Source organism: Isoptericola sp. NPDC056573 (genome assembly GCF_042793335.1).
Taxonomy (GTDB): domain Bacteria; phylum Actinomycetota; class Actinomycetes; order Actinomycetales; family Cellulomonadaceae; genus Isoptericola.
Map to the genome: position 1 here is coordinate 84,352 of NZ_JBHTUY010000009.1, position 111,709 is coordinate 196,060.

General features: G+C 73.8%; 101 protein-coding genes and 1 tRNA gene. 45 read left to right on the forward strand and 57 right to left on the reverse strand.

The annotated features are described in order from the left end of the window. Positions 1-200: 200 nt before the first annotated feature. From ACFQ8E_RS16135 to ACFQ8E_RS16165, 7 genes are read right to left on the reverse strand one after another with little or no spacing between them, the layout of a single operon-like run. Positions 201-1,703, reverse strand: coding sequence for an NAD-dependent succinate-semialdehyde dehydrogenase (locus ACFQ8E_RS16135; RefSeq protein WP_430551584.1), 1,503 nt, complete (start codon positions 1,701-1,703; stop codon positions 201-203). Further along, entirely contained in the window at positions 1,700-2,539 is an 840-nt protein-coding gene (locus tag ACFQ8E_RS16140; RefSeq protein WP_430551585.1) for an aldolase/citrate lyase family protein, read from the reverse strand. The genes ACFQ8E_RS16135 and ACFQ8E_RS16140 overlap by 4 nt, the downstream gene beginning before the upstream one ends. After that, the gene (gene hpaH / locus ACFQ8E_RS16145; protein WP_430551586.1) at positions 2,524-3,333 is read right to left on the reverse strand and encodes a 2-oxo-hept-4-ene-1,7-dioate hydratase; all 810 of its coding nucleotides are present in this window, start codon (positions 3,331-3,333) and stop codon (positions 2,524-2,526) included. Before hpaH ends, ACFQ8E_RS16140 begins: the two co-directional genes overlap by 16 nt. After that, a complete protein-coding gene (gene hpaD, locus ACFQ8E_RS16150; RefSeq protein WP_430551587.1) occupies positions 3,330-4,484 on the reverse strand; it encodes a 3,4-dihydroxyphenylacetate 2,3-dioxygenase in 1,155 nt (384 codons plus the stop codon). Before hpaD ends, hpaH begins: the two co-directional genes overlap by 4 nt. A gap of 25 nt (positions 4,485-4,509) precedes the next feature. Continuing rightward, positions 4,510-6,036 (reverse strand): 5-carboxymethyl-2-hydroxymuconate semialdehyde dehydrogenase, encoded by a 1,527-nt coding sequence (gene hpaE, locus ACFQ8E_RS16155; RefSeq protein WP_430551588.1) that lies wholly within the window; start codon positions 6,034-6,036, stop codon positions 4,510-4,512. After that, positions 6,033-6,746: a GntR family transcriptional regulator gene (locus ACFQ8E_RS16160; RefSeq protein WP_430551589.1), complete on the reverse strand. Its 714-nt coding sequence runs from the start codon at positions 6,744-6,746 to the stop codon at positions 6,033-6,035. Before ACFQ8E_RS16160 ends, hpaE begins: the two co-directional genes overlap by 4 nt. After that, positions 6,743-8,242, reverse strand: coding sequence for a fumarylacetoacetate hydrolase family protein (locus ACFQ8E_RS16165; protein ID WP_430551590.1), 1,500 nt, complete (start codon positions 8,240-8,242; stop codon positions 6,743-6,745). The genes ACFQ8E_RS16160 and ACFQ8E_RS16165 overlap by 4 nt, the downstream gene beginning before the upstream one ends. A gap of 73 nt (positions 8,243-8,315) precedes the next feature. Between ACFQ8E_RS16165 and ACFQ8E_RS16170 the strand changes: the two genes are divergently transcribed. Beyond that, positions 8,316-9,698, forward strand: coding sequence for an MFS transporter (locus ACFQ8E_RS16170; RefSeq protein WP_430551591.1), 1,383 nt, complete (start codon positions 8,316-8,318; stop codon positions 9,696-9,698). A 19-nt stretch (positions 9,699-9,717) separates the two neighbouring features. Here the strand turns inward: ACFQ8E_RS16170 and ACFQ8E_RS16175 are convergent, their stop codons facing one another. Together ACFQ8E_RS16175 and ACFQ8E_RS16180 are read right to left on the reverse strand one after the other, a co-directional pair. Then, positions 9,718-10,587, reverse strand: a complete 870-nt coding sequence (locus ACFQ8E_RS16175; protein WP_430551592.1) for a peptidoglycan-binding protein — start codon at positions 10,585-10,587, stop codon at positions 9,718-9,720. 103 nt (positions 10,588-10,690) lie between these two features. Continuing rightward, entirely contained in the window at positions 10,691-11,395 is a 705-nt protein-coding gene (locus tag ACFQ8E_RS16180) for an IclR family transcriptional regulator (RefSeq protein WP_430551593.1), read from the reverse strand. A 130-nt stretch (positions 11,396-11,525) separates the two neighbouring features. Here ACFQ8E_RS16180 and ACFQ8E_RS16185 point away from each other — a divergent pair, with 130 nt between their 5' ends. The 3 genes from ACFQ8E_RS16185 (at position 11,526) to ACFQ8E_RS16195 (ending at position 14,784) form a co-directional block, all read left to right on the forward strand. Continuing rightward, positions 11,526-13,418, forward strand: a complete 1,893-nt coding sequence (locus ACFQ8E_RS16185) for an FAD-dependent monooxygenase (RefSeq protein ID WP_430551594.1) — start codon at positions 11,526-11,528, stop codon at positions 13,416-13,418. A 39-nt stretch (positions 13,419-13,457) separates the two neighbouring features. Continuing rightward, entirely contained in the window at positions 13,458-14,054 is a 597-nt protein-coding gene (locus ACFQ8E_RS16190) for a gamma carbonic anhydrase family protein (RefSeq protein ID WP_430551595.1), read from the forward strand. A 163-nt stretch (positions 14,055-14,217) separates the two neighbouring features. Continuing rightward, the gene (locus ACFQ8E_RS16195; protein ID WP_430551596.1) at positions 14,218-14,784 is read left to right on the forward strand and encodes a dihydrofolate reductase family protein; all 567 of its coding nucleotides are present in this window, start codon (positions 14,218-14,220) and stop codon (positions 14,782-14,784) included. 28 nt (positions 14,785-14,812) lie between these two features. On the opposite strand, the gene ACFQ8E_RS16200 is transcribed toward ACFQ8E_RS16195, so the two are convergent. Further along, positions 14,813-16,477, reverse strand: coding sequence for a thiamine pyrophosphate-binding protein (locus ACFQ8E_RS16200; protein WP_430551597.1), 1,665 nt, complete (start codon positions 16,475-16,477; stop codon positions 14,813-14,815). 241 nt (positions 16,478-16,718) lie between these two features. On the opposite strand from ACFQ8E_RS16200, the gene ACFQ8E_RS16205 reads away from it, so the two are divergent. Further along, a complete protein-coding gene (locus ACFQ8E_RS16205; RefSeq protein ID WP_430551598.1) occupies positions 16,719-17,045 on the forward strand; it encodes an ArsR/SmtB family transcription factor in 327 nt (108 codons plus the stop codon). Then, positions 17,023-17,526 carry an SRPBCC domain-containing protein gene (locus tag ACFQ8E_RS16210; RefSeq protein ID WP_430551599.1) on the forward strand — a complete coding sequence of 168 codons (504 nt, stop codon included), beginning with the start codon at positions 17,023-17,025 and terminating at the stop codon, positions 17,524-17,526. Before ACFQ8E_RS16205 ends, ACFQ8E_RS16210 begins: the two co-directional genes overlap by 23 nt. A 3-nt stretch (positions 17,527-17,529) precedes the next feature. Here the strand turns inward: ACFQ8E_RS16210 and ACFQ8E_RS16215 are convergent, their stop codons facing one another. Continuing rightward, positions 17,530-18,846, reverse strand: a complete 1,317-nt coding sequence (locus ACFQ8E_RS16215; RefSeq protein ID WP_430551600.1) for an alpha-L-fucosidase — start codon at positions 18,844-18,846, stop codon at positions 17,530-17,532. Between the two features lie 175 nt (positions 18,847-19,021). Between ACFQ8E_RS16215 and ACFQ8E_RS16220 the strand changes: the two genes are divergently transcribed. The 5 genes from ACFQ8E_RS16220 (at position 19,022) to ACFQ8E_RS16240 (ending at position 23,134) form a co-directional block, all read left to right on the forward strand. Then, complete coding sequence (locus ACFQ8E_RS16220; RefSeq protein ID WP_430551601.1) at positions 19,022-19,933, forward strand: amidohydrolase family protein; 912 nt, start codon at positions 19,022-19,024, stop codon at positions 19,931-19,933. Continuing rightward, positions 19,930-20,712: an SDR family NAD(P)-dependent oxidoreductase gene (locus tag ACFQ8E_RS16225; protein WP_430551602.1), complete on the forward strand. Its 783-nt coding sequence runs from the start codon at positions 19,930-19,932 to the stop codon at positions 20,710-20,712. Before ACFQ8E_RS16220 ends, ACFQ8E_RS16225 begins: the two co-directional genes overlap by 4 nt. Further along, complete coding sequence (locus ACFQ8E_RS16230; protein WP_430551603.1) at positions 20,709-21,713, forward strand: aldo/keto reductase; 1,005 nt, start codon at positions 20,709-20,711, stop codon at positions 21,711-21,713. Before ACFQ8E_RS16225 ends, ACFQ8E_RS16230 begins: the two co-directional genes overlap by 4 nt. A gap of 100 nt (positions 21,714-21,813) precedes the next feature. After that, a complete protein-coding gene (locus ACFQ8E_RS16235; RefSeq protein WP_430551604.1) occupies positions 21,814-22,680 on the forward strand; it encodes a fumarylacetoacetate hydrolase family protein in 867 nt (288 codons plus the stop codon). A gap of 4 nt (positions 22,681-22,684) precedes the next feature. Continuing rightward, positions 22,685-23,134, forward strand: coding sequence for an RbsD/FucU domain-containing protein (locus ACFQ8E_RS16240; protein WP_430551605.1), 450 nt, complete (start codon positions 22,685-22,687; stop codon positions 23,132-23,134). Here the strand turns inward: ACFQ8E_RS16240 and ACFQ8E_RS16245 are convergent. Both ACFQ8E_RS16245 and ACFQ8E_RS16250 read right to left on the reverse strand, forming a co-directional pair. Beyond that, positions 23,103-23,450 (reverse strand): STAS domain-containing protein, encoded by a 348-nt coding sequence (locus ACFQ8E_RS16245; RefSeq protein ID WP_430551606.1) that lies wholly within the window; start codon positions 23,448-23,450, stop codon positions 23,103-23,105. The genes ACFQ8E_RS16240 and ACFQ8E_RS16245 overlap by 32 nt on opposite strands. 100 nt (positions 23,451-23,550) lie before the next feature. Further along, a complete protein-coding gene (locus ACFQ8E_RS16250; protein ID WP_430551607.1) occupies positions 23,551-24,249 on the reverse strand; it encodes a FadR/GntR family transcriptional regulator in 699 nt (232 codons plus the stop codon). Between the two features lie 103 nt (positions 24,250-24,352). On the opposite strand from ACFQ8E_RS16250, the gene ACFQ8E_RS16255 reads away from it, so the two are divergent. Beyond that, on the forward strand, positions 24,353-24,718 hold the full coding sequence (locus ACFQ8E_RS16255; RefSeq protein ID WP_430551608.1) for a DUF4440 domain-containing protein: 366 nt from the start codon (positions 24,353-24,355) through the stop codon (positions 24,716-24,718). Between the two features lie 69 nt (positions 24,719-24,787). Here the strand turns inward: ACFQ8E_RS16255 and ACFQ8E_RS16260 are convergent, their stop codons facing one another. From ACFQ8E_RS16260 to ACFQ8E_RS16270, 3 genes are all read right to left on the reverse strand, one after another. Next, positions 24,788-25,414 carry a superoxide dismutase gene (locus ACFQ8E_RS16260; RefSeq protein ID WP_430551707.1) on the reverse strand — a complete coding sequence of 209 codons (627 nt, stop codon included), beginning with the start codon at positions 25,412-25,414 and terminating at the stop codon, positions 24,788-24,790. A gap of 102 nt (positions 25,415-25,516) precedes the next feature. Then, a complete protein-coding gene (locus tag ACFQ8E_RS16265) occupies positions 25,517-26,839 on the reverse strand; it encodes an enolase C-terminal domain-like protein (RefSeq protein ID WP_430551609.1) in 1,323 nt (440 codons plus the stop codon). A gap of 123 nt (positions 26,840-26,962) precedes the next feature. After that, complete coding sequence (locus ACFQ8E_RS16270) at positions 26,963-27,961, reverse strand: LacI family DNA-binding transcriptional regulator (RefSeq protein WP_430551610.1); 999 nt, start codon at positions 27,959-27,961, stop codon at positions 26,963-26,965. Between the two features lie 120 nt (positions 27,962-28,081). Between ACFQ8E_RS16270 and ACFQ8E_RS16275 the strand changes: the two genes are divergently transcribed. The 8 genes from ACFQ8E_RS16275 (at position 28,082) to ACFQ8E_RS16310 (ending at position 40,251) form a co-directional block, all read left to right on the forward strand. Continuing rightward, positions 28,082-29,038, forward strand: a complete 957-nt coding sequence (locus ACFQ8E_RS16275; RefSeq protein ID WP_430551611.1) for a glycoside hydrolase family 43 protein — start codon at positions 28,082-28,084, stop codon at positions 29,036-29,038. Positions 29,039-29,070: 32 nt separating this feature from the next. After that, positions 29,071-29,763, forward strand: coding sequence for a ThuA domain-containing protein (locus ACFQ8E_RS16280; protein ID WP_430551612.1), 693 nt, complete (start codon positions 29,071-29,073; stop codon positions 29,761-29,763). A 35-nt stretch (positions 29,764-29,798) separates the two neighbouring features. After that, the gene (locus ACFQ8E_RS16285) at positions 29,799-30,929 is read left to right on the forward strand and encodes a Gfo/Idh/MocA family protein (protein WP_430551708.1); all 1,131 of its coding nucleotides are present in this window, start codon (positions 29,799-29,801) and stop codon (positions 30,927-30,929) included. Continuing rightward, complete coding sequence (locus ACFQ8E_RS16290) at positions 30,926-32,134, forward strand: endo-1,4-beta-xylanase (RefSeq protein WP_430551613.1); 1,209 nt, start codon at positions 30,926-30,928, stop codon at positions 32,132-32,134. Before ACFQ8E_RS16285 ends, ACFQ8E_RS16290 begins: the two co-directional genes overlap by 4 nt. A gap of 435 nt (positions 32,135-32,569) precedes the next feature. Further along, positions 32,570-36,139 (forward strand): DEAD/DEAH box helicase, encoded by a 3,570-nt coding sequence (locus tag ACFQ8E_RS16295; RefSeq protein WP_430551709.1) that lies wholly within the window; start codon positions 32,570-32,572, stop codon positions 36,137-36,139. Between the two features lie 507 nt (positions 36,140-36,646). Beyond that, entirely contained in the window at positions 36,647-38,311 is a 1,665-nt protein-coding gene (locus ACFQ8E_RS16300) for an extracellular solute-binding protein (protein ID WP_430551614.1), read from the forward strand. A gap of 3 nt (positions 38,312-38,314) precedes the next feature. Further along, positions 38,315-39,319, forward strand: a complete 1,005-nt coding sequence (locus ACFQ8E_RS16305; protein WP_430551615.1) for an ABC transporter permease — start codon at positions 38,315-38,317, stop codon at positions 39,317-39,319. Beyond that, positions 39,319-40,251, forward strand: coding sequence for a carbohydrate ABC transporter permease (locus tag ACFQ8E_RS16310; RefSeq protein WP_430551616.1), 933 nt, complete (start codon positions 39,319-39,321; stop codon positions 40,249-40,251). The genes ACFQ8E_RS16305 and ACFQ8E_RS16310 overlap by 1 nt, the downstream gene beginning before the upstream one ends. Positions 40,252-40,284: 33 nt before the next feature. On the opposite strand, the gene zapE is transcribed toward ACFQ8E_RS16310, so the two are convergent. Next, positions 40,285-41,340: a cell division protein ZapE gene (zapE, locus tag ACFQ8E_RS16315; RefSeq protein ID WP_430551617.1), complete on the reverse strand. Its 1,056-nt coding sequence runs from the start codon at positions 41,338-41,340 to the stop codon at positions 40,285-40,287. Between the two features lie 100 nt (positions 41,341-41,440). After that, positions 41,441-45,256 carry an Ig-like domain-containing protein gene (locus ACFQ8E_RS16320; RefSeq protein ID WP_430551618.1) on the reverse strand — a complete coding sequence of 1,272 codons (3,816 nt, stop codon included), beginning with the start codon at positions 45,254-45,256 and terminating at the stop codon, positions 41,441-41,443. Between the two features lie 172 nt (positions 45,257-45,428). Between ACFQ8E_RS16320 and ACFQ8E_RS16325 the strand changes: the two genes are divergently transcribed. Beyond that, entirely contained in the window at positions 45,429-46,085 is a 657-nt protein-coding gene (locus ACFQ8E_RS16325) for an SGNH/GDSL hydrolase family protein (RefSeq protein ID WP_430551619.1), read from the forward strand. Then, entirely contained in the window at positions 46,082-46,786 is a 705-nt protein-coding gene (locus tag ACFQ8E_RS16330) for a GntR family transcriptional regulator (RefSeq protein WP_430551620.1), read from the forward strand. Before ACFQ8E_RS16325 ends, ACFQ8E_RS16330 begins: the two co-directional genes overlap by 4 nt. On the opposite strand, the gene ACFQ8E_RS16335 is transcribed toward ACFQ8E_RS16330, so the two are convergent. Both ACFQ8E_RS16335 and ACFQ8E_RS16340 read right to left on the reverse strand, forming a co-directional pair. After that, positions 46,783-47,346, reverse strand: coding sequence for a GrpB family protein (locus tag ACFQ8E_RS16335; protein ID WP_430551621.1), 564 nt, complete (start codon positions 47,344-47,346; stop codon positions 46,783-46,785). The two genes, ACFQ8E_RS16330 and ACFQ8E_RS16335, sit on opposite strands and share 4 nt — an antisense overlap. Continuing rightward, entirely contained in the window at positions 47,343-47,894 is a 552-nt protein-coding gene (locus ACFQ8E_RS16340) for a GNAT family N-acetyltransferase (protein WP_430551622.1), read from the reverse strand. The genes ACFQ8E_RS16335 and ACFQ8E_RS16340 overlap by 4 nt, the downstream gene beginning before the upstream one ends. 106 nt (positions 47,895-48,000) lie before the next feature. On the opposite strand from ACFQ8E_RS16340, the gene ACFQ8E_RS16345 reads away from it, so the two are divergent. Together ACFQ8E_RS16345 and ACFQ8E_RS16350 are read left to right on the forward strand one after the other, a co-directional pair. Next, positions 48,001-48,702, forward strand: a complete 702-nt coding sequence (locus tag ACFQ8E_RS16345) for a helix-turn-helix transcriptional regulator (RefSeq protein WP_430551623.1) — start codon at positions 48,001-48,003, stop codon at positions 48,700-48,702. A gap of 122 nt (positions 48,703-48,824) precedes the next feature. Continuing rightward, positions 48,825-49,241, forward strand: coding sequence for a VOC family protein (locus tag ACFQ8E_RS16350; RefSeq protein ID WP_430551624.1), 417 nt, complete (start codon positions 48,825-48,827; stop codon positions 49,239-49,241). Between the two features lie 42 nt (positions 49,242-49,283). On the opposite strand, the gene ACFQ8E_RS16355 is transcribed toward ACFQ8E_RS16350, so the two are convergent. The 12 genes from ACFQ8E_RS16355 to ACFQ8E_RS16410 form a co-directional block, all read right to left on the reverse strand. Next, entirely contained in the window at positions 49,284-50,570 is a 1,287-nt protein-coding gene (locus ACFQ8E_RS16355) for a family 1 glycosylhydrolase (RefSeq protein ID WP_430551625.1), read from the reverse strand. Further along, positions 50,567-51,448, reverse strand: a complete 882-nt coding sequence (locus ACFQ8E_RS16360) for a carbohydrate ABC transporter permease (protein ID WP_430551626.1) — start codon at positions 51,446-51,448, stop codon at positions 50,567-50,569. Before ACFQ8E_RS16360 ends, ACFQ8E_RS16355 begins: the two co-directional genes overlap by 4 nt. Then, entirely contained in the window at positions 51,448-52,413 is a 966-nt protein-coding gene (locus ACFQ8E_RS16365; protein WP_430551627.1) for a carbohydrate ABC transporter permease, read from the reverse strand. The genes ACFQ8E_RS16360 and ACFQ8E_RS16365 overlap by 1 nt, the downstream gene beginning before the upstream one ends. A gap of 64 nt (positions 52,414-52,477) precedes the next feature. Next, positions 52,478-53,728 carry an ABC transporter substrate-binding protein gene (locus ACFQ8E_RS16370; protein WP_430551628.1) on the reverse strand — a complete coding sequence of 417 codons (1,251 nt, stop codon included), beginning with the start codon at positions 53,726-53,728 and terminating at the stop codon, positions 52,478-52,480. A gap of 106 nt (positions 53,729-53,834) precedes the next feature. Continuing rightward, complete coding sequence (locus ACFQ8E_RS16375) at positions 53,835-54,875, reverse strand: LacI family DNA-binding transcriptional regulator (protein WP_430551629.1); 1,041 nt, start codon at positions 54,873-54,875, stop codon at positions 53,835-53,837. Positions 54,876-54,892: 17 nt separating this feature from the next. Beyond that, on the reverse strand, positions 54,893-55,804 hold the full coding sequence (locus tag ACFQ8E_RS16380; RefSeq protein ID WP_430551630.1) for an amidohydrolase family protein: 912 nt from the start codon (positions 55,802-55,804) through the stop codon (positions 54,893-54,895). Continuing rightward, positions 55,791-56,834, reverse strand: a complete 1,044-nt coding sequence (locus ACFQ8E_RS16385) for an aldo/keto reductase (RefSeq protein ID WP_430551631.1) — start codon at positions 56,832-56,834, stop codon at positions 55,791-55,793. The genes ACFQ8E_RS16380 and ACFQ8E_RS16385 overlap by 14 nt, the downstream gene beginning before the upstream one ends. Next, on the reverse strand, positions 56,804-57,628 hold the full coding sequence (locus ACFQ8E_RS16390; RefSeq protein WP_430551632.1) for a ribonuclease activity regulator RraA: 825 nt from the start codon (positions 57,626-57,628) through the stop codon (positions 56,804-56,806). The genes ACFQ8E_RS16385 and ACFQ8E_RS16390 overlap by 31 nt, the downstream gene beginning before the upstream one ends. After that, complete coding sequence (locus tag ACFQ8E_RS16395; protein WP_430551633.1) at positions 57,625-59,610, reverse strand: hypothetical protein; 1,986 nt, start codon at positions 59,608-59,610, stop codon at positions 57,625-57,627. The genes ACFQ8E_RS16390 and ACFQ8E_RS16395 overlap by 4 nt, the downstream gene beginning before the upstream one ends. Positions 59,611-59,617: 7 nt before the next feature. Beyond that, complete coding sequence (locus tag ACFQ8E_RS16400) at positions 59,618-60,547, reverse strand: carbohydrate ABC transporter permease (RefSeq protein ID WP_430551634.1); 930 nt, start codon at positions 60,545-60,547, stop codon at positions 59,618-59,620. Continuing rightward, entirely contained in the window at positions 60,547-61,479 is a 933-nt protein-coding gene (locus tag ACFQ8E_RS16405; RefSeq protein WP_430551635.1) for a carbohydrate ABC transporter permease, read from the reverse strand. Before ACFQ8E_RS16405 ends, ACFQ8E_RS16400 begins: the two co-directional genes overlap by 1 nt. Before the next feature lie 77 nt (positions 61,480-61,556). Further along, positions 61,557-62,819, reverse strand: coding sequence for an ABC transporter substrate-binding protein (locus tag ACFQ8E_RS16410; protein ID WP_430551636.1), 1,263 nt, complete (start codon positions 62,817-62,819; stop codon positions 61,557-61,559). Between the two features lie 205 nt (positions 62,820-63,024). Here ACFQ8E_RS16410 and ACFQ8E_RS16415 point away from each other — a divergent pair, with 205 nt between their 5' ends. Then, positions 63,025-65,079, forward strand: coding sequence for a cytochrome c oxidase assembly protein (locus tag ACFQ8E_RS16415; RefSeq protein ID WP_430551637.1), 2,055 nt, complete (start codon positions 63,025-63,027; stop codon positions 65,077-65,079). 47 nt (positions 65,080-65,126) lie between these two features. Here ACFQ8E_RS16415 and ACFQ8E_RS16420 read toward each other — a convergent pair whose 3' ends face one another. Further along, entirely contained in the window at positions 65,127-65,828 is a 702-nt protein-coding gene (locus ACFQ8E_RS16420) for a pyridoxamine 5'-phosphate oxidase family protein (protein WP_430551638.1), read from the reverse strand. A gap of 148 nt (positions 65,829-65,976) precedes the next feature. Here ACFQ8E_RS16420 and ACFQ8E_RS16425 point away from each other — a divergent pair, with 148 nt between their 5' ends. Further along, positions 65,977-67,314 (forward strand): PLP-dependent aminotransferase family protein, encoded by a 1,338-nt coding sequence (locus ACFQ8E_RS16425; RefSeq protein WP_430551639.1) that lies wholly within the window; start codon positions 65,977-65,979, stop codon positions 67,312-67,314. Positions 67,315-67,317: 3 nt separating this feature from the next. On the opposite strand, the gene ACFQ8E_RS16430 is transcribed toward ACFQ8E_RS16425, so the two are convergent. After that, a complete protein-coding gene (locus ACFQ8E_RS16430) occupies positions 67,318-68,532 on the reverse strand; it encodes an FAD-dependent oxidoreductase (protein WP_430551640.1) in 1,215 nt (404 codons plus the stop codon). Between the two features lie 141 nt (positions 68,533-68,673). On the opposite strand from ACFQ8E_RS16430, the gene ACFQ8E_RS16435 reads away from it, so the two are divergent. Beyond that, entirely contained in the window at positions 68,674-70,785 is a 2,112-nt protein-coding gene (locus tag ACFQ8E_RS16435) for a prolyl oligopeptidase family serine peptidase (protein WP_430551641.1), read from the forward strand. 7 nt (positions 70,786-70,792) lie between these two features. Here ACFQ8E_RS16435 and ACFQ8E_RS16440 read toward each other — a convergent pair whose 3' ends face one another. Further along, positions 70,793-71,440 (reverse strand): TetR/AcrR family transcriptional regulator, encoded by a 648-nt coding sequence (locus ACFQ8E_RS16440; protein WP_430551642.1) that lies wholly within the window; start codon positions 71,438-71,440, stop codon positions 70,793-70,795. Positions 71,441-71,607: 167 nt separating this feature from the next. Here ACFQ8E_RS16440 and ACFQ8E_RS16445 point away from each other — a divergent pair, with 167 nt between their 5' ends. Then, positions 71,608-74,505, forward strand: coding sequence for an efflux RND transporter permease subunit (locus ACFQ8E_RS16445; RefSeq protein ID WP_430551643.1), 2,898 nt, complete (start codon positions 71,608-71,610; stop codon positions 74,503-74,505). Next, positions 74,502-76,820 carry a YhgE/Pip family protein gene (locus ACFQ8E_RS16450; RefSeq protein ID WP_430551644.1) on the forward strand — a complete coding sequence of 773 codons (2,319 nt, stop codon included), beginning with the start codon at positions 74,502-74,504 and terminating at the stop codon, positions 76,818-76,820. Before ACFQ8E_RS16445 ends, ACFQ8E_RS16450 begins: the two co-directional genes overlap by 4 nt. An 18-nt stretch (positions 76,821-76,838) precedes the next feature. Here ACFQ8E_RS16450 and ACFQ8E_RS16455 read toward each other — a convergent pair whose 3' ends face one another. Both ACFQ8E_RS16455 and ACFQ8E_RS16460 read right to left on the reverse strand, forming a co-directional pair. Beyond that, the gene (locus tag ACFQ8E_RS16455) at positions 76,839-80,081 is read right to left on the reverse strand and encodes a VWA domain-containing protein (RefSeq protein WP_430551645.1); all 3,243 of its coding nucleotides are present in this window, start codon (positions 80,079-80,081) and stop codon (positions 76,839-76,841) included. Positions 80,082-80,220: 139 nt separating this feature from the next. Further along, positions 80,221-80,421 (reverse strand): hypothetical protein, encoded by a 201-nt coding sequence (locus tag ACFQ8E_RS16460; RefSeq protein WP_430551646.1) that lies wholly within the window; start codon positions 80,419-80,421, stop codon positions 80,221-80,223. A gap of 71 nt (positions 80,422-80,492) precedes the next feature. Between ACFQ8E_RS16460 and ACFQ8E_RS16465 the strand changes: the two genes are divergently transcribed. Beyond that, positions 80,493-81,518, forward strand: a complete 1,026-nt coding sequence (locus ACFQ8E_RS16465; protein WP_430551647.1) for a hypothetical protein — start codon at positions 80,493-80,495, stop codon at positions 81,516-81,518. A gap of 121 nt (positions 81,519-81,639) precedes the next feature. On the opposite strand, the gene ACFQ8E_RS16470 is transcribed toward ACFQ8E_RS16465, so the two are convergent. The 4 genes from ACFQ8E_RS16470 to ACFQ8E_RS16485 are packed head-to-tail and all read right to left on the reverse strand — an operon-like array spanning position 81,640 to position 83,471. Beyond that, positions 81,640-82,101 (reverse strand): PTS glucose transporter subunit IIA, encoded by a 462-nt coding sequence (locus ACFQ8E_RS16470; protein ID WP_430551648.1) that lies wholly within the window; start codon positions 82,099-82,101, stop codon positions 81,640-81,642. Continuing rightward, on the reverse strand, positions 82,101-82,331 hold the full coding sequence (locus ACFQ8E_RS16475; RefSeq protein ID WP_429735428.1) for a PTS transporter subunit EIIB: 231 nt from the start codon (positions 82,329-82,331) through the stop codon (positions 82,101-82,103). Before ACFQ8E_RS16475 ends, ACFQ8E_RS16470 begins: the two co-directional genes overlap by 1 nt. A gap of 58 nt (positions 82,332-82,389) precedes the next feature. Beyond that, complete coding sequence (locus ACFQ8E_RS16480; RefSeq protein ID WP_429765703.1) at positions 82,390-82,641, reverse strand: PTS transporter subunit EIIB; 252 nt, start codon at positions 82,639-82,641, stop codon at positions 82,390-82,392. Then, positions 82,638-83,471: a GntR family transcriptional regulator gene (locus ACFQ8E_RS16485; protein WP_430551649.1), complete on the reverse strand. Its 834-nt coding sequence runs from the start codon at positions 83,469-83,471 to the stop codon at positions 82,638-82,640. The genes ACFQ8E_RS16480 and ACFQ8E_RS16485 overlap by 4 nt, the downstream gene beginning before the upstream one ends. Before the next feature lie 292 nt (positions 83,472-83,763). Between ACFQ8E_RS16485 and ACFQ8E_RS16490 the strand changes: the two genes are divergently transcribed. Then, positions 83,764-85,113, forward strand: a complete 1,350-nt coding sequence (locus ACFQ8E_RS16490; protein ID WP_430551650.1) for a PTS transporter subunit EIIC — start codon at positions 83,764-83,766, stop codon at positions 85,111-85,113. After that, on the forward strand, positions 85,113-86,795 hold the full coding sequence (gene ptsP / locus ACFQ8E_RS16495; RefSeq protein ID WP_430551651.1) for a phosphoenolpyruvate--protein phosphotransferase: 1,683 nt from the start codon (positions 85,113-85,115) through the stop codon (positions 86,793-86,795). Before ACFQ8E_RS16490 ends, ptsP begins: the two co-directional genes overlap by 1 nt. 73 nt (positions 86,796-86,868) lie before the next feature. Here ptsP and ACFQ8E_RS16500 read toward each other — a convergent pair whose 3' ends face one another. From ACFQ8E_RS16500 to ACFQ8E_RS16510, 3 genes are read right to left on the reverse strand one after another with little or no spacing between them, the layout of a single operon-like run. After that, positions 86,869-87,426 (reverse strand): vitamin K epoxide reductase family protein, encoded by a 558-nt coding sequence (locus ACFQ8E_RS16500; protein WP_430551652.1) that lies wholly within the window; start codon positions 87,424-87,426, stop codon positions 86,869-86,871. Positions 87,427-87,485: 59 nt separating this feature from the next. Then, the gene (locus ACFQ8E_RS16505; protein WP_430551653.1) at positions 87,486-87,758 is read right to left on the reverse strand and encodes an HPr family phosphocarrier protein; all 273 of its coding nucleotides are present in this window, start codon (positions 87,756-87,758) and stop codon (positions 87,486-87,488) included. Between the two features lie 31 nt (positions 87,759-87,789). After that, positions 87,790-88,590: a TetR/AcrR family transcriptional regulator gene (locus ACFQ8E_RS16510; RefSeq protein ID WP_430551654.1), complete on the reverse strand. Its 801-nt coding sequence runs from the start codon at positions 88,588-88,590 to the stop codon at positions 87,790-87,792. 123 nt (positions 88,591-88,713) lie between these two features. Between ACFQ8E_RS16510 and ACFQ8E_RS16515 the strand changes: the two genes are divergently transcribed. Both ACFQ8E_RS16515 and ACFQ8E_RS16520 read left to right on the forward strand, forming a co-directional pair. After that, positions 88,714-89,676, forward strand: a complete 963-nt coding sequence (locus ACFQ8E_RS16515) for an ATP-binding cassette domain-containing protein (RefSeq protein ID WP_430551655.1) — start codon at positions 88,714-88,716, stop codon at positions 89,674-89,676. Next, positions 89,673-90,521: an ABC transporter permease gene (locus tag ACFQ8E_RS16520; RefSeq protein WP_430551656.1), complete on the forward strand. Its 849-nt coding sequence runs from the start codon at positions 89,673-89,675 to the stop codon at positions 90,519-90,521. The genes ACFQ8E_RS16515 and ACFQ8E_RS16520 overlap by 4 nt, the downstream gene beginning before the upstream one ends. Positions 90,522-90,592: 71 nt before the next feature. On the opposite strand, the gene ACFQ8E_RS16525 is transcribed toward ACFQ8E_RS16520, so the two are convergent. Beyond that, on the reverse strand, positions 90,593-91,432 hold the full coding sequence (locus ACFQ8E_RS16525) for an aldo/keto reductase (RefSeq protein ID WP_430551710.1): 840 nt from the start codon (positions 91,430-91,432) through the stop codon (positions 90,593-90,595). A 189-nt stretch (positions 91,433-91,621) separates the two neighbouring features. Between ACFQ8E_RS16525 and nrdI the strand changes: the two genes are divergently transcribed. Beyond that, entirely contained in the window at positions 91,622-92,077 is a 456-nt protein-coding gene (gene nrdI / locus ACFQ8E_RS16530; protein ID WP_430551657.1) for a class Ib ribonucleoside-diphosphate reductase assembly flavoprotein NrdI, read from the forward strand. A gap of 49 nt (positions 92,078-92,126) precedes the next feature. Here the strand turns inward: nrdI and ACFQ8E_RS16535 are convergent, their stop codons facing one another. Then, a complete protein-coding gene (locus ACFQ8E_RS16535) occupies positions 92,127-92,852 on the reverse strand; it encodes a cation transporter (protein ID WP_430551658.1) in 726 nt (241 codons plus the stop codon). A gap of 78 nt (positions 92,853-92,930) precedes the next feature. On the opposite strand from ACFQ8E_RS16535, the gene ACFQ8E_RS16540 reads away from it, so the two are divergent. Continuing rightward, a complete protein-coding gene (locus ACFQ8E_RS16540; RefSeq protein ID WP_430551659.1) occupies positions 92,931-93,176 on the forward strand; it encodes a hypothetical protein in 246 nt (81 codons plus the stop codon). Between the two features lie 73 nt (positions 93,177-93,249). Further along, positions 93,250-93,471 carry a hypothetical protein gene (locus ACFQ8E_RS16545; protein ID WP_430551660.1) on the forward strand — a complete coding sequence of 74 codons (222 nt, stop codon included), beginning with the start codon at positions 93,250-93,252 and terminating at the stop codon, positions 93,469-93,471. Between the two features lie 11 nt (positions 93,472-93,482). On the opposite strand, the gene ACFQ8E_RS16550 is transcribed toward ACFQ8E_RS16545, so the two are convergent. After that, complete coding sequence (locus ACFQ8E_RS16550) at positions 93,483-94,034, reverse strand: TetR/AcrR family transcriptional regulator (protein WP_430551661.1); 552 nt, start codon at positions 94,032-94,034, stop codon at positions 93,483-93,485. A gap of 103 nt (positions 94,035-94,137) precedes the next feature. On the opposite strand from ACFQ8E_RS16550, the gene ACFQ8E_RS16555 reads away from it, so the two are divergent. Beyond that, positions 94,138-95,331, forward strand: coding sequence for an FAD-dependent monooxygenase (locus tag ACFQ8E_RS16555; RefSeq protein WP_430551662.1), 1,194 nt, complete (start codon positions 94,138-94,140; stop codon positions 95,329-95,331). A 32-nt stretch (positions 95,332-95,363) separates the two neighbouring features. On the opposite strand, the gene ACFQ8E_RS16560 is transcribed toward ACFQ8E_RS16555, so the two are convergent. Continuing rightward, the gene (locus ACFQ8E_RS16560) at positions 95,364-95,708 is read right to left on the reverse strand and encodes a hypothetical protein (RefSeq protein WP_430551663.1); all 345 of its coding nucleotides are present in this window, start codon (positions 95,706-95,708) and stop codon (positions 95,364-95,366) included. A gap of 78 nt (positions 95,709-95,786) precedes the next feature. On the opposite strand from ACFQ8E_RS16560, the gene ACFQ8E_RS16565 reads away from it, so the two are divergent. Further along, positions 95,787-97,745 (forward strand): NHL domain-containing thioredoxin family protein, encoded by a 1,959-nt coding sequence (locus ACFQ8E_RS16565; RefSeq protein WP_430551664.1) that lies wholly within the window; start codon positions 95,787-95,789, stop codon positions 97,743-97,745. A gap of 36 nt (positions 97,746-97,781) precedes the next feature. Next, the gene (locus ACFQ8E_RS16570; RefSeq protein WP_430551665.1) at positions 97,782-98,696 is read left to right on the forward strand and encodes a carbohydrate kinase family protein; all 915 of its coding nucleotides are present in this window, start codon (positions 97,782-97,784) and stop codon (positions 98,694-98,696) included. An 82-nt stretch (positions 98,697-98,778) separates the two neighbouring features. On the opposite strand, the gene ACFQ8E_RS16575 is transcribed toward ACFQ8E_RS16570, so the two are convergent. Together ACFQ8E_RS16575 and ACFQ8E_RS16580 are read right to left on the reverse strand one after the other, a co-directional pair. Further along, positions 98,779-99,396 carry a response regulator gene (locus ACFQ8E_RS16575; RefSeq protein WP_430551711.1) on the reverse strand — a complete coding sequence of 206 codons (618 nt, stop codon included), beginning with the start codon at positions 99,394-99,396 and terminating at the stop codon, positions 98,779-98,781. A gap of 110 nt (positions 99,397-99,506) precedes the next feature. Next, a complete protein-coding gene (locus ACFQ8E_RS16580) occupies positions 99,507-100,841 on the reverse strand; it encodes a sensor histidine kinase (protein ID WP_430551666.1) in 1,335 nt (444 codons plus the stop codon). A gap of 133 nt (positions 100,842-100,974) precedes the next feature. Between ACFQ8E_RS16580 and ACFQ8E_RS16585 the strand changes: the two genes are divergently transcribed. Beyond that, positions 100,975-101,811, forward strand: a complete 837-nt coding sequence (locus tag ACFQ8E_RS16585; protein WP_430551667.1) for a GAP family protein — start codon at positions 100,975-100,977, stop codon at positions 101,809-101,811. A 4-nt stretch (positions 101,812-101,815) separates the two neighbouring features. On the opposite strand, the gene ACFQ8E_RS16590 is transcribed toward ACFQ8E_RS16585, so the two are convergent. Continuing rightward, on the reverse strand, positions 101,816-102,823 hold the full coding sequence (locus ACFQ8E_RS16590) for a phosphotransferase family protein (RefSeq protein WP_430551668.1): 1,008 nt from the start codon (positions 102,821-102,823) through the stop codon (positions 101,816-101,818). 21 nt (positions 102,824-102,844) lie between these two features. After that, a complete protein-coding gene (locus tag ACFQ8E_RS16595) occupies positions 102,845-103,489 on the reverse strand; it encodes an HAD family hydrolase (protein ID WP_430551669.1) in 645 nt (214 codons plus the stop codon). An 87-nt stretch (positions 103,490-103,576) separates the two neighbouring features. On the opposite strand from ACFQ8E_RS16595, the gene ACFQ8E_RS16600 reads away from it, so the two are divergent. Continuing rightward, entirely contained in the window at positions 103,577-104,461 is an 885-nt protein-coding gene (locus ACFQ8E_RS16600; protein WP_430551670.1) for a sugar phosphate isomerase/epimerase family protein, read from the forward strand. A gap of 42 nt (positions 104,462-104,503) precedes the next feature. Here ACFQ8E_RS16600 and ACFQ8E_RS16605 read toward each other — a convergent pair whose 3' ends face one another. After that, positions 104,504-105,106 carry a TetR/AcrR family transcriptional regulator gene (locus tag ACFQ8E_RS16605; protein WP_429735477.1) on the reverse strand — a complete coding sequence of 201 codons (603 nt, stop codon included), beginning with the start codon at positions 105,104-105,106 and terminating at the stop codon, positions 104,504-104,506. Positions 105,107-105,158: 52 nt separating this feature from the next. On the opposite strand from ACFQ8E_RS16605, the gene ACFQ8E_RS16610 reads away from it, so the two are divergent. From ACFQ8E_RS16610 to ACFQ8E_RS16620, 3 genes are all read left to right on the forward strand, one after another. Next, the gene (locus ACFQ8E_RS16610; RefSeq protein ID WP_430551671.1) at positions 105,159-105,701 is read left to right on the forward strand and encodes a DinB family protein; all 543 of its coding nucleotides are present in this window, start codon (positions 105,159-105,161) and stop codon (positions 105,699-105,701) included. Between the two features lie 91 nt (positions 105,702-105,792). After that, positions 105,793-106,797: a hypothetical protein gene (locus ACFQ8E_RS16615; protein ID WP_430551672.1), complete on the forward strand. Its 1,005-nt coding sequence runs from the start codon at positions 105,793-105,795 to the stop codon at positions 106,795-106,797. Positions 106,798-107,608: 811 nt separating this feature from the next. Next, positions 107,609-108,640 carry a pirin family protein gene (locus tag ACFQ8E_RS16620; protein WP_430551673.1) on the forward strand — a complete coding sequence of 344 codons (1,032 nt, stop codon included), beginning with the start codon at positions 107,609-107,611 and terminating at the stop codon, positions 108,638-108,640. A 9-nt stretch (positions 108,641-108,649) separates the two neighbouring features. Here ACFQ8E_RS16620 and ACFQ8E_RS16625 read toward each other — a convergent pair whose 3' ends face one another. The 4 genes from ACFQ8E_RS16625 to ACFQ8E_RS16640 form a co-directional block, all read right to left on the reverse strand. After that, positions 108,650-110,053 (reverse strand): hypothetical protein, encoded by a 1,404-nt coding sequence (locus ACFQ8E_RS16625; RefSeq protein ID WP_430551674.1) that lies wholly within the window; start codon positions 110,051-110,053, stop codon positions 108,650-108,652. A gap of 136 nt (positions 110,054-110,189) precedes the next feature. Next, positions 110,190-110,660, reverse strand: coding sequence for a nitroreductase family deazaflavin-dependent oxidoreductase (locus ACFQ8E_RS16630; protein WP_430551675.1), 471 nt, complete (start codon positions 110,658-110,660; stop codon positions 110,190-110,192). Between the two features lie 105 nt (positions 110,661-110,765). Further along, positions 110,766-110,839: transfer RNA gene (locus ACFQ8E_RS16635), tRNA-Gly, on the reverse strand. A 101-nt stretch (positions 110,840-110,940) separates the two neighbouring features. Further along, a complete protein-coding gene (locus ACFQ8E_RS16640; RefSeq protein ID WP_430551676.1) occupies positions 110,941-111,144 on the reverse strand; it encodes a cold-shock protein in 204 nt (67 codons plus the stop codon). Positions 111,145-111,709: the final 565 nt, after the last annotated feature.

Here is a 111,709-nt window from a genome sequence, read left to right on the forward strand (position 1 = left end):
CCCTCGCCGCGTTGGTGCGGGCGCCCGGGGGGGGGGGACTCGTGGGGGTCTCCCCCGGGGGTTTGTCCCCATTCGGCGGTGTTTTTTCGCGCCCCGGCGAGGTAGTCGACTACCTCGCCGGGCCTCGAACTACCTCGCGGGGATCCGGACTACCTCGCCGGAGCCCGGACTACCTCGCCTGAGCCCGGACTACCTCGCGGTCAGAGCGGCATGCCGACGTACTGCGTCTCCTGGTACTCGGCGATGCCCTCGAAGCCGCCCTCGCGGCCGGTGCCGGACTGCTTCATGCCGCCGAACGGTGCGGCCGCGTTGGAGATGACGCCGGCGTTGAGGCCCAGCAGGCCGAACTCGAGCCGCTCGGCGAACGCGAGCCCGCGGCGCACGTCCCCGGTGAACACGTACGACGCCAGCCCGTACTCGGTGGAGTTGGCGAGCTCCGCCGCCTCGTCCTCGGTGGCGAACGTCGCGACCGGGGCGACGGGGCCGAAGATCTCCTCCGTCATGCAGCGGGCGTCCGCGGGGACGTCGCGCAGCAGCGTCGCGGGGTAGAAGTGGCCGGGGCCGTCGGGGCGCTCTCCGCCGACGACGACCTGCGCGCCGCGCGCGACGGCGTCGTCCACCAGCGCCGCGACGGAGTCCACGGCCTTCGCCTCGACGAGCGGGCCCAACGTGGTGCCGTCGTCCAGGCCGTTCCCGACGACGACGGCGCGGAAGCGCTCGGCGAGGCGGGAGACGAACTCGTCGGCCACGGACTCGTGCACGTAGAACCGGTTGGCGGCGGTGCAGGCCTCGCCGCCGTTGCGCAGCTTGGCGGCCATGGCGCCGTCGACCGCGGCGTCCAGGTCGGCGTCCTCGAAGACGACGAGCGGGGCGTTGCCGCCGAGCTCCATCGACGTGCGCAGCACGTTCTCGGTGGCGGAGCGCAGCAGCGCCTGCCCCACCGGCGTGGAGCCGGTGAACGACACCTTCCGCAGCCGCGGGTCGGCCATCACCGGCTCGCTCACGGCCGAGGCGGAGGCCGACGGCACCACGTTGAGCACACCGTCGGGCAGCCCGGCCTCGACCATGAGCTGCGCGAACAGGAGCGACGTCAGCGGGGTGAGACGGGCCGGCTTGAGCACCATCGTGCAGCCGGCGGCGACGGCGGGCGCCACCTTCCGGGTGGCCATCGCGAGCGGGAAGTTCCACGGCGTGATGAGCAGGCACGGGCCCACGGGCCGGCGCTGCACGAGCATCCGCAGCGAGCCCTCGGGGGTGCGGGCGTAGCGGCTGTCGTCGTGGGTGGCCTGCTCGGCGAACCAGCGCAGGAACTCGCCGCCGTACGTGACCTCGCCGCGCGCCTCCGCGAGCGGCTTGCCCATCTCGAGCGTCATGAGCAGCGCGAGGTCCTCGCGCCGCTCCTGCACGAGGGCGAACCCGCGGCGCAGGATCTCGGCCCGCTCCCGCGCCGGGGTCGCGCCCCACGACGCCTGCGCCGCCGCGGCGGCGTCCATCGCGGCCCGGGCGTCGTCACCCGTCGCGGAGGCGACGTGGGTCAGGGTCTCCCCGGTGGCCGGGTTCTCGACGGCGAACGTGCCGCCGTCGGACGCGTCGCGCCACGTGCCGCCGACCAGCAGGCCCGTCGGGGTGCTGGTGAGGAGCTCGGCCGCGCGCTCGCGCGGGCTGGTCGAGCTGGTCGGAGATGTCGGAGTGGTCGTCGTCATCGGGTTCCACCGTCCTTCGGCTGCGGGGTCGTGGTGCGGGAGGCGACGCGCGCGGCGAGCTGCTCGGACCCGCGCGCGATCAGGGTGACGTCGGCGCCGACGACGACGTAGGCCGCCCCGGCGTCGAGGTAGCGGTCGGCCATGGCCGGGTCGAAGGCGTTGACGCCCACGGGGGTGCCGGCGGCGCGGCAGGCGGCGATCGCGCCGAGCACCGCGTCCACGACCTCGGGGTGGTCCTGCCGGCCCAGGTGGCCGAGCGACGCGGCGAGGTCGGCGGGGCCGACGAGGACGGCGCCGACGCCGTCCGTGCCGGCGATGGCGGCGGCGTCGTCGATCGCGGCGCGCGTCTCGAGCTGGACGACGAGGGTGATGCCGTCGTCCGCGCCACCGAGGTAACCGGGCACCCGGGCCCAGCGCGACGAGCGGGCGAGCGCGCTGCCGACGCCGCGCACGCCGGCCGGCGGGTACCGGACGGCGCGGACGGCGGCCTCGGCCTCGGCGGCGGAGTCGACCATGGGCACCAGGACGTTCGTGGCGCCGAGGTCGAGCACCCGCTTGAGGCCCACCGGGTCGCCGGACGGGACGCGCACCAGCGTCGCGACCGGGTATGCGGCGGTGGCCTGGAGCTGGGCGAGGACGTCTCTGAGGTCGTTGGGCCCGTGCTCGCCGTCGACGAGCACGACGTCGAGCCCGCTGCCGGCGAGGAGCTCCGCGGCGACGGGGCTGCCCATCGAGGACCAGGCACCGACGAGGGGGCGTCCCTCGTCCGCGGCCTCGGCGAGCATCGCGGCGAGCGAGCGGTCGGTGGTCGGTCCGTCGGTCAGACGAAGCGGCATGTCACGGCCCCCAGGGTCCCGTAGTCGGCGTGCACGGTGTCGCCGGGGTGCACCCACGTGGGGCGGGTGAACGACCCGGCCAGGACGGTCTCGCCGGCGGCGAGCGAGTCGCCGTGCGCCGCCAGCTTGTTCGCGAGCCAGGCGACGCCCGCGGCGGGGTGCCCCAGCACGCCGGCGGCGACGCCCGTCTCCTCGATGGTCTCGTTGCGGTACAGCAGGGCGGACACCCAGCGCAGGTCGACGTCGTCGACCCGCACGGGCCGCCCGCCCACCACCATGGCACCCATGGCGGCGTTGTCGCTGATGGTGTCGACGATGGTGCGTCCCGGCATCTCGACGCGCGCGTCGAGGATCTCCAGGGCCGGCACGACGCGGTCGGTGGCGCGCAGCACGTCGGTGACGGTGGTCCCGGGGCCCTCGAGCGGCGACGCGAGCACGAACGCCAGCTCCACCTCGACCCGCACGTTCGAGTACCGGGCGTGCTCCACGACGCTGCCCGACTCCAGCACCATGTCGTCGAAGATCACGCCGTAGTCCGGCTCGGTGATGCCGGTCGCGGCCTGCATGGCCTTCGACGTCAGGCCGATCTTGTGCCCGACGACGCGGCGGCCGCGCGCCTCCCCGCGCTCGCGCCACGTGCGCTGCACGGCGTACGCGTCCGCGACCGTCATCCCCTCGTGCCGCGCGGTGAGCAGCGGCACGGGGGTGCGGGTGCGGTCGGCCTCGGCGAGCTCGTCGGCGACGGCGACGACGGCGTCGTCGTCGAGGGTGCGCTCGCCGTCGGCCCCCGTCACAGGGTGGCTCCCAGCTTGAACCCCTGCACGCCGCCGCCGTCGGCGTCGTCCCGCCGGGTGTAGGAGAAGCCGTCGGCGCCGACGGTCACCTCCATCTCGGAGTCGTCGGTGCGGGCGACGACGGGCTGCGGGTTGCCGTCGAGGTCCAGCACGAGGGACGCCTCGGTGTACCAGCTCGGCACGACGGGGTTGCCCCACCAGTCGCGGCGCTGGTTGTCGTGCACGTCCCAGGTGACGACGGGGTTGTCCGGGTCGCCGGTGTAGTAGTCCTGCGTGTAGATCTCGACGCGGTGCCCGTCGGGGTCGCGCAGGTACAGGTAGAACGCGTTCGAGACGCCGTGCCGGCCCGGACCGCGCTCGATGGCGTCGGAGCGCCGCAGCGCGCCGAGCTTGTCGCAGATGGCGAGGATGTTGTGCTTCTCGTGCGTCGCGAACGCCACGTGGTGCATGCGCGGGCCGTCGCCGCCGGTCATGGCGGTGTCGTGCACGGTGGGCTTGCGGCGCATCCACGCCGCGTAGACCGTCCCGGCGTCGTCCTGGATGTCCTCCGTGACGCGGAAGCCCAGGTCCTGCATGAACTTCACGGCCCGCGGCACGTCCGGGGTGACCTGGTTGAAGTGGTCCAGCCGCACCAGCTCGCCGGGGGTGTGCAGGTCGTAGCGCCACGACAGCCGCTCGACGTGCTCCGTGGCGTAGAAGAACTCGTACGGGAAGCCGAGCGGGTCGACGACGCGCACCGACTCGCCGATGCCCTTCGTGAAGCCGCCCGGCTCGCGCCGCACCTCGCAGCCGAGCTCGGTGTAGAAGGCGACGGCCTTGTCGAGGTCCTCCGGCGTGCGCACGCGGTAGGAGAAGGCGGCGACGGCGGCCACCTCGCCCTGGCGCAGCACCAGGTTGTGGTGGATGAACTCCTCGGTGGAGCGCAGGTAGATGCTCTGCTCGTCCTCCTCCGTGACGTACAGGCCCAGCACGTCGACGTAGAACACGCGGGAGGCCGCGAGGTCCGTGACGACGAGCTCCATGTACGCGCAGCGCAGGATGTCGGGCGCGGGGCTGGACGGCGTGGCGATCGGGTGGTCCGAGTGGATCGGCGCCTCCTGGCTCACGTAGAAGCCGGAGGAGGTGAGGGTGCGGTCGTTGAGGTGCGTCATTGCAGCGTCCTAAGGGGAGGGCGGTTCACTTGCCGAACGTGGGGTTGTGGACCTTGCCGAGCGTGATGTGCACGGCCTGCTGGTCGGTGTAGAAGTCGATGGAGCGGTACCCGCCCTCGTGGCCGAGGCCGGACGCCTTGACGCCGCCGAACGGGGTGCGCAGGTCGCGCACGTTGTTCGAGTTCAGCCAGACCATCCCGGCCTCGACGGCCTGGGAGAAGTTGTGGGCCCGCTTGAGGTCGTTGGTCCAGATGTACGCCGCGAGCCCGTACTTCACACCGTTGGCGAGCTCGAGCGCCTCGGCCTCCGTGTCGAAGGGCGTGATCGCGACGACGGGCCCGAAGATCTCCTCCTGGAAGATCCGGGCGTCGGGCTTCACGTCCGCGAAGACCGTGGGGGCCACGAAGTTCCCCGTCTCGAAGCCCTCGGGGCGCCCGCCGCCGGCGACGAGCCGGCCCTCGGTCCTGCCCAGCTCGACGTAGCTCATGACCTTGTCGAAGTGCTCGGGGTGCACGAGCGCGCCCACCTCGGTGTCCTTCTCGTGCGGGTACCCGACGCGCACGCGCTTCGCCTGGGCGGCGTACCGCTCGACGAACTCGTCGTAGACGGCGCGCTCCACGAGGATGCGCGAACCGGCGGTGCAGCGCTCGCCGTTGAGGGAGAAGACGCCGAAGATCGTCGCGTCGATCGCGGCGTCGAGGTCGGCGTCGGCGAAGACGACGGCGGGGGACTTGCCGCCGAGCTCCATCGACAGGCCCTTGAGGTACGGGGCCGCGTTGCCGAAGATCAGCTGGCCCGTGCTGCTCTCGCCGGTGAAGGAGATGAGCGGCACGTCGGGGTGCTTGACCAGCGCGTCGCCGGCCTCCTCGCCCAGGCCGTTGACGAGGTTGAACACGCCCTGGGGCAGCCCGGCCTCCTCGAAGATCCCGGCCCACAGCGACGCGGACAGCGGCGTGAACTCGGCCGGCTTGAGCACCACGGTGTTGCCGGTGGCGAGCGCGGGGGCGAGCTTCCACGACTCGAGCATGAACGGCGTGTTCCACGGGGTGATGAGCCCGGCGACGCCGATCGGCTTGCGGTTGACGTAGTTGATCTGGCGGCCGGGCACCTTGTAGGTGTCGTCGGCCTGCGCCACGACCAGGTCCGCGAAGAAGCGGAAGTTCTCGGCGGCGCGGCGCGCCTGGCCGAGGGCCTGCGTGATCGGCAGGCCGGAGTCGAAGGACTCCAGCTCGGCGAGGCGGGCGTCGCGCGACTCCACGAGGTCGGCGATCCGGTGCAGCACCCGCGAGCGCTCCCGGGGGAGCATCGTCGGCCACGGGCCCTCGGTGAACGCGCGGCGGGCGGCGGCGACGGCGGCGTCGACGTCGGCCTGCTTGCCCGCGGCGGCCCGGAGGTAGGTCTCGTTCGAGACCGGGTCCAGCACGTCGAAGGTGGCGCCGTCGACGGAGTCGACGAAGCGGCCGTCGATGTAGTGCCGGATCGCGGTGGGTAGGTCGGCGGGGCGGTGCCCGTTCCTGGTGTGGGTGCTGGCATCCGGTGCATGGCTGGTCATCGCTGGACCTCCGTGGCCTTGTGGGACAGATGGTGGGACGCCTGGCGGGCGAGCACGGCGTCGAGGGTGGTGGTGCGGTGGCGGCGGGCGGCGAGCTCGACCTCTTCCGGGGTGGCGTCGCCGGCCTGGAGCCGCACGACGAGGTCGAGGATCCGGTCGTGCTCGGCGACGGACTCCCGGGCGCGGCCGGGGACGAACGAGAACGACGAGTCGCGCAGCACGGTCATGCGCCGCCAGCCGCGGTGCACGAGGTCGAGCACGTGCGGGTTGGGGCACGGCTCGAACAGGACGGCGTGGAACTCGAGGTTGAGCTCCGTGAACCGGTGCGGGTCGAAGTCGGCGAGGCACTCGCGCATCCGCTCGTTGACCGCGCGCGCGGCGTCGAGCTGCGCGGCGGACAGGTGCGGCGCCGACAGCGCGGTGGCGAAGCCCTCGACCAGCGCGAGCGTCTCCATCGTGTGCTGGTACTCGGTCTCCTTGATGAGGGCGACCTGGGCGCCGACGTTGCGCTCGAACGTCACGAGCCCCTCGGCCTCCAGGCGGCGGATCGCCTCGCGTACCGGCACCACGGACATGTCGAGCTCGCCCGCGAGCTGTGCCAGCACCAGCCGGTAGCCGGGCACGAAGCGCCCGTCCTCGATCCGCTCGCGCAGGTACGCGTACGCGCGCTGGGACTTGCTCACGGCGGTCGACGTCGTCGGGACGGTCATCCGGCACTCCCGGCGGTCTCGCGCTCGTACCGTGCCCGCCACTCGGCGTTCATGGGGAACAGCCCGTCGACGGGGGCGCCGGCCGCGACCTGCCGCGCGACCCACGCGTCGGCGGCCTCCTGGGCCTCGGACTCGGCGAGCACCTCCTCGACGAGCGCGGGCGGGATGACGAGGACGCCGTCCCCGTCGCCCACGACGACGTCGCCCGGCTGCACCGAGGCGCCGCCGCAGGCGACGGTCACGTCGGTCTCCCACGGCACGTGCTTGCGGCCGAGGACGGACGGGTGCGGGCCCTGGGAGAAGACGGGGATGCCGATCTCGGCCACGGCGTCGGCGTCGCGCACCCCGCCGTCCGTGACGATCGCGGCCGCGCCGCGCACGTGGGCGCGCAGGGCGAGCACGTCGCCCACGGTGCCGGTGCCGCGCTCGCCACGCGCCTCGACGACGATCACCTCGCCCGGCCCGACGGCGTCGAACGCGCGCTTCTGCGCGTTGAAGCCTCCGCCGTGGGAGGCGAAGAGGTCGGGGCGGAACGGGATGAGCCGCAGCGTGCGGGCGGTGCCGACGAACCGGTCGCCCGGGTGGTTGCCGTGCACGCCCTCGACGAAGACGTCGGTGTAGCCGCGCTTGCGCAGCGCCGCCGACAGCGTCGCGACCGCGACGCCCGCGAACCGCTCGCGGTGGGCGTCCGTGAGGACGAAGGCGGGCTCGGGCTCCGGCGCGGGGGTGGCCCAGGCCTCGGCGCGCTGCGTCTCGTCCACGGCCGGCGTCGAGCCGAAGTCGCCGAACGCGTGCGTCCCGGCGGTGACGGTGGTGACGAGGCGGCCGCTGGACAGTGTCTCCGAGGCGCTGGCGCCGGGTGCCTCCGGGGCGTCCACCTCGACCTCGACGACCTGCCCGGGGCCGACGACGGACGAGCCCGCCGGGGTGCCGGTGAGGATCACGTCGCCGGGCTCGAGCGTGAGGTGCTGGGACAGGTCCGCGACGAGGCGGCCGAAGTCGAACAGGAGCGTGCCGGTGGAGTCGTCCTGGACGAGCTCGCCGTCCACCCAGGTGCGCACCCGCAGGCCCGCGGGGTCGACGGCCGACGCGGGGATCCAGCGCGGGCCGAGCGGCGTGTAGCCGTCGCCGCCCTTGTTGCGCAGGTTGGAGCCCTTGTCGGCGGCGCGGAGGTCGTAGAGGCCGAAGTCGTTCGCCGCGGTGACGGCGTCGACGTGCGACCAGCCGTCGGCGGGGGAGACCCAGCGCGCGGCGGTGCCGATGCGGATCGCGACCTCGCCCTCGAAGGCGAGGAGCTCGGTGCCCAGCGGGCGCTCGATCGTGCCGCCCGTCGCGGCGAGCGACGAGCCGGGCTTGAGGAAGTAGGACGGCTGGTGCGGCGTCCGGCCCCGCTGCGCTGCGCGGGACGGGTAGTTCAGGTGGACGGCGATGATCTTGCCGGGCTTGGGCTGGTCGTCGGTGACCACGGGCACCCCACTGTCGGTCGAGGCTGTCATGTCGTATCTCGGATGATATACGATCTCGCGAACTGCACCACCCCCCGCGGACTGACAGAGAGGTCTTCCGGACATGACCACCGGCATCGCAGCCACCCCCAGCGACACCGAACGTCGCGAGCTCCGACGGGTCGCCTTCGCGACCGTCATCGGCACCACCATCGAGTGGTACGACTTCTTCCTCTACGCCAGCGCGGCAGGCCTGGTGTTCGGCACGCTGTTCTTCGAGCCCGCCGGCCCGGGCGCGGCGACCCTGCTGTCGTTCGCGACGGTGGGGATCAGCTTCCTGTTCCGCCCGCTCGGCGCCTTCCTCGCCGGCCACTTCGGCGACCGGATCGGCCGCAAGGCGATGCTCGTCGTCACCCTCATCCTCATGGGCGGGGCCACGACGCTCATCGGCGTGCTGCCGACCTACGACACGATCGGGATCGCGGCCCCCGCGCTGCTCGTGCTGCTGCGCATCCTCCAGGGCCTGTCGACCGGCGGCGAGTGGGGCGGGGCCGTCCTCATGGCCGTCGAGCACGCTCCCGACGGCCGCCGCGGACGCATGGGCGCGTTCCCGCAGATCGGCGTGCCCATCGGCCTGCTGCTGGCCTCCGGCGTGCTCGCCCTCATGACCGGCGTGATCTCGCCCGGCGACGCGTTCGTCCAGTGGGGGTGGCGCATCCCGTTCCTGCTGAGCGTGGTGCTCATCGTGGTGGGGATCGTCGTGCGGCGGTCGGTCGAGGAGAGCCCGGTCTTCCTCGAGATCGCCGAGAAGAAGGCGGCGGCGAAGACGCCGATCCTCACCCTGTTCCGCAGGCACTGGCTGCTGGTGCTGCTCGCCGCCCTCACGTTCGCGGGAAACAACGCCGCGGGCTACATGACCACCGGCGGCTACCTGCAGAACTACGCGACGACGCCGATCGCCGACGGCGGGCTGGTCGGCATGGACCGCACGCCGGTGCTGCTCGCCGTGGCCGGCGCGTCCGTCGTCTGGCTCGTGTGCACCTTCGCCGCCGGCGCGGTCTCCGACCGGATCGGGCGCCGGAACACCTACATCATCGGGTGGGTGGCGTTCCTCGCCACCGTGTTCCTGCTCTTCCCGCTGGTGAACACCGGCAACCCGTGGCTGCTGTTCCTCGGCGTGTCGCTCTTCGCGATCGGCAACGGGTTCACGTACGGCCAGCAGGCGGCCTACTTCGCGGAGCTGTTCCCGGCGTCGATCCGGTACTCCGGCGTGTCCATCACCTACGCGATCGGTGCGATCCTGGGCGGCGCGTTCGCCCCGACCATCGCGGCCTGGCTCGTGCAGACCACCGGGACGGCGACGTCCGTCGCGTTCTACATCGCGGGCGTCATGGTGGTGGCGTTCGCCGCCACGCTGCTGCTGCGCGACCGCACCGGCATCCCGCTCGGCCCCGAGCACGAGGACGAGCAGGCGGCCAGCCCGATCTACGGGGTCTCGCGGGCCTGACGACGGCGGAGGGGCCCGGTCACCGCAGCTTCTTGCGCACGCTGAGGTACTTGCTCTCGGTGGCCGGGCCCCAGGTGCCGGTGGCGGACACTCCCACCACCCGCTGCAGGGCGGCGACCGCCTTGTCGTGCGCGGCCCGGGACTTCGGGCCCCACTTGCCGTCCGCGGTGACGCCCACCGCGCGCTGCGCCGTCTTCACGCCGTAGGGGAACTTCCCGCCGTGCATGCGGGAGGCGGCGCGGATCGCCTGCAGGCGCTGGTCGGTGCTCGGGCCCCACAGGTTGTCGCGCTGGGCCAGGGGGAAGTGGGCCACCTGCTGCAGCCGCTGCGTCGTGCGTGAGCCCGCCGGCGCGAGCACGGTGCCCCGGCCGTAGTTCGACGTCGTGCCGACGTCGACGTGCACGTGGTTGCGGTGGCTGGCGGCCGACCCGACCGTCCCGTCCCGCGCGTAGATCACGCCGAGGCCCATCGAGTCCGCCACCTTGATGGCGGTCCGCGCCCGGGTGCGCTCCGAGGAGGGCGCCCCGGCGGGGCCGTAGTTGAGGTCCGCCGCCAGGCCGTCGTAGTGCCAGGAGTTCTTGGAGTGCGCCCCGCGGGTCACGCCGCCGTACGACGGGTGCTCGGAGACCCGGAACCCGTAGGCCCGAGCCCAGCTCAGGTAGTGCCGGAGCATCGTGGACGAGCTCTTCTGGCGCCCGATCCCCAGGGCCAGAGGGCCCTCGGCGGGGCGCGCGGCCGCGCCCGAGCGCTCGGGCGCCTGGGGTGTGGCGACCACGGGCGTCGCGCCGAGCGGGGCGAGCAGGACGGCGCAGACGCCGGCGGCCGCGAGGCGTCTGTGCGGCCCGGCGGCGCGGTGGGCGCGGGCGGGGACGGTCGGTCGTGAGCTCATGGCACCTCGCTCCTCGGCGTGACGACGAAGGGCTCCGATGCACCTGGTCGCCCTGGGCCACCATGCATGCGCATCGACGGTTCTGCCAGGCGACCGTGTCCCCTCAGCCGCCGAGGGCCTCCCGCACGGCGCTCGCCGAGGCGGTGAGGCGGGCGGCGATCTGCGCGTGGTCGAGCGGGCTGGCGACGTGCACGACGGCGACGGCGGCTGGCCCGCGACCGCGCAGCGCCAGCGGCACCGCGACCGACTCCAGGCTGGGGATCACCTCGTCGTGGCTGGTGGCGAACCCGCGCTCCGCGGCCTGCGCGACCGTGGCGTGCAGCGCCTCGGGGGCGCCCGCGGGCCACTGCGCGGGCGGGAGCAGCGTGAGGATCGCCTTGCCGGGCGCGCCCACCGTGACCGGGTGCCGGGTGCCCGGGCGCTGCGCCACCGGGGCGACGGCGTGCCGCGGCTCGACGCTGACGAGCGTCACGCACTCGTCGTGGTCGAGGACGGCGAGGAAGCACGTCATCCCCAGCTCGTTCGCGACGGCGGTGAGCTCGGGCAGCGCCTCGGCCTGCAGGTCGTGGGCGACGCCCGCGGCCAGGGCGGCCATCCGCGCGCCGAGCACGACGCCCCCGTTCGTGTCGCGGACCACGAGCCCGTGGTGCTCCAGGGTGCGCAGCAGCCGGTACGCGATCGAGCGGTGCACGCCGAGCGTCGCGGCGACGTCGTCGATGGTCAGGGGCGCGCGGGCGTCGGCGAGGACCTCCAGGATGCGGATGCCGCGGCTGAGGGTCTGCGACGGCGGGGAGCCTGCGTCGGGCATCGTCGTCCTTCCGGTGGGCTACGCTGCATTCAATAGTAGAACGTCGTGTTCGAATATAGAACACAAACGCAGCGAACGCCACGCCCGACACGGAGGTCGAGCGGCGCATCGACGACGATGAGGAGAGCTCGTGCAGTTCCACCACCACGGTTACGTCTCCGGCGACCCGCGGGTGCTGCCGCCCGCCGGCACGGGCGTGGACCGGCCCGACGAGCTGCCCGACGAGGTCGACGTCCTCGTCGTCGGTTCGGGGCCGGCGGGCATGCTGCTCGCGGCGCAGATGTCGCGGTACCCCGGCGTCACGACCCGCCTCATCGAGAAGCGCGAGGGGCGGCTGGTGCTCGGTCAGGCCGACGGCATCCAGCCGCGCAGCGTCGAGACGTTCGACGCGTTCGGCTTCGCGGAGCGGATCGTCGCCGAGGCCTACAACATCGGCTGGATGAACTTCTGGGGCCCGGACCCGGAGAACCCCCGGAACATCGTGCGCACCTCGCGCACCGAGGACTACGGCCTCAAGATCAGCGAGTACCCGCACCTCATCGTCAACCAGGCGCGCGTGCTCGACTACTTCGCCGAGGCCGCCGCGCTGGGCCCCGCCCGCATCGTGCCCGACTACGGCGTCGAGTTCGTCGGCCTCACCGTGCACGACGGCGACGAGCACCCCGTCGAGGTGCGCGTCCGGCACGTGGGCGGCGAGCGCGCGGGGGAGGAGCGGACCGTCCGCGCCAGGTACGTCGCCGGCTGCGACGGCGCCCGCAGCGCGGTGCGCGAGGCGATCGGCCGCAAGCACGTCGGCGAGTTCGCGGCGCACGCCTGGGGCGTGATGGACGTGCTCGTCAACACGGACTTCCCCGACTGGCGCACCAAGTGCGCGATCAACTCGGAGGCCGGGAACATCCTGCTCATCCCGCGCGAAGGCGGATACCTCTGCCGCGTGTACGTGGACCTCGGCGAGGTCGCCGCGGACGACCACCACCGGGTGCGCAGCACGCCGGTCGAGGAGATCGTCCGTCGCGCCAACGAGATCCTCACGCCCTACGCCCTCGACGTGAAGGAGGTGGCCTGGCACAGCGTGTACGAGGTCGGCCACCGTGTCACGGACAAGTTCGACGACGTGCCCGACGGCGAGGAGCACCGCATCCCGCGCGTCTTCCTCACCGGCGACGCCTGCCACACCCACAGCGCCAAGGCCGGGCAGGGGATGAACGTGTCGATGCAGGACGGGTTCAACCTGGGCTGGAAGCTCGGGTCCGTGCTCACCGGCCTCAGCCCCGAGTCGCTCCTCGCCACCTACTCGGCCGAGCGGCAGCCCGTCGCGCAGCAGCTCATCGACTTCGACCGGGAGTGGTCGAGCCTCATGGCCCGCAAGCCCGAGGAGATCTCCGACCCGCAGGAGCTGGCCCACCACTACCTCGCGACGTCGGAGTTCCCCTCCGGCTTCATGACGCAGTACGGGCCGTCGTCGATCGTGGCCGGCGGCGCCCGGCAGGAGCTGGCCACCGGGTTCCCGCTCGGCAAGCGGTTCAAGTCCGCCGAGGTGACGCGGGTGTGCGACGGCAACGCCGTGCACCTCGGCCACCACGCCAAGGCCGACGGCCGGTGGCGGGTCTACGCGTTCGCCGACGCGGCCGCGCCGGGCGAGGGCTCCGCGCTGGCCGCGTGGGCGGCCTGGATGGCGTCCTCCGAGTCACCTGTCTCCCGGTTCACGCCCGAGGGGGCCGACGTCGACGCTGTCCTCGACGTCAAGGTCGTCTACCAGCAGGGCTTCCAGGACGTCGACCTCGCCGCCGTGCCCGGCGTGTTCCTCCCGCGGACCGGCCCGCTGGGCCTCACGGACTGGGAGAAGGTGTACGCCGCCGGGCCCACCGTGTGGACCGCGGACGACATCTTCGCGGAGCGCGGGCTGTCCCGCGACGGCGTGGTCGTCGTCGTGCGCCCCGACCAGTACGTGGCGCACGTGCTGCCCCTCGACGCCACCGACGAGCTGGCCGAGTTCTTCGCCGGGGTGTTCGTGGGCCGTTGACGACCAGCCGGCCTCGCGCCGGTTGGTACCGTCCGAGCCATGCTCGTCCGCCATCGTGGTGCCACGCCCACCGTCGACCCGTCGGCGTACGTCGCGCCGACGGCGGTGCTGATCGGCGACGTGCACGTCGCCGCCGGCGCGCGGGTGCTGCACGGTGCCGTCCTGACCGCGGAGGACGGCGCCGTCGTCGTCGGCCGCGACACCGTGGTGATGGAGCAGGCGCTCGTGCGCGGCCGCCGCGGCCACGACGCGCGGCTCGGAGACGCCGTGCTGGTGGGTCCGCACGCCCACGTGAACGGCAGCACGGTCGAGGACGAGGTGTTCGTCGCGACCGGGGCGGCGCTGTTCCCCGGCAGCCGGGTCGGGGCGGGCGCCGAGGTGCGCATCCACGGGGTGGTGCAGGTCAACACCGTGCTCCCGCCCGGTGCGCTCGTCCCGATCGGCTGGGTCGCCGTGGGCGACCCGGCCCGGATCCTGCCGCTCGGGAGCCACGACGAGATCTGGGCCGTGCAGCGCGAGCTCGACTTCCCGGGGACGGTCTACGGGACGGCGCGGGACACGCCGATGCGCGAGACGATGCGGCGCCAGTCCGAGTTCTACGGCGCGCACCGCGACGACGAGGTGCTGCCGGAGTGACGCACCGGAACCACCCCGCGACCGCCTGATCCCGGGCCGCCGGCACGGCAGGACGACAGGGTCGTGCCGCCGGGCGAGACACGTCCGCACGCGCGACGACGCGGCGTCGTGCCGATACTGGTGGGCGACCCAGGAAGCGCCCAGCGGCCGAGGAGGCCCCGCGATGGCAGACCTGATGATCGACTACATCACCTCCCTCGACGGATTCGGGTCCGCCGACGGGTGGCCCGGCCTGTGGGGGATGGGCGGTCCGGACTACTTCGCGTTCCTCGAGGAGGACGGCCGGCAGGAGTACACGACGCTGCTGGGCGCCACGACCTACCGGCTGTTCGCGAGCTTCGCCGAGACCGGCGAGGAGGAGCTGGCCGAGGTCACCGCGCGCCCGAAGGTCGTGTTCTCCGGCACCCTCACCGAGCCGCTGGGGTGGGCGAACACGACGCTGGTCGCCGGCGACGCCGTCGAGGCGGTGCGCGCCATGAAGCAGGACGACGTCCCCCTGCGGACGATCGGCAGCCCCGGCCTCGCCCGCTCGCTGCTCGTCGCGGGACTCGTCGACCGCGTCCGCGTCGTGGTGTTCCCCGTCGTCAACGGCACCACCGGCCACGACCGCCTGTACGACGGCTGGCCCGACGTCCGGCTGGAGCTGCTCGACAGCCGCACCCTCGACGGTCGGCTGCAGCTGCTCGAGTACGCGCCCACCGTGCTGGACGGCCCGCCCGGCGTGGGCTGAGACGCTCGCCGGCGGTGCCGGTGCCCTCTCAGCGGGTGCGGTTCACCCGCAGGATCTCCTCCTGGTACGGCGCGACGACGGTGGGCGACACGCGGCAGTCGAGCATGAGGAACCGGCGCTGGTCGACGGGCTCGAGCGCCCAGGTGCCGAGGCGGTCGAGGTCGGCGAGCCGGCGCACGACGACGCCCTCCGCGCCGACGGCGGCGGCCAGCGCGGCGAAGTCGGTCTCGGGGATGCGCATGGGCTCCTCGGCGAGGCCCTGGCGGCCGTAGACGTGCACCTCGGCGCCGTAGACGGCGTCGTTCCACACGACCGCGACGCCGCGGCCGCCGGCGGTGCGCACCGCGGTCTCGAGGTCGGCCAGGGCCATGAGCCCGCCGCCGTCGCCGGTGGTGAGCACGACGGTGGCGTCGGGCTGGGCGGCAGCGGCGCCCGCGACGCTGGGGAAGCCGAGCCCGATGGACTGGAAGGCGGTGCCGACCATCATCATCCGGTCGGGCGACGCCACGGGCCAGTACATGTTGGCCCAGCCGATGAAGTGGCCGCCGTCGGAGACGACCACCCGGTCGGCGGGCAGCAGCGCGCCGATGCGGCTCGCGACGCCGCGGGGGTCGAGCCGCCCGTCGGCGGCGAGGCCGTCCGCGGGCCCGGTGTCGTAGGTGCGGGCGGCGGCGACGCCCACGGAGTCGCGCCAGCCCGACGGGGCGGCGTCGAGGGCGCGCAGCTCGTCGAGCAGCGCGCGGGTCACGAGCGCGGCGTCCCCGCGGACGAACGAGCCCACATGGCGGTGCGTGGCGGCCTGCGCCGTGTCGACCTGGACCACGCGGGTGCCGGGGGAGAAGAGCTCGCCGAACCGCATCGTGAACTGGTTGAGCGACGCGCCCACGACGACGGCGACGTCCGCCTCGCGGACCAGGGCCATCGCGCCGTCGGCACCGAACCCGCCGGCGACGCCGAGGTCGTACCGCGCGTCGGGGAAGACGCCGCGGCCCAGCGCCGTCGTGGCGGTCAGGGCCCCGGTCGCGGCGGCGAGCTCGCCCAGGGCCTCGCCCGCGCCGGCGAGCCAGGCGCCGCGGCCCGCGAGGAGCAGCGGGCGCTCGGCCTCGGCGAGGGCGCGCGCGAGGTCGGTGATCGCGGCGGCGTCGAACGGGCCGGCGGGTGCGAGCGGGCCGGGGAGGGCGGGCTCGGGCGCGTCGGGGACCGGGCCCGCCTCGAGCGCGGCGACGTCGTAGGGGATGGCCAGCACGACGGGCACGCGGTAGGTGAGCGAGTGCTCGACCGCGATGACGGTGGTCGCGGCGGCGTCCGCGCGCCCGACGGTATAGGTGCGCGCGCCGACGGCGGCGGCCAGCGCGATCTGGTCCACGTCCCACGGGCGCGGTCCCGACGTCGGCTCGTCGCCCGCGAGCAGGACGAGCGGCACGCGGGCCTGCGCCGCCTCGGCCAGCGCGGTGAGGGTGTTGGTGAAGCCCGCGCCGTACGTGACGGTCGCGGCGGCGATGCGGCCGGACGCGCGGAAGTAGGCGTCGGCGGCGACGACGCCGCCGGCCTCGTGGCGGACGGCGGTGAACCGGGCGGGCGTGGTGCGCTCGACGTCGTCGAGGAACCAGGCGTTGCCGTTGCCCATCACGCCGAAGACGTGGTCGACGTGCTGGGCGAGGGTGCGGGCGACGTGGGCGGACACGGTGGGCACGGGGGCCTCCAGGGAACAGTGACGGATGTGGCGTGCGTCCGTATGTGTCCCGTGCGGTCCCGACGCCGGGTCCGACGTGCTGGCCGTGCAGCGGTGACTGCCGGTGACCGGGCTGCCGTGCGCCCCTTTTTCGAGCGCAAGGCGGCGCAGGTCCGCCTCGACGCCGCGAGTATATCCACGGGACCGCGCGATCTCTGCCGGGGTCTTGTGGGCGCCTACCGTCAGGCGTAACTTACCGTAAGTGGCTACTGACGTATCCGGGTTCGCCGCGCTGGCGGACCCCACGCGGCGCGAGATCTTCGAGCGCGTCGCGGCCCGGCCGTCGTCGGTCGGGGAGCTGGCCGCCGGGCTGCCCGTGAGCCGCCCGGCCGTCTCGCAGCACCTCCGCGTGCTCAAGGACGCCCGGCTGGTCGCCGACGAGGCAGTCGGCACACGCCGCGTCTACCGCGCCGACCCCGCGGGGCTCGCGATGCTCCGCGAGTACCTGGAGCTGTTCTGGCGGCGCTCGCTCGACTCGCTCGCCTCCGTCGCAGAGGAGACCTCCCATGACCACCCCGACCCGACCTGACCTGACCCGATCCGGCGCCGAGGCCTCCCCGGTCTCCGTCGCCGTGGACGTCGCGGCACCGGTCGAGCACGTCTTCGACGTGTTCACGCGTCGGACGTCGACCTGGTGGGACGCCGCCCACCACCTGCTCGACGGCACCGTCGACATGGACGTCGAGCTCCGGCCCGGCGGCTCGATCACCGAGGTCGACGCGGCGGGGAACCGCTGCACGATCGGGCGCGTGCTCGTCGTCGAGCGGCCCGCGCGGTTCGCCTTCACGTGGGACGTGTCCCCGCGCTGGGAGGTCGAGACCGACCCCGCACGGTGCAGCGAGGTGCACGTCGCGTTCACGGCGCTCGACGACGGGCGCACCCGCGTCGTCCTCGAGCACCGCCACCTCCAACGCCACGGCGGCGGCTGGGAGGGGATGCGGGACGCCGTCGGCGGCGCCGACGGCTGGGCCGTCGACGTGCGACGCCTGGCGGAGGTCGCGGGCGCCTGACGGCTACCGGTCGAGGAACAGCTCGACCACCGGCACGGCGACGTCCGGCCGCGCGGTGGGCAGGTGCAGCGTCAGGGTGCCGGGCGGCTGCCCGCCGGGGATCGTGTTGAACGCCTTCTGGTCCGGGTCGGTGCGGCTGGTGCGCAGCTCGGAGCCGTCGTGCAGCAGCTGGGCGTAGCCCACCCGGTCGGCGAGGTCGCGCAGGTGGACGTGACCGAAGGGCCACGCGAACAGGTGCAGGTACAGGCGGTCGTCGCGCTGCGTGAGCACGACGCCGGGCGGCAGCCCCGGCGCGACGGCGGCGGCCAGCTCGGGGTCGGCGGGGCCGGCACCCGTGATCGACCGGCCGTGCAGCCGCGTCCACGCACCGAGCGCGGCGAGGGTGGCGGCGTCGCGCGGGGGGATCGCGCCGCGCCCGTCCGGGCCGACGTTCAGCAGCAGGTTGCCGCCCTTGGACACGGTGTCCACGAGCATGCGCACCAGCAGGTCCGGGTCCTTGAACTTCGTGTTGTCGCGGTCGTAGCCCCAGCTGCCGTTGAGGGTCTGGCAGGCCTCCCAGACGACGAGCTCGCCGCCGTCGTCGCGCATCGGCTCGGCGGGCTGGTACTGCTCGGGCGTGACGAGGTCGCCGGGGATGCCGAGGCGGTCGTTCACCACCGCCTGCGGCTGGAGCTCGCGGACCATGGCGAGCAGGCCCTCGGCGTCCCAGTCCTCGGGGCGCTTGCCCGGCCAGCCGCGCCGGTCGCGGGTGTCGGTGAAGTCGAAGAAGACGTAGTCCACCGGGCCGTAGCCGGTGAGCAGCTCGCGCACCTGGGCGTGCAGGTACTCGCGGTAGCGGGCCATGTCGCGGCCCTCGTTGAGCGCGTGGGCGTCGGGGTCGTCGCGGCGCGGGTGGTCGGCGTCGACGGTGTAGTCGGGGTGGTGCCAGTCGAGGAGCGAGTGGTACAGCCCGAGCCGCAGCCCCTCGGCGCGCACGGCCTCGGCCAGCTCCGCCACGAGGTCGCGCCCGCGGGTGCGGGCGATGCTGTAGTCGCTGACCGCGGAGTCCCACAGGGCGAAGCCGTCGTGGTGCTTGGTGGTCAGCACCACGTACTTCATGCCGGCGTCCTTGGCGGCGCGGACGAGGGCGCGCGCGTCGAACAGGTCCGGGTCGAACACCTCGGCGTAGCGTGCGTACTGCTCGACGGTCATGCGCTCGAAGCTCATCACCCACTCGTGCCGGGCGGCCGCGGAGTAGAGGCCGAAGTGCACGAAGAGGCCGAAGCGGGCCTCGGTGAACCACGCCTGCTCGGGGCGCAGGGGCGGGGCGGCCGTGGTCATGCGGATCACTCCTCGTCGAGCGGGCGGGTCCGGCTCGGAGCCGGTCGAACAGCGCGCGCAGAGATATGACGTCTGTGCGGTGCGATCCGAGGATACTCGCCGATGCCGGGGCTGGCGCAAGCGGTCTGGACGCCTATACATTGGATGAATCAGTCTGCAGGCCGAGGGAGTCCGGATGTCCGACGTCGTCGTCGACGCGCACCACCACCTGTGGGTCCGCGCGCGGCACCCGCAGGACTGGATCGACCCCGCGACCATGGCCGCCATCGACGCCGACTTCACCCCGGCCGACCTGCCCGCCGCCGCCCACGGCGTCGACGCCACCGTCGTCGTGCAGAGCGTGAGCACCTGGGCCGAGACCGAGGACCTGCTCGACGTCGCCGCCTCGCCCGAGGGGCGCGCGGCACGCATCGCGGGGGTCGTCGGCTGGGCCGACCTGTTCGACCCGGCGCTCGAGGACCGCCTCGCCGCGCTGCGCGACGGGCCGGGCGGCGACCGGCTCGCGGGGATCCGCACGATGGTGCAGGCCGAGGCCGACCCCGACTACCTGGACCGCCCCGACGTGCACGCCGGCGTCGCCGTCGTCGGCGCCGCGGGCCTGCCGTTCGACCTCGTGGTCCGCGCGGACCAGCTCGCGTCGTGCGCCCGCCTCGCCGCGGCGCTCCCTGACACCCGGTTCGTGCTCGACCACCTGGCCAAGCCGCCCCTCGGTGCCGGCAACCCCGGCGCGGGCGACCTGAGCGCCTGGCGCCGCGACCTGGCGGCGCTCGCGGCCCGCCCGAACGTCGTCGCGAAGCTGTCCGGGCTGGTCACCGAGGCGCGCTGGGACTCGTGGACCACCGCGGACCTGCGCCCCGCCGCCGACCACGCGCTCGACGTCTTCGGCCCCGACCGCCTCCTGCTCGGCAGCGACTGGCCGGTCTGCCTGCTCGCGTCGGGCTACGGGCGCTGGCTCTCCACCGCCGACGAGCTGCTGTCCGGCCTCGCCCCCGACGAGCGCGCTGCCGTGCGCGGCCGCACCGCCGTCGCCACCTACGGCCTCGCGGTCGAGCACGTCACCACCACCCGCACGAAGGAGCACCCGTGAGCACCGCCCCCCTCGAGAACCCGCCGGAGTTCGCCGGCATCCGCGCGATCGTGACCGGCGGCGCGTCGGGCATCGGCGCGTCCGTCGTGCGCGCGCTGCTCGCGCGCGGTGCGCAGGTCGTCGCGATCGACCGCACGCGCGACGGCGTGCCCGACGGCGCGGGCTCCCAGGTCGCCGACGTCACCGACGACGCGGCCGTGCGCGCGGCCGTGGAAGGCGCGGCGGCGGAGATGGGCGGCATCGACGTCGTCGTGAACAACGCGGGCATCGGCGCGCAGGGCACGGTCGCGGACAACGACGACGCCGAGTGGCTGCGGGTGCTCGACGTCAACGTGCTCGGGATCGTGCGCGTGACGCGGGCGGCGCTGCCGCACCTGCGGGCGTCGGAGCACGCGGCCGTCGTGAACACCGCGTCGATCGCGTCGTGGTCGGGGCTGCCGCAGCGCGCCCTGTACTCCGCGAGCAAGGGCGCCGTGCAGGCGCTGACCCTCGCCATGGCGGCCGACCACGTGCGCGAGGGCATCCGCGTCACCTGCGTGAACCCCGGCACCGTGGACACCCCGTGGGTGGGCCGCCTGCTCGACTCCGCCCCCGACCCCGCCGCCGAGCGCGCCGCGCTCGCGGCGCGCCAGCCCACCGGGAAGCTGGTGAGCCCGGAGGCCGTGGCGCACGCCGTCTGCTACCTCGCGAGCCCGCTCGCGACCGCCACCACCGGCACCGCGCTCGCCGTCGACGGCGGCATGCACGAGCTGCGCGTGCGCCCGCCGGAGCAGGCATGACCGCGATGCCCTCCCGGGAGGTCCGGGAGACCGGGGTCCGGCTGACCGGCCTCGGCTACGGCGCGGCACAGGCCGGCAACCTCTACCGGCAGACGACGGACGAGGAGACCCGGGCGGCGTTCGACGTCGCGTGGGAGGCCGGCGTGCGGTACTTCGACACGGCGCCGCACTACGGGCTCGGGCTGTCGGAGCGGCGCCTCGGGGCGAGCCTGGCCGGCCGCCCGCGGGACGAGTACGTCGTGTCGACGAAGGCGGGGCGCCTGCTGGTGCCCTCCCCGGAGACGGCGCACCAGAAGGACCCGGACATGTTCGACGTGCCCGCCGCCACGCGGCGGGTCTGGGACTTCTCCCGCGACGGGATCCTGCGGTCGCTCGGGGCCAGCCTGGAGCGCACCGGGCTCGACCGGGTCGACGTCGTGTACCTGCACGACCCGGACGACCACGAGGAGCAGGCGTTCGCCGAGGCGGTCCCCGCGCTGGTGGAGCTGCGCGAGCAGGGCGTCGTCCGCGCGATCGGGGCGGGGATGAACCAGTCGGCGATGCTCGCGCGGTTCGTCGCCGAGGCCGACGTGGACGTCGTGATGTGCGCCGGCCGGTTCACGCTGCTGGAGCAGCCCGCCCTGGCGGACCTGCTGCCGGCGGCCGTCGAGCGCGGCGCGGCCGTCGTCGTCGCCGGCGTCTACAACTCCGGGCTGCTGGCCCGCGACGTCGTGCCCGACGACGCGACCTACGACTACGCGCCCGCCCCGGCCGCGCTGCTCGACCGCACCCGTCGCATCGCGCAGGTGTGTGCCGACCACGGAGCGACGCTGCCGAAGGCCGCGCTCGCCTACGTGCGCACGCACCCGGCCGTGGCGAGCACCGTCGTCGGGCTGCGCACCGCCGACCAGGTGCGGCAGGCCGTGGACCGGCACGCCGCCGTCGTACCCACCGACCTGTGGACCGACCTGGTGGGCCAGGGGCTGCTCGCCCCCGAGGCCCACCCCGACGCCTTCGCGTGACGCTCCGTCCGCACCGCCGCCCGCATGGCGGGACGGATGTGACCGGGACGCGACACGGGCGCATGATCGAGGCGCCCCCCAGAGAGAACAGAGGACATCGATGCAGCTGCTCCGCCTGGGCCCGGTGGGCCAGGAGATCCCCGCCGTCAGCAACGACGGCGCCACCTACGACCTGCGGCCGCTGACCGCCGACGTCGACGGCGGCTTCCTCGCCGCCGACGGCATCGCGCGCACGCGCGCCGCCCTCGCCGCCGGCGAGCTGCCCGTGCTCGACGGCGCGGACGCCCTGCGCGTCGGGGCGCCGATCGCGCGACCCACCGCCGTCGTCTGCGTGGGCCAGAACTACGCCGCCCACGCGCGGGAGTCCGGCGCCGAGCCGCCGCGCCTGCCGATCATCTTCTTCAAGCACCCCAACACGGTGGTCGGCCCCGACGACACGGTGCCGATCCCGCCCGGCTCGGACAAGGTCGACTGGGAGGTCGAGCTCGCGATCGTCGTCGGGAAGCAGGCGAGCTACCTGCCGTCGGCCGACGCGGCGCTCGAGCACGTCGCCGGGTACACCGTGGTGGACGACGTGAGCGAGCGGGCCTGGCAGCTCGACGACTCGCTCGGCCAGTGGTCGAAGGGCAAGTGCGGCCCGGCGTTCCTGCCGACCGGCCCGGCGCTGGTGCCCGCCGACGAGGTGGACACCGCCGACCTGCGGCTGCGGTCGTTCGTCAACGGCGAGCCCCGGCAGGACTCGTCGACGACGGACATGATCTTCGGCGTCGCCGAGATCGTGCACCACCTGTCGCAGTACATGACCCTCGAGCCGGGCGACCTGATCTGCACCGGCACCCCCGAGGGCGTCGCGCTGTCCGGCCGGTTCCCGTACCTGGCCGACGGCGACGTCGTCGAGGTCGAGATCGACGGCGTCGGCCGGCAGCGGCACGCCTTCGCCGACGCCCAGGTCCCGGCGCGGGTCTGACGTCGTGCTGCGCTACGAGCTGTTGCACCCGGGCCTCGTCGCGGCGCTCGCCGCGGCGGGGCACGGGTCGCGGGTGCTGCTCGCCGACGCGAACTACCCGCACTCCACGGGCGCCCGCCCCGGCGCGGCGCGAGTCCACCTCAACCTGCGGCCGGGCCTGCTGACCGTGGACCAGGTGCTCGAGGTGCTGCTCGACGCCGTGCCCGTCGAGTCCGCCGCCGTCATGGTGCCCGGTGGCGTGGCGGGCGACGTCGTCGCCGCGGGGGAGGAGATCCCCGCGCACACCGGCTACCGGGCGATGCTCGGGGCCGACGTCGGCTGGGACGAGCTGGACCGCTTCGCGTTCTACGACGCCGCGCGGTCCGACGACGTCGCCCTGCTGGTCGCCACCGGCGACCAGCGCGTCTACGCCAACCTGCTGCTCACGATCGGGGTCCGGTCCCCGTCCGCGTAGCGTCGTCGAGGGGCTCCGCCGGGTCGGCGTCGACGAAGTCGACCAGCATGTCGAAGCTCATCATCTCGAAGATGTCGCGGACCAGCTGCGGAGCGCCGACCACCCGCGGGTGCGGGCCGTTCTCGCACGCGAGGACCACGAGGCGCACGCCGGACGAGTCGATGAACGTCACCCTGCGCATGTCGAGGGTCTTGCGACCCTCGCCCGCAGCCTCCAGCGTGGCGTAGACCTCGTGGGCGACGGCGACGTCGATCTCGCCCCACATCTCCCACCGGAGTCCGTCGTCGCTCAGATTGATGCCACCGTGGGCGGCCATGTTCCGTTCCTCTCACGCGCGTCGCCTGCTGGTGACCGGTGGCTTGATCGCAGGCGACGTCCAGTCTAGGCGCGGCCGCCGGGGACCCTGTCCCGCGGGGTCAGTCCTCGGTGGCCTCCGGGCCGGGCAGGGTCTCCTCGACGTCGAGGAGGTGCGCGGCCATGCGCACGCGCGCGGCCTCGGCGTCGCCGGCGGCCAGGGCGCGCCAGACGGCCTCGTGGTCGCGCTGGGTGCGGGCCTCGGCGCCCTCCTCGTGCAGGCCTCGCCAGAGTCGTTCGCGCGCGGTGCAGCCGGCGATCGCCTCGACGAGGGCGGTGATCACGGGGTTGCCGCCCTGGTCGGCGACGATCCGGTGGAACGCGGTGTCGGCCTCGATGAAGGCGGGGTGGTCGACGTCGTCCTGAGCAAGGGTGCGCGCCGCCCGGTCGAGGACGGCGCGGGCCTCCTCCAGTGCCTCGGGCGTGATGCGGTGCGCGGCCAGGCCGGCAGCCTCCGTCTCGAGCACGCGGCGGACGGCGTGGAACGGGCGGGCGCTGGTGTCGCCGTGCAGGTCCACGACGAACTGCAGCGACGACATGAGCCGGGCGGGGTCGAGGCTGGTGACGTACGTGCCGTCACCCTGGCGGGTGTCGAGGACGCCGAGCACGGTGAGGGCGCGCACCCCCTCGCGCAGGGAGCCGCGGGAGACGCCCAGCCGATCGGCGAGGTCCTTCTCCACGGGGAGCCGGTCGCCGGGGCCGAGCTCCCCGCCGGTGATCATGCGGCGGACGCCGTCGACGACCTCATCGGTGCGGGACATGTCGTGGATTATGGCCCAGTTCGCGCCCGGCTGCACCGATTCCTCCGATGAATCCGGGGGTGTGCCTCCTGCGTGGACCCGCCGTGGTCCGTAGCCTGGCGCGATGGTGGACCTCACGCTCGACCGGCTGCTCGACCTGGAGCGACAGGGGTGGGACGCGCTGTGCCGGAGCGCCGGGGGCGCGTTCTACGGCGACCTCATGACGCCCGCGGCGCTCATGGTGCTCGTGGACGGCTCGGTGCTCGACCGCGACGCCGTCGTCGCGTCGCTCGACGGCGCGCCGCCGTGGGACTCCTACGACCTGCGTGACGTGCGCCGCGTCGGCCTCGACGGCGGCGCCGCCGCGCTCGTCTACCGCGCGCGGGCCGTGCGCGGCGACGACCCGCCGTTCGTCGCGCTCATGGCCAGCACGTACGTCGTCGTCGACGGCGAGCCGCGCCTGGCCCTCTACCAGCAGACAGCGCTGTGAGCGGACGTGCGGCCCTGCCTCCGCCGGGAGACAGGGCCGCACGCCCGCTCACACGCTCGGGTGCAGCCGTCAGGCGGGGACGATGAGCCCGGCGGTCTGGGTGCGGGCGCGCTGGAGGCGTGCGGCGACGTCCTGCCAGTTGGCGATGTTCCAGACGGCCTTGACGTAGTCGGCCTTGACGTTGAGGTAGTCGAGGTAGAAGGCGTGCTCCCACATGTCCAGCATGAACAGCGGGGTGATGCCGACGGGGACGTTGGCCTGCTGGTCGAAAAGCTGGAAGATCGCGAGGCGCTGGCCGATGGAGTCCCAGCCGAGCACGGCCCAGCCGGAGCCCTGGATGCCGGTGGCGACGGCGGCGAACTGGGCCTGGAACTTCTCGAACGAGCCGAAGGCGTCCTTGACGGCCTCGGCGAGCTCGCCCTCGGGCTGGCCGCCGCCCTCGGGGGAGAGGTTGTTCCAGAAGACGGTGTGGTTGGTGTGGCCGCCGAGGTTGAACGCGAGGTTCTTCTCGTGCAGGTTCACCGCGGCGTTGTCGCCGGACTCGCGGGCCTCGGCGAGCTTGTCCAGGGCGGTGTTGGCGCCGGTGACGTAGGCGGCGTGGTGCTTGTCGTGGTGCAGCTCCATGATCTTGCCGCTGATGTGCGGCTCGAGGGCGCTGTAGTCGTAGGGCAGGTCGGGCAGGGTGTAGACGGGCATCTCGTCCCCTTCGTCGTCGCGGATGTCGTTGCTGGTCACGCTACGACCTGAACCCTTGTTGAGGTCAACGTGTTCCGGGCAACGTGTCCCAGGTCACCACGGTCACGACGTCCACGCAGCGCCGCCGGGGAAGCGGAACTCCGCCACGGACTCCGGGCGCATCTGCGTGGAGTAGCCGGGGGCGGTCGGCACGACGTACGACACGCCCTCGCCGAAGTCCCGCACCAGGCACGGGTCGGTGAAGTGCTCGTGCAGGTGGTCGACGAACTCGGTGATCCGCCCGTCGAGCGACCCGGAGACGGCGACGTAGTCGAGCACCGACACGTGCTGGACCATCTCGCACAGGCCGACGCCGCCGGCGTGGGGGCAGACGGGGACGCCGAACTTCGCGGCGAGCAGCAGCACGGCGACGATCTCGTTGATGCTGGCGAGGCGCCCGGTGTCGAGCTGGCAGTAGTCGGTCGCGCCGGCCTGGAAGAGCTGCTTGAACATCACGCGGTTGTGGCAGTGCTCGCCCGTCGCGACGCGGACGGGGGCGACGCCCTCGCGCACGGCGGCGTGGCCGAGGACGTCGTCGGGCGACGTGGGCTCCTCGATCCACAGCGGGTCGAACCGCTGGAGCGCGCGGACCCACTCGATGGCCTCGGGCACGTCCCACACCTGGTTCGCGTCGATCATCAGCGTGAGGTCCGGCCCGAGCTCCTCGCGCGCGATGCCGAGGCGGCGCACGTCGTCCTCGAGGCGCGCGCCGACCTTGAGCTTCACGTGCCGGTAGCCGGCGTCCACGGCCTCCCGGGTGAGGCGGCGCAGCTTCGCGTCGTCGTACCCGAGCCAGCCGGCGGACGTCGTGTACGCGGGGTAGCCGCGGCGCTCCAGGTGCGCGATGCGCTCGGCCTTGCCGGGCTCGGCGGCGCGCAGGATCTCCAGCGCCTCGTCGCGGGTGAGGGCGTCGGAGAGGTAGCGCAGGTCGGCGACGTCGACGAGCTGCTCGGGCGTCATGTCCGCGAGCAGCCGCCACACGGGCTTGCCGGCGCGGCGCCCGGCGAGGTCCCAGGCAGCGTTGAGCACGGCGGCCAGCGACAGGTGCACCACGCCCTTCTCCGGCCCGAGCCAGCGCAGCTGGCTGTCGCCGGTGAGGTTGCGGTACGTGGCGCCCAGGTCGCCGACGACGTCGTCCACGTCGCGCCCGACGAGCCGGTCCGCCTGGTGCCGGGCCGCCAGGGCGACGACGTCCGTGCCGCGCCCGATGGTGAAGGTCAGGCCGTGACCCGCCAGCGGCTCGCCCGCGGCGTCGGTGCCGTCGGTGCGCAGGACGACGTACACGGCCGAGTAGTCGGCGTCCGCGTTCATCGCGTCCGACCCGTCGGCCGTGCGGGAGGTGGGGAAACGGACGTCGGTGATCTCGACGTCGGTGATGGTGGGCATGCGCACCTCTTCGTGGCGACGGGCAGAAAGATCGGATGACTGAAGCCAACCTAGCCGGAACCCGTCGGGCACGGCAACGAACGGGCGGTCGCCCGTGGGCAAGAGATCCGAGGACTGGGGGCCTCAGGAGCGGGTCGAGCCTCGCTCGACCAGGCGGACGGGGACGGTCACGTGCTCGTGCGGTCCGTCCCCGCCCCCCATCCGCTGCTCGAGGAGCCGCACGGCCGTGGCCGCCACGACGTCGTAGCCCGGGTCGACCGACGTGATCCCCGGCGGGACGAACCGCGAGACCCCGAGGTTGTCGAAGCCCACCAGCTGGACCTCGTCGGGTACGCGGACGCCCCGCTCCGCGAGCGCGGCCACGGCGCCGAACGCCACGGTGTCGTTGACGGCGAAGACGGCGTCGAACGACATGTCGTCGTCGAGCAGCCGGCTGACGGCGTCGTACGCGGCCTCGGAGGTGAAGTCCGGCACGGGCGTGACGAGGCGCTCGTCCGCGACGAGCCCTGCCGCACGGTGCGCCTCGGCCCACCCCGCACGACGGTCCGACTCCATGCCGACCGACGCCTCGACGGAGGCGCCGAGGGCGAGCACCCGCCGCGCCCCGCGCTCGAGCAGGTGCGCCGTCGCCAGCCGGGCGCCCTCGACGTTGGCGAGGCGGACGTGGTCGAACTGCTGGGGCACCTCCCGCTCGCCCAGGAGCACGATCGGGGTGGACGTCGGGACCCGGTCGAGCTCGTCGCTGTGCAGGCCGGCCACCGAGAGGAGGACGCCGTCGTACATCCGCAGCCTCGGCATGCTCAGCGACTCCATCTCGCTGCGGGCGTCCGCGCTGGTGCGCTCGACGACGAGGTGACGGCCGCCGGCCTCGACCAGCGGGGCGATCCGGTCCGCGACCTCGCCGAAGTAGTCGTGGAAGCTGGGCACGATGAGGGCGACCGTGTCCGTGCGGCCGGCGCGCAGGTGCCGGGCGGTGAGGTTCACCTCGTACCCGAGCGACTCGACCGCCGCGAGCACCCGGTCGCGGGTGGGCTCGCCCACGCGCTTGTTGCCCGTGAGCACGTTGGAGACGGTCATCATCGACACCCCCGCCTCCCGCGCGACGTCGCTCATCGTGACCATGCGCCACCTCCCGGGGTGATCCTGCCAGGCCGTGCGCGGCGCCGTCCTGCGGGCCTTGACGACGTGGTCCCGCCGTGCGAGGGTCGGCCCGGATTAACGATAAACCGGGAAGGCCCGACGATGTGCTCCGACGATCCGTACGGCTATCTCCTCGTGCACTTCGTGGAGGACCGGGCGGGCCACGGGGAGCGGATCCACCTCAGCCTCAGCGAGGGCGACGACCCGCTGCGATGGCGTCCGCTCCGTGGCGGCGAGCCGGTCCTCGAGACCGGCGCCGGCACCACCGGCGTCCGCGACCCGCACGTCGTGCGCCGGCCCGACGGCCAGGGCTTCCACCTCGTCGCCACGGACCTGCGGGTGTGGCGTCCCGCCGGCCCGGACTGGGAGGAGTTCGCCCGGCACGGCAGCCGGGACGTCGTCGTCTGGGACTCGCCGGACCTCCTGACGTGGTCGGAGCCGCGCCATATGACCGTCGCGCCGCCGCACGCGGGCATGGCCTGGGCGCCGGAGGTGTTCCACGACCTGGACACCGGCGTGCTCGTGCTGCACTTCGCGGCGGCGCTCTACGCCCCGGACGACCCGCGGCACGAGGGCCCCTGTGTGCCGCGGATCCTGACCACCACGACCCGCGACCTGCGCACGTTCACCCCCGCCGAGACGTACCTCGAGCTGCCCGGCGGGGTGATCGACATGACGGCGGTGACCGTCGGCGACGAGGTGCACCGGTTCGCGAAGCAGGACGACGCCGCGCCCGGGTCGTGGCAGGTGTTCCACCAGGTGGGGTCGTCGTTCTTCAACCCGGCCTTCAGGACGCTCGCGACAGGGCTGGGCCAGGGCTTCGGTCCGGCGGTCGAGGGGCCGCTCGTCTTCCCGACGCACGACGGGAGCCGGTGGTACCTGTGGGTGGACCAGTACGGCCGTCCGCCGCAGGGGTACCGGGCGCTGACCACGACCGACATCTCGTCCGCACGGTGGGAGCCGGTGCCGGACGACGAGCTGCACCTGCCCCCGCACACCAAGCACGGCGCGGTGCTCCCCCTCCAGCGCGGCGAGTGGAAAGGGCTTGCTCGGCTCTGAAAAGGTCTGACGACACACGACGAAGGAGACGTATGACGCGACGAGCGCTCGTGGTGCGCGGCGGATGGGACGGCCATCAGCCCGAGGCGGCCACGGACCTGTTCCTGCCCTTCCTGCGCGAGCAAGGGTTCGAGGTGCGGGTCGAGACGGACAACGAGGTGTACGCCGACGCCGACGCGATGGCGGCGACCGACCTGGTGCTGCAGTGCGTGACGATGTCGCAGATCAGCGGCCCCGCGCTGCAGGGTCTGCGCGCGGCCGTCGAGGCGGGCACCGGCCTGGCGGGGTGGCACGGCGGCATCGCCGACTCCTACCGGAACAGCTCGGACTACCTCCAGCTGGTGGGCGGGCAGTTCGCCACCCACCCGGGCAAGGAGGCGCACCTGCGGCACGGCGACCAGACCGACAACTACCTGCGGCACACGATCGAGCTCACGGACCTGGGCCGGGAGCACGCGATCACCGCGGGCCTGGACGACGTCGAGCTGGAGACCGAGCAGTACTGGGTGCTGCACGACGACCTCATCGACGTCCTCGCCACCACCACGCACCCGGCGCCCGACTGGCACCCGTGGCACCGCCCGGTGACCTCGCCGGCGGTCTGGACGCGGCAGTGGGGCGCGGGGCGAGTGTTCGTCGCGACGCCGGGCCATTCCGTGGACGTGCTCGAGAACCCGACCGTCCGCACCATCGTCGAGAGGGGGCTGCTGTGGGCGAGCAGGTAGGCGTGGGGGCGACGAACGCGCCGCGAGGCGACGACATGGTCGGGATCGGCATCGTCGGGCTGGGCGTCATCTCGCGCCAGTACCTGGACACGCTGGCCGGGCACCCGCGGGCGCGGGTCGTCGCGGTGACGGACCTGGACCGGTCGCGGGCGGAGGCCGTCGCGGCGGAGCTGCCCGGGGCGCGGGTGGCCGCGGACCTGGACGCGCTGGTCGCGGACCCCGACGTGTCGGTCGTCCTGGACCTCACGACGCCCGGCGTGCACGCGCACGTCGCGAAGGCGTGCGCGGCGGCCGGCGTCGACCGCTACGGCGAGAAGCCGCTCGCGGTGGACCTGGCGGCGTCGCGCGAAGTGATGGCCGCGGCGTCGGCCGCGGGCACCCGCGTGGGCTGCGCCCCGGACACCGTGCTCGGCACCGGCGTGCAGACCGCCCGAGCCGCCGTCGCGGACGGCCGGATCGGCGCGCCGACGGCCGCCGTCGCCACATGGGTGTCCCCGGGGCACGAGCTCTGGCACCCGAACCCGGACTTCTACTACGCACCGGGCGGCGGGCCGCTGCTCGACATGGGCCCGTACTACCTCACGAGCCTGGTGCAGATCCTGGGACCGGTCGCGTGGGTGCAGGGCGCGGCCTCGCGGTCGCGGGACGAGCGCACCATCGGCTCCGGCCCGCGGGCGGGGGAGCGCGTGCCGGTCGAGGTGGCGACGCACGTCACCGGCGTGCTCGGCCACGCGAGCGGCGCGCTGTCCACCGTGACGGTGAGCTTCGACGCCGTCGGCTCGCACGCGCGGCCGATCGAGGTGCACGGCACCGCCGGCTCGCTCGTGGTGCCCGACCCCAACCGGTTCGACGGCGACGTCGAGCTGCGGTCGCTCGGCGGCACGGAGTGGGAGGTGCTGCCCCCGCGCGCCGGCTTCGTGGGCGCCGGCCGCGGGATCGGCCTGCTGGAGATGGTCGGGGCGGCCGGGCTGGACGGCGACGCGTCGGCGTCCCCGCGCGCCGGTGGCGACGTCGGGCTGCACGTCATGGAGGTCATGACGGGACTGCTCGACTCCGCGGACTCGGGCCGTCGGGTCGAGATGACGACCGTGCCCGTGGTGCCGCCGCTCGTGCCGCTCACGTCGGAGGACGCCTGGCACGGCGGACGGGCCGAGGGCGCGGCGTGACCGGTCTCGATCACCGGCGCACCCGGAGCGCCGTCACGCTGACGGACGGCGACGGTCGGCCCCTGGCCCATGAGGACGTCACGGTGCGCCAGGTGCGCCACGCGTTCGAGTTCGGCTGCGCGGCCTTCGAGGTGGCGGACGCGGACGCCGGCTACCAGGACCTCTGGCTGGGGCTGTTCGACACGGCGACCCTGCCCGTGTACTGGGGGCGCTACGAGCCGCGGCGCGGTGAGACCGCCCTCGCGGACCTCACGGCGGCGGCGCGGTGGTTCGCCGACCAGGGGGTGCGCCTCAAGGGGCACCCCCTGGTGTGGCACACGGTCAAGGCCCCGTGGGTCGACCGCCTGCCGCTGGACGACGCCGAGCGGCTGCTCCGCGAGCGCGTGCGCCGGGAGGTGCGCGACCTCGCCGGCCTGATCGACACGTGGGACGCCATCAACGAGGTGGTGATCATGCCCCGGTTCACGAACGAGCCCGACGGCGTCCCCAACGCGATCAGCCGGCTGTGCGCACGTCTCGGCCGCGTCGAGATGGTGCGGCTGGCGGTCGACGAGGCGCGCAGCCAGGGCACCTCGCCGCGCCTGCTGATCAACGACTTCGACCTGGGGCCGGAGTACGAGCGGCTGATCGAGGAGCTGCTCGACGCGGGGGTGCGGATCGATGCGATCGGGCTGCAATCGCACATGCACCAGGGCTTCCGCGGTGCCGACCGGCTCCTGGAGGCGTGCGACCGGTTCGCGCGCTTCGGGCTGCCGCTCCACTGGACCGAGACGACGCTCGTCTCGGGCGACCTCATGCCGGCCGACGTCGAGGACCTCAACGACCACCAGGTCGCCCGGTGGCCGTCGACGCCCGAGGGCGAGGCGCGCCAGGCGGACGACGTGGTGTCGCACTACACGGCGCTCGTGGCCCACCCGGCGGTCGAGTCGATCACGTACTGGGGCCTCGGCGACGCCGGGGCGTGGCTCGGCGCCCCGGCGGGGCTCGTGCGGGCGGACGGCACGCCCAAGCCGGCGTACGACGCGCTGCGGGCCCTGGTGCGCGACGAGTGGTGGACGGGTCCGACGCCGGGTCGCACGGACGCGGACGGGCGGATCGAGGTCGGGGGCTTCGCCGGCAGGTACGAGGCGCGCTGCGGTGCGGCGTCGGCGACGGTCGACCTGGCGGCGGGCGAGCAGGCCGTCGAGCTGCGCCTCCCGCGGTGATCCATGATGAGACGGGGGTGTGAAGTTGCAGCCCAGATGCGCCAGGTTGCACGGGCGCAAACCCTGCGGGCGCTAGGTTCCTGGGCATGGCCACAGCACCCACTTATCAGCCGTACGTTCCCGTGCCGGCGCGGGTGCCTCTGCGACCTCGTGCCTTGGACAACGGCGAAGACACGCTCGCCCACCACGGGCCGGCTTCGCGGCGTGGTGTAGAGGAGATGCGACCGTGACTGCAGTGACACAGCCCAGCCTCGCCACTCTGTCCAGAGTCACCATGGACCCCGCTGAGCCCCACCTCCAGGGTCTGCCGCGCTTTCCTGCCGAATGCGACGCCCGGTTCGCGACCGTGCGTGCCTTCGCTCCCTCCGTCCAACGCGGCCAGCTGTGCACCCGGGGGCGTCTCGCCGGCCACGTGCAAGGTGCGCTCAGGTGGTGATGTCGGCCTTCGCACCACACCTGCGGTACCAGACGTCGACGGTTGAGTGCGACGGGCAGCTGACCGTCTACCGTTGGCGCTTCGCACCGGCTAACGACGACCTGCGCGACGTCGCCGTGGAGGTCGGGCGCCAGTACGTCTCCGATGCCGCACGGCTGGCGACCCCCCGCGCCTTGCTCGCCAACAAGGTGCCGACGCGCGACACCGTCGTCGCCGGCGATTTCGGTGAAATGCTGGCGCGCGCGCTGTACACGCGCCGGGTGGGCCTCGAGGCGCCGTTCAGCAAGCTCCAGGGCATGAAACCCGTGGCCGAGGCCACAGTTCAGGGTCCGGACGTGATGTGCATGGGCCTGACCCCCGGGGAGCAACCACAGCCCGTCACTGTGGAGGTGAAGACGCGGACCGGCGGTGGGCCTGCAGACGTACTAGGAGCCATCGGCAAGAGCACCAACCTGGACCCGGACTACCTCGCATCCGCCTGGGCGGCAGCAGCTGAGCTCATGCTCACCCACCCCGACGCTCAACGGCACTTCGCGCTGGCGGCCGCCCAGCACCTTGGTCGGCTCATCGACCCTTCGGCGGCGCTGCCGCCGCACGCGGCGCACGGTGTAGCCGTGGTCGGCGAGGACAAGCTCACGCCGGCCAAGCTCAAGGAGTACTGGTCCGGAGCGCCCCCAGTCTCCGTCCTGCACGTCGTGGCCGTGCCTGATCTCGTCGACCTGCGCACCAACCTCTTCGTGCTGGCAAGCCACCTCACCTACGCGGACCTGACGGGAGGGGTGGCGGAACTGGTCTCGTCGAAGTCCCGCGCGGGGGTCACCGCGCTGCTCAGTCCCGACATGGCGAGAGACCTCGCGGGCGCCGGTGACCCGTCGGGGTTGAGCCGCGTCGTAGAGGCTGCGCTATGGTTCCTCGCCGACCACGACGGCATCGGTCTTGCCCGCGCCCGTGAAGCGGCCCAGGACGAGGATATAGCCGTGAAGGGCATGGCCGAGCTGCTGACGGGCAGGCTCGCTGGGGCCGGCGCGACACTCTCCGGACATCCGCTCGAGGCGTTCGCTGCCGCTGCCAGGGCCGTAGTTAACCTCGACTCCGACCGTGAGGCGTTCCTCCAGGCGGCTCGGCGGGAGCACCTCGATGACGACCTCACGGTCGCGCAGGTACACGCGGCGCAGCACGTCGCGGCCAGCCTGGTTCACAGGCTCGAGCGCCACCCGGTCACGCTGACCCGGCAGGTTGGCGCCACCGGAGCAGCTGTCCAGCACGTCGTCCGTCGCCTGCGGCAGTACGGGAAGCACGCGCTGTGGCCCTCGCAGGCGGCGGCCATCCAAGGTGGGCTGCTCGACCGGGGGCAGGGCTCGGTGGTCATCAAGATGCCCACCAGCGCCGGCAAGACCACTCTGATGGACCTGGTCGTCGCCGATGAGCTCGACAAATCTGAGGGCACACTCGTCGCCGTGGTCGGTCCCACGCGTGCCCTAGTGGGACAGCTGTACCGAGATCTACGCCGGAGCCTGCCGGACGAGGTCGACGTCCGCTCCTCGCAAGGAGGTCACGACTACGACACGGGGACCCCCGCATCGACGGCCGTCCTCGCAGGCGAGGGCGTCGTCGTGGTGACGCCAGAGCGGCTTGACCTGGACTGGAGACGCGCCGAGACGGGCGACGGGGCGGCGAGCCTCGAAAGCCTGACATTGCTGGTCGTTGACGAGGCCACCCTGGTCAACGCCCCGGGTCGCGGCGCCGCCCTGGAGCGGCTCATCGCAAGGGCGCTTCGTCGCGACGTGCGCGTGGTGCTCCTGTCGAGCCAGTTCAGTGATGTGCAGGCACTCGCCGACTGGGTCGGCGGCCATGCGCTCGTGTCCGAGTGGCAACCGGCATGGATGGAGCGACTGGTCTACCTGCGCGGGCCAGAGGGCGTGAAGCCGACGAGGTCGCTCGAAGGCTACCTGTGGTCGGAGGGAGGCGAAGCCACACAAGTCCTCACGCTCAAGCCGAGTGAGAAGTCCAGGACTGAAGGGTGCATCCGTGAGCGCAGGTACGAGACCGCAGCGATGGTGAACCGGTACCTCGAAGACGGCCTGGTCGTCGTGTTCACAAGTCAGAAGAACCTTGCTCCCGCACTGTTTGAAACCATCCAGCAGCATGTTCCGGACGCTGGCGCGGTGCCGGCAGCGCTCGAGGAGTTGGCGGCGTCCATTGAACCCAACCACCCGGAAGAAGCGGCTGCCCTGCGCGCTGGGTTGGGGCTGCACCATGCGGACGTCCCTCGGGCGGTGAAGACCGTCATCGAGCGGGCAGCACAGCGGCAGGGCGGTCTGCTGCGTTGCATCGTTTGCACCCCAACGCTGCTCGAGGGTGTTGACTTCCCAGCTCGCACCGTAATCGCGGCCTACCCGCCACAGACCATGGGTGTCCCTGACATCGCCCGGCTGCGGAACCTCGCAGGGCGCGCTGGGCGCGGAGGCAACTTCACCAGTGGTCGGCTGATCGTCATGACCGACGGGTATGAGCAGGCCCAGAAGTGGCGGGAGGCGTTCAGGAGGGAGCTACCCCCAACCGAGACGGCCCTGACCTCAGCCATGAACGAGCTGCTCAAGAGGGACCCTGACCGCTTGTCCGGCGACGCCAAGAACGCACTGGACGCCTTGACGATCGAAGCGTTGGCGGAGGCAGCCGCGGTCGATGGCGACCTTCGGCACGCCCTGGAGACGGCGCTAGAGCAGACCGTGTGGTCGTCGACTTCGGTCCCGAGCGCCAAGGAGGCTGGGCTGGGCAAGGCCGTCGACTACGTACGGGCGGTGGCGGCGCGCGTCGCAGACCCCTGGCAGCGTCAGGCCCTCTACCGTGCTGGGTTCTCCCTCGACAGCTGCCTCGCACTGCGTGATGCCCTGGTCACCGACCTCGACGAGGTCATCGGCCTTCTCTACGACCACTCCGGCGAGGACCACAGTGACGAGCTGATGTACAAGCTTGTGTCGGTACTCGTGTCGGCGTTGAGCGAGTTGGATGCCCTACGTGCTGTGGATGCTGCCGGCCTCGAGGGCGCGCTTCGCATGTGGGTCGCCGCCGAGGCGGAAGATGCCATCGAGGCAGCCTATCCGGACGCCTGGGCGGCGCTGACTTCGAACCACCTGGAGACCCTGCTTCCGTGGGCGCTTACGGGGGCCTTCGAGGTCATCGCAGCACTAGCTGGCGACCTTGACGTGCGTGAACGGGCCCACCGCTTGCTGAGGCCCGTGCGCATCCGGGACGGTGTGCCCGACGCCGAGCTGTGCGAGCTCGTCCGCCGAGGTCACGATCGGGTCACGGTTACCCGCATCGCTCGGGAGATCGTGGCGGAACGCGAGGCTCGCGATGAAGCTGCCAACCTGTCGTTCTTCTGGGTAGATCTGCCGCTCGCGGACGCTGTCGAGGAGCGTCTAGCCGCGGAAGTGGCTGCCGACACGGTGGCTGGCGCGGGAGCGGAAACCTCGAGACAAGCCCAAGTCGATGACGTCGACGTTGCCGAGGAGGTCCCCGCAGCTGCGGGGCACGACGACCACGCTCTAGACGACCACGCTCTATAAGGCGGCGTGCTGATCGATCTACCCGGCCACACGACCCATCTCGGTGTCATGGCCGGCCAGCCCGTACAGGTGGGCAGCCAAGGCGGTCCGCCATGAGTCCCCGGCTGTCCACTGATCCCCGCACGTCGGCAATCTGCAGCTCGGCACGCGTCGACCACTCACGCTGGAGCACCACGAGACCCTCCGCGCGCCGACCTGTTCCGTGCTGTGACCAGCAGGGAACGCTGCTCGTGGCCGCGACCTGGTCCTGGCATGGCACTCGTCCGCTTCGAGATCTGACGTCCAGAGCAAGCGTGGGTCTCGCTCTCGGACTTTGCGCTACTGAAACCAACTGCGCCACGCGCAACCTCACCGCGGGGCTCAGTGTGATGCGCGTGCAACTCACAAGGGGTTGACGGGCCCGGAGGCGGGCTCTAGTTTAACGCTAAAATCCAGGGCGGACCGGGCAGTCGGACGGTACGTCGGCTCGGGCGACGTGGCCCGGGGATCTCGAAGGGGAGACACATCATGGGTGATCTGACACCGCGGACGCGCCGCCCGTGGCGGGCCGTCCCGGCGGCCGTCGCGGCGTCGTCGCTGCTGCTCCTCGCCGCGTGCAGCGGCGAGGCGGAGGAGGACGGCGCCGGGCTGGACAACACCGAGGGGTCGATGACCGATCTCGCCGCCGACCAGCAGTTCAAGGCGACGGAGCCCCTCGACTTCTCGATCCTGTGGACCGACTGGCCGGAGCTCCCGATCAAGGACTCGTGGCAGCTCTTCGACGAGATCGAGAAGCGGACCAACGTCACGCTCCAGCCGACCAACATCCCGTTCAGCGACGCCACGGAGAAGCGCAGCCTGCTCATCAGCGCCGGCGACGCCCCCCAGATCATCCCGCTCGTCTACACGGGCGAGGACGCCCCCTTCGTCTCGTCGGGCGCGGTGCTCCCGATGAGCGACTACGTCGACCTCATGCCGAACTTCCAGAAGTACGTCGAGGAGTGGGACCTCGGCGACATGATCGACAACCTCCGGCAGGACGACGGGAAGTACTACATGGTCCCGGGGTTGCAGGAGGTGTCCGTCCCGGTGTTCTCGATGATCATCCGCAAGGACGTCTTCGACGAGGTCGGTGCCGAGGTGCCGGAGACCTGGGACGAGCTGCGCGTCGCCCTCGAGAAGATCAAGGCGAAGCACCCCGACTCCAAGCCGCTCGCCGACGGGTTCGAGGGGCAGTCGATGCTCAACTACGCGGCGCACGCCTTCGGCACCGTCGCCGGCTGGGGCTTCGGCAACGGCACGTTCTGGGACGAGGGGGCCGGCGAGTTCACCTACGCCGCCACCTCCGACGGGTACAAGGAGATGGTCGAGTACTTCCACGGGCTCGTCGAGGACGGGCTGCTCGACCCGGAGACCCTGACCACGACCAGCGACGGCAGCGTGAACGAGCTGTCCGAGAAGGTGGCGAGCAGCGCGGTGTTCGCGGCGTCCGGTGCCTCCGGCACGGTGGCGGAGTTCCAGCTCGCCCTCCAGGAGGCCGACCCGGACGCCGAGTTCGAGCTCGTGCAGATCGCCCCGCCCGGCGGGCCTGCGGGCCAGGTCGTGGAGCCCCGCAACTTCTGGCACGGGTTCATGATCAGCGCGGAGGCCAAGAACGACCCGCACTTCGTGGCCCTGGTCCAGTTCCTCGACTGGCTGTACTACAGCCCCGACGCGCGCGAGATGCTGCGCTGGGGCGTCGAGGGCGAGACGTACACGAAGGACGCCGACGGCACGATCACGATCGACCCGGACTACTCGCTCGACGCGTACAACATCAACCCGGACGCCAAGACCGACCTCGCGAAGGACCTCGGCTTCTCCACGTTCCTCGCGGAGTCCACCGAGTCGCGCGCCCTGAAGGAGTCCTACAACTCCGACCAGTTCGTCGAGTACATGGACCGGGTCCTGGAGTCGCGGACCCCGCGGGACCCGTTCCCGCCGGCGCCGCTCGACGACGCCGAGCTGGAGCAGGCGTCCCTGCTCGCCACCCCGCTCAAGGACACCGTGGACACGAACACGCTGAAGTTCATCCTCGGCGACCGTCCGCTGGCGGAGTGGGACGACTACGTCACCGAGCTCGAGGGGCAGAACCTCCAGGACTACCTGGACCTGATCAACGGCGCGCAGCAGCGCTTCGCCGAGAAGAACTGACCCGTGAGCACGACCTCGGACCGGCAGGCGTCCGCTTCGGCGGCGGTCCTCGACAGACCCTCGGAGCGACCTCCGAGGGCGGACGCCGGCCGGTCGAGACCCGCACGTCGGTCGTGGCGGCTGAGCCTGCGCCGCGACTGGCAGCTGTACGCCCTCGCCGTCCTGCCCGTCCTGTTCCTGGTCGTCTTCCGCTACGTGCCGATGCTGGGGAACGTCATCGCCTTCCGGCAGTTCCGGCCGGGCGGCAGCATCTTCGGCGAGCAGTGGGTGGGCCTGCGGTACGTGGAGATGTTCATCCACGACCCCACCTTCTGGAAGGTCTTCTCGAACACGGTGATCCTCGGAGGGCTGACGCTCGTCGTCTGCTTCCCGCTGCCGATCGTGCTCGCGCTCCTGCTCAACGAGGTGCGCAAGAAGGCCTTCAAGCGCACCATCCAGTCGATCTCCTACCTGCCGCACTTCCTGTCGCTGGTGATCGTGGCGGGCATGGTCATGCAGCTGCTGTCGCTGCAGGGCACGGTCAACCAGGTCATCGAGGGCCTCGGCGGCGAAGGCATCCCGTTCCTGCAACGGGCGGAGTGGTTCCGCACGATCTACGTGGGGTCGGAGGTCTGGCAGACCGTCGGCTGGGGCACGATCCTCTACCTCGCGGCCCTCACCACCGTGGACGCGTCGCTCTACGAGGCGGCGCGCATCGACGGCGCCGACCGGTGGCAGCAGACCTGGCACGTGACGATCCCCGGGATCCGGCCCACGATGATCACGCTGCTGATCCTCAACATCGGCACGTTCCTCAACGTCGGGTTCGAGAAGGTCCTGCTGCTCTACAACCCGCTCACGTACTCCACGGCGGACGTCATCTCGACGTACCTCTACCGGGTCGGGCTCGTGTCCAACAACCTCAGCTACGCGGCCGCCATCGGCCTCTTCCAGGCGTGCATCGGGCTCGTGATGGTGCTGAGCGCCAACTTCATCTCGCGACGAGTGGTGGGAGCAAGCCTGTGGTGATGCAGCGCGCGACGTCGTCCACGAGCGACGTGCGGTCGGCCGGCACGCCGGTCGGGGCGCGGGACACCCGGGGGTACCGGGCGTTCACGGTGTTCAACACGGTGGCGCTGGTGGTCGTGTCCCTGTTCATGCTCTACCCGTTCGTCACCGTGCTCGCGCAGTCGTTCAGCAGCCCCGGAGCGATCAAGGCCGGCATGGTGAGCTTCTGGCCGGTCGGGTTCAACCTCGACACCTACCGGGCCGTGTCCCAGGACGGGTTGTTCTGGAGCAGCTACCGCAACACCCTCGTCTACACGTTCGTCGGCACCACCATCGCGATGGTCCTGACCACGACGTTCGCGTTCGTGATCTCCAAGCGGCACCTGCGCGGTCGCGGGGTGCTCATCGGCATCGCGGTCTTCACGATGTTCTTCAACGGCGGGCTGGTGCCCAACTACGTGCTCATCTCGTCGCTCGGGCTGAAGAACACCATGTGGGCGGTGGTGCTCCCGGGCGCCGTCTCCGTCTTCAACCTGCTGGTCATGAAGTCGTTCTTCGAGAACCTGCCGCAAGAGCTCGAGGAGGCGGCGCAGATCGACGGGCTGGGGTGGTTCGGGATCTTCGGCCGCATCGTGCTGCCGCTGTCGAAGGCCGTGCTCGCCACGATGGTGCTGTTCTACTCGGTCGCCTACTGGAACGACTGGTTCTCGGCGTTCCTGTACCTCGACAAGAACGAGCTCTTCCCCGTCACGCTCTTCATGCGCAACCTCATCGCCGGGGCGTCGTCGTCGGCCTCCGAGGGTGCTGCCGCCGTCGGTGCCACCACCCAGGCCGTCTCGGCCAACATCCAGGCGGTCACGATGATCCTCACGATCGTGCCGATCCTGTGCGTCTACCCGTTCGTGCAGCGGTTCTTCGTGTCGGGCGTGATGCTGGGCTCGGTCAAGGGCTGAGGAAAGGCGGGCGCGTCCGCGGCCGGTCCGGCCTCAGACCCTGGGAAGGGCGGCGAGGCGGCTGGCGATCCGGTCGCGGTCGCGCACGTCGGCGTCCAGGACGTCGTCGGGCGGGCTCGTGGCGAGGACGACGAGCCGCACGTCCCGGTCCCACGCGACGTCGACGAGGTTCGCGAACCGTTGCGCCCCGTCCGCCGTCGTCGCCGAGAGCCGCGGCACCCGCCACACGACGAGCGTGCCGTACCGGTCGACGAGGTCCATGACGTCGCCCACCGAGGTGGGTGCCTCGCACAGCTCGCGGAAGTCGAGGTGCACCACGCCCTCCGGGGTGCCGGGGCCGGTCGCGGCGAGGGTGCGCAGCGCTGTCGCCGGGAGCCGCACCAGGAAGCGGTCGCCCGGGTCCGGGGTGCCGAGCCCGAGTGCCGTGACCTGGGCGGCGCTGCCTGGCACGACCCACGCCCCCGCACGCCAGCCCGACCGGTCCGCGAGGTGCCCGCGGCGGCGGTAGTCCTCGCCGGGCGCGACCTCCACCACGTCGCAGCACTCCGCGATCGACCGCACGAGCGGGAGCACCAGGTGATGGTGCAGCGGGCTGGGCAGCAGGCCGTCGGGCGGGTAGTTCGACGTCGCGAGCAGCGGGATGCCGCGACCGACGGCCTCGCGCACCAGGCGGGACAGAATCATCGCGTCCCCGGGGTCGTGGGCGTGCAGCTCGTCGAGGAACAGGACGCGAGTGCCGTCGAGCAGGCTCGCGAGGGCGCGCGGGAGGGCCCCGGCGTTCCCTGACTCGCGGGCGACGGCCGCGTGCAGCCGCCGGGCTGCCTCGAAGGCGTGCACCCGGAGCACGCCGTCAGGCGGCAGGGCACTCAGGAGGGCGTCGACGAGGAACGTCTTCCCTCGGCCCACGGGCCCGTGCAGGTAGACGCCCCGCCGTCCTCGACGGCCGAGCGCGACGCGCGCGCCGGCCGCGGCGAGCACGTCCGCGGCGGCGCGCTGTCCGGCGTCGAGCGTCGATCCGAGCGCGTGCGTGGCGTCGTCGAGCGCTGCCCGCACCCGCAGCGTCTCCCGGGACGTCGCTCTCGACCACACGGTCAGGACCCTAGGGGACGGGAGGTGAAACTCCCTTCGAGCACGGGATCCGTACCGCCCGTGGATGGCGGTACGGATCCCGTGCTCGGAGGGAACTCGGTCAGCTCGCGGGGGAGATGCTCATCTCACCCGCCGGGCCCTGCCGGTAGACGGTGAAGTACCCGTCGGTGGCCAGCGGGTTGTCGGCCGCGTCGTCGAGGTAGCTCCACACGGGCTCGCCGTCCACGCGCAGCACCACGCGGGTGCCGCCCTCCACGTCGACGGCGCCGAACGTCACCTCGTGGGTGGAGCCCGGCTCGATCACCGTGTTGGGGAACGTGTCGACCATGAAGACGGCGGGGCTCCACTTCTGCATCTCGATGACGTCCTCCTTGATGACCACGAGGTAGCCCGAGCTGCTGTTGGTCCACACGGGGTCGCCGGCGGTCTTGGACCGCACGGAGAACCCGAACCAGCCGCCGTTGAAGGCGCCGACGGACGTGTCGAACCGGAGCAGCTCGTCGCCGAACTGCTTCGGCTTGAAGCTCCACGCGCCGCGCGGCGCCAGGTGGGCCGCGCCGTCGGCCACCGTGACCCCCTCGCCCGGCGCCCAGGCGGCGGGGTCGAGGATCTCGGCGCCGAGCGACGTCACGGGGTGCTCCGCCGCCCGCACCGTCACGGTGGACGACGCCGCGAGGCCGGGCACCACGGTGGACGTCGCCGTGATCGTGGCCGTGCCGGCGGCGACGCCGCGGACCACGCCCTTCGCGTCGACGGTCGCGACGGACTCGTCGCTCGACGTCCACCCCAGGCCGGTGCGCGTGGCGTCCGCGGGGGTGAACGACGGCGCGAGCGGGTGGGTCTCGCCCGGCTCGATCGTCGCCTCGGACGGCGCCAGGGTCAGGCCGTCCGGGTCGACGCCCACGAGCGAGAACCGCACGTCGTCGAAGTCGAGCGACGTGAAGCCCTGCACGTAGAAGCCGACCTTGCCGGCGCCGGCGGGCGCCGGGTTGGCCCCCGCGACGACCTCGTCGCCGTCGAGCAGCACGCGCACGCCGCCCGCCGTCACCACGACGCGCACGTCGTACTGCGTGGACGCCTTCAGCCCCTCGCCCGCGGGGAGCGTCACCTCCTTCACGGTGCCCCACGCGGAGTCGAAGATCGTCCACGTCGAGCCGGCCGCCGCGTGGCGGTAGCGGACGTACCCGCCCGGCGTGCTGCCGGTGCGGTCGTAGACGAGCATCTGCCCGCCCTCGGGCACCTCGGCGGGCGTCGTCACGGTGAAGTCGAGCGCGTACTCCGAGAAGGAGCGGTCGAGCTGGGAGTTGGCGCCGTTCTTGATCCGGTAGACGTGGTCGCCCGTGCCGTCCTCGACGATCGCGCGGTTCGGGTCGGTGGCCCAGCCGTTGCCGCCCGTCTCGAAGTCCGTCGAGTGGAGCACGCCGTCGCCGGCCGCCACGGTCACGGTCATCTCGTCGCGGACGCCCGCGTCGGCCTTCGCCTCCGCGGTCACGGTCACCTCGCCGGGCGCGACGGCGGTGAGGATCCCCGCGGCGCTGACGGTCGCGACCTCGGGGTCGCTCGAGGTGTACGTGACGGCCTGCCGGGTGGCGTTCCACGGCACCGCCTGGGCGGCCACCGACACCTCGTCGCCGAGCGTCACCGCCAGCTGGTCCGCCGGCAGCACCAGAGACTCCAGGGCCACGCTGTCCGGCGTCTGCGACTGGCCGACGTGACCGTCCGTGCCGATCTCGCCGAACGGGATCGCCTCGAACCCGGGGATCTGGTCGAAGACGGCGGCGTCCTCGCGCAGCGTGTAGTCGCCGTTCGCCGCGTCGACGAACCCCGGGTCGGCGTCCGTCACCCAGTTGGCGTCGTCGCCGGTCCCGTAGTTGAGGAGGTTCTTCGTGTCGAGCGCGCCCTCGGCGTTGACGTCGGGGTTGCGCGCGCGGTCCGGGTTCCACACGACGTTCTTCGCGAACGTGGAGTTGTTCGGGAAGTAGTGGTTGTCCTCGAAGAAGTGGCCCAGCTCGGGGTACTTCTCCAGGTACGGCGTGCCGACGAAGTCCTTGTTGTCGGCGAACACCTTCTCCCACTTCGGCATGTAGACGCGGTCGACGGTGTTGCCCTCGCCGTCGCCCATCCACTGCGTGTAGTTGTCGTACGGCACGGTGGTGTCGACGAACACGTTGTTCGTGGCGTCGATGTGGTCGGCCGAGCCGGACTTGATCGCGTCGTTGCCCATGTCCACGAAGACGTTCTGGCTGATCTCCAGGTCCCACGTGAAGTTGTCGGCGTAGATGCCCTCGACGCCGTGCTTGGTGAGGCCGACGTCGTGGAAGTAGTTCTGCCGGAACACGTGCCCGCGCTGCTGCGGCGTCTCGCCCGAGTTCATGTAGATCGCGCCGAGGTCCTGGAACGTCTTGCAGACGTCGTACACCTCGTTCTGCTCGAACAGGTGGTCGTTGCCGTGCACGATGACGCCCGGGTGCGGCGCGTCGTTGATCTCGTTGCCGCGTGCGACGTTCCCGACGCCGTCGAACATGACGCCCGGGTTGTACGCCTTGTGGTAGTAGGCGAAGTCGTGGATGTGCGAGTCCTCGACGCGGTTGCGCCCGGGCTCCAGGGTCGTCTTGTCCCCACCGGTCAGCACGACGCCGACCCCGCCCACGTGGCGGATGTCGCTGGAGACGACGGCGTGGTCACGACCGCCCCGGTTCACCGGGATGCCGTCGTACGTGTACCGGCCCGGCGAGTTGATGGAGACGCCGCCGTCGGCGAAGTTCTGCACGTCGCTGTTCGAGACCGTCACGTGGCTGCCGCCGAGGACGACGACGCCCAGCGCCCGCCCGTACTCGAGCACCAGGTCGTCGAACGTCACGTACGACGCCCCGTCGGTCCGGATCATCGGCTCGTCCAGCGTCGTGACGACGGGCGCCCCGCGCTCGGCCAGGAACGACGCGTTCGGCACCAGGTAGAGCATCCCGGTCTCGCGGTCGATGTAGTACTCGCCCGGCGCGTCGAGCTCCTCGAGCAGGTTCTGCGCGAAGTGGAAGTCCGGGTACCAGGTCTTCATGAGCCCCGACATCTCGCCGTACCGCAGCGTGATGGTCCGGGCGTCCGTGTCGATCGACTCGACCTTGTTGTACGACCACTCCCAGCTCTGGCCGAAGATGCCGTCCATCCAGACGTCCTCCGCCTCGCCCCAGTACTGCGGGCGGTCGTAGGAGTAGCTGAACGTGCCGCCGCGCTCCTGCAGGTCGGCGTCGTCCTTGGTGGGGCCGGGGTCGACGATCTTGTTCATCTGGACGGTGTCCTTCGCCGCGCCGGCGTTGGGCCAGCGGGCGAGGGTCATGTCCTCGCCGTCCACGTACAGCTCCATGGGCGGCGTCGTCGAGACGTCGTTGGCCTTCCAGTAGCCGTGCCGGCTGAGCTGGCCGTAGTCGTCGATGCCGAGGTCGCGCAGGTCGATCTGCAGGACGTCGTCGTGCGCGGACGTCTCGATGATCCGGTCGAGCACGGCCTCGTCGGTCACGGGGGAGAAGCCGTCGTAGGGCAGCTCCTTGCCGCCCGAGATCGTGGCGCGCTCGCCGGGGTAGGAGCGGTAGGTGATGGGGGCGTCCGCGGTTCCGGAATCCTCCTCGCCGAGGAGGAAGGACTCCGAGCGCTCGTACGTGCCCTCGCGGAGGTACACGGTGACGCCCTTCTTGCGCTGTCCCTTCGGCAGCTCGCGGATCGCGTCACGGGCACCCTCGAGCGTGGCGAGGGGGCGCTTCTGCGTGCCCTTCGCGCCGTCCCGGCCGTCGGGGGAGACGTAGAGGACGGTGCCGGCCTTGGCCTGCGGGGCGGACTGCGGGGGCGGTTCGGCATGTGCTGCCGTCTGCGTCCCTGCGACGAGCAGGGACGTCAGCAGCAGAGCTGACAGTGGTCGCTTCATTGCGAGTGCTCCGACCTCTCGTGTGGTCACGGGGTTCTCGGGGCGACGCGGGTGCGGCGCGCCCGGATCGTCAAGCACCGGCAGGTTACATTAATCGATAATCGCTGACAATGCGGCGACGGCGGCCCCGACCCGCTACGGTCGGACCCGTCCGCCACTCGAAGGAGAGCTCATGACCAGCAGTGCAGCCCCCGGACGCCTCGTGTTCGTCGGGGACTCCATCACCGACGCGGGCCGCGACCGCGCGGACGAGGCGTCGCTCGGCGACGGCTACGTCTCCCTCGTCGCGGCGGACCTGCCCGACGCCGTCGTGCTCAACCTCGGCATCGGCGGCAACCGCGCCGTCGACCTCGAGGAGCGGTGGGAACGCGACGTCGCGCCGACGGCGCCCGACGTCCTCACCGTGTACGTGGGGGTCAACGACACCTGGCGCCGCTTCGACTCCGACGACGCGACGAGCGCCGAGGCGTTCGAGGCCACCTACCGGCGGCTACTCGCGCGCGTGCCGGGCAGCCCGCGGCTCGTGCTGGTCGAGCCGTTCCTGCTCCCCGTGCGCGACGAGCAGGAGGGCTGGTTCGAGGACCTCGACGGCAAGCGGGACGTCGTCGCGCGCCTGGCCGCCGAGACCGGGGCCGCGCTGGTGCCGCTGCACTCCCTGCTGACCCGCGCCGCCCGGGACGCCGGTGCCGCGGCCCTCGCCCCGGACGGCGTGCACCCGACGCCGCCGGCGTCCCGGATGATCGCGGACGCGTGGCTGGCGGCGTACGCTGACGACGCACAAACGATTGTCGATAACGACCCGAGGAACGACGTGAGGCTGCAGGGATGACGGACGCGCTCAGCTCGATCAGCGGCCTGGAGCGCGGGCTGCTGTCGGACCAGATCTACGACCTCGTGAAGTCGATGATCAAGACGTCCCAGCTCGAACCGGGGGAGCAGCTCGTCGAGTCGCAGCTCGCCCGCCGCCTCCAGGTCAGCCAGGCGCCCGTGCGCGACGCGCTCAAGCGCCTCGCCCACGAGGGCCTGGTGACGCACGTGCGCCACCAGGGCAACTTCGTGGCGCAGTACTCCGACGAGGAGGCGCAGCAGGCCAAGCAGGCGCGCGTCGCCCTCGAGGCGCTCGCCGGCCGGCTCGCGTGCGGGCAGCTCGCGCCCGAGACCCGCTCCAGCCTGGAGAAGGTCATCGACGAGATGCACGGCGCCGTCGACGCCGCCGACCTGCCCGCGTTCCGCGAGCTCGACTTCGGCTTCCACCGCGCCGTCATCGAGGCCAGCGGCAACACCTACCTGCCGCGCATGTGGGACATCATCGAGCCCAGCCTGCGGTCGATGCACCTGCTCGGCGACCCCGAGTTCACGGGCGACTGGCACCAGGTGGCCGACTGGCACCGCAGCCTGCTCGACGTCCTCGACGACGGCGACGCCGAGGCCGCGTCCACGCTCTTCGAGGCGCACGCGGCGGGCACGCTGCTGGACCAGGAGACCGGCGCGGGCGACGACGGCGCGACGGCGCGGACGGCTGAGGGCTAGGTCGTCCAGCCCGTGGCGGCGGCCCACGCCTCCGCCCGGGCGGTGATCTCGGCGATCAGCCCGCCCTTGGCGTCGGCGTAGGCGTTCATGCTCGGCCAGTCGCGGGCCGCGAGCTCGCGCTTGAGCGCGGCGTAGGCGGCGTGGTCGTCGGCGTCGTGCCGGAGCCGGTCGCGGAACAGCAGGTGGTTCCGCTCCCAGTCGCTGCCGGCGGCGCACACGTGGACGTGCACGTCGCGCTCGGGCGTGCGGACCAGGCGGTGGCCGGGCTCCCGCACGCGCAGCTCGTAGCCGGCCGCGAGCAGCGCGGGCAGGTAGGCGCTCTCGTCCTCGACGTCGGGCACGCTGACGTCGATGTCGACGATCGGCTTGGCAGCGAGCCCGGGCACCGACGTCGACCCCACGTGGTCCACCCGCACCGCCACCGGGCCGAGGGCGGCGACGACGCGGGCACGCTCCCGCTCGAACCGCGCCGGCCAGGCCGGGTCCGGCTCCACGAGCACGATCTCGCGCTTCTCGACGCCGCCGATCAACTCGACGTCGTCGTGCGGGCCGCCGCTCATGCCTGTGCCTCCCACTCCGGCGCGAGCACCGACCAGACCTCGATGTCCTGCCGCACGCCCCGGTGCTCGTGGTGCTCGCGCAGCACGCCGTCGCGCCGCATCCCCAGCCTGCGGGCGACGGCGATGCTCGGCGCGTTGCCCGACGCCGCCCACCACTCCACGCGGTGGATGCCGCGCTCGCGGACCGCCCAGTCGATGATGACGCGCGACGCCCGCGTCACGAGGCCCCGGCCGGCGGCCGCCGGCTCCAGCCAGCACCCGGCCTCGGCCGTGCCCTGTGCCACGTCCATCGTGCGGAACAGGACGCCGCCCACCAGGGTGCCGTCCAGCCAGATGCCGTAGAGGCGCCCGGTGTCGCTGGCCGCCTTCTGCGCGTACGACTCGAGGAACGACCGGCTCGAGGCGAGGTCCGTGATGCGGTCCGCCAGGCCGACGAACCGACCGACGAACTCGCGGCCGCGGTCGATCGTCGCCAGCAGCTCCTCCGCGTGCCACGGCTCCAGCGGACGCAGCTCCGCGCCGTCGTCGCCCAGCGACCTCGCGAACATCGTTCCTCCCGTGCGTCACGGCCGGCGCGGCGCCGGCACCGTCGCGATCCTCCCACGGCGTCGACGGCGGGCGAGGCGGCGGGCGGCGCGCGCGTAGGGTCGTCGCGTGAACCGGACCGACCGGCTGTACGCGATCGTCGAGGAGCTGCGGGCGGTCGCTCCCCGCCCGCGGAGCGCGTCGTGGTTGGCGGCCCGGTTCGAGGTGAGCCGGCGCACCGTGGAGCGGGACATCACCGCGCTGCAGCAGGCCGGGGTGCCCGTCTGGGCCGAGCCGGGGAGGACCGGCGGGTACTGCCTCGACCGCTCCCGGACGCTGCCGCCGGTGAACTTCAGCCCCGACGAGGCGGTGGCCGTCGCGGTCGCCCTCGGTGGCCTGGCCGGGACGCCGTTCGCTGCCGGCGGGTCGACCGCGCTGCGCAAGATCCTCGCGGCCATGCGCGACGACGACGCGGCCGCCGCGCACGACCTCGCATCCCGCGTGCACCTGCTGGGCACGCCGGCCGACGGACCCGCGATCCCCGCCGTCCTCGCGGACGCGACCTCCGCGCGTCGGGTCCTGCGGTTGCGGTACACAGACCGGGAGGACGCCGCGACCACGCGCGACGTCGAGCCGCTCGGGTTCGTCGGGTCGTCCACCGGGTGGTACCTGCTGGCGTGGTGCCGCCTGCGCGACGGGATCCGGGCCTTCCGCCTCGACCGGGTCGACCGCGTCACGGCCACCGCCGAGCGCGCGCCCCGGCGCGTCGTCCGGCCCGAGGACATCCAGGTGCCGGACGGGGACCTGCGGACGCTCACGCTCCTGGGCTGACGATGGCGAGGGGAGGCGCCCCGAAAACACCGACGTCGGGGTGTCGCGGAGCCGGCGCAGGCTGGTCGGAGCCGCGGGGAGCCTGCGGCGCTGACCGCACCCCGACCGGGAGGACCACCACCATGACCCACGCCAGCAGCCTCGCCACCAGCCTCGTCTCCGTCCGCCTCATCACCGACGACGTCGAGCGGCTGACCGCCTTCTACGAGCGGCTCACCGGCGTCGTCGCGGACCGCCCGTCGCCGGAGTTCGCCGAGGTGCGGACCCCGCGCGGCACCCTCGCGATCGGCAGCACCGCCACCGTTCGCCTGTTCGGGCCGGGCTCGGCGGCACCCGCCAGCAACCGCACCGCCATCGTGGAGTTCCGCGTCGAGGACGTGGACGCGGTGCACGCCGGGCTCGACGACACGGTCGAGGTCGTCACCCCGCCGACCACCATGCCGTGGGGCAACCGGTCGCTGCTGGTGCGAGACCCGGACGGGACGCTGGTGAACTGCTTCGCCCCGGTGACCGCCGAGGCGCTGGCGCGGTTCGCGTAGCGACGGGGTGCGTCGCCGGGGGTGCGCCCCCGGACCCCGGAGTCAGCGCAGGGTGCCGGCGTTCGCCTCCCGGTCGGTGGCGAGCGCCCGGTACGTGTCCGCGACGGGCGTGCGTCGGCGGTCGAGCCCGCCGGCGCCGTCCTCGACGAGGTCCCACAGCCCCATGGTGAGCAGGTAGTCCTCGCGCGGGCCCTCGCCGTGCCGGTAGGTCCACTCGTACATGTCGAACACGGGCCACCAGGTGTAGCCGACGACACGGTGCCCCAGGGCCCGCAGGGTGCGGATCGCGGCGACGGACTCGTGCAGCCAGGCGATGCGGTCGGCCTCCGGCGCGGTCACGGACGTCTCGGTGAGCATCACCGGGACGCCGTGGCGTCGCTCCGCCTCCGCGAGCACCTCCACCAGCCCCGCCACGCCGGCGTCGTGCGGGGGCCGCGGGTCGGAGAACCCGCCGAGGTGGTGGACGCCCTCCTCGAACACCTCGGTCGAGATGCGCGGGTAGTAGTTCACGCCCATGACGTCGGGCTGCACGGCCTGCTCCGAGAACCACGCGAGCGTGGTGTCGTCGACGCCGCCCGCACGGAGCAGCGGGGCGAGCGGGTGCGCGTCGTCGACCTTGCCCGTCACCAGGTCCTCGACCAGGTGGGCCTGGTGACGCAGCCGCTCGACCTGCGCGCGGTGCTCGCCCGTGACGTCGCCGGTGTACCGCATCGCGGCGTCGACGTGCATGAACGTGGCGCGGTCGCCGAGCGTCCCCGAGATGCCCTGCTGGGTGCGGACGAAGCCCTCGCCGAGGGCCCGGACCATCGCGACCAGGCCCTGGTCACCGCTGAGGTAGGGCGGCCAGTACCCGTACGCGCCGCTGAAGAGCGCATGGATCATCGGCTCGTTCACCGGCGTGTAGTCCGTCACGCGGTCGCCGTAGCGCTCGGCGAACGCGACGGCGTACTCCGCGACCACCTTCGGATAGTCCGGGTGCGCGAACTGGCCCTCCAGCCACAGCGGGGTGCCGTAGTGCAGCAGGTCGATCACCGGACGCAGCCCGAGCTCGGCGAAGCGGTCCACGACGCGGTCCACCCACGACCACTCCCACTCTCCCGGCGCGGGGTGCACGCGGTACCACGGCACGCCCCAGCGCAGGAAGGTGGCGCCGGCGTCCACCGCGAGGCCGAGGTCCTCGTGGAAGCGGCGGTAGTGGTCGGTGAGCTCGTACTCGTCGATCGGCCGCTCGCCCTCGCGGGTCTGCGGGACGAACGTGTCCTCGACGCCGAGGCCGAAGTGCAGGGCCCCGTCCTCGAACCAGCGCGGCTCGCGCGCGGCGCCGGTCACTTGAGCCCCGTCGTCGCGATGGACTCGATGAACTTGCGCTGCACGAGCATGAAAGCGAGCACGAGCGGCACGACGGCGACGAGCGCGCCGGCCATCATGACGCCGTAGGGGACGATGCCCCCGGGGCCCGTGAGCAGGGTCAGTCCAGAGGTGATGGTGCTCATCTCCTGTTCGGTGGTGAAGACCAGCGGCCACAGCAGGTCGTTCCAGTTGTTGACGAAGACGAAGATCGCCAGGGTCATGAGCGCCGGTCGGGCGTTGGGCAGCACGACCTGCCAGAACACCCGCAGCTCGGAAGCGCCGTCGATGCGAGCGGCGTTGTCCACGTCGCGCGGCAGCGAGAGGAAGAACTGGCGCAGGAAGAAGATCCCGAAGGCGTCGGCGGCACGCGGCGCGATCATGCCCTGGAAGGTGTTGACCCAGCCGAGGTCGCTGACGATCTGGTAGACGGGGATCAGCGTGGCCTGGAACGGGATCATCAGCGTGGCGATGATCGCCACCAGCAGCACCTTGCGGCCGGCGAAGTCGATCCGGGCCAGCGCGTACGCGGCGAGGGAGTCGAACGCGAGCGCGAACAGGGTCACCCCGCCCGCGAACAGGAAGCTGTTGCCGATGAGACGGGTGAACGGCAGGTCGGAGAAGATGCGGTCGAAGTTCGCCGTCGTCCATGCCTGTGGCAGCAGCGTGGGCGGGAAGGCGTTGACCTCGGCCGACGGCTTGAACGCCGTGAACAGCACGATGAAGAGCGGCAGCAGCACGACGAGCGTGGCGACGCCGACGCCGAGCGTGAGCAGCACGGTGGACCAGCGCGGGCGGCGGCGGGCCCGGAGGCGGAGGGCGGGCGTCGCCCGGACGGCGGTGGGGGCGGCAGCGGACATCAGGACTCCTCCTCGCGGCGGCCGAAGAACACGAACTGGACGACGCTCAGCAGCAGGGTCGCGAGGAGCAGCACGTACGACAGGGCGGACGCGAACCCGAGCTCGAGCTGGCGGAAGCCGGACTCGTAGATCTCCATCACCACGGTCTGCGTGCTGCCGTAGGGGCCGCCGCCGGTCATGACGTAGATCTGGTCGAACGCCTGCAGGGCCGCGATCATCGCGAAGATCAGCACGAACGCCGTGGTGTTGGAGAGCATCGGCAGCGTGATGTGCCGGAACCGGGACCAGGCGCCCGCGCCGTCCATCTTCGCCGCCTCGTAGAGGGACCCGGGGATGTCCTGGAGCCCCGCCAGGAAGATCACCATGTAGAAGCCGAAGTTCTTCCACACGGCCACGAGGGCGACGGCAGGCATGGCGAGGGCCGGGTCCTGGAGCACGTTGCCGAGGTCGATCCCGACGCCCCGCAGCCAGTAGTGCAGGAGGCCGACCTGCGGATCGATCAGGTACGACCAGGCGAGGGCGGCGACGGCCAGCGAGATGATGAAGGGCAGGAAGAGCGCGGTGCGGAAGAGCCCGCGGAACGGCAGCCGCGGGTCGTTGAGCAGGAGCGCCAGCGCCAGCGCCACCACGACGGCCGTCGGGGTGAACAGCACGGCGTACACCACCGTGTTGACGACGGCGTCGCGGACGTCGGCGTCGGTGAAGATGCGGACGTAGTTGTCCCAGCCCACCCACTCGGCCTGGCCGAAGCCGCTGGCGTCGGTGAACGACATCTGCAGCGCCGACACCATGGGCCACACGACGAAGACCCCGAGGATCACGAGGGCGGGTGCGAGGAACGCCAGCGCGGTGCGCGTGCTGCGACCGCTCGACCGTGCGCCGCGCGGCGTGGGACGGCGGCCGCCGAGCGGCGCCGGGGCGCGGAAGGACCGGGGGCGTGGGCCGGTGGTCTGGGCGGTGGTCATGTCAGTGGCCTCTCGGACGGGCGGGGCGTCGGCGTGCCGGGCGGACAGGGGAACGGCGCGCGTCTCATTCGTCCAGCGCCTCCTCGACCTCCTGCTGGGCCTCCGCCAGCAGGGCGTCCACCGGCTGGCCGGCCATCGCGCGCTGGGTGAGCTTGTCGACGGCCTCGAGCACGTCGGCGTTGTTCACGACGCCGGGGAGCAGGGGCCGGGCGAGCGGCGCCTGCGTCGTGAGCGCGGCGACGACCGGGTTGTCGTCGACCTCGTCCGGCCCGACGTCCGTCCGCAGGGGCGGCCAGCCGGAGCCGAGCGACCAGGTGACCGACCGCTCGTGCGCGAGGAAGTAGGAGAAGAACTCCTTCGCGGCCGACCGCTGCTCGTCGTCGGCCTGGACCGTGAGGGCCATCGAGACGCCGATGGCGGACGCCGCCGGGGACCGCGGGCCCGCGGGCACGGGCGCGATGCCGTAGTCCACGCCGTTCTCGTCCGCGACGGACGCCATCCACGGGCCGCCGACGTACATGGCGACGCGGCCGCCGGCGAAGAGGCTGTCGCCCTTCACGCCGTCGAGCCCGGTGGGGCTGATCGAGCCGGTGGCGATCGCGTCGTGCCAGAACTCGAGGGTCTCGGCGTTCTCGGGGGAGTCGACGACCGCCCGCCCGTCCTGCACGACGTCGCCGCCGTTGCCGTAGAAGAGCGTGGGCCAGACGCCGTTGCCCACGGTGGCGTGGTCGGGCAGGGCGAGGCCGTACTGCTCCGGGGTGCCGTCACCGTCGGAGTCCACGGTGAGCTTTTCGGCGGCGGCCACCCACTCGTCCCAGGTCGTGGGGACCTCGACCCCGGCCTCGGCGAAGAGGGCCTTGTTGTAGAACATCGTCAGCGGCACGAAGCCGGTGGGCACCCCGTACGCGCCGCCGTCCGTGGTCACCATGTCGACCGCCCCGGGCTGGAGCTCGGGGGCGGCCGGGTCGTCGGCGTAGAAGTCGTCGAGGTTCACCAGGGCGCGCCGGTCGGCGTAGACGGGCAGGCGCTCGGACGGCATCGCGACGATCTCGGGACCGGTACCCGCCGACAGCGCGGGCAGCACCGTGTCGTCGATGACGTCCCAGGGGTTGACCTCGGTGCTGATCACGACGTCGTCCTGCGAGGTGTTGAAGTCCTCGACGATCTGCTCGAGGACGTCGCCGTCCGACTCCGTGTACCCGTGCCAGAAGGTCAGGTGGACGCGGCCGTCGGCGGCCTCGGGGTCGGCCGAGCAACCCGCGAGGGCGAGGGCCAGACAGAGCGAGGCGGCCGGGAAGGCGGCGGCGCGCTTCATCGTGAGTCTCCTTCGATCCGCTAATACAACGTTGCAAGACAACGTTGTAAGAGGATCATGCGGAGCCGGCGCCGGCGTGTCAACCCCGGTCCGGACGACCCGGGGGTCAGAGGCGTGTGGACTCGCGCGGCACGAGGCGGAACTCCGGGGCGACCACCCGCGGGTCGGCAGCGGGCCGGGCGCCCTCCGCGATCCGCTCGCCGAGCAGCCGCACGGCGAGGCGGGCCACCTCGTGGCGTCCGGGTTCCACGGTCGTGAGGCTCGGGTAGGAGAAGCGGCCGTCGGGGACGTCGTCGAACCCGACGAGCGCGACGTCGCCCGGCACGGACAGCCCTCGCTCCTGCAGCGAGCGGAGCGCGCCGAGCGCGAGGTCGTCGTTCATGGCGAAGACGGCGTCCGGTCGTCGCCCGGCGTCGAGGGCCCGGGCCATCGCCGTGGCGCCGCTCGGGCGGTCCCAGGTCTCCACCGGGATCACGAGGGAGGCGTCGAGCCCCACGCCCGCCGCGGCCAGCGCTGCTGCGTAGCCGGCGTGCCGGAGGCCCGCGACGCTCGACGTCTCGTCCTCGTGCGCACCCAGCAGCATCACGCGTCTGCGGCCCAGCGCGAGCAGGTGTTCCGTCGCGGCCCGGGCGGCGGCCTCGTGCCGCATCGTCACGTGGTCGACCGGACCGGGGAACAGCCGCTCGCCCAGCACGACCAGCGGCGACGACGGCGCCCAGTCCGTGGGCACGTCCCCGCGGGTGAGCCCCAGGGGGACGAGGAGCAGGCCGTCGGTGAGCGCCAGCCGCGGGTTCCGCAGCACCTCGAGCTCCCGGTCTCGGGACCCGCCTGTCTGCTCGACGAGCACCACCAGGCCCTGCTCGGCGGCCACCCGGATCACCTCGTCGGCGAGCTGCGCGAAGAACGCCTGGCTCAGCTCGGGCACGGCGAGCGCGATCACGCCGCTGCGGCCGAGGCGGAGGTTGCGGGCCGTGAGGTTGGGGCGGTAGCCGAGCTCCTCGACCGCCGCGAGCACCTTGGCCCGCGTCGTGTCACGCACCTGCGGGTGGTCGTTGAGCACGTTCGAGACGGTCTTGAACGACACCCCGGCGGCACGCGCCACGTCGTGCAGCGTGGGAGCGGACCGTTCGCTGCGCGAGGGGGGCATGGGGCGAGGTTACAACGTTAAAGGGGGCTGGCGGTCGGCGGGCACGTCGGGGCTGGCAGGCGATAGAGGCGCGCCGCCGTCCCGGACCAGACCGCCGTCGCCGCAGCGTCGTCGAGCGGGGGGAGGGCGGCGGCGGTGCGCTCGACGATCTGCGCGTACGAGGCGACCCGCGCGGACATCGGCCAGTCGCTGCCGAACAGCAGCCGCCCGGTGCCGAGCAGGTCGACGGCGGCCCGGGCGGCCGCGGCGACGCGGGCGGCGTCGTCGGTGGCGGGACAATGGAGGCCAGACAGCTTGGCGTGCGCGCGGGGGCGGGCGGCGACGGCGGCGAGGGCGTCGCGCCACGACGCGTCGGCGTCGCCCGTGCCGAGGCCGAGGTGGCAGACGACGAGGTCGAGGTGCGGGTGCCGCCCGGCCAGCGCGGCGACGGCCGGGAGCTGGTCCGGGCGCACCAGCGTCTCGAGCACGCGGCCCGACGCCGCGAGGCCTTCGCACAGCGCGTCCATCCCGGCGACGTCGGACAGGTCCGCCGCGCCGCCCGGGACGGCGAGCCGGATCCCTGCGACGGGGACGCCGTCGTCGAGCAGCGGCTGCGCCATGCCGGCCCAAGCGCCGGGGTCGTCGGGGCGGGCGTCGTACTGCAGCACGACCGGGCCGGGCAGCGGCCCGTGCCCCGCCGACTGCCGCGCGAGCCAGCGTGCCTCGCCCTCGGTGTCCGCGGCCTGCACGGCGACGGCGGCCCGGACGGGTACCGGCGACGTCGCGACGGCGCGGGCCAGGTCCTCCGGGCCGACGCCGGCGGGCAGATCCAGGTCGTCCCGGAACCACGAGATCCGCGACGCGGCCGTGTCCCACAGGTGCACGTGCGCGTCCACGACCCCGTTCACGCTCTCGCCGAACAGGCGGTTGACACCGTTATGCGGTGCCATGCGACCCGATAACGGTGTCAACCGCCTGTTCGGCAGAGCTCGCGATCGCGTCGAGCTCCGTCCACAGGCGGTCGGGGACGACGGCGTCGGCGGCGTCGGCGAAGACGTCCACCTCCGCGGGGGTGCGCGCGCCCACGACGACGGCCTCGACGCCGGGGACGAGCAGCGGCCAGCGGACGGCGGCGGTGGGCAGGTCGACCCCCTCGCGGTGGCACGCGGCGGCCATCCGCAGCGCCCGGTCCACCTGCTCCGGCGACGCCGGGTGATAGTCGAAGAACGGCGCCGCCACCGGGTCGGCGAGCACCCCGGAGTTGTAGACCCCCGCCGCGACGACGCCGACCCCGCGCTCGCGGGCGGCCGGGAGCAGGTCGTCCAGGGCGGTGCGGTCGAGCAGGGTCACCCGCCCGGCGGGCATGACGACGTCCAGCGCGCCGGCGGCCTCGCGGACCAGCCGCGCCACGGGCGCGTTCCGCCCCATCCCGACCCCCACGGCCCGCACGACGCCCTGGTCGCGCAGCTCGAGCATCGCGGGCAGGGCACCACGCAGCGCCTCGTCCACGTCGGCCGGGTCGTGCAGGTACAGCAGGTCGACGCGGTCGGTGCCGAGCCGCGCGAGGCTGCCCTCGAGCGACCGCAGCACGCCGTCGCGGCCGAGGTCGCCGACCGTCGTGCCGCCCGGGCCGCCGGTGCCGCCCGACGGGACGGGCGCGCCGTCGGCGTCGACGATCACGCGACCCACCTTGGTGGCGATGACGACGGAATCCCGGTCGACGCCGGCCAGGGCGTGCCCGAGCCGCAGCTCGCTGACGCCCTCGCCGTAGTGCGGCGCCGTGTCGAAGAAGCGGAGGCCGCGCTCGAGCGCGCGGCCGACGGTCGCCTCGGCGTCGGCCTCGGCGACCGGCGTGAAGAGGTTGCCGATCGGCGCGCAGCCGAGGCCGAAGGACGACGCGGCGAGCGTCGCCGCGACGTCCCCGGCGGCGTCGGCCGCACCCGTCGAGGTCAGCGGGCGGAGCCCTGCGCGGAACGCCATGCCTCGAACTCCCCTCGGGTGTCGGGGGTCAGGGGGTAGTAGTCGCTCAGGCGGGCGCCCTCGTCGAGGCGACGCCGGCTGAAGACCTCCCACTCCTCGTGGTCCTGCGCGGACTCGACCACCTGGTCCGCCATCGCGCGCGGGACGATGACGGGGCCGTCGTCGTCCGCGACGACGAGGTCGCCCGGCATGCACAGCACGCCGCCGACGGCGACGGGCACGTCGTAGGCCCAGGGGAACAGCTCCGACTGCGAGGCGTAGTGCGGCGTGACGCCGGTCGACCACACGGGCAGGCCGAGGTCGGCGATCTTGCCCGAGTCGCGGATGCGGCCGTCGACGACCATGCCGGCGCCGCCCTTGCGCTGGAAGTAGCGCGCGAGGATGTCGCCCACGCAGCCCGAGAACCGGCTGCCGTACGCCTGGATCACGAGCACGTCGCCGGGCTGCACGGCCTCGAGCACGTGCCACAGGGCCGTGTGCCGCTCCACGTACTCCTGCTCGTCGCCGGCGGCCAGGTCCTCGCGCTGCGGCATGAACTGCAGCGTGAGCGCGGAGCCCACGACGCGGTACCCGGGCCTGAGCGGGCGCGGGCCCTCGACGAACGAGTGCCGGATGCCGAGGCCGTGCAGCTTCGCGCAGGCCGTCGCGGACGAGACCTGGCCGAGCCGCTCCAGCGTCTCGACGTCCGCGCGCTCGTAGGACCCGCCGCGCACGGGCAGCGTGATCTCGGGCCGCACGAGGCCGGCGCCGGGGTCGGTGGGCACGGTGTCGACGGGCGCGAGGGCTTCGGTCATGGTCGGGCTCCTTCGTGGTGCAGGCGGTGCTGGTGGCGCGGCTGCTGGTGGCGCGGCGCGCTGCCGGCGGGTGCGGTGAGCAGGACGACGTCGGCGCGGTGGCTCGGCGGCAGCTCGACGAGCAGGTCGGGCGCGTCCAGCGGGAGGGTCGCGGCGGTCCGGGTGCCGGCGCGGCCGGCCGACGCCGTGGACGGGCCGGGCCAGACGCCGCCGTCCTCGCCGCGCGTGACGACGCCCGTCAGGCGCTCCTCGCCGAACCGCGACGGCCGCACGCGCACGCGCCGGGCGTGCGTGGGGGACAGGTTGACGAGGCTGAGCTCGACGCGGCCCGTGCCGTCCGCGTCGCGGTCGAGGCCGGAGACGAGCGCCGCGACGTCCGGCGACAGGCCGGGGCGGCCGCGGTCGGCGTCGGTGTAGGCCACGGCGGCGAACGGCAGCCCGCCGTTGTACAGCGTCTGCGGGGTGCCGGTGATCAGCTGCCCGAGCACCTCCGTGACGACCGGGTTGGCGCGCTGCCAGAAGTGCAGGTGCACGGTCTCGGGGTCCACGGGCTCGGCGTCCATCACGGCGACGCGGCGGGCGAGCTGGCCCAGTGCCATCGACAGCGCGCGCTCCGGATAGTCCGGCAGCGAACCGTCGAGGAACGCGAGCCACGGCCCCTCGTGCCCGGCCTCCACCTTGTCGCGGAACGGTCGGACCTCGTCGGAGCCGGGGATGCCGTCGAGCACCCGGTCCAGGCGCTTGCGGTCGGCGTCGTCGCGCGTCCACCACCACAGCCAGGTGGGCAGGTCGAGCTGGAGCGGGCCGAAGTCGAACCAGCCGTCGGCGCCGAACCGGTACGGCACGAGCGTGGCCGGCTCGGCGGCGTGCGGGCCCAGCCGCTCCAGCCAGCTGCCGCGCAGGCTGAACGGGGTCTCGGTGACGGGCGCGGTGATCGCGTGGTCCAGCGCCGTGTCGAGCATGGTGCGCACGAGGTCGAGCGGCCCGTCGTCGCGTGCCCCGGAGGCCCCCGAGACGAACGACGCGTTGATCGCGCCGATCAGCGTGCTCATGCCGACCGAGTGCAGGCCGTGCGGCCAGGTCCAGCCGTAGTGGCCGCCGTACCAGGCGCCGTCGTGCAGGCCGCCGACGACGCCGTCGGGCGCGACGTTGTCCGGCATGAGGCCGCCCGCCGCGGCGGCGCGCTCGCGCCAGCCGTCGACGTACCGCGCCACCCACGCGGCGGACGCGGCGTCGCCGTCGTACAGCCAGCGGTTGACCATGAGGGACGTCGCGGCGAGGTTGACCGCGGTGTCACCCGCCGCCCGGCGCTGGAGCTCGTCGCCCATGAGCCGGGCGTGCGCCGGGTCCTCCAGGTCGGACCACCGCGTGATCCCCGGCAGCCCGTGCAGCGGCAGGCCGTACGCCTCCATGTAGTCCAGCGACGCCGGGTACGTGAGCCACTCGGTGCCCAGCCCGGGCAGCGGGCCCCGCGCGCCGTTGTGCGGCGCGGTGACGATGTTGCGGGCCGGGTCGTAGTTGCCGTGCGCCGGGTCCGTGTACAGGGCGGCGAACCGGCGGGCGCGCTCGGCGAAGCGGTCGTCGCCCGGGTCGGCGGCGCACAGGCCGTAGAAGAACAGCAGCGACTCGCCCTGGTGGAACCAGTCGTACCCGTTCTCGTACTCGCCGGTGAGCATGCCGCCCTCGGTGAGCTGCGCCGTCACGCCCTCGAAGTGGTGCTTCGCGGCGGCGAGCACCTCGTCGCTGCCGCCCAGGGCGTAGAACGCGGGCCAGTTGAAGAACGGCTCGTACAGGTCGTCCACGCCGTCGCGGTGCTCGAAGCCGCCCGCGTGCAGGATGCGGCCGTCGGGCCCGGTGTACCGCGCGGAGAACAGGCGCCAGGCCTCCTCCGTCGCGTCGAACAGGCGGCGCTCGAGCACGGCCCAGGGGGGGACCTCGTGCAGCGGCGTCGTGGGGACGCGGGGGTCGGTCGTCTCGCTCATGTCGGCCTCAGCCCTTCGTCGCGCCGGCGACCAGGCCGCCGATGATGTGCCGCTGCATGAGGACGAAGAACAGGATCGCCGGGCTCACCGCCAGCAGCAGGGTCGGGAAGACGGTCGTGTAGTCGGTGGAGAACTCGCCCACCGCCGCGTACACGCCCGTCGTCACGGTGTAGATGCCGGAGCTCGGGCCCAGGATGATCTGCGGGCTGACGAAGTCGTTCCAGACGCTGATGGAGTTCAGCACGACGATCGTCGCGACGACCGGCTTCATGATCGGGAAGATGCACGACCAGAACGCCCGGATCTTGCCGGCCCCGTCCAGCGCGGCCGCCTCGTCGATGTCGCGCGGCACGGTGCGCAGGTAGGCGGCGAACAGGAAGATCGTCACGGGCAGCGTCGCCGCCGTCTCGAACAGGATGAAGCCCGGGATCGTGTTGATGAGCCCGAGCACCCGCAGCACGAAGACGACGGGGATCAGCGTCACCTGGCCCGGGATGAACAGGCCGGACACGAAGAGCAGCAGCAGGCCCAGGTGCCACTTCGACCGGCCGCGCGCGATGACGTACGCGACGGGCGCGGCGAGCGCGATGCCGCACAGGTTCACCAGCGCCACGAACAGCAGCGTGATGCCGTAGGCCTTCACCACGTTGAACTTCTCGCTGGTGAGCGCGGCCTGCAGGTACTCCAGGCTGAACGTGTCCGGGGTGATCGCCAGCGGCGAGGAGATGATCGCGTCCTGCGGCTTGAAGGCGTTGATCACCATGATGTACAGCGGCACGAGCATCACCAGCGCGCCGAGGCCCAGCACCACCCACTTGAGGATCGTGCCCGCGCCCGGGGCGGGCCGGCGTCGGGACCGCGACGTCGGGCGCGGCGCGCTCGGCGCCGGGGCCGACGGCGGGCTCACGGGGGTCGTCGGGTGCGTCGTCGTCGCCATCAGTCGGCCACCTTCTTCTCCGCGCCGCGCCGGGCGAACGTGACCGCGAGGCCCAGCACGGCGGTGACGAGCAGCAGGACCACGGACTGCGCCGCGCCGAAGCCGAGCTCCGAGTTCGCGAACGAGTCCCGCAGGATCTGGTACACGATCGTCTGGGTGGACCCGGCGGGGCCGCCGTCGGTCAGCGCCAGCACGATGTCGTAGACCTTGAGCAGCCCCACCAGCGTGAGCACGAGGTTCACGGTGAACACGGGGGCGATGAGCGGCAGCGTCACGTTGCGGAACTGCTGCCACTTGGAGGCGCCGTCCACGGTGGCGGCCTCGTAGTACTCGGTGGGCACGGACTTGATGCCCGCGAGGAACAGGATCATGTTGAAGCCGAAGTGCGACCACACGATCGTGAGGATCACGCTCGCCTTCGCGAACGCGACCTCGGTGAGGAACGGCACCGGCCCGACGCCGAGGTGCCCCAGCAGGCCGTTCACCGCGCCCTCGGGGGAGAGCATCGCCGACCACAGGAACCCGATGATCAGCGCGCTGATGATGTACGGGTAGAAGAAGATCGTGCGCAGCAGCGTGTTCGCGCGGCCGTTGCCGGCGATCAGCGCGGCGATGAACAGCCCGACGCCGTTGCACAGGACCGTGCCGCAGAACGCGACGACCGCGGTGAAGACCGCCGCGTCCACGGTGCGGGGGTTGCGGAAGGCCTCCGCGTAGTTCTCGAAGCCGATGAACGTGAAGTTCAGGCTGTAGCCGTTCCAGTCGGTCAGGCTCAGCACGAACGCCAGGACCATCGGCACGATGAACATCGCCAGGAAGACGAGGACGGCGGGGCCGCCCATGACGATGCCGGGCAGGCGGTCGCGCCACACGCGCGCCGCGGGGCGTCGGCGCACGGGCGGGACCGTGCGCGTCGCGGTGAGGGTTGCCATCGCAGGGCCTTCCATGGGTGGTGCGGGCCCGGGCGCGGCGGCGTCGCCGCGCCCGGGCGGGTGGGGTGCGGTCGGCGTCAGCCGATCGTCGAGGCGAACCAGCCGTCCATCGCGGTGTCGACCTTGTCGGGGGCGGTGCCGCCGATCAGGGCCTGCGTCTGCGCGTTGATCTCGTCCGAGTAGCCGGTGGGCAGCGTGCGCTCGCCGTAGCCCTGGCCGGTCGGCGTGTACGCCTCGGCGGGCGTGTCCGCCACGATCTGCAGCAGCTCCTTGCCCAGGTCGTCCATCTCGTACTCGTAGCCGTCGCGGAAGTTGCCGTCGACCTCGAGCTGGCTGGCGACGGCGTCCTGGTCGGTGACGAGGAACTCGACGAGCTTCGCCGCCGCGTCCTGGCTCTCGCTCGCCTTGAGGATCGAGTACGGGCTGGCGATGTTCGCGCCCATGGCCGGGCTGGCGACGCCGTCGACGGCGGGGGCGCGGAAGACGCCGATCTCGGCCTTCTCCTCCGCCTTCGCCTCGGTGCCGGCGAACCAGCTGCCCATCGGGTAGATCGCGCTCTTGCCGGAGAGGAAGGCCTGCTCGGCGTCGGGGTACTTGATGCCCAGCGCGTCCTTGGGGACGTAGCCCTTCGCCACCCAGTCGGCGTAGGTGGCGACTGCGTCGCCGTACGTGTCGGAGAAGGTGGCCTCGCCCGCGCTCATCCGGGCGAACCACTCCGGGTCCTGGCCGATGACGGACGGGAGGCCGAGCGTCTGCAGCGAGTGGCTGGTCGCCCAGTCGCCGCTGGTCTGGATCGGGGTCCAGCCCGCGTCCTTGAGCTTGCCGAGCGCGGCGGTGAGCTCGTCGACGGTGGTCGGGACCTCGGCGATCCCGGCCTCCTCGAACGCGGTCTTGTTGTAGAACCACAGGCTCTGCAGCTGGAAGCCGATGCCGGCCATGTAGTACTTGCCGTCGATCGAGTACTGGTCCGCGAGCGGGCCGGACGTCGCCCAGTCGTACTGGGACAGGTCCACCAGCTCGGGGGCGAGGTCGGTGGTCGGGGGCAGCGACTGCACGACGTCGGGCGCGTCGCCCGCGGTGAGGAGGCGGGGGAGCGCGGCGGTCACGCCCTCGGCGCCCGGGTTCTGGATGACGACGTCGACGTCGGGGTTCGCGTCCTCGAACGGCTTGACCAGCTCGTTCCAGTACTCCTCGGTGAGGTTCGGCGTGACGTTGACGAGCATGCTCACCTCGGTGGTGCCGCCGGAGCCGCCGTCGTCGTCGGAGCCGGCGCAGCCGGTGAGCGCGAGGGCGGCGACCGTGAGCGTGCCCACGCTCGCCAGGGTGCGGTGCTTGATCATCGTTGATCCTCTCGGGTTGCCGCCCGCCGGGGACGCTGCTTCGCGTCTCCGGGCGCTCGGGCTGACGACTGTGGATGACGTCCGGTGTGGAGGGACGTCTGGGACACTAATCGATAATCGTTGGAATGGGAAGAAGGTGCCCGGGACAGGTGATCTCACACCGGGGGCGTCCCGGGGCGCGGCCCGCCGCCCATAGGCTGGACGGGTGACCTCCGCAGCCCCCGCCGTGCAGCGGCCGGGCGGTACCCCGAGCGTGCCGCCGCGGCCCTGGTGGCTCGTCGCCGCCGGGCCCGCCGCCGTCCTCGCCGCCGTCCTCGCCGTGCTGTGCGGCGGAGCCTACTCGGGCGCGTTCCAGGCCCTCAGCGGCTTCACCGACCCGGGCGCGATCGTGCGCTACGGCCTGCCCGTGACGACCGTGCTCACGGAGCTGGGCGTCTCCGTGACGGTCGGCGCGCTCCTCGTCGCGGCGTGCCTGGTGCCGCCAGGCCGCACCCAGACGCGGGTGCTCACGACGGCCGGCGCCGCCAGCGCCGTGTGGGCCGTGGCCGCCGTCCTCCAGCTCGTGCTGCGGTACGCGAACATCTCCGGGACCTCGCCGGCCTCGCCGGCGTTCGGGCAGGGGCTCGCGCAGTTCGTCACCGACCTCGACCTCGGCCGGCTCTACCTCGCGATCATCGTGGTCGCCGCGCTCACGTCCGCGCTCGCGATGGCGGTCCGCGGGCCCGTCGGCGCGCTGTGGACGACGGTCCTGCCGCTCGCGGCCCTCGCCATGCAGTCCACGACCGGCCACGCGTCCGGCGCCGCGAACCACGAGCTCGCCGTCGGCGCGATGCTGCTGCACCTGGTCGGCGCCGCCGTGTGGGTGGGCGGCCTGGGCGCGCTGCTCGTGGCCGTGCTCACGCGGGAGGAGGGGCGCGACGAGGGTCGCACCGCCGCGGCCGCCGTCGCGCGCTTCTCCCCGGTCGCGGGGTGGTGCTTCGCCGCGGTGGGCCTCTCCGGCATCCTCAACGCGTGGCTCCGCATGGAGTCCTGGGGCGACCTGCTGACCCCGTACGGCGTGCTGCTGCTCGTCAAGGCGCTGCTCATGGTGGCGCTGGGCGGGTTCGGGTTCGCGCACCGGATGTGGGTCGTGGACCGGCTCGGCCGGGCCGGGTCCGCCGGCGCCGTCCGCCGTCTCTTCTGGCGGCTGCTCGCCGTCGAGCTGCTCGTCATCGGTGCCGTCTCCGGCGTCGCCGTGGCGCTCGGGTCCACCGCCCCGCCCGTCCCGGACGAGGTGCCGGTCGACGTCACCCCCGCCTTCCAGCTCACCGGCCAGGCGCTGCCGCCCGAGCCGACCATGGCCCGCTGGTTCACCGAGTGGAGCCTCGACCCGCTGCTGGCGTTCGCGTGCGTGGCGGGCCTGGTCGTCTACCTGCGCTGGGTGCTGCGGCTCGCGCGCCGGGGGGACAAGTGGCCCGTGGGGCGCACCGTGTCGTGGTGCCTGGGCATGGTCGTGATGTTCTGGGTGACCAGCGGCGGCCCTGCCGTGTACGGGCACGTGATCTTCAGCGGCCACATGGTGCAGCACATGATCCTCGCGATGCTGGTGCCGCTGTTCCTCGTGCTGGCCGCCCCGGTCACGCTGCTGCTGCGCGCCATCCCGGCCCGCAAGGACGGCAGCCGCGGGCCGCGCGAGTGGGTGCTCGGCCTGGTGCACTCCCGGTTCGGCCAGTTCATCGCCCGGCCCGTGGTGGCCGCGGTGCTCTTCGCCGGCGGCATGATCGCGTTCTACTACACGCCCGCGTTCGAGTTCGCGCTGCGCAACCACGCCGGGCACGTGTGGATGATCGTGCACTTCGCGCTCGTCGGCTACCTGTTCGCCAACGCGCTGGTGGGCGTCGACCCGGGCCCGAAGCGCCCGCCCTACCCGCAGCGGCTGCTGCTGCTCTTCGCGACGATGGCGTTCCACGCCTTCTTCGGCGTCGTGCTCACCTCCGGCACCTCGCTGCTCGTCGCCGACTGGTTCGGCAACATGGGCCGGCCGTGGGGCCTGCCCGCCATCGAGGACCAGCAGCGCGGCGGCGGCGTCGCGTGGGGCATCGGCGAGCTGCCGACGCTCGCGCTCGCCATCGCCGTCGCCGTGCAGTGGACGACGTCCGACGAGCGCGAGGCGCGCCGCCGCGACCGCAAGGCCGACCGCGACGGCGACGCCGAGCTCACCGCGTACAACGAGATGCTCGCCAAGATGGCGGACCGCGACGACACGACCCCGCCGAGGTAGTCCACGACCCCGCGAGGTAGCGCGGAGCTACCTCGCGGGCTTGCGAACTACCTCGCGGAGGACTGCACCACCTCGCGCGAGTCCGTCAAGAGCTCCACGTGCGCCGGGACCGGCTCGCGGGTGTCGGCGTCGGGGACGGCGGCGCCCACGACGCGCCGCACCGGCACGTGCCCGCCCCAGCCCCCGGCGGCGACGTCGGCCGGGTCGTCGACGGGCGCGCCGGCACGGGCCTTCATCGACGCCTCGCGCAGGGGCACGGCCAGCACCGCCGTCGCGGCGAGCTCCTTGCGGGAGGCGGGGCGCAGCGTCGCGGAGCGGCCCGGCGCCATGTGGTCGACGATCGCGTCCAGGGCGCGGGCGCGCTCGGCGTCGTCCGTGACGAGGCGTGCGGTGCCGATCACCACCGCCGACCGGTAGTTCATCGAGTGGTGGAAGCCGGACCGCGCCAGCACGAGGCCGTCGAGCTCGGTGACCGTGACGCAGACGGTCGCGTCGGTCGCCCCGGCCAGCCAGCGCGCTGCCACCGACCCGTGCACGTACAGGGTGCCGTCGTCGTCGGGGCCGTCGAGGTCGACGGCGTAGGCGCAGGGCAGCACGACCGGGTGCCGGTCCGCGCCCTCGCCGACGTCGACGCCGAGGTGGGCGACGAGCCCGTCGGCGAGCAGGGCGTGCAGCGAGGCCCGGTCGGCCACGGCACGGTTCCGGCCGCGCCGGACGGTGGACCTGGGGGTGGGGGAGAGGGCGTCCATGGCACTACCGTGAACCCTGGTTGGCCCGTCGTCACGAGCCATTCCTCGCACGTTTCGACAGGCCACTTTCGACAGGCCACTTTCGACAGGCCGCTTCCGGCAGGCCGCTTTCGGGGGCCGCTGTCGCCCGCCCAGGTCAGGAGTCCTGATGTCCGCGCTGCCCGTCCGCCTCGACCGCGGCGGCCGCGACCCGCTCGGCGCGCAGCTGTCCGCCCAGGTCCGCGACCTGGTCTCCCGCGGCACCCTGCGGCGCGGCGACCGGCTGCCCAGCACCCGTGCGCTCGCCGCGGACCTCGGCGTCGCCCGCTCGGTGGCCGAGCAGGCGTACGACCAGCTCGTGGCCGAGGGGTGGCTGACCGCACGCCGCGGCGCGGGCACCTTCGTCGCCGCCGACGCCGTGCCCCGTCCCACGACCGGACCGCGACGGGCCGCCGGGCCGGTCACCGGCCTCGTGCGCCTGAGCACGGGCGAGCCGTGGATAGACCCGCGCCACCGCGCGGGGTGGCGGCGGGCATGGCGGGAGGTGTCGGCGACCGCGCCGCCGCGGGGGTACGACGACCCGTGCGGTCTGCCCGACCTCCGGGCGGCGCTCGCGGAACGCCTCGGCCGGACCCGGGGCCTCGTCGTGGACGCCGACGAGGTGGTGGTCACCGCCGGGACCACGGCCGGGTTCCGGGACCTGCTCGGCGTGCTGCCCGCGGGTCCCGTGGGCATCGAGGACCCGGGCTACCGGGCCGCCGTCGCGACGGCGCACGCCGTGGGCCGCACCGTCGTCGACCTGCCCGCCGAGGCCCGCCACGACGAGGGCGCCCTGCGCGGGCTGGCCGCCGCGTACGTGACGCCGGCGCACCAGCACCCGTTGGGACGGGTGATGCCCGCCGACGACCGCCGCGCGCTGCTCGCCGCGTCGCGGGCCACGGGAGCCGTGGTGGTCGAGGACGACTACGACTCCGAGCTGCGGTACGACGTGGCCCCGGTGCCGGCGCTCGCGGCGCTCGGCCGGGACCGGGTCGCCTACCTCGGCACGGCGTCGAAGTCCGCGCCGCCCGGGCTGCGGATCGGGTGGCTGGTGCCGCCCCCGGCGATGCTCGACGACGTGGTGCGGCAGCGCGGCGTCGTGCACGACGTCGCGGCGTGGCCCACGCAGCGGGCCCTGCTGACGCTGCTGCGCGACGGCTGGCTCGACGCCGTCCTGCGCACCGCGCGCCGCGTGTACGCCGAGCGGGCGGCCCGCGTCGCCGCGGTGCTGGCGCCGCACGCCGCGCCGGCCGCGACGTCCGCCGGCATGTACTCGACGTGGCTGCTGCCGCAGGACGCCGCGCTGTCGGCCCGCGACGCCGCGCGGCGGGCGGGCTTCGACCTGCCCCTGCTGTCCGACCTGTGCCGCACCGCCGAGGTCACCGGCGTCGTCGTCGGGTTCGGCGGGGTGGACGACGCCGAGCTCGACCGCGCGCTCGCCGCGATCGGCGCGGGGCTGGGCGGCTGAGGACTACAGCAGGCCGTCGACGACCTTCGCCGCGAGGCCGAGCGCCGTCGTCGTGCCCAGCCCGTCCGCGACGGTCACGGTGGTGACGCCCGGTGCGGGGTCGGCGACGACGAACGGCGTGCCGGCGAACGGCCCGCGGCGCGGGCGGGGCACCGCCAGGTCGGGCACCGACCAGCGCCGCCGCACCTCGACGGGCCGCCCGAGCAGGGCCTCGGCCTCGCGCAGCAGCAGCGAGTCGGCGGTCTCCGACCGCTCGGGGTCGCGGTCGAGGCCGGCGCCGTCGCGGCGGTCGGCGTCCGTGCGACGGGCCTCGCCGAGGAGCAGCGTGTCGCCGTGCGGGGTGAACGCGAGGTGGACGCCGGCATCGAGCAGCTCCGGGGCGCTCGTGCGCAGCCGCTCGCGCACGTCCGCCAGCGCGGGGGAGTGCGCGGTGGCGGCGTCGCGCAGGAGGGTCGTGCCGCCCAGCACCGCGGGGCCGGCGGCGTCGTGCCGGCGGCCCGGCGTCGCCACCCGGAGCACCTGCCGCACGTCGGGCCGCAGCCCGGCGCGCGCCGCCTCGTCGGGGAAGAACCGGTCCAGGTCGGGTCCGACGGCGACCAGCACCCGGCGCGCCACGACCTCGCCGCGCGACGTGCGCACCAGCGTGCGCCCCGTGCCGGCCTCGAAGGTGAGCGCCGTCGTCGACCACGCGACGTCGGCGCGCGGCCGGGAGCCGAGCGCGGCGGCGAGCGCCCGGAGGGCGTCGCGCGGCTCGACCCGCAGGTCGAGCGGGAGGAACGCGCCGCCGACGACGTCGCCCGCGCTCGTCAGCCCGGCACGCCGGCCGGCCTGCGCGGCGTCGAGGAGCAGCGCGTCGCCGTCGCGGGCGGCCACGAGGTCGTCCAGCACGGCGAGCTCGTCCTCGGAGCGCGCCACGACGACGGCGCCCGTGTCCTTGACCCAGAAGCCGGCCTCCCGGCCGAGCTTCAGCCAGCGCTCGCGCGACGCCAGCGCGCACGACAGCGTCGCGGCGTCCTGCGTGGTGACGGCGACGTGGCCGCTGCGCCGGGCGGACGCGCCGTCGGGCCGCGGGTCGCGTTCCACCACCAGCACCGAGTGCCCGCGGGCGTGCGCCTCCAGGGCGTGCGCGAGCCCGACGATCCCCGCCCCGACGACGACCAGGTCAGCGGTGGCGGGCAGCGGCGGCAGGTGGGCGGCGCGGGGCGACGGCGGTCTCACGACCAGACCGTGCCCGATCGGGCATCGCCCGCTCAACCGCAGGAGGCGCCCCCGCGAACAAGTTCAGCGAACGTTCATCCGGTGTTCCCCGTGGCCGCCGCCCGACCGCCCGGGGGGCGCGGGCTGTGGTAGACCGGGCGCGTGAGCCAGGACGACGACGCCCCCACGCCCTTCGACGACCTCGACCGCTACCTGGAGCTCCCGCGGGTGGGAGGGCTCGCGCTGAGCCCGGACGGCACACGCCTCGTCACGACCGTCCAGACGCTCGACGCGAAGCGCACCGGCTGGACGACCGCCGTCTGGGAGGTGGATCCCGCCGGCGTCGCCCCGGCGAGGCGGCTGACGCGCAGCCGCAAGGGCGAGTCGTCGGCGGTGTTCGCGGCGTCGGGCGACGTGCTGTTCGCGTCGGCGCGGCCGGACCCGGACGCGGAGCAGGACGACGACGAGCCGAAGGCGGCGCTGTGGCTGCTGCCCGCGGGCGGCGGCGAGGCGCGGGTCGTCGCGACGGCTCCGGGCGGGGTCGGCGGGGTCCTCGCGGCCCGCGTGGCCGACGTCGTGTCGGTCTCCGCGCCGGTGCTGCCGGGCGCGGCGGGCCTCGCCGAGGACGCGGTGCTGCGCAAGGACCGCACGGACCGCAAGCTCTCGGCGATCCTGCACGCCGGCTACCCGGTGCGGCACTGGGACCACGACCTGGGCCCGGACGAGGAACGCCGGTTCGCGGGCTCGCTCGGCGGTGGCGACCGGCTCGAGCTGCGCCCGCTGACCGGCCCGGGGCGTCAGCTCGACGAGCACGAGGCCGACCTGACGGCCGACGGCACCACGCTCGTCACGACGTGGGGCGTGGCCGACCCCGGCGCGGCGCGGCGGGTCACGCTGGTCGCGGTCGACACGGCGTCGGGGGAGCGCCGGACGCTGGTGGACGACCCGGACGCGGACGCCTTCGCGCCGGCGGTGTCGCCGGACGGGCGGTGGGTCGCGTTCGGGTCCGAGACGATCACGACGCCGGAGCAGGCGCCCGAGGTGCGGCTCGGCCTGGTCCGGCTCGACGACCCGGACGGCGAGCTCGCCGGACCCGAGATCCTGGCCGACGACTGGGACCGCTGGCCCACGTCCGTCGCGTGGCTGCCCGACGGCTCGGGGCTGGTCGTGACCGCCGACGATGACGGCCGCGGCCCGGTGTTCCTGCTGACGTTCGGCGCGGGCGGCCCGGGCGGCCAGGAGGCGGTCACGGTGGAGCGCGTGACGAGCGACGACGCGTCGTTCAGCGACGTCCGCGTCGCTCCCGACGGCTCGGCGCTGTACGCGCTGCGCAGCAGCTATGCGGCACCGGCGGAGCCGGTGCGGGTCGATCTCGCCGCCTTCCTCGCGACCGGCGCCGCCGGCGGTCGCACCCCCGTCGCCGCCGACGCGCTGCGCGGGCCCGTGCCCGCCCCCGCCTTGCCGGGCACGCTCACCGAGGTCGAGACGACGACGGCGGACGGCGCGCGGGTGCGCGCCTGGCTCGCGCTGCCCGAGGGCGCCGGCGCGGACGCGCCCGCGCCGCTGCTGCTGTGGATCCACGGCGGCCCGTTGAGCACGTGGAGCGCCTGGAGCTGGCGCTGGAACCCGTGGCTGATGGTGGCCCGCGGGTACGCCGTCCTGCTGCCCGACCCGGCGCTGTCCACCGGGTACGGGCAGGACTTCGTGCAGCGCGGCTGGGGCGCCTGGGGCGGGGCGCCGTTCACCGACCTCATGGCGATCACCGACGCCGTCGAGGCCCTGCCGGAGGTGGACGAGAGCCGCACCGCCGCGATGGGCGGGTCGTTCGGCGGGTACATGGCGAACTGGGTGGCCGGGCACACCGACCGCTTCCGCGCGATCGTCACCCACGCCAGCCTGTGGGCGCTGGACCAGTTCGGCCCCACCACCGACCACGCCTACTACTGGCTGCGTGAGATGACGCCGGAGATGGCGGAGGCGAACAGCCCGCACCGGTCCGTCGCGGACATCCGGACCCCGATGCTCGTCGTGCACGGCGACAAGGACTACCGCGTGCCGATCGGCGAGGGGCTGCGGCTGTGGCGCGAGCTGCTCACCGACTCGGCGCTGCCCGCCGCCGCCGACGGGACCACCGTGCACCGGTTCCTGTACTTCCCGGACGAGAACCACTGGGTGCTCGCGCCGCAGCACGCGAAGGTCTGGTACCAGGTGGTGCTGGCGTTCCTGGGCGAGCACGTGCTGGACGAGGGGCCGGAGCTGCCCGCCTTCCTATAGCGGGCGGTCAGGCGGGGGTGACGATGAGGTCCACGAGGACCTCGAGCATGGCGCTCGCGTCCTTGCGGGCGGTGACGGCGGGCAGCATCGACGCCCGCTGGCCGGCCTCGTGGGCGCCCAGCAGCAGGTCGATGGCCACGTGGTCGTCGACGGCGAAACGCAGGCCGAGGGCGGCCATGACGCGGTTCAGCGCGGCGATCATCTCCCCGCGGAGCACCTGCTGCTGGTCCACGTAGCGCTGCGCGATCTGGGGGTCACGCAGGGCGAGCAGCTCGAACTCGAGCTCCATCACGCACCACGACGTCTTGGCGGCGGGGTCGGGCAGCACGGACGCGATGACCTCCCGCACGGTGGCGCGGAACCCCTCGGGCGTCTGCAGGGCCGCCGGGTCGACGGTGGTCACCGCGCGCTCGAGGGCGCCCAGGTGGCCGCGCGCCTCGCGCTCCGTGAGCGCGAGGAACAGCTCCTCCTTGCTCGCGAAGTTCGAGTAGAAGGCGCCGCGGGTGAAACCGGCCGCCTCGCACACCGCCTCGATCGACGCGGCCTGGACGCCCACCTGCGCGAACACCTGGAACGCGGCGTCGAGCAGGCGCTCGCGGGTGCGCTCGCGCCGGGGCGAGCGACCGGGGCCGACCGTAGCCTCGTCGGGAGTCACGCTCTCGGTGGTCAGGGGGTCCTCCTCGGGATGCTGCCGGTACCGGCACGGTGCGGGCGCCGCGCCCGGCCGGGCCCACTCTAGCCAATACAGCGACGTATCGGATACGTTCGTGCATCGGATACAGTGCCGTATCGAATCCCTGCTCCGTCGTCCCGGGAGAGCCTGTGTCCTCCGTCCTGTACTCCCTCGGCCGCTGGGCCGCCCGGGCCCGGCGGCTCGTCGTCATCGGCTGGGTGCTGGTGCTCGCCGTCGTCGGCGGAGCGGCCGGCCTGCTCTACCAGGGCTTCGACAACTCCGTGACCATCCCGGGCACCGAGTCGCAGGACGCGCTCGACAGCCTGTCCGCCACGTTCCCGCAGGTCAGCGGCTCCTCGGCGCAGATCATCGTCGTCGCCCCCGACGGTTCCACGATCGACGACGACGCGGTGCGCGGACCGATCACCGACACCGTCGACGACCTCGGCGAGCTCGACCAGGTCGCCGCCGTCACCTCCCCGTACGACGACCAGATGGCCGCGTCGGTCAACGACGACGACACCGCCACGCTGCTGACGATCCAGCTCGACGGCGACCAGTCCGTCATCACCGAGGACACCAAGGACGCGCTGCACACCGCGAGCGACGACCTCGCCGCCGCCCTGCCGGCGGGGTCGCAGACCAGCCTCGGCGGCGAGCTGTTCAGCGTCGAGTTCCCGGCCCTGAGCATCATCGAGGCGATCGGCGTCGTCGTCGCGCTCGTGGTCCTCATCATCACGCTCGGCTCGTTCGTCGCGGCCGGCCTGCCGCTGGTGAACGCGCTCATGGGCGTGGGCGTGTCGATGCTCCTGCTGCTCACCGCCACCGTGTTCGGCCCGATCAACTCGACGACGCCGATGCTCGGCCTCATGCTCGGCCTCGCGGTGGGCATCGACTACGCGCTGTTCATCGTGTCCCGGCACCGCGAGCAGCTCGCCGCCGGGCTCGAGGTGGACGAGTCGATCGCGCGCGCCACCGCGACGGCGGGCTCGGCCGTCATCTTCGCCGGCCTCACGGTGATGATCGCCCTGGTGGGCCTCGGCGTCGCCGGCATCCCCTTCCTCACCGTGATGGGCATCGCCGCCGCCGTGGCGGTCGGCATCGCGGTCCTCGTCTCGCTCACGCTGCTGCCCGCGCTGCTGTCCTTCTCCGGCGAACGGCTGCGGCCGCGTGCCCCGCGCGCCGCCCGCAAGCCGAAGGGGAAGGCCAAGCGCGCCGCCGCGCCGGCCGCGGGCGTCCACCGCAACCGGTTCTTCGACGGCTGGGTGCGAGGCGCCACCCGCTTCCCGGTCCTCACGATCGTGCTCGTCGTGGGCGCCATCGCCGCCCTCGCCTGGCCGGCCACGAACCTCCGCCTCGCGCTGCCCGACGCCGGCACGCTGCCGGAGGACAACAGCGCCCGCGTGACCTACGACCTGGTGGGCGAGGAGTTCGGCGAGGGCTTCAACGGCCCCCTGATCGTGACCGGCTCGATCGTCACCAGCAACGACCCCGTGAAGCTCATGGACGAGCTGGGCGACGAGATCGGCGACCTGCCCGGCGTCGCCGACGTGCCGCTCTCCACCCCCAACGAGACCGCCGACACCGGCATCGTCCAGGTGGTCCCGGAGGGCGGGCCGACGTCGCAGGAGACCAAGGACCTGGTCAACGAGATCCGCGACCAGCACGACCACTACCTCGACAAGTACGGCGTCGACCTGTCCGTCACCGGCTTCGCCGCGGTCGGCATCGACGTCTCGGACAAGCTCGGCGCCGCGCTGCTGCCGTTCGGCCTGGTCGTCGTGGGCCTGTCGCTCGTGCTGCTGACGATGGTGTTCCGCTCGATCTGGGTGCCGATCAAGGCCTCGCTCGGCTACCTGCTGTCCGTCGGGGCGGCCTTCGGCGTGGTGACGCTCGTGTTCGAGAACGGCGTCCTCGCCGACGCGCTCAACGTCACGAAGCTGGGCCCCGTCATCAGCTTCATGCCGATCATCCTCATGGGCGTGCTGTTCGGCCTGGCGATGGACTACGAGGTCTTCCTCGTGTCCCGCATCCGGGAGGACTACGTGCACGGCGGCGACGCCCGCCGCGCGGTGCGCTCGGGCTTCCTCGGCTCGGCCAAGGTGGTCACGGCCGCGGCGGTGATCATGTTCGCCGTCTTCGTCGCGTTCGTGCCCGAGGGCGACATGACGCTCAAACCCATCGCGCTCGGCCTCGCGGTCGGCGTGCTCGTGGACGCGTTCGTCGTGCGCATGACGCTCGTGCCCGCCGTGCTCCATCTCCTGGGCGACCGGGCCTGGCACATGCCGCGCTGGCTCGACCGCGTCCTGCCCACGTTCGACGTCGAGGGCGAGGGCCTCACCAAGGAGCTGCGGCTCGCGTCGTGGCCGGAGCCCGACGCCACGGACGCCGTCGCCGCGCGCGACCTCGAGGTCGCCGGGCCGGAGGGGAGCGACGCGCCCGTCGTGGGGCCGGTGAGCGTGCGGGTGCCCGACGGCGGCGCGCTGTGCGTGCACGGCGACGCCGCGGCCCCCGTGTCGGCGCTGCTGCTCGCCCTCGCCGGGCGCATGTCGCCCGACGCCGGGGCGGTCAAGGTGACCGGTCTGGTGCTGCCCGAGCGCGCGATGACGGTACGCGGCCGCGTCGCCGTCGTCGACGCCCTCGCCGAGCACGGTCGCCCCGCCGCGACGGTCGACGCCGCGGTGCGCGACGGCGCGCGGGTCGTGGTCGTGGACCGCACCGACGCCGTCGCCGACCGCCCGGCCCGCGAGGCGCTCGCCGCCGCGCTCGCCCGGGCGCAGCGCGGCGGGACGGCGGTGCTGCTCGGCGCCAGCGGCGTCGCCGCGACCGACCTGCTCGACGACGGCACCGGCCGCGAGGTCGCCGTGCTCGACGTCGGCGCCGGCTGGGGCGCGCCGAGCGTGCTCACCGGCGCGGACGTGCCCCCGCCCCCGCCCGCGCCCGCCGACGAGCACCACCCCGCGCCCGCGGAACCCGACCCCGCGGCCACCGACGAGATCGACGACCCCATCGAGGGTGACACCCACGTGCAGGAGGTGCGGGCATGACCGCCCCGACCATCGACACCCGGACGCGCCGCGACCCCTGGCGCATCGCCGCCGTCGCGCTGCTGCCGATCATGGTGCTCGGGCTGCTGCTCGCGGCGCTGTGGAACCCGCAGGACCGGCTGGACCAGGTGCCGGCCGCCATCGTCAACCTCGACGAGCCGGTCGAGGTCCAGGGGCAGACCGTGCCGCTGGGGCGCCAGCTCGCGTCCGGCCTGGTCAGCGGCGGCGAGACCGCCGACGGGGCCAAGGCCGCCCAGCCGGCCGAGGACGCCACGAACTTCGACTGGACGATCACCGACGAGGAGTCGGCCGCCGACGGGCTCGCGAACGGCACCTACGCCGCCGTCGTGACCATCCCGGAGGGCTTCTCCGCGGCCGCCACCTCGTACGGGAACGACGACCCGTCCGAGGCCCGCCAGGCCACCATCGACGTCAGCACCCCGCCCGGCGGCCGCGTGGCCGACGACGCGCTCGCCCGCGTGGTCGCCGCCACCGCCACGTCCGTCATGTCGAGCACGCTCACCGAGACCTACGTCGATAACGTGCTGGTCGGTTTCAACGAGCTGTCCGACGGCATCGGGCAGGCGCAGGACGGCGCCGTGCAGCTCGCCGACGGCGCGGGCCAGACGCAGGACGGCGCCGACCAGCTCGCGGACGGCGCGGGCCAGGTCGCCGACGGCGCGGGCGACCTCGCCTCGGGCGTGGGCGAGCTCGGCACCGGCGTGGACCAGCTCGCCTCCGGCGCGGACGACCTGGCCGGGGGCGCGGACCAGCTCGCCGGCGGCGTCTCGCAGAGCGCGTCGGGCGCGGACGGCATCGCGAGCGGGGTCGAGGACCTCGCCGCGGGGACGAAGGGGCTGGCCGCCGGCGCGAGGGACCTCTCCGACGGCCTCGCGCTGCTGTACGACGGCACCCCCGAGACACCCGGGGTCTCCGCGCTGCCGGAGCAGGCGCAGCAGCTGGCCGACGGGTCGGCGGGCGTCGCGGTCGGCGTCGACGGGCTGGTCGACAGCCTCACCGGCGCGGCCGGCACGGCCGACGACGCGCTGGCGGACCTGGCCGACCGGCTGGGCTGCGACGGCACGCCGGGGGAGCTGCTCCCGCCGGAGGTCGCGGACCTCCTGACTCCGCAGCAGCTCGAGGAGCTCGGCAAGGCTCTGGCCGGCCAGAGCGCCGACGCGTGCGCGCAGATCGAGGAGGCCCAGGCGGGCCTCGCCGTGCAGACGGACCAGCTCGGGCAGCTGCAGGACGGCGCCCGGCAGGTCGCGGACGGCAACCAGGCGATGGCGACCGGCCTCGGCGAGCTCGCCGGCGGCGTCGACGACCTGTCCGAGGGTGCCGACGGCCTGGCCGGCGGCATGGAGGAGACGGCGTCCGGCGCCGGTGACCTCGCGGCAGGTGCCCGGGGCCTCGCGAACGGGCTCGGCTCGCTGAGCACCGGCGCCTCCACCCTCGCGGGCGGCGCCGGGGAGCTCGCCACCGGCACGCAGGGGCTGGCCTCCGGCGTGGACGAGCTCGGGGGCGGCGCGAACCAGCTCGCGACCGGCACCGAGGGCATCGCCTCGGGCGCCGGTGACCTGGCGGGCGGCGTCGGGCAGCTCGCGTCGGGCGCGGACGACCTGGCCTCCGGGCTCGACGACGCGAAGGACCAGATCCCGACGTACACGGACGACGAGCGTCAGACGCTCGCGTCGGTGGTCGCAGAGCCCGTGGCGGCGCCGTCGGCGTCCGGCATCAGCACGGGGGCGTCGGGCCCGCTGTTCGCGGTCGTGGCGCTGTGGCTGGGGGCGCTGGCCCTCATGACGGTGTTCCCTCCGGTCATGGCGCGGGCCCTGGGCTCGACGCGTGACTCGGTGCGGCTGGCCCTGTCCGCGTTCTGGCTGCCGGCGGCCGTCGGGGCCGGGACGGGCGCGCTGATCGGCGTGATCCTCGCGGCGGTCGAGAAGCTCGACGCGGGGGGATGGGTCGGGTCGATCCTCGTGGGGGCGGTCGCGTCGGTGGCGTTCGTCGCCGTGCACCAGGGCTTCCTCGGCTGGCTCGGCAATCTGGGCCGCGGCATCAGCCTGCTGATCGCCGTCCTGCTCATCGCGACGGGCGTCGTCGCGACCGTGCCTGCCGCCCTGCAGGGGCTGGTCGACGCGCTGCCGATCGGTGCCGCGCGCGACGCCCTGACGGCGGTCGTGGTGCCCGCGGCCGGCGGTCTCGGGATGGGCGTGACCCTGCTCGTGCTGTGGGGGCTGGGCGGTCTCGCGCTGGCGGCCCTCGTCACCGCGCGGGGCCGGCGGCTCGGGGTACGGCGCCTGCTGCGCGCCTGATCCCGCGGGCGGCGGTCGTCAGGAGCGCGACCGCCGCACCACGAGCGTCACCGTCCCCGCCACGAGGAGCAGGACGGCGAGCAGCAGCAGGCCGCCGCCGAACCCGGTGACCGGCAGCGAGCCCCACGGTCCACCTGACGTGCCCGGACCGGCGTCTCCGCCGTCGCTCCCCGGGGCGCCCGGGCCCGCCGACGGGGGCGTCGTGGGCGCGGTGGTCGGCGTCGCCGACGGGCTGGGCGACGGCGACGGGCTGGCCGTCGGTGTCGGGGTCACCGAGGGCGTCGGGCTCGGCGAGGGGGTCGGTCCCGCGTCGTCGTCGTTCGCCACCGTGCAGGTCACGACCGTGCCTCCGGTGAGGGTCACCGTGTCGTCCTCGACGGCGAGCGGGTCGCCCTCGGCGGCGCACGTCCACCCGAGCGACGTGTAGCCCGCGGGCCCGTCCTCGGACAGCGCGTAGTCGCCGGGCGCCACCTCGGCCCCGGTGACCTCGTCCGCGCCCGTCACGCCCGTGACGGGCGTCGGGCCGTCGGCCGCCAGCGTCCAGTCCTCGGGCTCGGCCGTGCCGCCGTCGTCGTTGACGACCTCCTTGACGAGCGTCAGCCTCGCGCCCACGGCCCGGTTGGTGAGCAGGCAGTCCGCCGACTCCGGCCAGACGAGCTCGATCGTGAACAGCCGGTCCCCGACGCGGTCGCCGCCGTCGCTGATGCGGCACACCTGGTCGACCAGCTCGTAGCCGAGCGGCCCGTCCTCGGTGATGAGGTACTCGACCCCGGGTCGCAGGAAGACCTCGTCACCGGTGAGGGAGCCCGTGACCGTCTGGGGTCCGAGCCCCTCCGGGAGGTCGTCGCCGAGGGGCGTCGCGGTGAGCTCCCAGTCGCCGGGCACGGCCGTGCCGCCGAACGAGTCGTCCACCGCCTTGCGCAGGCGCAGCGGGGCCGTGTCGTTGTACGCCGTGCACTCCACGTGCGTGCCGAAGAACACCTGCACGCCGCCGTTGAGGCCGTCGGAGAAGCCGGGCACGGGGTTGCCGTCGGCGTCGATCTCCCGGCACACCCAGCTGCCGGACGAGCCCGGCCTCGGGGTGGCCGTCGGGTCGACGAACTGCGCGTACCGCGGGTCGCCGCCCGACTCCGTCAGCGTGTACAGGGTCTGCGGGATCACGTCGCCCTCGACGCCCGTGGTGCCGTTGAGCGCTTCGGCGCCGTCGGGGTCCAGGGCCGTGAGCGTCCACTGCTCCGGTGCGGCCGGGCCGCCGCCGCGCACCTCCTTGACCAGGGAGAGCTGCGTCGTGCACTCCACCTCGTTGGTCACCAGGAACGTGTTGACGCCCTCGTCGAGCGTGAACGACCCGCCGAGCTCCCCCTCCGCGCCGCCCGGGCCGGTGACCGAGCTGTCGGTCAGCGTGCAGAAGCGCGGCATGCCGGCGCCCGTCTCCCCGAGGGTCTCGTCGACGGTCACCTCGTCGCCCTCGGCGAACCCGGTGGTGCCGGCGCCGCCCCACGGCACGGAGGCGCCGTTCAGCAGCGCGCCGGCGGTCAGTTCGGCCGGCTGGGAGCCGTGCGGCACCGGGTCCGCGCCGTTGATCGACCACTGCTTGTCCACCACCACCGACGCGGGAGGCACCGGCGACTCGTTGTACACGGTGCAGGTGAGGACGGAGCCCTGGTCCACGTCGGCGGTGAACTCCGTCCCGTCGTCGCTGCTCTCCACCGGGACGACCTGCGGCTCGCCCGGCTGCGAGATGTCCCGGCAGACGGCGTTGTCGAGCGTGCCGTCGTCGTCGCCGTCCGTCGGGTGCGGGACGAAGCCGCCCTGCAGCGTCTCGGTGATGGTCACCGACCCCGAGCCGGTCTCGCCCGGGAAGCCGAACTGGAAGTTCACGCCGCCGGTCGCGTCGGTGACGGCGGTGGCGTCCCCCTCGGAGACGGCGTCCCCGTCGAAGGCGGCGTCGAAGGTCCAGCCCGGCATGAGCTCGGCCCCGGTGATGTCGCCGTCGGGCGTGCCCGGCGGCACGACCTGCTTGACCACGCTGATCGACGGGGTGCAGCCGGCCAGCGCGATCGCCCGCAGCTCGGCCCCCGCCTGGGCGTAGTCGGTGGTGCGGAAGTAGTCGGAGCCCTCGACGGTGCCGGAGATGGCCACCAGGTTCTGCCGGCTGCCCTCGGCCGTCAACCCGTCGCCGACGCCGAACGCCACGACCCGGGTGCCGGCGGCCTTGAGGGCGTTCGCCGAGAAGATCCCCCGCTCGGTCTCGCGGAACCGGGTGTTGCTCCCGTTGCCCTGGCCGTTGCCCCACAGCGTCGGGTTCCCGTCGGTGAGGACGATGACCATGTCGTACTGGGCGGCCTCCGGCACCACCTGGTACAGGCCCTCGTCCCAGTTGGTGGCACCGCCGGCCGTGTACCCGTTGATCGAGGCGGTGAGCGCGGCGGCGTTGGTCGCGCTGGAGACGGGGGTGCGCGGCACGTTCGCGTTGTTGCTCGTGTTGGCGGGGGCGGTGTTCGCGAACGTGTACAGGCCCATCGTCGACGGCGTGCCCGTGAGCGCGCCGACGAACTGGGTCGCCGCCGCCTTGAGGGACGTGATCTGACCGGCCACGGAGCCGGACACGTCGGTGACCAGCGCGACGTCGATGCCGCACTGCTCGGGTGCCGGCGGGTTCGAGCGGGACGACTGCCAGACGCCGCCCGAGGCCGTCGGGCCCGCGCCGGTCGACACCATGAAAGGGGTGGTGCCCGGCGCGCCCGTGGAGGAGTACGTCACGCCCGCCTGCATGGCCGGGGTGAGGAAGCGGTACGGAAGGGACGTCATCGACGCGGTGGTGCCGGTGCCGAGCGCCGCGTTGGTCGTAAAGCCGGCGGGCGCGCCCGTCTGCTCGACGAGGAAGTACCGCCCGCGGTTGCCGCCGCTCCCGGTGGCCGTGTCCGTCTGCGGCACGACGAAGCTGCAGTCCCCGTCGGCGTCGGAGGTGCAGAAGCCCCAGTCGTCCGTGACGAGGTCGCCCGCGGCACCCGCCTGGTTGCTGTAGCGCAGCTGGAGCCCGACGCCGGGGAGGAGGGAGACCTCCGACGTCGACTGCCGGTCGGCGCCCGTCTTGACGGTGATGACCGACGTGGTCGTCGTGACCGGCGGCACCTCGGCACCCGCGAGCGGCGGGGCCGTGGCCCCGGCGACGAGCAGCCCGACGATCCCCAGGCTCGCGACCGCAGCGGCCACCCGCGAGGTCCGGCGGGTCCGTGCGGTCGTCACGTCGTGCGTCATGCGGCCTCTCCTCCGAGCGATGAAGAAGGTCAGGACCCGCAAAGGCCCCACGTCGGCGAGGGATGGGCCTGAGGCTTCACCGTGCCACGGCCCCCGCGATACCGCGCGCCGAGCAGCGGCGACGCGGCCTGCGCCGCGCTCAGAGCCCGTGGCTCGCGCGGGCGGCGGCGCGCTGCCAGCGGAGCACGAGGACGGCGTCGGCGCGTCGTCGCGCGGCGTGGCCCAGGTGAGCGACCTGGCGGTGCTCGAGGAGGGCGTGCAGGTCGTGGTCGAGCGCCCAGGTGAGGGCGCGCCGGACGTCGTCGAAGTCGGGCGCGAGCAGGGCTGGTGCGGGTCTCACGCGGGGAGAGATGTCCGACTCGCCGGTTTGTGACATCGGGGTGTGTCACCGGTCTGCACCAGACTCGCCGCATGGACCTCACCCAGGCGCGCGAGACCAAGGCACAGCTCAGCGACTTCGCCCGTGACCTGGCCGAACGGCACGGCGTGCCCGCCAGCCCGTACGCGGTCGGCGACGACGCCACCCCCGCCGACGTGGTGCGCGCGCCCACCCTCTCGCTGGGCCTCGCGCCCCAGGGCGACGGGGGCTTCGGCATCGCCGTGCGCTACCGCCTCGGGGTCCCCACCGCCCGGTCGTTCGTGCGCAAGCTCGCCGCCGAGGCGGGCGACGCCGTCGACGTGCGCCGCACCGGCCGCATCCGCACCCTCGGGGCGCAGGTCCGCCCGCCCGTCGCCACGGCCCGGGCTCTCGGGGAGACCGACCGGGTACGGCCGTTGCGCCCGGGCGTCTCGATCGCCCACGTGGACGTCACCGCGGGCACGCTCGGCGCGTTCGTGGTGAAGGCGGACGACGCCGCGCGGTACGTCCTGTCCAACTTCCACGTGCTGGCGGGGTCGCCGTCCGCGCAGGTGGGGGACGTCGTCGTGCAGCCCGGCCCGGCCGACGGCGGCCGCGCACCCCAGGACCGGGTCGGCACCCTCGCGCAGGTGGTGCCGCTGACGCCGGGTGAGCCGGCCACGGTGGACGCGGCCCTCGCCCTCCTGGACGACGGGGTCGAGATCGACCCGACGTACCCGGTGGGCAGGGTGACCACCACGGCCGTCGCGGTGGGCGGCGAGGCGGTGGCGAAGATCGGGCGCACCACGGCGCACACGCAGGGCCGGGTCACGGCCATCGAGATGGACGACGTCGTCGTCGGGTACGGCGACGAGCTCGGCGCGCTGTCCTTCGACAACCAGATCGAGGTGGAGGGCGCCGGCGGCGCGTTCTCGCGCGGCGGCGACTCCGGGTCGCTGGTCTACCGCGAGGACGGCGTCGCGCTCGGCCTGCTGTTCGCCGGCTCCGAGACGGGCGGCGCCGACGGCACCGGGCTGACGTACTGCAACCCGGTCGACGCCGTCCTCGAGGCCCTGGGCGTCACCCTCGTGCCGAGGTAGTCCACGATTCGCCGAGGTAGCTCGAGATCTGCCGAGGTAGTTCGAGCCCTCGCGAGGTAGCGAACTACCTCGCGGGCCTGCGAACTACCTCGGCAGATCTCGAGCTACCTCGGCGGGTGCGTCAGCCCCAGGTGAGCAGGTCCTCGCCGTGCTCGACCATCGTGCCGACCTGCGCGAGGTGGTCGACGGCGTCGGGCGTGGCCTCGAGCGCGACGACGGGGCAGACGGCGGACTTGCCGCCGTCGCGCACGGCCGCCGGGTCCCACGTGACCAGCACGGTGCCGCGCTGCACGACGTCGCCCTCGGACGCGTGGGTCGTGAAGCCCTCACCGCCGAGCTTGACGGTGTCGATGCCGAGGTGCACGAGCACGGCGCGGCCGTCGTCGTGCTGCACGACGAACGCGTGCGGGTGCAGCTTGACGATCGTGCCCGTGATGGGCGCGACCGCCTCGCCCCCGCGGACGCCGTCGGGCTCGATCGCGAGGCCGGGGCCGACGAGGCCGGCGGAGAACACCGGGTCGTCCACCTCGGACACGTCGACGACGGTGCCGGTGACGGGCGCGAGGACGGTCAGCGCCGTCATCAGCGGAGGTCCTCGATGTCCGAGGCGAGCGTGTCGGCCTCGGGGCCGACGATGACCTGGATGGCGACGCCGGAGCGCACGACCGCGATGGCGCCGGCCTTCGTGAGGTCGGCGTCGATCACCTTGGCGGGGTCCTCGACCTCGACGCGCAGCCGGGTGATGCACGGCTCGAGGTCGATGATGTTGTCGTCGCCGCCGAGCGCGTCGAGGATCTGCTGTGCCTTGCTCATGATGCTCCTTGGTGGGGTCCGGGTGGAGATTCCGGGGGTCGGGGGTGCGGGGCCGCGCTCACATGAGCTCGGCGAGGTCGGAGGCGATCGTGTCGACGCGCGGGCCGACGACGACCTGCACGACGCGCCCGTTGATCATCACGCCGAACGCGCCGGCGCGCTTCAGCAGCGCGGCGTCGACGAGGGCCGGGTCCTTGACGAGGGACCGCAGCCGGGTGGTGCACGGGTCGATCTCCTCGATGTTCTCCACCCCGCCGAGGCCGGCGAGGATCGAGGCGGCGAGCTGTGCGTCGGGGTCGGGCGTGCTCATCGGGGGCTCCCTTCGGGGATGCGTCCGGGGCGTTCGGAAGGCTGGACGGGACGGCCGGCGTCGGTGCCGGTGCCGGGGTCGGCGGACCGCGTGCGGGGGACGAGCGTGGGCCGTGCCTCGCGCAGGGGCACGAAGACGCTGTAGCGGTCGCCGCGGTAGCTGGCACGCGAGTACATGACGGCGGCGTCGCCGCCGAAGGTGCGCCGGGCGGTGCGCATGACGGCGCGGGAGCCCTGCATCTGCAGGGCCTCGAGCTCCTCGGGCGTGGCGTCCGCGGCGGTGATGACCTCCTCGCCCCAGGTGGGGTCGAGGCCGCGCTCGCGCAGCGCCGCGTAGATGCTGTCGGGCACGCCGCCGGACAGCAGGTCGGGGGCGAGGTCGACAGGGATCCACGACTCCTCGACGCTCATCGGGTTGCCGTCGGCGGTGCGCAGCCGCACCACGTGGTGCACCGGGGTGCCGACCTCGCGGTCCAGCGCCTCGGCGACGACGGCGGGCGCGGGCAGCTGCTCGCGCCGCAGCACCGTGGCGCCGGGGACGAGGCCGCGGCGCCGCGCCTCCTCGCCGAACGTCGTCAGGCGCATCTCGAAGTCGGCGCGCGGCGGGGCCACGAACGTGCCGCGGCCCTGCGCGCGCTCCAGCACGCCCTCGGTGACGAGCGCGTCGATCGCCTGGCGCACGGTCATCCGCGACACGCCGAACTTCTCGGTGAGGCTGCGCTCGGACGGGATCGCGTCGCCGACGGCGAGCTCGGTCGTGACGAGGTCGGCGAGGTACGCGCGCACCGCGAGGTACTTGTGCTCGCCGGGGCGAGCGCCGTCCCTGACCATCCTCGTGTCCTGTCCTGCCCTGTGATCGGCATCGATCTGCGTGCTGTGCGACATCGGGACCAGTATCGGGCGTCGCGGCCCGCTCCCGGTGCGGTGTCCTCCCCGCCGAACCGCGGGGTTGACACATCATGAGGTCTAGACCACTCTTCCTGCAAGTGGTCCAGACAACCTGCCGGTGGCAGCGTGTGGAGCACCGGCAATGACGCCCCGACGTCGCGACACTGCCGCCGGACGACGCAGGCACGGGCCTGCAGGACACGCCCGCCCCCGGGCCATCCATCGGAGGAGAACCATGACCACGGTCGCAGAGACCAAGCAGAAGCGGAGCATCCCCGGCTTTGCCCAGCTGCAGCGGGTGGGCCGCTCGCTGATGCTGCCCATCGCCTCGCTGCCCGCCGCCGCCCTGCTGCTGCGTCTCGGGCAGCCCGACATGCTCGGTGGTCCCGCGGGTGTCGCCGGCACCTTCTCGTGGATGCAGCCGGTGGCCGACGTCCTCGGCGCCGCGGGCAACGCCCTGTTCGCCAACCTGGCGCTGATCTTCGCGCTCGGCGTCGCGGTCGGGTACGCCCGCAAGTCGGACGGCTCCACCGCGCTGGCCGCGCTGATCGGCTACCTCGTCTTCACGGGCGTCACCGACGTGCTGTCCCCGTACGTCCTCGGCCTGGACGACAAGGGCGAGCAGCTGATGATCGACTACGGCGTGCTCGGCGGCATCGTCATCGGTCTCACCGCGGCGCTGCTCTACCAGAAGTACTACCGGATCAAGCTGCCCCAGTACCTCGCGTTCTTCGGCGGCCGCCGCTTCGTCCCGATCGTCACCGCGGGGATGTCGGTGCTCATCGCCGTCGTCGGCGCGCTGATCTACCCGGCCTTCAACTGGCTGATCAACGACCAGATCGGCGGCTTCGTCACCGGCTCCACCGTGCTGGGCGCGTTCGTCTACGGCACCCTCAACCGCCTGCTGCTGCCGATCGGCCTGCACCACCTGCTCAACTCGCTGCCCTGGTTCCAGTTCGGCTCCTACACCGACGCGTCCGGAGCCGTGTGGAACGGCGACATCGCACGCTTCCTGCACGGTGACCCGACCGCCGGCACGTTCATGACCGGCTTCTTCCCGATCATGATGTTCGCCCTGCCGGCCGCGGCGCTCGCCATCATCCACACGGCGAAGCCGAAGAACCGCAAGGTCATCGCCGGTGTCATGGGCTCCGCCGCCCTGGTCGCGTTCGTCACCGGCGTCACCGAGCCGCTCGAGTTCGCGTTCGTCTACGTCGCCTACCCGCTGTACGCGATCCACGCGGTCCTCACCGGCACCTCGATGGCTCTCGTCAACGCGCTCGGCATCCGCGACGGCTTCGGATTCTCCGCGGGCGTCATCGACTACCTGCTGAACTTCCGCATCGCGGAGATGCCGCTGCTGCTGATCCCGATCGGGCTCGGCTACGCGGTCCTCTACTACTTCCTGTTCCGGTGGGTCATCACGAAGTGGAACCTGCGGACCCCCGGGCGCGAGGACGACCCCGAGGCCACGGCCGCGGTCGTCGGCGACCAGGCGGTGACCGACCAGAAGGAGGCCGCCGCGGTGCCGGCCGGCGGCGCCCCCGGTGGCGAGGGCGCCGCGAAGGAGAAGGGCTCCGTCTGATGAGCACCACCCTCACCGGTGCCCCGGTGAGCCCCGGGCGGGCGGCCGGCGTCGTCGTGACGATGCCGGCCCCCGTCCCGGAGCCCCCCGCGGCGGCCCTCGACACGTCCGACGGCTCCGGTGCCGACGACGCGGTGTCCCGCCTGGGCGCCGCGACGTCCGCCGTCCGGGACCGCCTCGCCGCGCAGGCGGCGCAGGCCACGGGGACGGCGGCGGACGTGCTCGCCGTGACCGCCGCGATGGCGGCCGACCCCACGCTCGCGTCCGACGCCGAGCGGCGCGTGCGCGAGTCGGGCGCGACCCCCGAGCGGGCCGTGTGGGACGCCGCGAACGCGCTCGCCGCGCAGCTCGAGCCGCTCGGCCCGCCGCTGAGCGAGCGGGCCCGCGACGTGCGCGACGTGCGCGACCGCATCGTCGCCGAGCTCACCGGGGTGCGGCCGCCGGGCGTGCCCTCGCCCGGCCACCCGTTCGTGCTGGTCGCCGAGGATCTGGCGCCCGCCGACACGGCGACCCTCGACCCGGAGGCGGTCGTCGCCATCGTCACCAGCGGCGGCGGCCCCACCTCGCACACGGCGATCCTGGCGCGCGCGCTCGGCATCCCCGCGGTCGTCGCGGCCCGGGGCGCGGAGGACCTCGTCGACGGCGAGACCGTCGTCGTCGACGGCGGCGCCGGCACCGTGCTGCGGGACCCGTCGGACGCCGACGTGGAGGCCGCGCGCAGCGCGGTGCGCGTCGAGCGCGAGTTCGACGGCCACGGCCGCACGGCTGACGGGCACCGGGTGGAGCTGCTCGCCAACGTGGCCGACCCGGAGGCCGCGCAGGCCGCCGTCGCCGCGCACGCCGAGGGCGTGGGCCTGTTCCGCACCGAGTTCTGCTTCCTCGGCCGGGACGTCGAGCCGACCGTCGAGGAGCAGGTCGCCGCCTACCGCGGCGTCCTGTCCGCGTTCGCCGGCCGCAAGGTCGTCGTCCGCACCCTCGACGCCGGGGCGGACAAGCCGCTGCCCTTCGTCACCGCCGACGACGAGCCCAACCCGGCGCTCGGTGTCCGCGGCCTGCGCACCGCCGTCGCCCACCCCGAGGTGCTGGACCGGCAGCTCCAGGCGATCGCCGCGGCCGCCGAGGCCGAGTCCGCGGAGGTGTGGGTCATGGCGCCGATGGTCGCCACCACGGACGAGGCGCGGTCGTTCGTCGCCGCGTGCGAGGCGCACGGGCTGCGGCGCGCCGGCGCGATGATCGAGGTCCCCGCCGCCGCGCTGCGGTCGCGGTGGGTGTTCGAGCACGCCACGTTCGGCAGCATCGGCACCAACGACCTCACGCAGTACGCGATGGCCGCCGACCGCATGCTCGGCGACCTCGCGGCACTGTCCACGTCGTGGCAGCCCGCCGTCCTCGAGCTGGTGCGCGCCACCTGCGAGGGCGCGCACTCCCGCGGCCGACCGGTCGGCGTGTGCGGTGAGGCGGCGGCCGACGCCGTCCTCGCGCCCGTGCTCGTGGGCCTCGGCGTGAAGTCGCTGTCCATGACGCCGCGGGCGCTCGCGGACGTCGCGGCGGTGCTGGCCGAGGTGTCGTTCGTGCGGTGTCGCGAGCTCGCCCGCGTGGCCCTGGAGCAACCCGACGCCGACGCCGCCCGGTCCGCCGTGCGGCGCGAGCTGGTCGACGTCCTGGATCCCCTCGGCCTCTGACACCGACCCGGGTGCGGTGAGCGGGCGGGTGGCCCACCTCTCGACGAGAGGGGCTGCCCGCCCGCTCACGCCATCAGGCGAAGAGGGCCGTGCCGTACTTGAGCAGGACGACGGCGGCGAGGAGCAGGAACCAGGCGGCGGTGAGGATGCCGAACGCGCCGGAGCGCACCAGCGACATCGCCCACGACTGCATCCGGGCCGGCCAGTAGAGGTTGTCCTCGAGGATGTTCCAGTGCAGCATCGACGCGAAGACGAGCGTCGTGGAGACGGTGATCGTCAGGCACCACGGGCAGAGGGCGCCGATGACGAACATCGACTGCCAGAACAGCCAGTACGCGAAGACGAACCCCAGCAGGTAGACCGTCTGGGCGGCCGTCATGAACCAGCGCGGGAACCGCACGCCGGCCAGGCCCGCGACGGCCACGGTGATGACCACGGACTCGGCGATCAGCCCGAGGAACGCGTTGGGGAAGCCGAACAGGCTGGCCTGCCACGACGTGCCGACCGTGCCGCACGAGATCACGGCGTTGATGTCGCACGCCAGCGCGGCGTCCGGGTTCGCCGCGAGCCCGACGGCGTCGACCGACAGCACGAAGGCCGCGACGAGCCCGACGAGCGCCCCGACGAGCATCTCGCCGAACAGCCAGCCGGCCGAGTGGAAGAACCCGCTCGGCCGGGCGGGCCTGTCCGTCAGGCCACCGCTTCCTGCGACAGGAACTCGACGAGGGCGTCGAGCGCGGTGCTGGCGTCGTCGCCGTCGGTCTCGGTGCGCAGCACCACCTCGTCGCCGACCGAGGCGCCGAGGGTCATGATCCCGAGGATGCTCGCGGCGTCCACGGCGTCGCCGCCGGCGGTCTTGGCGATCTTCACGGGCACCGGCTGCTGGCCGGCCTTCTGCGCGAAGAGCGCGGCCGGGCGGGCGTGCAGGCCCTCGGTGATGGCGACGACGACGGTGCGTTCCATGGGGTCCTCCGGGACGGTGGTCTGGACCAGTTCATCGTAGGGACGAGCCGCCGGGTTGGGAAGTCCCGCGCGCGCGGTCGATCGCCATGCCCACGGAGTCGAGCAGCCGCTCCAGCGAGGCCTCGAACGGCGTGGCCTCGGCGTCGAAGCCGCCCGCGTCCCAGATCCGCAGCATGGTGGGGTAGCGCCGTGGGTCGAAGTGGTCCACCCAGAAGCTGCTCATCGACGTCCAGTACTCGTCGTTGCTCTGCCCGGAGGCGTCCTTCTCCGCGGACTCCGCGACGGTCGAGCGCGCCAGCCCGCGCACGAACGCGTCGACGAGCCCGACGATCTCCACCACCTGACGCTCCGGCAGCCCGGTGTCCACGAGGGTGCGCAGCCCGCACTCCTGCGCGTCGAGGACGGACGGGGTGAGGGGCAGGCGCCACATGTTGGTCTGCAGGATCCACGGGTGGCGCTGGAACAGCTCCCAGTGCGCGCGGGCGTACGCGGCGAGGCCGTCGCGCCAGGTCGCCGTGGCGGGCGGCAGCCCGAGCTCGGCGAAGGCGCGGTCGATCATGAGGTCCAGCAGCTCCGTGCGCCCCGGCACGTACGTGTACAGCGACATCGCGCCGACGCCGAGACGTGCCGCGACCTTCCGCATCGACAGCCCTTCCAGCCCGTCGGCGTCGGCGATCGCGGTGCCCGCGCCGACGACGTCGTCGAGGGTCAGCCGGGCCCGGCGGCCGCGGCCCGACGGCTGCGGCGGGTCCCACAGCAGTGCCAGCCGCCGCACGACCTCGGGCGGGCGGGGGACGCCGTCGTCCGGCGGCTGAGGCGAAGTGCTCGACATGGCTCGTCATCCTCCCATCCCGGCGGTCCCGTCCTCGCGCACGGGTCTTGTCGGACCCCCTGGCTAGAGTCGAGACTAGTTCCAGTACAGCGTACGAGAGATGAGGGTGGAAGAGGTGCGGAGATGATTCGAGCACGAGGGCTGACCAAGACGTTCAGCCGTCGCAAGGAGACCGTCGAGGCGGTCAAGGCGATCGACGTCGACGTGGCGGAGGGCGAGCTCGTCGCCTTCCTCGGGCCCAACGGGGCCGGCAAGTCCACGACGCTGCGGATGCTGACGTCGCTCCTGGAGCCGACGGCGGGCGAGGCCACCGTGGCCGGGTACGACGTCGTCAAGAGCCCCGCGCAGGTGCGGGCCCGGCTGGGCTTCATCGGGCAGGGCAACGGCGGCGGCTTCAGCTACAAGGTGGCCGACGAGCTGCACAACCAGGGCCGCTTCTACGGGCTGCCGCCGGAGGTCTACAGGGAGCGCGCCGCCGACCTCATGGCGGCGCTCGAGCTGGGCGGCCTCGAGAAGCGGTCGGTGCAGTCGCTGTCGGGTGGCCAGCGTCGCCGGCTCGACGTCGCGCTCGGGCTGATGAACCACCCCCCGCTGCTGTTCCTCGACGAGCCCACCACCGGCCTCGACCCGCACTCGCGGGCCAACCTGTGGGGGCACATCACGGCGATGCGCGAGCGGTACGGGATGACCGTGGTGCTCACCACGCACTACCTCGACGAGGCGGACAGCATGGCCGAGCGCGTCGTCGTCATCGACCACGGCGAGATCATCGCGGACGCCGCGCCCGACGCGCTCAAGCGTCGGTACGCCGACGACACCCTCACCGTCGTCGTCGCGACCGACGACGGCGGGGCGGTCCGGGCCGCGCTGCCGGACGCTCTCGGCGACGTCGAGCTCACGGCGCAGGACGCCGGGCTGCAGGTGCGGGTCGGCACGGCGCAGGGCGCCGAGGCGCTGCCCGCCGTCATCGAGGCGCTCCGGGTGGCCGGCATCGCCACGACGTCGGCGAGCGCCCGCCAGGCCAGCCTCGACGACGTGTTCCTCAACCTCACCGGCCGGAGCCTGCGCGAGGAGGCGGCAGCATGACCGAGCAGACCCGCACCACCACGACGACGGCGCAGCACGAGGCGCCGCGCATCGTCACGCGCACCGGGCCGGGCAAGTTCGTCTCGGACACGGGGGCGGTCTTCACCCGCGAGATCCTGCTGGTGCTGCGCGACCCGTTCACGCTGATCTTCTCGCTGCTGCAGCCGCTGATCTTCCTCGGCCTGTTCGGGCCGCTGCTCACCGGCACGTTCGGTGGCGGCTTCGGCGGCGAGGGAGCGAGCACGGCGGACACCCTGCAGTGGTTCGTGCCCGGGGTGATCGTCATGATCTCGCTGTTCGGCACCTCGATGACGGGCTCGAACCTGCTGTACGAGATCATGACCGGCTCCTACGAGCGGGTGCTCGCGACGCCGCTGGACCGCTCGGCGATCCTCGTGGGCCGCGCGCTCAAGGAGTTCGCGCCGCTGCTGGCGCAGGGGCTGCTCATCGCCGTCGTGTGCATCCCCTTCGGGTTCACCTTCCACGTGCTGCCCGCACTCGCCGGCCTGGTGCTGCTCGGCGTGTTCGGCGTCGGGATCGGGGCGCTGTCGCACGCCCTGGCCCTGGCGTCGAAGAACCGGGAGTGGCTGTTCTGGGGCGTGCAGCAGTCGCTGCTGTTCCCGCTCCTCATCCTGTCCGGGATGATGCTGCCGCTCGAGGCCGGCCCGTCGTGGATGCAGACCGCGGCGAAGTTCAACCCGCTCACCTACATGGTCGACGCCGAGCGCGTGCTCTTCGGCGGCACGTTCGCCGACAGCGCCGTCCTGTGGGGGGTCGTCGCCGCGGCCGCCACGTGTGCCGTCGGCCTGCTCGTCGGGATCCGCGCCACCCGCAAGGCCGTGTGACGTGCTGTGCGCATGAAGGGGGCCCACTCTCGCTCGCGAGAGTGGGCCCCCTTCTTGCTCGCGGCGATCGGTCAGCGGCCGGTGTTGTTCATCTCGTCGGGGTGGGAGCCGATGCGCTCGCCGCGGTCGAGGCCGGTGATGGAGGCCATGTCGCCGCCGGAGAGCTCGAAGTCGAAGATCTCCAGGTTCTCGCGGATGCGCGACGGCGTCGCGGACTTGGGGAAGACGACGTCGCCGCGCTGCACGTGCCAGCGCAGCACCACCTGGGCGGGGGTGCGGCCGTGCTCGGCGGCGATGCGGGCGAGGGTCGGGTCCTCCAGCACGCGGCCGCGGCCCAGAGGGGACCAGGCCTCGGTGACGATGCCGTGCTCGGCGTCGAACGCGCGGACCTCCTCGTTGCCGAACCACGGGTGGATCTCCACCTGGTTGACGGCGGGCACCACGGTGCCCTCCGCGAGGATGCGGCGTAGATGGTGCGGCTGGAAGTTCGACGTGCCGATCGCGCGGGTGCGGCCCGAGCGGTACAGCTCCTCGAGCGCTCCCCACGCCTCGACGAACCGACCGACGGCGGGCAGCGGCCAGTGGATGAGGAACAGGTCCACGTGGTCGAGGCCGAGCTCCTCGAGCGACCGGTCGAACGCCTCCAGCGCGGCGTCGTGCTCGTGGAACGCGTTGTTCAGCTTGGTGGTGACGAAGAGCTCGTCGCGCGGCAGCCCGGCCGCGGCGATGGCCTCGCCGACGCCGCGCTCGTTGCGGTACATCTGCGCGGTGTCGATGTGCCGGTAGCCCGCCTCGAGGGCGGTCAGCACCAGCTCGCGCGTCTCCTCCGGCGGGACCTTGAAGACGCCGTAGCCGAGCTGCGGGATCGACGTGCCGTTGTTCAGGGGCAGGGACGGGATCTCGGTGCTCATGTCACCCATCTTGTCGCGGACGAGGCGGTGCCGCAGCGAGATCGCGTCCGCGCCGGTGAGGGGCGCGCCGCCGAGATGACGGCGCCGCGTGATCGATCCCATGGCGCCCGGGGTCGCCGTCCCACGGGTGCCGGGAGCACGCTGGAGGTGTCGTCCCGGCGGCCCGCAGCCGCCCAGTCAGGAGGCCCGATGTCGCCCGAGCAGGCACCGTCCGACCAGGTCGAGGTGTACTTCGCGTCGTCCGCGTCGGGCATGGTGCGCCAGTTCTGCGAGCGCCTCGGCCGCCCCGCCCACGACCTCGGCGACCGCGCGGTGCGCCGTGCGGTGCCGGACGGTCCGTGGGTGCTGGTGACGCCGTCGTACAAGACCGGCAACCCGGACAACGACACCCTCCCCGAGTCGGTGCGCCGGTTCCTGCGCGACCCCGTGACGCGACGCCGGCTCGTGGGCGTGATGGGGTCGGGCAACCGGAACTTCGGCCCGCACTACCAGGCGGCGGCGCGGCAGGTGGCGCGTGCGTCCGGGCGCCCGGTGCTGCTCGAGTTCGAGCTCCAGGGCACGAGGTGGGACGTCGAGCAGGCGCGCGAGGTCCTCGCCGCCCTCGACGCCGGGCTGCGCGAGCGGCACGCACGCGTGCCCGCCTGAGACCGCACGACCCGGCGGGGTGGCCGGCGGCGACGGTGCCGCCGCACGGTCAGCGCGGACCGGCCGCCCCGCCGTCAGGGGGAGCGCAGCAGCCGTCGTCGCACCTGTCGTCGTCGCACCCGTCGTCACCTGCGAGGAGCGCCCCGACGGGGGTGCAGCAGGCGTCGCCGCGCCAGGCCTCGACGCCCTCGCGCACCGCGAACCCGGCGATGACGAGCGCCGCGAGCGGGTCGGCCCACGACCAGCCGAGCGTGGCGTTGAGGACGAGCCCGACCAGCAGCACCGCCGACAGGTACGTGCAGATCAGGGTCTGCTTCGAGTCGGCGACGGCGGACGCCGAGCCGAGCTCGCGGCCGGTGCGCCGCTCGGCCCACGACAGGAACGGCATCACCGCGAGGCTGACCGCCGCGAGAGCGATGCCGACGGGGGAGTGGTCCGGGTCGGCCGCGCCGAGCAGCGTGCGGGCGGCGTCGACGGTGACGAACAGCGCCAGCCCGAAGAACGACACCGCGATGAGCCGCAGCGCCGTGCGCTCGCGGCGGTGCGGGTCCGGCGCCGCGAACTGCCAGGCGACCGCGGCCGCCGAGAGCACCTCGACCACGGAGTCCAGGCCGAAGCCGACCAGCGCCGCCGACGACGCCGCGCGCCCCGCCGCGATGGCCACGACCGCCTCGACCACGTTGTACGTGATCGTCGCGGCGACGATCCAGCGCACCCGGCGCTCGAGGAGCGCGCGGCGGGCGGACGGCAGGGGGTGCAGCGGGAGGCTCGTCACCCCGCTGACGGTACACGGATACCTGTACCGTCGACCAGGGCCGGCGGGGGCGGCCCGGATGGCAGGCATGCTGTACCCATGGCGAAGAGTCTCCCCCTGGGCCCCACGGTGATCGACGACGACCGGGAGGTGCGGTTCGTCGCGGGGCCGAACCAGTTCGCGATCAAGCTCAAGGACGGGCACCTGCACGTGCGCGCCATCGACGCCGGCGAGGGCGAGGCCCGGATCACGGTCGCCCCGACGTCCCGGAGCACCCTCGACCTGCGCATCGAACGCCGGTCCCCGCAGGGCCCCGTGGAGGTCGAGGGCCCGACCGTGCGATAGGGGCGCAGGTCACGGCACCCGGACTGCGGCCCTGTCGGCGGGTGGCGCACAATGGAGGGGTCGGAGGTGTTCCATGGTCACGATCGACGAGGCGCGCGCCGCCAAGCCCGCCCTGCGCGAGGCGCTCGAGAGCGTCGAGGGGGTGCGCGGCGTCGGCCTCGCCCAGCGCGGCGACGAGACGGACTGGGTGCTGCAGGTGAACGTCGTCTCCCTCAGCGCGCGCAAGGACGTGCCGCCCCAGGTGGACGGCGTCCCCGTGCAGGTGACGGTGGTCGGCGCGGTCACCGCGCTCTGACGTCCTGACGCTCAGGCGGCCAGCGCCGCGAGCGCGGCCACCTGCTCCAGCAGCTCGTCCGCGCCGACGGTGTCGTCGGGGTCGAGGAGCACCCGCGACACCGCCCCCAGCAGCAGCATCTGCACGAGTGCGCCCTGGGCGTCGGGGACCCCGAAGAGCTCGGCCAGCGCGGCGCGGGCGTGCGCGTTGTCGGCGGCGACGGCGGCGGCCCGCTCCGGGTCGCGCGCGGCGGCCGCGACGAGCTCGAGCTGCACCGCCCAGAGGGCGCGGTCGTCGGCGACCGACGCCATGACCCGCTGCCACACCGCGCGGAACCGCTCGCCCGGCGACGCCCCCAGGTCCTCGGCGCCGATGGCCTCCAACGCGTCGCCCCAGTCGCGCAGGGCGTCGACGAGGGCCGCGTCGAGCAGCGCCTCCTTGCTCCCGAAGTGGTACCCGATCGCCGCGAGGCTCACGCCCGCGGTGGTGGCGACGTCGCGTGCCGACGTGCGGGCGTACCCCTTGTCGCGCAGGCAGGTCCGGGCGGCGGCGAGGAGCGCGGCCCTGTTGTCGGTGGAGCGCATGGTGACCATGCTAGCTCGAACGTCTGAAACGAACGTCTTGCACGATCGTCTAAATTGGGTCTAGCGTGGTGCGCGCCACCTTCCCAGGGTCAGGAGAACTCCCATGAACCGCTCCGTCCTCGTCTCCGGCGGCGGCGTCGCCGGCCTCGCGCTCGCGCACCGGCTCGCCGCCCGCGGCGACGTCGTGACCGTCGTCGAGCAGGCGCCCGCGCCCCGCGACGGCGGCTACAAGGTCGACGTGCGGGGCGCCGCGCTACAGGTCCTGGACCGCATGGGCCTGCTCGACGAGGCGCGGAGCCTGCGCACGGAGGTCCGCGCGGGCACCGTCGTCGACGCCCGCGGGCGCCGGGCCGCCAGCATGGACGGCGACACCTTCGGCGGGCGCGCGCACGACGACGTCGAGCTGCTGCGCGGCGACCTGCACCGCCTGCTGCGCGAGGGGGCGGCCGGCGTCGAGCACGTCCACGGCGACTCGGTCCGGTCCCTGGTGGACACCGGCGACGGCGTGGAGGTGGAGCTCGCCTCGGGTCGCACGGGGCGCTACGACGTCGTCGTCGGCGCCGACGGGCTGCGCTCCCGGACGCGGAACCTGGTGCTCGGACCGGACGAGCGGCACGTCGTCGACCTCGGGTACTACGTCGCCGTGGCGACCGTCCCCAACCGGCTCGACCTCGACCGCGAGGAGGTCACCTACGTGGGGCCCGGCCGCACCGCCCTGGTCTACGCCACGGCGCGGGAGGAGGGCGCGCGGGCGATGTTCCTGTGGTCGTCGGGGCCCCTCGGCCACCGGGACCTCGGGCGCGCGGAACGCGAGCGCCTGCTCGCCGACGCGTACGCCGGCGAGGGCTGGGAGGTGCCCGGCCTGCTGGCCGACGTTCCCGCCTCGCCCGACCTGCTGTTCGACTCCCTCAGCCAGGTGCGCGCCGAGCGGTGGTCGGCCGGCCGCACCGTGCTGCTCGGCGACGCCGCGTACTGCGCCTCGGCGGCGTCCGGGCAGGGCACGAGCCTGGCGCTCGTCGGCGCGTACGTGCTGGCCGCCGCCCTCGACGCGCACGACGACCCCGTCGCCGCGTTCGCGGACTACGAGCGCCGGATGCGCCCGTTCGTGGCGGCGAACCAGGCGCTCGGACCGGCGAACATCAAGCGGATGGTGGTCGCCACCCGTGGGCAGGTGCGCGCCTCGCTCACGATGCTGCGGGTCATGGACAGGCTGCCCGGCAAGGACCGCCTGATGGCCGCGATGACGGCGCCCATCCACAGGGCGGCCAACGCCGTCGAGCTGCCCGACGCCGCCTGAGCGGCGTCACGGGCGATCGTCACCGCGGCGCGTCACTCGCCGCCCGGGGGAGCGCCGATCGCCCAGTTGTAGACGACGTCGAGCTGCTTGGCGAGTCGCCAGACCTCGGCGAGGACGACGACCAGGCCGACCGCCGCGGTGATCAGGCCGAGGTAGTACGGCACGTCGCCGCTCGGGGGCTGCTCGTCCTCCAGGACGACCGTCCCGTCGACGAACATCTGCTGGCCCGCCTGGAACAGGACCAGCCCGACGACCAGCAGGACGATCCCCACCACCAGCGCCGTGGCGGACGGCTTGCGGGGCGGGAACTCGGGGTCGACGGAACCGCCGGCGGCGGGGACGGGAGCTGCAGCGGGCGCGCCGGAGTCGTCGGTCATGGGCACAGTGTGGCGGCCGTCCCGGTCGCCGGGCCGCCGTGACACGGGTGAACCCGGCCGATCCCGCAGAATGGATCGGTGAGCTCCTCCCGACTGCCCCGCGTCCGTGCCTCCGAGCTGGTCGGCCGCGGCTGGCTCAACACCGGCGGCCGCGACGTCACGCTGGCCGACCTGCGCGGCAAGATCGTCGTCCTCGACTTCTGGACCTTCTGCTGCATCAACTGCCTGCACGTGCTGGACGAGCTGCGCGAGCTGGAGGAGCGGCACCGCGACGAGCTGGTGATCGTGGGCGTGCACTCGCCCAAGTTCGCGCACGAGGCCGATCCGGACGCGCTGGCCGCCGCCGTCGAGCGGTACGAGGTGCACCACCCGGTGCTCGACGACCCGGAGCTGGTCACGTGGGGCGCGTACACGGCCCGCGCCTGGCCGACGCTCGTCGTCGTCGACCCGGAGGGGTACGTCGTGGCGCAGATGGCGGGGGAGGGGCATGCGTCGGCGATCGAGGCGATCGTGGACGAGCTGGTCGCCGAGCACGACGCGAAGGGCACGCTGCACCGCGGCGACGGGCCGTACGTGCCGCCCGAGCCGACGTCGGGCACGCTGCGCTTCCCGGCCAAGGCGGTCGCGCTGCCGTCCGGGAACCTGCTCGTGGCCGACGCCGGGCACCACTCGCTGGCGGAGCTCGCGCCCGACGGCGAGACCCTGGTGCGGCGCATCGGCTCCGGCGAGCGCGGGCTCGCCGACTCCCGCGGCGACGCGGCCCCCGACGAGGCACGGTTCAGCGAGCCGAACGGCCTGTGCCGCGTGCCGGACGAGCTGCGCCCGGCGCTCGGGTACGACGTGCTCGTCGCCGACACGGTGAACCACGCGCTGCGCGGCGTCGACCTGGCGACCGGGCGCGTGCGGACGGTGGCCGGCACGGGCGAGCAGTTCATGGTGGGCGGGCAGGTGAACGTCGTCGGGTCGACCGACGCGTTCGACCCGGCCGCGACCTACCCCGCGGCCGCCGTGCGCCTCAGCTCCCCGTGGGACGTCGCGTGGTCGCCGCGCCTCGGCGCGTTCGTCGTCGCGATGGCCGGGAACCACACGCTGTGGGCGTTCGACCCGGTGGCGAGCGACGGTCACGGCTCGATCCGCCTGCTCGCCGGCACGATGAACGAGGGGCTGGAGGACGGGCCGGGCGCCGACGCGTGGTTCGCGCAGCCGTCCGGTCTGGCCGCCGCGAGCGGCCCCGACGCCGCCGACGCGCTCTGGCTCGCCGATGCCGAGACGTCGGCCCTGCGCCGCGTCGTGCCCGCCGCGGACGGGACGGTCGCCGTGAGCACGGCCGTCGGGCAGGGGCTGTTCGACTTCGGCCACCGCGACGGCGCGGCCGGCGAGGCGCTGCTGCAGCACCCGCTGGGCGTGGCGTCGCTCCCCGACGGCAGCGTCGTCGTCGCCGACACGTACAACGGCGCGCTGCGGCGGTACGACCCGGCGGCGGGCACCGTGACGACGCTCGCCACCGGCCTCGCGGAGCCGAGCGACGTGCTCGTCGAGACGTCCGACGACGCGGTCCACCTGCTCGTCGTGGAGTCCGCCGCGCACCGGCTGACCCGGGTCGCGCTGCCCGCCGATGTCGCGGGCCAGGTGCTCGACGGCGGTGCGCACCGAGTGGCGCGCCCGGCGACGGAGGTCGCGCCCGGCGAGCTGCGCCTGGACGTGCCGTTCGTGCCCGCCCCGGGCCAGAAGCTCGACGACCGCTGGGGCCCGTCCACCGAGCTGCGCGTCAGCGCCACCCCGCCCGAGCTGCTGCTCGACGGCGCGGGCGACGGGACCGACCTGGAGCGCGTGCTGGTGCTGAACCCGGACGTCGCCGAGGGCGTGCTGCACGTGACCGCGAAGGCGGCGTCGTGCGACGTCGTCCCTCTCGGCCCGGACGGCGAGCCCGACCCCGACGTCTTCCCCGCCTGCCACCTGGCGCAGCAGGACTGGGGCGTGCCCGTGCGCGTCACGCCCGACGGCGACGCGACGCTCAGCCTGCCGCTGCGCGGCTGACGCGGGCCGAGGCCGCGGCACCCTAGGGTGCCGGTCGTGACCACACCGAGCACCACACCGAGCACCACACCGAGCACCACACCGAGCACCACACCGAGCACCGCCGACGTCCTCGTCGCCGGCCCCGCGTCCTGGAACCGGATCGTGCACCTCGACGCGCTGCCCGACCCCACCCCCCACACCGTGTTCGCGCGCGGCGCGTACGACACGGTCCGCGGCACCTCGGCCGGCAAGGCGCTCAACCTGGCGAGCCTGGGGCGCGGCGTCGTGCTGCGCACGGTGCTCGGGGACGACGACGAGGGCGCCCGCGTGCGCGCGGTGCTCGACGACGCCGGGGTGCGCGTGCTCGCGGAACCGTCCCCGGACGGGCGCACCGAGAGCCACCTCAACCTCATGGACACCGGCGGCGGCCGGCTGTCCGTCTACCTGCGCGCGCCCGGCGAGGTCGCCGCCACGGGGCCCGGCTGGGACGCGGCGCTCGCGGCGGTGGACGCCGCCGCGGCCGTCGTCGTCGACCTCGCGGCGCACTCCGTCCCCGTCCTGGTCGCGGCCGCCGAGCGGGGCCGCGACGTGTGGGTGGACCTGCACGACTACGACGGAGCCACCGCGTTCCACCGCCCGTGGGCCGACGCCGGCACGCACGTGTTCCTCAGCTCCGACCGGCTTCCCGACCACCGCGCCTTCATGGCCGAGCGGCTCGACGCCGGGGCCCGGCTGGTGGTGTGCACGCACGGCGCCCGCGGCGCCACGGCCCTCACCGCCGACGGCTTCGTGGACGTCCCCGCCGAACCGGTGGACGACGTCGTGGACACCAACGGCGCGGGCGACGGGTTCTTCGCCGGCTTCCTCGACGCCCACCTGGGCGGGGCGGACCTCGCCGAGGCGCTCGCGGCGGCCGCGGCCCACGCCGCGCGGGTGGTGCGCAGCCCGGGCCTCGCCCCGGTCGGCTGACGCGTCGGCGTGTCGAGCGGCGTGTCGTCGCGGTGATCGCGTTGCCGGTTGCGGCACTGTCAACAGAGGTGTCAGGTCGGCGTCAGGCCAGGCCGACGTCCCGCGCGACGATCGCCGCCTGCATCCGCGACACCACGCCCAGCTTCGCGAGCACGCGCGACACGTGGGTCTTGGCCGTCGCCTCCGTGATCACCAGCTCGTCCGCGATGCCCTGGTTGGACAACCCTCGGCCCAGGGCGCCCAGCACGTCGACCTCGCGCGGCGTGAGGTCCCCGAGCCGGGGGTCCACGAGGCTCGGCGGCCCGGCGGCGGCGGGCATGGCGGCCGGCGCGACGCCGGTCCCCGACAGCTGGGCGAGCACGCGGCGGGTGACCTCGGGCGCGAGGACGCCGTCGCCGGCCGCGACGCGGCGCACGGCGTCGAGCAGCGCGGCGGGCTCCGCCGTCTTGAGCAGGAACCCGGCGGCGCCCGCGCGCAGCGCGCCGTCCACGTACTCGTCCAGGTCGAACGTGGTGAGCACCAGGACGTCCGCGAGGCCCTGGGCGGCGATGGCGCGCGTGGCGGCGATGCCGTCCGTCCCCGGCATGCGCAGATCCATGAGCACGACGTCGGGGCGCAGCGCGCGGGCGTTCGTCACCGCGGCGTCTCCGTCGGCCGCCTCGCCCACCACCTCGACGTCGTCCGCCGCGTCCAGGAGCATCCGCAGCCCGGCGCGGATCGCGGCGTGGTCGTCCGCGATCAGCACGCGGACCGTGCCACCTGTGCCGCCCGCCGTGCCGCCTGCCGCGCCGTCCCGGGTCGCTGGCGTCGTCATCCCCTGGTTCCCCCGCTCTCTCGGCCGTTCTCCGCACCGGCCGGCACCCGCGCGCGCACGGCCCACCCGCCGTCGTCCGTCGCGGCGGCCTCGAAGGTGCCGCCGAGCGCCTCCGCACGCTCGCGCATCGTGAGCATGCCCGTCCCGGCGCTGAGCGGCAGCCCGGCCGCGCCGGCGGGCGAACCCTGCCCCGTCGGCGGAGCCGCGTTCCGCACCTCCAGCGCCACCGCACCGCCGCGGGGCCGGGGCTCGCGGGTCAGGCGCACCGTCACCGGCGCCCCGGGCGCGTGCTTGCGGGCGTTGGTGAGCGACTCCTGCGCGATCCGGTACAAGGCGTGTCCGACGGCGGCGGGCAGCTCGGCGCCGGCGACCCCGTCCGGGTCGACGGCCGTCACGACCGTGCCGCCCGCCCGGGCGAGGTCGAGCAGGTCGTCCAGGCGGTCGAGCCGCCCGGGGGCGGCGAGCGGGTCGCGCGCCGAGTCGGCGCGCAGCAGCTCGATCATGGCCCGCATCTCCGTGAGAGACGCGACCGCGCTCGCCCGCACCTGCTCCAGCGCTCCGCGGTCGCGTGCGACGTCCGGCGGGACGGCCAGGGCGGCGCCGGAGTGGATCGCGATCGTCGACAGGTGCGAGGCGATGACGTCGTGCAGGTCGCGCGCCATCGCGGCCCGCTCCGCCCGCACGGCCTCGTGCCGGTCGAGCTCGGCGATCCGTTCGAGGTCCGAGGCGCGCTTGCGCTCCAGCTCCGCCGCCCGGGCGGCCTCGTCGGCCCGTGCGCGCTCCACCGCCGCGAGCTCGGACTTCTGCCGCACGTTGTCGGCCCACCACATCGGGACCAGCAGGATCGCGCCGAACTGCAGGCCCGCGTAGACGAACATCCGCGCGTCCCGGGTCACCTCGCCGACCGCGATCGCACCGCCCACCGCCAGCACGAGCGCCGTGCTCCACAGCCAACGTCGCGCCGTCGGGCCCGTCCACAGCGCGGCCGCGTACAGCAGGTCCCAGAACACGAGCATGATCGCGAGGCTGCCGCCCCACAGGACGTCGACCGCCGTCACGACGGCGCCGCCCGCGAGCGCCAGCATCGGCCGCGACCGCTTGGCGAGGGTGATCGCGCAGCCGACCGCCAGGAGCGCCACCCGCCACCAGGGCTCGGCCCGGGCCGTCAGGGGCGGGTCCCAGGTGTAGAGGTCGACGAGCCCGACCTCGAGGAACAGCCAGCCGAGGAGGAACAGCGTCACCGCGGTCGTGACGTCGCCGCGCCGGTCGTCGCCGCCCCACACCCGCACGAGCCTCCCGAGGAGGGTGGGCGCGGGGCGGTCGGTCGTCACCGCACCATCCCAGCACAGGGCGTCCCGCGGCGGATCGGTCGAAGGGTGTACCCGTGCCGCGTGTCCCGTCACGGTGCAGGATCAGTCGTTCGGGCGACGACGGCGTCCGTGCCGCGCCGCGAGGATCGTCGGCATGGACCTCATCGACGTCGGCGGGCTGGAAGGCGCGGGCCTCGGCGTGCTCGCGGGAGCGCTGGTCGTGCTGGCGCTGATCGACTCGACCAGCTTCGGCACCCTGCTCATCCCCGTGTGGCTGCTCATGGCGCCCGGCCGCCCGCGCCCGGCGCGGCTGCTCGCCTACCTCGGCACCGTCGCCGGCTTCTACCTCGCCGTGGGGATCGCGGTGATGCTCGGCGCGGGCGCCCTGCTGGACCGGTACGGCGACGCGCTGGACTCGCGGCCGGCGATGCTGCTGCAGCTCGCCCTCGGCGTCTTCCTGTTCGCCATCAGCTGGCGCTTCGACGGCAAGAAGGCCGAGGCCCGGGCCGCGCGCCAGGGCGCGAAGCCCGGGCGGCTGGTGCGCTGGCGGGCGCGGGCGATGGGCATCGAGGCGGGGACGACGACGCCCGGCGGCCCCGTGCCGGGCCTGCTGCCCGGCACGACCCCGACGTCGACGGTCGCGGCGCCGCACGCGTCGCTGCTGCCGCTGCTGGGTCTGGCGCTCGGCGCGGTGGCGCTCGAGGTCGGCACGATGCTGCCGTACTTGGCGGCGATCGGCCTCATCACGACGTCGGACCTGGGCACCGGCACGAGCGTCGGCGTCCTCGCCGCGTACTGCGTGGTCATGGTGCTGCCGGCGCTGCTGCTGCTGGGCGGGCGGCTCGTCGCCGCACGGTTCGTCGAGCCGTTGCTGGCACGGCTGGAGAGGTGGCTGTCGAGGAACGCCGCCGAGCTCACGGGGTGGGCGCTCGGGATCCTGGGCGTGCTGCTCGCCCTCAACGCCCTCGGCCGGCTCGGCTGGACCGGCTGACGCGTCAGGCGTCCAGCTCGTCCAGCACCCGCTGGAGGTTGGCGCGTGCGGTGCGCACGTACCCGGCCACCCAGTCGCCCTCGTACGCGCGGGGCACGATCTCCACGACCAGGAGGCAGGCGAAGTACGCCCGGTAGAGCCGCAGGCGCTGCCAGGCGTCGGGGTCGCCCGACCCGGGCGTGCCGTCGCCGACGCCCAGGTCCCCGCCGGCGTCCCGGTACCCGGCGAGCAGGTCCGCGTCCACCGCGCCGGCGCCGAGCTGGTCGGCGCCGACCAGCTCGAACAGGGGGTCGCCCCACAGCGCCCGCTCGGCGTCGATCGCCCCGACCACCGTGCGGTCGACGGGGTCGAGCAGGAGGTTGCCCGGCCACAGGTCGGCGTGCACGAGCCGCGGCGTCGTGACGGCGGCGAGCAGGTCGTGGTGCCGCTCGACGGCGGCCACGAGGCGGCCGGCGGGCAGGTCGACGCCCCAGCGGGCGGCGTCGTCGAGGGCGGCGCGCACCATCCCGGCGAACGCCTCCGGCCAGGTGGCGGCGGCGAGCCCCGACTCGGGTGCCGGGTACCCGAACCGGTCGCGGGCGTCGTCGTCGCGGGCGAGGCGGTGCAGCCGGGCCATGAGGGCGCCCAACGAGCGGCGGGCCCGGCCGGCGGTCGCCCCGTCCAGCTCGAGGGTGCTCCACAGGTCGCCGTCGAGGAAGGTCGTGACGAGGGCGTCGCCGTCCACGTGGGCGCGGGTCGTGTCGAGGTGCAGCACCCGCGGCACTGGCAGCCCGGCGGCGTGGGCCACCCGGTCGACCGCCGCCTCCGTGCCGAGCACGCCGTGCTCGTAGCGCAGCAGGCGGGACGTGTCCGCGCCGGTCACCTTGACCACCACCGTCCGCCCGTCGGCGAGGTCCGCGCGCAGCACGCTCGCGAACAGGCCGCCGCTCAGCGGGATGACGCGTCGCACGACGCCCAGCGGCGCGAGCAGCGCGACGACCTGTGCGTCGGAGACCGCCGTCTTGGTGAGCACGCGCGCGAGCGTAGCGGCTGCTCAGCCCGCGAGGAGCGCGGGCAGCTCGAGGAGGGAGTCGACGACGGTCGCGCGCGCCGCCTCGGGGCGCTCGGCGTGCAGGAAGCCCCACGGGCCGCGCCGGACCAGGATCGGCACCATCCCGGCGTCGGCGGCGGGCAGGACGTCGTTGTCGAGCCGGTCGCCGACGTACGCGATCTCGGTGGCGGGCACGCCGGTGAGCTCGGCGACCTTCGCGAAGAACTCCGGTGCGGGCTTCTGCACGCCCCACTCGTCGGAGGTGCGGATCGCGTCGACGGGCAGGTCCATCGCCTCGAGCGCGGCGCGCGCCTGGGGCGGCTGGTTCCCCGCGACGACGACGGCGAGCCCGGCGGCGCGCAGCGCGGCCAGCGCCTCGCGCACGTCGGGGTAGAGGTCGTCGGCGTCGAAGTTCTCCCGCAGGCCGGTCGGGTCGTCCGTCGCCCACCGCTCGATCTCGGCGGGGACGTCGAGGTCCGGTCGCACCATCTCGAACGCGTGCCGGTGCGACAGGTCGAGGGCCGCGCACCCGCCGAGGATCCCCAGGAACGTCAGTGCGGGCACCCCCAGGCGGTCGGCCCAGCGGGTCCAGATCCGGGTCTCGTCGATGAGGGTCTCGCCGACGTCGAACACCACCGCACGCACCATGCCGCGACCCTATCGGTCGTCGTGCGCGCGGGCGGGGGACAGCCGCTTGTCAGCCTCCGTTCAGTTGCGGCGGCTATCGTGCGGAGCATGGCCGAACCGCGCGAAGCACAGGCAGTCCCCGTGACGCTGTCGACCGCCTCGGTGTACCCACGTCGCGCGGCGTTCGCCTTCGAGGTCGCGGCCGAGCTCGGGTACGACGGCGTCGAGGTCATGGTGTGGTCCGACCCCGCCACGCAGGACCCCGCGGCGCTGCGGCGCCTCTCCGACGAGCACGGCATGCCGATCCGCTCCGTGCACGCGCCGACGCTGCTGGTCAGCCAGCGGGTGTGGGGCCGGTCGCCGGCCGACAAGCTGCGCCGCGCCGTCGACATGGCGGGCGAGCTCGGGGCCCCGACCGTCGTGGTGCACCCGCCGTTCCGGTGGCAGTACAAGTACGCACGGCAGTTCCAGGACCTCGTCCACGAGCTCAACGAGGCCAGCGTCCACGAGGCCGACGGCGTCACCGTCGCCGTGGAGAACATGTACCCGTGGAAGCCGCGCTCCCGCGGCGACCGGGAGCTCAAGGCCTACCTGCCCGGATGGGACCCCGCGGACCACGACTACGACGCCGTGACCCTCGACCTCTCCCATGCGGCGATCGCCCACCAGGACGGGCTGGCGCTGGTGCACGGCTTCGGCGACAAGCTGCGGCACGTGCACCTCGCCGACGGGACGGCGTCGGGCCGCGACGAGCACATGGTGCCCGGCCGCGGCGACATGGCGTGCGACAAGGTGCTGGAGGAGCTGGCGCGACGCGACTACGCGGGCGACGTCGTCGTCGAGATCTCGACGCGCAAGGCGCGCACCGCGAGCGAGCGGCACGCCGACCTGCAGGCGGCGCTGAAGTTCGCGCGGGCGCACCTCGCGCCGGTGCCGGAGCCGTACCAGCCGCCCCCGCCGGAGCACCACCACCTGCCCGCCGACGCCTGGTAGGCCGCCGGGCAGACGGGGGACGGCGGCGGCCGGGCGGAGCCCTCAGGCCGCGGCGACGCGGGCGCCGACGGCGCGCAGCACGAACGCCTCCGTGGCGCGGATCGCGCGCTCGCGCGCGGCGGGGTCGTCCGGGATGAGCCGGCCCGACAGGCACGCGTTGACCAGCTGCACGGTCGGTTCGATGTCCTGCTCGGGGAACTCTCCCTCCGCGATCCCCGCGCGCAGGATGCGCTTGAGGATGGACTCCACGATCTCCGCGTGCTCGCGCAGCCGCGCCTGGGTGGTGCGCGACAGCACGGTGCGCAGGTCCGGGCCGGGGGCGAGGTGGAAGACGCGGGTGAGCTGGGCCTGCTGGCGGATGTACGTCCGGAGCTGTTCGACGGGATCGTCCACCTCGGCGAGGGCCCGCTCCAGGGTCTGTGCGTACTGCTCGGTCTCGTGGGTGATGAACCCCAGCAGCAGCGCTTCCTTGTCGGGGAAGTGGTTGTAGACCGCGGTGCGACCGACGCCGGCCGCCGTCGCGATGTCGGCCAGCGTCACGGAGTCGAACCCCCGCTCGGACATCAGCGTCGAGAGGGCGGTGAACAGCTTGTGCCGGGTCATCTGGCGGTGCTCGTGCAGGCTCTTCCCGATGATCTTGGGCATGCTGACATCATAGGCATCCGTTGTCAGCACCTCGGGACGCTAGGGTTCCGGTGTGACCGACCCCACCGCACAGCCGGACGGCATCGTCCCGGACACCAAGGACTGGACCTGGGTGCTCGAGCGCCCCTGTCCCGAGTGCGGCTTCTCGGCCGCGGGCGTGGAGCCGTCGGACGTCGGCCAGGCCGTGCGCGAGACGCTGCCCCGCTGGCGCGCCGCCCTCGGCCGCCCCGACGTCGCCGAGCGGCCCCGTCCCGACGTGTGGTCCACGCTCGAGTACGGCGCCCACGTGCGCGACGTCTTCCGGATCTTCGACGAGCGCCTCGCGCTGATGCTCGCCGAGGACGACCCGGCGTTCGCGAACTGGGACCAGGACGTCGCGGCGCTCGAGGGCGACTACGCCCACCAGGACGTCGCGACCCTGGTCGCCGAGCTCGACGCCGACGGCGCGGCCGTCGCCGCGGCGTTCGACGCCGTCGCGCCCGGCGAGGCGGAGCGCACCGGCCGCCGGTCCAACGGCTCGGTCTTCACGGTCCGCACGCTGGGGCGGTACTTCCTGCACGACGTGGTGCACCACCTGCACGACGTGCGCGCCTGAGTGACGGCACCGCCCGCGCGTCTCCGCAGGTCACACGTTCGCAACACGGTCGTGACACGGGGGTGACGGTGCGACCGGTACGGTCCGCGCCATGGCCTCCGTCCCGGCGCTCGTCCCCGCGGAGCACACCTCCGACCACGTGCTCGTCGTGCCGCGCCCGGCCGACGACGGCGTCGGGCCGAGCCACGACCTGCCCGGGTTGGCGGCGGCCTGGTTCGACGACGTCCGCTGGCTGAGCGAACCGTCCACCGCGGCGCCCGCCCGGCCCGCGGGCGGGGCGCGGTTCCACGGCGTGCGGGCCGCGGCCCGGCCCGCCGCCGGCGTGCTGCGGCTCGGCGAGGAGCACCGCGCCACGGGGCCCTTCCCGCTCGACGCCGACGCGGCGGCGGCGCTGGGGTGCGCGCACCCGGCGGAGGCGTGGGCGCTGGGCCGCGCGGACGGCGCGCTCGACGTCCGGGGCGGCCGGCCCGCCGTGCACGACGACCGCGGCGGGATCGCACGGGCGTTCGCCGCGGCGCTGCCCGTGGGGGAGGAGCTGCGGCTCGTCGGCTGGGCGGTCGCGGTGGCCCGGCGCACCTCGGGGCTGCTGCTCGCCGACGGACGGCAGGTGCTGCGCCCCGACCCCGGCGCCTCCGTCGACCTCTCGGTCCGGCCGGCGCGGCCGGTGCCCGCCGGGGAGCTGCTCGAGGTGGTGCGGGCCGTGGTCGCCACCGCCACGCTCGCGGCCGTGCCGGGCGGCCCCGGCCACCGGGTGCTGGCCCGGACGGCGTACGACGGCGACCTGGTGGTCACCCAGGAGGCGGCGGGCGGGCTGCCGCGCGCGCTCGAGACCCGGTCGTGGCCCGACGGGGCTCCCGCGACCGTCGTCCGCCTGGAGTGGCGGCCGCAGGACCCGTACGAGCTCCAGGTCTCCGACCCGTCGGGCCTGCACGTCATCGCCCGGGACCGGGCGCGGGCCCTGCTGGCGCGGGTCGCGACCCTGCTGCTCGGCCGGGCCGGCGGCGCCGTCCTCGACGACGCGGGGTTCGAGGTGACGGCCCGTGAGCTGGAGCTGCGCCGCGCGAGCCCGACCCCGGGGTCGCGCGCCTGGGTGTGAGGAGCGTCGTCCACAGCCGCTGTCCACAGCCGCTGTCCACAGGGCGGGGTGGACGGTGACCGCCTTCCCGTGGTCCCTCACCTGCGACGTTCCACCGTGGAACGGTGTGCGGTGGGCTCACGTCGGGTCGTGCGGAGGTGCGGGGCCGGACGGACCGAACCCCCGCGGGAACCGCGAGATCCTGCGGATCGTGCGTCGAGCAGGGCGGGGCGGCGCCGGGCCTGTCGCGGGCGGCGCGGGGACCCGGCGGGCGGGCGGGGCGTGTCGCGCCCGGCGCGTCGTCCACAAATTTCTTCCACAGGGCTGTGGGTGACGTGGGGATTCCGCGGGTCGCCCTGTGGACGAGCCTGTGGCCGGAGGATCCACCCGGAAAACCTGCTCCGCACCCCTTGCACCGCACCCGTAGCAGGTCTAGAAACGTGCGTACCGGTCTTGCGGAGATCGGGTCGACGATCACCCGAGAGGGCGGCCGCCTGCCCGCTCCACGGGACACGGTCGACCGGAGAACGACGGGCCGTCCCGTACCGCGGTGCGGGTTGTGGGTGACGACACAGGTGCCTGTACGGGGCCGGAAGACCACCCGCGTCCGGCTGTTCGTGGAGAACGGGTTCTGCAGAGGCGACGACGCACCAGGCCTCGACGGGACACGGCGAGCGGTCGGGGTCGTGACGTCGCCACGGCACCCCTGGTCCCCGGGACCGTCGATCAGGGGTACGCGGTTCTCTCCGAGGCCCCCCGGCCGCCCCGGGGGGCCTCGGCATTTCCCGGGTCCTGGGTTCGCCGGCCGCACCGCGCGGCCTACGCTCGGGCCATGAGCAACCTCGAGACGCGTCCCGCCGAGCGCACCTGCACCGCCGGCGACCGCCCGGCCGGCGTCGAGCTGCTGACCGCCCGCGACGTCCCCCTCGGCGGTCCCCGCGCGATGAACGTGCGGCGCACCATCCCGCAGCGGCAGCGGTCCCTCGTGGGTGCCTGGTGCTTCTGCGACCACTACGGGCCGGACGACGTGTCGACGTCGGCGGGGATGCAGGTGCCGCCGCACCCGCACATCGGGCTGCAGACCGTCTCGTGGCTGTTCGCGGGCGAGATCCTGCACCGCGACTCGGTGGGGTCCCTGCAGACGGTGCGGCCCGGGGAGCTCAACCTCATGACCGCGGGCGTCGGCATCTCGCACTCGGAGGAGTCGCCCGCCGAAGGCCGCCCGCCCCGGCTGCACGGCGTCCAGCTGTGGACGGTGCTGCCCGAGGCCGACCGCACGTCCGAGCCGCACTTCGAGCACCACGGCGACCTGCCCGTCGCGACCGCGGACGGCGCGCGCGTGCAGGTGTTCATGGGCGAGCTCGAGGTCGCGGGGGAGCGGCTCGTGTCCCCGGCCCGCACGTACACGCCGCTCGTCGGCGCCCAGCTCGACCTGCCCGCGGGCGGGAGCGTCACGCTGGGGACCGCCCCGGGCTTCGAGCACGCCCTGCTCGTCGACGCCGGCGACGCCCGCCTCGAGGGCGAGGTCGTGCCGCCCGCCGAGCTCGGCTACGTGGCCCCCGGCCGCGACCGGCTCGTCGTGACGGCGGGCGCCTCGCCCGTGCGCGCCGTCCTCATCGGCGGGGAGCCGTTCACCGAGGACGTCGTCATGTGGTGGAACTTCGTGGGGCGCACGCACGACGACGTGGCGCGGGCCCGCGCGGACTGGATGGCGCAGGTCGCCGACTCCGGCGAGGGCACCCCGACGCGGTACGCCGACGGCGCCGCGGGCCGCCGGTTCGGCGAGGTGCACGGCTACGCGAGCGGGCCGCTGCGCGCGCCGGTGCTGCCCGACGTGCGGCTGCGCCCGCGCACCCGGCGCTGACGGCGCGGTTCAGGTCCGGGGGAACGTCACCCGCACGGTGGCGACGCCGGCGGACGTGGAGCGCACGGTGAGCCGCATCGCGCCGGAGCGGGTCGTGAACGACGACCCCTCGCGCAGGGTCGACCGCCGGGCGGACTCCTTGCCCATCGGCACGATCAGGTGCTCGCCGGGATAGGCCCAGGTCGAGCCCCGCCACCCGAGACGGCTCACCGTGACGCCGTACGAGACCGTGTAGTTGCCCGCCGCCCGCCACGGCATGCCGCCGAGGTGCCGGTACGTGGCCCCGGACGGGCGCCGGAGCTCCACGTAGTAGTACTGCCCCGTCTTCGGGTCGACGGCGCGCAGCAGGGTGGGGCGGCTGGTGGTCCGGTGCCGGGCGTCGAGCGTGACGGTGCGGGCGCCGCCCTTCTTCGTGACGGTCACGACGTCGGACGCCGGGAGCACGCCGAGGCGCTTCTTCTGGGCGCCGGACAGCGGGGCGGTGCCGACCGCGGCGAAGTCGGCACCCATGAGGTCCATCGGGTCGAGCCCCTCGACCGCGCCGCAGCGGGAGGACGTGAAGGTCCGGTCCGGGACGCTCCCCGTGCACCAGCCGACGCCCGAGTGCTCCAGGCCCATGTTGTGGCCGAGCTCGTGCGCCAGCGTGGACACCGCCGTCCGGTACTGGGGGTGCGTGAACCGGGAGCTGCGGGTCGCGCCGCCCGGGCCGCCGAACAGGGAGAACGACCAGCCGCCGGGGTTGTCCCGGCCCGCCTTGCTCGGCAGCGAGCCGAGCCCGAGCGTGCCGCCGCACGTCTCCGACTCGCGCGGGCCGCCGGGGTAGTCGCCCCGCAGGTACGGGAAGAGCACCACGAGGTGCTCGCGCGTGCCCGGGCCGCGCGTCGTGGAGTCCATCCAGTCGGCGCCGTAGTGCGCTCGCCCGCCGCGCTTCACCTGCGTGAGGATGCGACCGGTCGTGGTGCACCGGCCGTCGCCGGTCTCGACGCGCTTCACGGCCGAGGAGCGCACGAACCGGACCCGCCCGCCCGACTGCGTCGACCAGTACGTCGACACCTTGGCGAGCAGGGCGTCGACGTCGGCGTCCCGGATCAGCCGCGACGCCCGGGTCTTCGACATCCAGCGCGGCGTCGCGACCGCGACGTCCACCCGGTGCACCCTGCGGTCCGTCTGGGCGGCGGCGGTACGCGCGAGGTCCGGCCGGGTGACGGACGACTGCCAGCGGACCGTGTCGTCGACCACGTCGTCCGGCACCGTGTCGTCGATGCCGGGGGCCTGGGGGAGGGCCTGGGCGGGGGCGTGGGCGACGGCGCTCGGAACGGCGCCCGACGCGGCCGGGGCGCCGACGGCCGCGAGCGGCTCCGCGAGCAGCGCGGCGGTGACGAGGGCGACGACGGTGATCGCGCGTGCCTGCATGGTTCCCCCTGGGCTCCGGATGCGCGCCGGGAGGGCGCGATCGGCCCCAGAAGCGTAGGCACCCACCCCGCGGTGCCGCCCACCGGAGCGGGGGTGACGTGGGCCGGCCGGCGGGTGAAATCGTCGCCCGGGGCGCTCACCCGAGGCGCAGCTCGACCACCGGCACGACCCGGAGCCAGTCCGTCTCGCCCCGCTCGCGGGCGAGGGGCTCGGCCCACTCGGCGAGGACCGGGCCGAGCGTCGCCCACGGGCCGGGGTGCGCGTCGGTGTACGCGCGCAGGATCGCGGCGCCCTCGTCCGGGGCGAGCACGACGGCGCGGGACCGGACGTCGAGCCGCGTGCCGATCGACACGAGCACGCGCGGGTCGGCCCGCACGTTGCGGAACCACTGCGACCGCGGCCCGAGTCCGGCGACGACGACGGCGCGGTCCGGCCCCGGCCGCGCGACGACCTCGAGCACGACGTACCGCCGCTCCCCGCTGCGGCGTCCGCGGTGCTGCATCATCAGCAACCGGCCCCCGGCGAGGAAGCCGAGACCCGCACGGAACATCCCGATCGGGGCGCGGACGAACCAGCGGGTGCGCAGCAGCCGGGACGCGAGGCTCATGCCCGCGAACGTATCGGCGCCGGCCGTCGTCGTCCCGTCGGCGCGGCACCTCGCGCTCGGTCCGGGGACGACGAAGGCCCGGACCGAACGGTCCGGGCCTCGTGATGGAGCGGGTGACGGGAATCGAACCCGCGCTGTCAGCTTGGGAAGCTGAAGTTCTACCATTGAACTACACCCGCGTAGCAGCACCTGACGGTGTGCGCGCCCCGATCATACCCAACCGGGGGTGATGCTCCGAACCGATGGCCGGCACGCCGCGGACGGCGTGCCGGCGGCGGCGTCAGAGCGGACGGATGTCCGAGGCCTGGAGACCCTTGGGGCCCTGGGTGACCTCGAACTCGACCTGCTGGCCCTCGGCGAGGGTGCGGAAGCCGCTGGCCGAGATCGCGCTGTAGTGCGCGAACACGTCGGCGGTGCCGTCGGAGGGGGCGATGAAGCCGAACCCCTTCTCCTCGTTGAACCACTTCACAGTTCCGGTGGTCATGGTGTCTTCTCTCGTTGATGCGACGGACCCGCGAACCGGGGTCCGGTCGTCGCACCCGGACGGGTGCGGACGGTGTGGGCGCGGGCTCGGCGAGCGCGCGGGGTGCCGTGGCGGGACGGGGCGTGGAGCCCCGTCGCCTGGGCAAGCGTGGGGACGACGGCGACGGGCCGCGAGAAGCGGTCGTGCACGTGGTAGCCGTCCGGGAGTCGGGTGATCATGCCCCCGTACTCGCCGTCGACCGTCGCGACCCACAGGTCGTCGTCGGCCCGGCGCCACACGGGGGTAGGTCGGGTGCTGCCCTCTGCCGCGGATGCGGACGTGGGCCTGGCGATGGTGGAAGAAGTGATGCTCTCTGCTCTGCTCTCGCTCCGCGTGACGTCGGTGTTCGGTTCGTCGGGCGGAGATCGTCGTGGACGGCGGGACTGCCGTCTGCGCGCGGACCTGGCTTCGATGCGAGGTACCGAAGAGTGCCGGGGTCGGATCCCGCGGCATGCGCGGCACCCAGGGTACACGACGACGCGGCGTGCCCCGTCATCGGGACGACGGGGCACGCGCCCGCCGACCC

Bases quoted from the DNA above. Each gene is read 5' to 3' on its own strand.
- ACFQ8E_RS16265 (WP_430551609.1), bottom strand. From the start codon at position 26,839: ATGCCCACCATCACCGACGTCGAGATCACCGACGTCCGTTTCCCCACC.
- ACFQ8E_RS16585 (WP_430551667.1), top strand. From the start codon at position 100,975: ATGGACCTCATCGACGTCGGCGGGCTGGAAGGCGCGGGCCTCGGCGTG.
- ACFQ8E_RS16525 (WP_430551710.1), bottom strand. From the start codon at position 91,432: ATGAGCACCGAGATCCCGTCCCTGCCCCTGAACAACGGCACGTCGATC.
- nrdI (WP_430551657.1), top strand. From the start codon at position 91,622: ATGTCGCCCGAGCAGGCACCGTCCGACCAGGTCGAGGTGTACTTCGCG.
- ACFQ8E_RS16165 (WP_430551590.1), bottom strand. From the start codon at position 8,242: ATGACAGCCTCGACCGACAGTGGGGTGCCCGTGGTCACCGACGACCAG.
- hpaD (WP_430551587.1), bottom strand. From the start codon at position 4,484: ATGACGCACCTCAACGACCGCACCCTCACCTCCTCCGGCTTCTACGTG.
- ACFQ8E_RS16550 (WP_430551661.1), bottom strand. From the start codon at position 94,034: ATGCGCTCCACCGACAACAGGGCCGCGCTCCTCGCCGCCGCCCGGACC.
- ACFQ8E_RS16250 (WP_430551607.1), bottom strand. From the start codon at position 24,249: ATGTCCCGCACCGATGAGGTCGTCGACGGCGTCCGCCGCATGATCACC.
- ACFQ8E_RS16595 (WP_430551669.1), bottom strand. From the start codon at position 103,489: ATGGTGCGTGCGGTGGTGTTCGACGTCGGCGAGACCCTCATCGACGAG.
- ACFQ8E_RS16380 (WP_430551630.1), bottom strand. From the start codon at position 55,804: ATGGCACCGCATAACGGTGTCAACCGCCTGTTCGGCGAGAGCGTGAAC.
- ACFQ8E_RS16370 (WP_430551628.1), bottom strand. From the start codon at position 53,728: ATGAAGCGCGCCGCCGCCTTCCCGGCCGCCTCGCTCTGTCTGGCCCTC.
- ACFQ8E_RS16300 (WP_430551614.1), top strand. From the start codon at position 36,647: ATGGGTGATCTGACACCGCGGACGCGCCGCCCGTGGCGGGCCGTCCCG.
- ACFQ8E_RS16620 (WP_430551673.1), top strand. From the start codon at position 107,609: ATGAGCAACCTCGAGACGCGTCCCGCCGAGCGCACCTGCACCGCCGGC.
- ACFQ8E_RS16475 (WP_429735428.1), bottom strand. From the start codon at position 82,331: ATGAGCAAGGCACAGCAGATCCTCGACGCGCTCGGCGGCGACGACAAC.
- ACFQ8E_RS16260 (WP_430551707.1), bottom strand. From the start codon at position 25,414: ATGCCCGTCTACACCCTGCCCGACCTGCCCTACGACTACAGCGCCCTC.
- ACFQ8E_RS16560 (WP_430551663.1), bottom strand. From the start codon at position 95,708: ATGACCGACGACTCCGGCGCGCCCGCTGCAGCTCCCGTCCCCGCCGCC.
- ACFQ8E_RS16210 (WP_430551599.1), top strand. From the start codon at position 17,023: ATGACCACCCCGACCCGACCTGACCTGACCCGATCCGGCGCCGAGGCC.
- ACFQ8E_RS16375 (WP_430551629.1), bottom strand. From the start codon at position 54,875: ATGCCCCCCTCGCGCAGCGAACGGTCCGCTCCCACGCTGCACGACGTG.
- ACFQ8E_RS16470 (WP_430551648.1), bottom strand. From the start codon at position 82,101: ATGACGGCGCTGACCGTCCTCGCGCCCGTCACCGGCACCGTCGTCGAC.
- ACFQ8E_RS16310 (WP_430551616.1), top strand. From the start codon at position 39,319: ATGCAGCGCGCGACGTCGTCCACGAGCGACGTGCGGTCGGCCGGCACG.
- ACFQ8E_RS16555 (WP_430551662.1), top strand. From the start codon at position 94,138: ATGAACCGCTCCGTCCTCGTCTCCGGCGGCGGCGTCGCCGGCCTCGCG.
- ACFQ8E_RS16340 (WP_430551622.1), bottom strand. From the start codon at position 47,894: ATGTTCGCGAGGTCGCTGGGCGACGACGGCGCGGAGCTGCGTCCGCTG.
- ACFQ8E_RS16215 (WP_430551600.1), bottom strand. From the start codon at position 18,846: ATGACCACGGCCGCCCCGCCCCTGCGCCCCGAGCAGGCGTGGTTCACC.
- ACFQ8E_RS16295 (WP_430551709.1), top strand. From the start codon at position 32,570: ATGTCGGCCTTCGCACCACACCTGCGGTACCAGACGTCGACGGTTGAG.
- ACFQ8E_RS16405 (WP_430551635.1), bottom strand. From the start codon at position 61,479: ATGGCAACCCTCACCGCGACGCGCACGGTCCCGCCCGTGCGCCGACGC.
- ACFQ8E_RS16325 (WP_430551619.1), top strand. From the start codon at position 45,429: ATGACCAGCAGTGCAGCCCCCGGACGCCTCGTGTTCGTCGGGGACTCC.
- ACFQ8E_RS16630 (WP_430551675.1), bottom strand. From the start codon at position 110,660: ATGAGCCTCGCGTCCCGGCTGCTGCGCACCCGCTGGTTCGTCCGCGCC.
- ptsP (WP_430551651.1), top strand. From the start codon at position 85,113: ATGAGCACCACCCTCACCGGTGCCCCGGTGAGCCCCGGGCGGGCGGCC.
- ACFQ8E_RS16255 (WP_430551608.1), top strand. From the start codon at position 24,353: ATGGTGGACCTCACGCTCGACCGGCTGCTCGACCTGGAGCGACAGGGG.
- ACFQ8E_RS16400 (WP_430551634.1), bottom strand. From the start codon at position 60,547: ATGGCGACGACGACGCACCCGACGACCCCCGTGAGCCCGCCGTCGGCC.
- ACFQ8E_RS16395 (WP_430551633.1), bottom strand. From the start codon at position 59,610: ATGAGCGAGACGACCGACCCCCGCGTCCCCACGACGCCGCTGCACGAG.
- ACFQ8E_RS16280 (WP_430551612.1), top strand. From the start codon at position 29,071: ATGACGCGACGAGCGCTCGTGGTGCGCGGCGGATGGGACGGCCATCAG.
- ACFQ8E_RS16160 (WP_430551589.1), bottom strand. From the start codon at position 6,746: ATGACCGTCCCGACGACGTCGACCGCCGTGAGCAAGTCCCAGCGCGCG.
- ACFQ8E_RS16220 (WP_430551601.1), top strand. From the start codon at position 19,022: ATGTCCGACGTCGTCGTCGACGCGCACCACCACCTGTGGGTCCGCGCG.
- ACFQ8E_RS16350 (WP_430551624.1), top strand. From the start codon at position 48,825: ATGACCCACGCCAGCAGCCTCGCCACCAGCCTCGTCTCCGTCCGCCTC.
- ACFQ8E_RS16365 (WP_430551627.1), bottom strand. From the start codon at position 52,413: ATGACCACCGCCCAGACCACCGGCCCACGCCCCCGGTCCTTCCGCGCC.
- ACFQ8E_RS16605 (WP_429735477.1), bottom strand. From the start codon at position 105,106: ATGCCCAAGATCATCGGGAAGAGCCTGCACGAGCACCGCCAGATGACC.
- ACFQ8E_RS16450 (WP_430551644.1), top strand. From the start codon at position 74,502: ATGACCGCCCCGACCATCGACACCCGGACGCGCCGCGACCCCTGGCGC.
- ACFQ8E_RS16180 (WP_430551593.1), bottom strand. From the start codon at position 11,395: ATGCCCGACGCAGGCTCCCCGCCGTCGCAGACCCTCAGCCGCGGCATC.
- ACFQ8E_RS16600 (WP_430551670.1), top strand. From the start codon at position 103,577: ATGGCCGAACCGCGCGAAGCACAGGCAGTCCCCGTGACGCTGTCGACC.
- ACFQ8E_RS16270 (WP_430551610.1), bottom strand. From the start codon at position 27,961: ATGGTCACGATGAGCGACGTCGCGCGGGAGGCGGGGGTGTCGATGATG.
- ACFQ8E_RS16140 (WP_430551585.1), bottom strand. From the start codon at position 2,539: ATGCCGCTTCGTCTGACCGACGGACCGACCACCGACCGCTCGCTCGCC.
- hpaE (WP_430551588.1), bottom strand. From the start codon at position 6,036: ATGACCAGCCATGCACCGGATGCCAGCACCCACACCAGGAACGGGCAC.
- ACFQ8E_RS16135 (WP_430551584.1), bottom strand. From the start codon at position 1,703: ATGACGACGACCACTCCGACATCTCCGACCAGCTCGACCAGCCCGCGC.
- ACFQ8E_RS16390 (WP_430551632.1), bottom strand. From the start codon at position 57,628: ATGACCGAAGCCCTCGCGCCCGTCGACACCGTGCCCACCGACCCCGGC.
- ACFQ8E_RS16505 (WP_430551653.1), bottom strand. From the start codon at position 87,758: ATGGAACGCACCGTCGTCGTCGCCATCACCGAGGGCCTGCACGCCCGC.
- ACFQ8E_RS16520 (WP_430551656.1), top strand. From the start codon at position 89,673: ATGACCGAGCAGACCCGCACCACCACGACGACGGCGCAGCACGAGGCG.
- ACFQ8E_RS16515 (WP_430551655.1), top strand. From the start codon at position 88,714: ATGATTCGAGCACGAGGGCTGACCAAGACGTTCAGCCGTCGCAAGGAG.
- ACFQ8E_RS16500 (WP_430551652.1), bottom strand. From the start codon at position 87,426: ATGCTCGTCGGGGCGCTCGTCGGGCTCGTCGCGGCCTTCGTGCTGTCG.
- ACFQ8E_RS16175 (WP_430551592.1), bottom strand. From the start codon at position 10,587: ATGAGCTCACGACCGACCGTCCCCGCCCGCGCCCACCGCGCCGCCGGG.
- ACFQ8E_RS16490 (WP_430551650.1), top strand. From the start codon at position 83,764: ATGACCACGGTCGCAGAGACCAAGCAGAAGCGGAGCATCCCCGGCTTT.
- ACFQ8E_RS16640 (WP_430551676.1), bottom strand. From the start codon at position 111,144: ATGACCACCGGAACTGTGAAGTGGTTCAACGAGGAGAAGGGGTTCGGC.
- ACFQ8E_RS16360 (WP_430551626.1), bottom strand. From the start codon at position 51,448: ATGTCCGCTGCCGCCCCCACCGCCGTCCGGGCGACGCCCGCCCTCCGC.
- ACFQ8E_RS16425 (WP_430551639.1), top strand. From the start codon at position 65,977: ATGTCCGCGCTGCCCGTCCGCCTCGACCGCGGCGGCCGCGACCCGCTC.
- ACFQ8E_RS16335 (WP_430551621.1), bottom strand. From the start codon at position 47,346: ATGAGCGGCGGCCCGCACGACGACGTCGAGTTGATCGGCGGCGTCGAG.
- ACFQ8E_RS16195 (WP_430551596.1), top strand. From the start codon at position 14,218: ATGGCAGACCTGATGATCGACTACATCACCTCCCTCGACGGATTCGGG.
- ACFQ8E_RS16275 (WP_430551611.1), top strand. From the start codon at position 28,082: ATGTGCTCCGACGATCCGTACGGCTATCTCCTCGTGCACTTCGTGGAG.
- ACFQ8E_RS16540 (WP_430551659.1), top strand. From the start codon at position 92,931: ATGGCGAAGAGTCTCCCCCTGGGCCCCACGGTGATCGACGACGACCGG.
- ACFQ8E_RS16615 (WP_430551672.1), top strand. From the start codon at position 105,793: ATGGCCTCCGTCCCGGCGCTCGTCCCCGCGGAGCACACCTCCGACCAC.
- ACFQ8E_RS16190 (WP_430551595.1), top strand. From the start codon at position 13,458: ATGCTCGTCCGCCATCGTGGTGCCACGCCCACCGTCGACCCGTCGGCG.
- ACFQ8E_RS16420 (WP_430551638.1), bottom strand. From the start codon at position 65,828: ATGGACGCCCTCTCCCCCACCCCCAGGTCCACCGTCCGGCGCGGCCGG.
- ACFQ8E_RS16575 (WP_430551711.1), bottom strand. From the start codon at position 99,396: ATGCTCCTGGACGCGGCGGACGACGTCGAGGTGGTGGGCGAGGCGGCC.
- ACFQ8E_RS16625 (WP_430551674.1), bottom strand. From the start codon at position 110,053: ATGCAGGCACGCGCGATCACCGTCGTCGCCCTCGTCACCGCCGCGCTG.
- ACFQ8E_RS16485 (WP_430551649.1), bottom strand. From the start codon at position 83,471: ATGGTCAGGGACGGCGCTCGCCCCGGCGAGCACAAGTACCTCGCGGTG.
- ACFQ8E_RS16510 (WP_430551654.1), bottom strand. From the start codon at position 88,590: ATGTCGAGCACTTCGCCTCAGCCGCCGGACGACGGCGTCCCCCGCCCG.
- ACFQ8E_RS16385 (WP_430551631.1), bottom strand. From the start codon at position 56,834: ATGGCGTTCCGCGCAGGGCTCCGCCCGCTGACCTCGACGGGTGCGGCC.
- ACFQ8E_RS16465 (WP_430551647.1), top strand. From the start codon at position 80,493: ATGGACCTCACCCAGGCGCGCGAGACCAAGGCACAGCTCAGCGACTTC.
- ACFQ8E_RS16410 (WP_430551636.1), bottom strand. From the start codon at position 62,819: ATGATCAAGCACCGCACCCTGGCGAGCGTGGGCACGCTCACGGTCGCC.
- ACFQ8E_RS16230 (WP_430551603.1), top strand. From the start codon at position 20,709: ATGACCGCGATGCCCTCCCGGGAGGTCCGGGAGACCGGGGTCCGGCTG.
- ACFQ8E_RS16545 (WP_430551660.1), top strand. From the start codon at position 93,250: ATGGTCACGATCGACGAGGCGCGCGCCGCCAAGCCCGCCCTGCGCGAG.
- ACFQ8E_RS16330 (WP_430551620.1), top strand. From the start codon at position 46,082: ATGACGGACGCGCTCAGCTCGATCAGCGGCCTGGAGCGCGGGCTGCTG.
- ACFQ8E_RS16320 (WP_430551618.1), bottom strand. From the start codon at position 45,256: ATGAAGCGACCACTGTCAGCTCTGCTGCTGACGTCCCTGCTCGTCGCA.
- ACFQ8E_RS16455 (WP_430551645.1), bottom strand. From the start codon at position 80,081: ATGACGCACGACGTGACGACCGCACGGACCCGCCGGACCTCGCGGGTG.
- ACFQ8E_RS16235 (WP_430551604.1), top strand. From the start codon at position 21,814: ATGCAGCTGCTCCGCCTGGGCCCGGTGGGCCAGGAGATCCCCGCCGTC.
- ACFQ8E_RS16170 (WP_430551591.1), top strand. From the start codon at position 8,316: ATGACCACCGGCATCGCAGCCACCCCCAGCGACACCGAACGTCGCGAG.
- ACFQ8E_RS16245 (WP_430551606.1), bottom strand. From the start codon at position 23,450: ATGGCCGCCCACGGTGGCATCAATCTGAGCGACGACGGACTCCGGTGG.
- ACFQ8E_RS16285 (WP_430551708.1), top strand. From the start codon at position 29,799: ATGGTCGGGATCGGCATCGTCGGGCTGGGCGTCATCTCGCGCCAGTAC.
- ACFQ8E_RS16480 (WP_429765703.1), bottom strand. From the start codon at position 82,641: ATGAGCACGCCCGACCCCGACGCACAGCTCGCCGCCTCGATCCTCGCC.